Source organism: Bordetella flabilis (assembly GCF_001676725.1).
In the GTDB taxonomy this organism is placed as follows: domain Bacteria; phylum Pseudomonadota; class Gammaproteobacteria; order Burkholderiales; family Burkholderiaceae_B; genus Bordetella_C; species Bordetella_C flabilis.
Genome location: NZ_CP016172.1, coordinates 971,462 through 1,085,130, shown reverse-complemented (window position 1 = coordinate 1,085,130; position 113,669 = coordinate 971,462). Strand labels below are relative to the sequence as shown.

104 protein-coding genes and 1 pseudogene (2 of these 105 running past the window's edge) are annotated in these 113,669 nt (G+C 67.9%); 55 read left to right on the top strand and 50 right to left on the bottom strand.

The window, feature by feature from the left end:
* The 7 genes from BAU07_RS04785 to BAU07_RS04755 all read left to right on the top strand — a co-directional run.
* Window positions 1-389: the 3' portion of a VOC family protein gene (locus BAU07_RS04785; RefSeq protein ID WP_066654573.1), read on the top strand. 55 nt of this gene lie to the left of the window's left edge; the window shows 389 of its 444 coding nt (coding positions 56-444); its start codon lies off the left edge, out of view; it ends in the stop codon at window positions 387-389.
* 235 nt (window positions 390-624) lie between these two features.
* Window positions 625-1,020: a PRC-barrel domain-containing protein gene (locus BAU07_RS04780; RefSeq protein WP_066654571.1), complete on the top strand. Its 396-nt coding sequence runs from the start codon at window positions 625-627 to the stop codon at window positions 1,018-1,020.
* A gap of 1 nt (window position 1,021) precedes the next feature.
* A complete protein-coding gene (locus BAU07_RS04775; protein WP_066654570.1) occupies window positions 1,022-2,449 on the top strand; it encodes an APC family permease in 1,428 nt (475 codons plus the stop codon).
* Window positions 2,450-2,929: 480 nt separating this feature from the next.
* Window positions 2,930-7,912: an autotransporter outer membrane beta-barrel domain-containing protein gene (locus tag BAU07_RS04770; RefSeq protein WP_084025345.1), complete on the top strand. Its 4,983-nt coding sequence runs from the start codon at window positions 2,930-2,932 to the stop codon at window positions 7,910-7,912.
* Between the two features lie 58 nt (window positions 7,913-7,970).
* A complete protein-coding gene (locus BAU07_RS04765; protein ID WP_066654567.1) occupies window positions 7,971-8,723 on the top strand; it encodes a YoaK family protein in 753 nt (250 codons plus the stop codon).
* A 112-nt stretch (window positions 8,724-8,835) separates the two neighbouring features.
* Window positions 8,836-10,122 carry a DUF763 domain-containing protein gene (locus tag BAU07_RS04760; protein WP_066654566.1) on the top strand — a complete coding sequence of 429 codons (1,287 nt, stop codon included), beginning with the start codon at window positions 8,836-8,838 and terminating at the stop codon, window positions 10,120-10,122.
* 299 nt (window positions 10,123-10,421) lie between these two features.
* A complete protein-coding gene (locus tag BAU07_RS04755; protein WP_084025343.1) occupies window positions 10,422-11,090 on the top strand; it encodes a YrbL family protein in 669 nt (222 codons plus the stop codon).
* Here the strand turns inward: BAU07_RS04755 and BAU07_RS04750 are convergent.
* Together BAU07_RS04750 and BAU07_RS04745 are read right to left on the bottom strand one after the other, a co-directional pair.
* The gene (locus BAU07_RS04750; RefSeq protein WP_066654562.1) at window positions 11,043-12,290 is read right to left on the bottom strand and encodes a hypothetical protein; all 1,248 of its coding nucleotides are present in this window, start codon (window positions 12,288-12,290) and stop codon (window positions 11,043-11,045) included. The two genes, BAU07_RS04755 and BAU07_RS04750, sit on opposite strands and share 48 nt — an antisense overlap.
* A 126-nt stretch (window positions 12,291-12,416) precedes the next feature.
* On the bottom strand, window positions 12,417-12,818 hold the full coding sequence (locus BAU07_RS04745; RefSeq protein ID WP_066654560.1) for a hypothetical protein: 402 nt from the start codon (window positions 12,816-12,818) through the stop codon (window positions 12,417-12,419).
* Between the two features lie 82 nt (window positions 12,819-12,900).
* Between BAU07_RS04745 and BAU07_RS04740 the strand changes: the two are divergent.
* Window positions 12,901-13,955: pseudogene (locus tag BAU07_RS04740) on the top strand (permease).
* 113 nt (window positions 13,956-14,068) lie between these two features.
* Here the strand turns inward: BAU07_RS04740 and BAU07_RS04735 are convergent.
* From BAU07_RS04735 to BAU07_RS04705, 7 genes are all read right to left on the bottom strand, one after another.
* Window positions 14,069-14,605, bottom strand: a complete 537-nt coding sequence (locus BAU07_RS04735; RefSeq protein ID WP_066654558.1) for a DUF4142 domain-containing protein — start codon at window positions 14,603-14,605, stop codon at window positions 14,069-14,071.
* A gap of 63 nt (window positions 14,606-14,668) precedes the next feature.
* Window positions 14,669-15,721: an SDR family NAD(P)-dependent oxidoreductase gene (locus tag BAU07_RS04730; RefSeq protein WP_084025341.1), complete on the bottom strand. Its 1,053-nt coding sequence runs from the start codon at window positions 15,719-15,721 to the stop codon at window positions 14,669-14,671.
* A gap of 93 nt (window positions 15,722-15,814) precedes the next feature.
* Window positions 15,815-16,792 carry a Bug family tripartite tricarboxylate transporter substrate binding protein gene (locus BAU07_RS04725; RefSeq protein ID WP_066654556.1) on the bottom strand — a complete coding sequence of 326 codons (978 nt, stop codon included), beginning with the start codon at window positions 16,790-16,792 and terminating at the stop codon, window positions 15,815-15,817.
* A 138-nt stretch (window positions 16,793-16,930) separates the two neighbouring features.
* Entirely contained in the window at window positions 16,931-17,602 is a 672-nt protein-coding gene (locus BAU07_RS04720; RefSeq protein ID WP_066654555.1) for an aspartate/glutamate racemase family protein, read from the bottom strand.
* Between the two features lie 122 nt (window positions 17,603-17,724).
* The gene (locus tag BAU07_RS04715) at window positions 17,725-19,011 is read right to left on the bottom strand and encodes a TRAP transporter large permease (protein ID WP_066654554.1); all 1,287 of its coding nucleotides are present in this window, start codon (window positions 19,009-19,011) and stop codon (window positions 17,725-17,727) included.
* Window positions 19,005-19,505, bottom strand: coding sequence for a TRAP transporter small permease (locus tag BAU07_RS04710; RefSeq protein ID WP_084025340.1), 501 nt, complete (start codon window positions 19,503-19,505; stop codon window positions 19,005-19,007). The genes BAU07_RS04715 and BAU07_RS04710 overlap by 7 nt, the downstream gene beginning before the upstream one ends.
* A gap of 34 nt (window positions 19,506-19,539) precedes the next feature.
* On the bottom strand, window positions 19,540-20,538 hold the full coding sequence (locus tag BAU07_RS04705) for a C4-dicarboxylate TRAP transporter substrate-binding protein (RefSeq protein WP_066654553.1): 999 nt from the start codon (window positions 20,536-20,538) through the stop codon (window positions 19,540-19,542).
* A gap of 87 nt (window positions 20,539-20,625) precedes the next feature.
* Between BAU07_RS04705 and BAU07_RS04700 the strand changes: the two genes are divergently transcribed.
* Both BAU07_RS04700 and BAU07_RS04695 read left to right on the top strand, forming a co-directional pair.
* Entirely contained in the window at window positions 20,626-21,474 is an 849-nt protein-coding gene (locus BAU07_RS04700) for an IclR family transcriptional regulator (RefSeq protein WP_066654552.1), read from the top strand.
* 188 nt (window positions 21,475-21,662) lie between these two features.
* Complete coding sequence (locus BAU07_RS04695) at window positions 21,663-22,433, top strand: SDR family NAD(P)-dependent oxidoreductase (RefSeq protein WP_066654550.1); 771 nt, start codon at window positions 21,663-21,665, stop codon at window positions 22,431-22,433.
* A gap of 1,156 nt (window positions 22,434-23,589) precedes the next feature.
* On the opposite strand, the gene BAU07_RS04690 is transcribed toward BAU07_RS04695, so the two are convergent.
* Window positions 23,590-24,513: a LysR family transcriptional regulator gene (locus BAU07_RS04690; RefSeq protein WP_066654548.1), complete on the bottom strand. Its 924-nt coding sequence runs from the start codon at window positions 24,511-24,513 to the stop codon at window positions 23,590-23,592.
* Between the two features lie 319 nt (window positions 24,514-24,832).
* On the opposite strand from BAU07_RS04690, the gene BAU07_RS04685 reads away from it, so the two are divergent.
* From BAU07_RS04685 to BAU07_RS04660, 6 genes are all read left to right on the top strand, one after another.
* Window positions 24,833-25,522 (top strand): hydrolase, encoded by a 690-nt coding sequence (locus tag BAU07_RS04685; protein ID WP_066654546.1) that lies wholly within the window; start codon window positions 24,833-24,835, stop codon window positions 25,520-25,522.
* A gap of 131 nt (window positions 25,523-25,653) precedes the next feature.
* Window positions 25,654-27,246 (top strand): MFS transporter, encoded by a 1,593-nt coding sequence (locus BAU07_RS04680; RefSeq protein WP_066654544.1) that lies wholly within the window; start codon window positions 25,654-25,656, stop codon window positions 27,244-27,246.
* 87 nt (window positions 27,247-27,333) lie between these two features.
* Entirely contained in the window at window positions 27,334-28,038 is a 705-nt protein-coding gene (locus BAU07_RS04675; protein ID WP_066654542.1) for a pirin family protein, read from the top strand.
* Window positions 28,039-28,133: 95 nt separating this feature from the next.
* Window positions 28,134-28,394 carry a XapX domain-containing protein gene (locus BAU07_RS04670; RefSeq protein ID WP_066664840.1) on the top strand — a complete coding sequence of 87 codons (261 nt, stop codon included), beginning with the start codon at window positions 28,134-28,136 and terminating at the stop codon, window positions 28,392-28,394.
* 81 nt (window positions 28,395-28,475) lie between these two features.
* Entirely contained in the window at window positions 28,476-30,407 is a 1,932-nt protein-coding gene (locus tag BAU07_RS04665) for an amidohydrolase (RefSeq protein ID WP_198168917.1), read from the top strand.
* A gap of 10 nt (window positions 30,408-30,417) precedes the next feature.
* The gene (locus BAU07_RS04660; protein ID WP_066654538.1) at window positions 30,418-30,885 is read left to right on the top strand and encodes a DoxX family protein; all 468 of its coding nucleotides are present in this window, start codon (window positions 30,418-30,420) and stop codon (window positions 30,883-30,885) included.
* Window positions 30,886-30,903: 18 nt separating this feature from the next.
* Here BAU07_RS04660 and BAU07_RS04655 read toward each other — a convergent pair whose 3' ends face one another.
* From BAU07_RS04655 to BAU07_RS04645, 3 genes are all read right to left on the bottom strand, one after another.
* Entirely contained in the window at window positions 30,904-32,292 is a 1,389-nt protein-coding gene (locus tag BAU07_RS04655; protein WP_066654536.1) for a tripartite tricarboxylate transporter permease, read from the bottom strand.
* Entirely contained in the window at window positions 32,289-32,783 is a 495-nt protein-coding gene (locus tag BAU07_RS04650; protein WP_066654535.1) for a hypothetical protein, read from the bottom strand. Before BAU07_RS04650 ends, BAU07_RS04655 begins: the two co-directional genes overlap by 4 nt.
* Window positions 32,784-32,887: 104 nt before the next feature.
* Window positions 32,888-34,177: a hydroxymethylglutaryl-CoA reductase, degradative gene (locus BAU07_RS04645; RefSeq protein ID WP_066654533.1), complete on the bottom strand. Its 1,290-nt coding sequence runs from the start codon at window positions 34,175-34,177 to the stop codon at window positions 32,888-32,890.
* A gap of 127 nt (window positions 34,178-34,304) precedes the next feature.
* On the opposite strand from BAU07_RS04645, the gene BAU07_RS04640 reads away from it, so the two are divergent.
* Entirely contained in the window at window positions 34,305-35,732 is a 1,428-nt protein-coding gene (locus BAU07_RS04640) for an aminotransferase-like domain-containing protein (RefSeq protein WP_066654532.1), read from the top strand.
* 124 nt (window positions 35,733-35,856) lie between these two features.
* Here BAU07_RS04640 and BAU07_RS04635 read toward each other — a convergent pair whose 3' ends face one another.
* The 4 genes from BAU07_RS04635 to BAU07_RS04620 form a co-directional block, all read right to left on the bottom strand.
* Window positions 35,857-37,089: an aminotransferase class V-fold PLP-dependent enzyme gene (locus tag BAU07_RS04635; RefSeq protein WP_415830415.1), complete on the bottom strand. Its 1,233-nt coding sequence runs from the start codon at window positions 37,087-37,089 to the stop codon at window positions 35,857-35,859.
* Window positions 37,090-37,391: 302 nt separating this feature from the next.
* Complete coding sequence (locus BAU07_RS04630; RefSeq protein ID WP_066654530.1) at window positions 37,392-38,381, bottom strand: Bug family tripartite tricarboxylate transporter substrate binding protein; 990 nt, start codon at window positions 38,379-38,381, stop codon at window positions 37,392-37,394.
* Window positions 38,382-38,419: 38 nt separating this feature from the next.
* On the bottom strand, window positions 38,420-39,073 hold the full coding sequence (locus tag BAU07_RS04625; RefSeq protein ID WP_232338248.1) for an RraA family protein: 654 nt from the start codon (window positions 39,071-39,073) through the stop codon (window positions 38,420-38,422).
* A gap of 267 nt (window positions 39,074-39,340) precedes the next feature.
* Window positions 39,341-40,219: a LysR family transcriptional regulator gene (locus BAU07_RS04620; RefSeq protein ID WP_066654529.1), complete on the bottom strand. Its 879-nt coding sequence runs from the start codon at window positions 40,217-40,219 to the stop codon at window positions 39,341-39,343.
* A 225-nt stretch (window positions 40,220-40,444) separates the two neighbouring features.
* On the opposite strand from BAU07_RS04620, the gene BAU07_RS04615 reads away from it, so the two are divergent.
* The 3 genes from BAU07_RS04615 (at window position 40,445) to BAU07_RS04605 (ending at window position 42,810) form a co-directional block, all read left to right on the top strand.
* Window positions 40,445-40,798: a DUF1428 domain-containing protein gene (locus tag BAU07_RS04615; RefSeq protein ID WP_066654528.1), complete on the top strand. Its 354-nt coding sequence runs from the start codon at window positions 40,445-40,447 to the stop codon at window positions 40,796-40,798.
* A gap of 160 nt (window positions 40,799-40,958) precedes the next feature.
* The gene (locus BAU07_RS04610) at window positions 40,959-41,270 is read left to right on the top strand and encodes a hypothetical protein (protein ID WP_066654527.1); all 312 of its coding nucleotides are present in this window, start codon (window positions 40,959-40,961) and stop codon (window positions 41,268-41,270) included.
* Window positions 41,271-41,406: 136 nt separating this feature from the next.
* Window positions 41,407-42,810 carry a M20 family metallopeptidase gene (locus BAU07_RS04605; protein WP_066654526.1) on the top strand — a complete coding sequence of 468 codons (1,404 nt, stop codon included), beginning with the start codon at window positions 41,407-41,409 and terminating at the stop codon, window positions 42,808-42,810.
* Window positions 42,811-42,958: 148 nt separating this feature from the next.
* Here BAU07_RS04605 and BAU07_RS04600 read toward each other — a convergent pair whose 3' ends face one another.
* From BAU07_RS04600 to cynR, 6 genes are all read right to left on the bottom strand, one after another.
* Window positions 42,959-43,258 carry a UxaA family hydrolase gene (locus tag BAU07_RS04600; protein WP_066654524.1) on the bottom strand — a complete coding sequence of 100 codons (300 nt, stop codon included), beginning with the start codon at window positions 43,256-43,258 and terminating at the stop codon, window positions 42,959-42,961.
* A complete protein-coding gene (locus BAU07_RS04595) occupies window positions 43,255-44,409 on the bottom strand; it encodes a UxaA family hydrolase (protein WP_066654519.1) in 1,155 nt (384 codons plus the stop codon). Before BAU07_RS04595 ends, BAU07_RS04600 begins: the two co-directional genes overlap by 4 nt.
* Complete coding sequence (locus tag BAU07_RS04590; RefSeq protein ID WP_066654517.1) at window positions 44,406-45,461, bottom strand: Ldh family oxidoreductase; 1,056 nt, start codon at window positions 45,459-45,461, stop codon at window positions 44,406-44,408. Before BAU07_RS04590 ends, BAU07_RS04595 begins: the two co-directional genes overlap by 4 nt.
* A complete protein-coding gene (locus BAU07_RS04585; protein WP_066654515.1) occupies window positions 45,461-46,480 on the bottom strand; it encodes a succinylglutamate desuccinylase/aspartoacylase family protein in 1,020 nt (339 codons plus the stop codon). The genes BAU07_RS04590 and BAU07_RS04585 overlap by 1 nt, the downstream gene beginning before the upstream one ends.
* A gap of 21 nt (window positions 46,481-46,501) precedes the next feature.
* Window positions 46,502-47,695 carry a Bug family tripartite tricarboxylate transporter substrate binding protein gene (locus BAU07_RS04580; RefSeq protein ID WP_084025332.1) on the bottom strand — a complete coding sequence of 398 codons (1,194 nt, stop codon included), beginning with the start codon at window positions 47,693-47,695 and terminating at the stop codon, window positions 46,502-46,504.
* A gap of 351 nt (window positions 47,696-48,046) precedes the next feature.
* Window positions 48,047-48,937, bottom strand: a complete 891-nt coding sequence (gene cynR / locus BAU07_RS04575) for a transcriptional regulator CynR (protein ID WP_066654513.1) — start codon at window positions 48,935-48,937, stop codon at window positions 48,047-48,049.
* Between cynR and BAU07_RS04570 the strand changes: the two genes are divergently transcribed.
* Both BAU07_RS04570 and BAU07_RS04565 read left to right on the top strand, forming a co-directional pair.
* Complete coding sequence (locus BAU07_RS04570; RefSeq protein WP_066654511.1) at window positions 48,936-49,445, top strand: pyridoxal-phosphate dependent enzyme; 510 nt, start codon at window positions 48,936-48,938, stop codon at window positions 49,443-49,445. The genes cynR and BAU07_RS04570 overlap by 2 nt on opposite strands.
* Before the next feature lie 210 nt (window positions 49,446-49,655).
* The gene (locus tag BAU07_RS04565; protein WP_066654509.1) at window positions 49,656-50,852 is read left to right on the top strand and encodes an L-dopachrome tautomerase-related protein; all 1,197 of its coding nucleotides are present in this window, start codon (window positions 49,656-49,658) and stop codon (window positions 50,850-50,852) included.
* 4 nt (window positions 50,853-50,856) lie between these two features.
* Here the strand turns inward: BAU07_RS04565 and BAU07_RS04560 are convergent, their stop codons facing one another.
* On the bottom strand, window positions 50,857-51,618 hold the full coding sequence (locus tag BAU07_RS04560; protein WP_066654507.1) for an IclR family transcriptional regulator: 762 nt from the start codon (window positions 51,616-51,618) through the stop codon (window positions 50,857-50,859).
* A 258-nt stretch (window positions 51,619-51,876) separates the two neighbouring features.
* On the opposite strand from BAU07_RS04560, the gene BAU07_RS04555 reads away from it, so the two are divergent.
* The 6 genes from BAU07_RS04555 to BAU07_RS04530 all read left to right on the top strand — a co-directional run bounded on the left by BAU07_RS04555 (window position 51,877) and on the right by BAU07_RS04530 (window position 59,210).
* Complete coding sequence (locus BAU07_RS04555) at window positions 51,877-53,253, top strand: NAD(P)/FAD-dependent oxidoreductase (RefSeq protein ID WP_232338247.1); 1,377 nt, start codon at window positions 51,877-51,879, stop codon at window positions 53,251-53,253.
* Between the two features lie 39 nt (window positions 53,254-53,292).
* Window positions 53,293-54,312: a dipeptidase gene (locus BAU07_RS04550; protein ID WP_066654505.1), complete on the top strand. Its 1,020-nt coding sequence runs from the start codon at window positions 53,293-53,295 to the stop codon at window positions 54,310-54,312.
* A gap of 20 nt (window positions 54,313-54,332) precedes the next feature.
* On the top strand, window positions 54,333-55,313 hold the full coding sequence (locus tag BAU07_RS04545) for a Bug family tripartite tricarboxylate transporter substrate binding protein (protein ID WP_066654503.1): 981 nt from the start codon (window positions 54,333-54,335) through the stop codon (window positions 55,311-55,313).
* Window positions 55,314-55,449: 136 nt separating this feature from the next.
* Window positions 55,450-56,520 (top strand): Bug family tripartite tricarboxylate transporter substrate binding protein, encoded by a 1,071-nt coding sequence (locus BAU07_RS04540; protein ID WP_198168870.1) that lies wholly within the window; start codon window positions 55,450-55,452, stop codon window positions 56,518-56,520.
* A gap of 76 nt (window positions 56,521-56,596) precedes the next feature.
* Entirely contained in the window at window positions 56,597-58,360 is a 1,764-nt protein-coding gene (locus BAU07_RS04535) for a gamma-glutamyltransferase family protein (protein WP_066654502.1), read from the top strand.
* Between the two features lie 190 nt (window positions 58,361-58,550).
* Window positions 58,551-59,210 carry a glutathione S-transferase family protein gene (locus BAU07_RS04530; RefSeq protein WP_066654501.1) on the top strand — a complete coding sequence of 220 codons (660 nt, stop codon included), beginning with the start codon at window positions 58,551-58,553 and terminating at the stop codon, window positions 59,208-59,210.
* Here the strand turns inward: BAU07_RS04530 and BAU07_RS04525 are convergent.
* Entirely contained in the window at window positions 59,168-60,196 is a 1,029-nt protein-coding gene (locus BAU07_RS04525; protein ID WP_066654500.1) for a bifunctional helix-turn-helix transcriptional regulator/GNAT family N-acetyltransferase, read from the bottom strand. The two genes, BAU07_RS04530 and BAU07_RS04525, sit on opposite strands and share 43 nt — an antisense overlap.
* 197 nt (window positions 60,197-60,393) lie before the next feature.
* Between BAU07_RS04525 and BAU07_RS04520 the strand changes: the two genes are divergently transcribed.
* Genes BAU07_RS04520 through BAU07_RS04510 form a run of 3 tightly spaced genes read left to right on the top strand, consistent with a single transcriptional unit; the run spans window position 60,394 to window position 63,291 of the window.
* Window positions 60,394-61,359, top strand: coding sequence for a PaaI family thioesterase (locus BAU07_RS04520; protein WP_157121983.1), 966 nt, complete (start codon window positions 60,394-60,396; stop codon window positions 61,357-61,359).
* Between the two features lie 60 nt (window positions 61,360-61,419).
* The gene (xth, locus tag BAU07_RS04515; RefSeq protein ID WP_066654494.1) at window positions 61,420-62,190 is read left to right on the top strand and encodes an exodeoxyribonuclease III; all 771 of its coding nucleotides are present in this window, start codon (window positions 61,420-61,422) and stop codon (window positions 62,188-62,190) included.
* Between the two features lie 33 nt (window positions 62,191-62,223).
* On the top strand, window positions 62,224-63,291 hold the full coding sequence (locus BAU07_RS04510; RefSeq protein WP_066654493.1) for an FUSC family protein: 1,068 nt from the start codon (window positions 62,224-62,226) through the stop codon (window positions 63,289-63,291).
* A 34-nt stretch (window positions 63,292-63,325) separates the two neighbouring features.
* Here the strand turns inward: BAU07_RS04510 and BAU07_RS04505 are convergent, their stop codons facing one another.
* The 4 genes from BAU07_RS04505 to sorT form a co-directional block, all read right to left on the bottom strand.
* A complete protein-coding gene (locus BAU07_RS04505) occupies window positions 63,326-63,907 on the bottom strand; it encodes a YbhB/YbcL family Raf kinase inhibitor-like protein (protein ID WP_066654491.1) in 582 nt (193 codons plus the stop codon).
* Window positions 63,908-63,982: 75 nt separating this feature from the next.
* Window positions 63,983-64,498, bottom strand: a complete 516-nt coding sequence (locus BAU07_RS04500; protein WP_066654489.1) for a DUF1993 domain-containing protein — start codon at window positions 64,496-64,498, stop codon at window positions 63,983-63,985.
* A gap of 202 nt (window positions 64,499-64,700) precedes the next feature.
* A complete protein-coding gene (gene sorU / locus BAU07_RS04495; protein WP_066654487.1) occupies window positions 64,701-65,060 on the bottom strand; it encodes a SorU family sulfite dehydrogenase c-type cytochrome subunit in 360 nt (119 codons plus the stop codon).
* Window positions 65,057-66,331 carry a SorT family sulfite dehydrogenase catalytic subunit gene (gene sorT, locus BAU07_RS04490; RefSeq protein WP_066654486.1) on the bottom strand — a complete coding sequence of 425 codons (1,275 nt, stop codon included), beginning with the start codon at window positions 66,329-66,331 and terminating at the stop codon, window positions 65,057-65,059. The genes sorU and sorT overlap by 4 nt, the downstream gene beginning before the upstream one ends.
* Before the next feature lie 272 nt (window positions 66,332-66,603).
* Between sorT and BAU07_RS04485 the strand changes: the two genes are divergently transcribed.
* Both BAU07_RS04485 and BAU07_RS04480 read left to right on the top strand, forming a co-directional pair.
* Window positions 66,604-67,011 carry a carboxymuconolactone decarboxylase family protein gene (locus BAU07_RS04485; RefSeq protein WP_066664824.1) on the top strand — a complete coding sequence of 136 codons (408 nt, stop codon included), beginning with the start codon at window positions 66,604-66,606 and terminating at the stop codon, window positions 67,009-67,011.
* Window positions 67,012-67,017: 6 nt separating this feature from the next.
* Entirely contained in the window at window positions 67,018-67,842 is an 825-nt protein-coding gene (locus BAU07_RS04480; RefSeq protein WP_066654483.1) for a ParB N-terminal domain-containing protein, read from the top strand.
* Between the two features lie 71 nt (window positions 67,843-67,913).
* On the opposite strand, the gene BAU07_RS04475 is transcribed toward BAU07_RS04480, so the two are convergent.
* The 8 genes from BAU07_RS04475 to BAU07_RS04440 form a co-directional block, all read right to left on the bottom strand.
* Window positions 67,914-68,723 (bottom strand): amidohydrolase family protein, encoded by an 810-nt coding sequence (locus BAU07_RS04475; protein WP_066654481.1) that lies wholly within the window; start codon window positions 68,721-68,723, stop codon window positions 67,914-67,916.
* An 84-nt stretch (window positions 68,724-68,807) separates the two neighbouring features.
* Entirely contained in the window at window positions 68,808-69,803 is a 996-nt protein-coding gene (locus tag BAU07_RS04470) for a Bug family tripartite tricarboxylate transporter substrate binding protein (protein WP_198168869.1), read from the bottom strand.
* Window positions 69,804-69,923: 120 nt separating this feature from the next.
* Window positions 69,924-70,832 (bottom strand): LysR family transcriptional regulator, encoded by a 909-nt coding sequence (locus BAU07_RS04465; RefSeq protein ID WP_066654479.1) that lies wholly within the window; start codon window positions 70,830-70,832, stop codon window positions 69,924-69,926.
* Window positions 70,833-70,846: 14 nt separating this feature from the next.
* Window positions 70,847-71,629, bottom strand: a complete 783-nt coding sequence (hpaH, locus tag BAU07_RS04460) for a 2-oxo-hept-4-ene-1,7-dioate hydratase (RefSeq protein WP_066654477.1) — start codon at window positions 71,627-71,629, stop codon at window positions 70,847-70,849.
* Entirely contained in the window at window positions 71,629-72,495 is an 867-nt protein-coding gene (locus BAU07_RS04455; RefSeq protein WP_066654474.1) for a fumarylacetoacetate hydrolase family protein, read from the bottom strand. Before BAU07_RS04455 ends, hpaH begins: the two co-directional genes overlap by 1 nt.
* Complete coding sequence (locus BAU07_RS04450; protein ID WP_066654472.1) at window positions 72,492-73,364, bottom strand: amidohydrolase family protein; 873 nt, start codon at window positions 73,362-73,364, stop codon at window positions 72,492-72,494. The genes BAU07_RS04455 and BAU07_RS04450 overlap by 4 nt, the downstream gene beginning before the upstream one ends.
* Before the next feature lie 7 nt (window positions 73,365-73,371).
* On the bottom strand, window positions 73,372-73,752 hold the full coding sequence (locus tag BAU07_RS04445; protein WP_066654470.1) for a RidA family protein: 381 nt from the start codon (window positions 73,750-73,752) through the stop codon (window positions 73,372-73,374).
* A 7-nt stretch (window positions 73,753-73,759) separates the two neighbouring features.
* Entirely contained in the window at window positions 73,760-74,728 is a 969-nt protein-coding gene (locus BAU07_RS04440) for a Bug family tripartite tricarboxylate transporter substrate binding protein (RefSeq protein WP_066654469.1), read from the bottom strand.
* A 345-nt stretch (window positions 74,729-75,073) separates the two neighbouring features.
* Here BAU07_RS04440 and BAU07_RS04435 point away from each other — a divergent pair, with 345 nt between their 5' ends.
* Both BAU07_RS04435 and BAU07_RS04430 read left to right on the top strand, forming a co-directional pair.
* Window positions 75,074-75,709 (top strand): flavin reductase family protein, encoded by a 636-nt coding sequence (locus BAU07_RS04435; protein WP_066654467.1) that lies wholly within the window; start codon window positions 75,074-75,076, stop codon window positions 75,707-75,709.
* Window positions 75,706-76,566: an IclR family transcriptional regulator gene (locus BAU07_RS04430; protein ID WP_066654466.1), complete on the top strand. Its 861-nt coding sequence runs from the start codon at window positions 75,706-75,708 to the stop codon at window positions 76,564-76,566. Before BAU07_RS04435 ends, BAU07_RS04430 begins: the two co-directional genes overlap by 4 nt.
* Here BAU07_RS04430 and BAU07_RS04425 read toward each other — a convergent pair.
* From BAU07_RS04425 to BAU07_RS04405, 5 genes are all read right to left on the bottom strand, one after another.
* Window positions 76,518-76,940: a VOC family protein gene (locus tag BAU07_RS04425; protein WP_066654465.1), complete on the bottom strand. Its 423-nt coding sequence runs from the start codon at window positions 76,938-76,940 to the stop codon at window positions 76,518-76,520. The two genes, BAU07_RS04430 and BAU07_RS04425, sit on opposite strands and share 49 nt — an antisense overlap.
* A 1,191-nt stretch (window positions 76,941-78,131) precedes the next feature.
* Window positions 78,132-79,121, bottom strand: a complete 990-nt coding sequence (locus BAU07_RS04420; RefSeq protein ID WP_066664819.1) for a D-2-hydroxyacid dehydrogenase family protein — start codon at window positions 79,119-79,121, stop codon at window positions 78,132-78,134.
* Window positions 79,118-80,491, bottom strand: coding sequence for an MmgE/PrpD family protein (locus tag BAU07_RS04415; RefSeq protein WP_066654464.1), 1,374 nt, complete (start codon window positions 80,489-80,491; stop codon window positions 79,118-79,120). Before BAU07_RS04415 ends, BAU07_RS04420 begins: the two co-directional genes overlap by 4 nt.
* Before the next feature lie 58 nt (window positions 80,492-80,549).
* Window positions 80,550-81,524, bottom strand: a complete 975-nt coding sequence (locus tag BAU07_RS04410) for a Bug family tripartite tricarboxylate transporter substrate binding protein (protein ID WP_066654463.1) — start codon at window positions 81,522-81,524, stop codon at window positions 80,550-80,552.
* 66 nt (window positions 81,525-81,590) lie between these two features.
* On the bottom strand, window positions 81,591-82,289 hold the full coding sequence (locus BAU07_RS04405; RefSeq protein WP_066654462.1) for a GntR family transcriptional regulator: 699 nt from the start codon (window positions 82,287-82,289) through the stop codon (window positions 81,591-81,593).
* A 206-nt stretch (window positions 82,290-82,495) separates the two neighbouring features.
* On the opposite strand from BAU07_RS04405, the gene BAU07_RS04400 reads away from it, so the two are divergent.
* Window positions 82,496-83,995 (top strand): methyl-accepting chemotaxis protein, encoded by a 1,500-nt coding sequence (locus BAU07_RS04400; protein ID WP_084025322.1) that lies wholly within the window; start codon window positions 82,496-82,498, stop codon window positions 83,993-83,995.
* Between the two features lie 152 nt (window positions 83,996-84,147).
* Here BAU07_RS04400 and BAU07_RS04395 read toward each other — a convergent pair whose 3' ends face one another.
* Both BAU07_RS04395 and BAU07_RS04390 read right to left on the bottom strand, forming a co-directional pair.
* Window positions 84,148-84,579: a VOC family protein gene (locus BAU07_RS04395; RefSeq protein WP_415830423.1), complete on the bottom strand. Its 432-nt coding sequence runs from the start codon at window positions 84,577-84,579 to the stop codon at window positions 84,148-84,150.
* Between the two features lie 152 nt (window positions 84,580-84,731).
* Window positions 84,732-85,424: a helix-turn-helix transcriptional regulator gene (locus tag BAU07_RS04390; RefSeq protein ID WP_066654461.1), complete on the bottom strand. Its 693-nt coding sequence runs from the start codon at window positions 85,422-85,424 to the stop codon at window positions 84,732-84,734.
* Window positions 85,425-85,946: 522 nt separating this feature from the next.
* Between BAU07_RS04390 and BAU07_RS04385 the strand changes: the two genes are divergently transcribed.
* The 3 genes from BAU07_RS04385 to BAU07_RS04375 all read left to right on the top strand — a co-directional run bounded on the left by BAU07_RS04385 (window position 85,947) and on the right by BAU07_RS04375 (window position 87,680).
* The gene (locus tag BAU07_RS04385) at window positions 85,947-86,279 is read left to right on the top strand and encodes a hypothetical protein (protein ID WP_066654459.1); all 333 of its coding nucleotides are present in this window, start codon (window positions 85,947-85,949) and stop codon (window positions 86,277-86,279) included.
* Window positions 86,280-86,602: 323 nt separating this feature from the next.
* Window positions 86,603-86,998 carry a VOC family protein gene (locus tag BAU07_RS04380; protein ID WP_066654458.1) on the top strand — a complete coding sequence of 132 codons (396 nt, stop codon included), beginning with the start codon at window positions 86,603-86,605 and terminating at the stop codon, window positions 86,996-86,998.
* Between the two features lie 13 nt (window positions 86,999-87,011).
* Window positions 87,012-87,680: a TolB family protein gene (locus BAU07_RS04375; protein ID WP_066654457.1), complete on the top strand. Its 669-nt coding sequence runs from the start codon at window positions 87,012-87,014 to the stop codon at window positions 87,678-87,680.
* A 210-nt stretch (window positions 87,681-87,890) separates the two neighbouring features.
* On the opposite strand, the gene BAU07_RS04370 is transcribed toward BAU07_RS04375, so the two are convergent.
* Entirely contained in the window at window positions 87,891-88,322 is a 432-nt protein-coding gene (locus BAU07_RS04370; protein WP_066654456.1) for a VOC family protein, read from the bottom strand.
* Window positions 88,323-88,496: 174 nt separating this feature from the next.
* On the opposite strand from BAU07_RS04370, the gene BAU07_RS04365 reads away from it, so the two are divergent.
* The 5 genes from BAU07_RS04365 (at window position 88,497) to BAU07_RS04345 (ending at window position 95,399) form a co-directional block, all read left to right on the top strand.
* A complete protein-coding gene (locus tag BAU07_RS04365; RefSeq protein WP_066654455.1) occupies window positions 88,497-89,237 on the top strand; it encodes a GntR family transcriptional regulator in 741 nt (246 codons plus the stop codon).
* Window positions 89,238-89,501: 264 nt separating this feature from the next.
* Window positions 89,502-90,974: an MFS transporter gene (locus tag BAU07_RS04360; protein WP_066654454.1), complete on the top strand. Its 1,473-nt coding sequence runs from the start codon at window positions 89,502-89,504 to the stop codon at window positions 90,972-90,974.
* Window positions 90,974-91,852, top strand: coding sequence for an alpha/beta fold hydrolase (locus BAU07_RS04355; protein WP_084025320.1), 879 nt, complete (start codon window positions 90,974-90,976; stop codon window positions 91,850-91,852). Before BAU07_RS04360 ends, BAU07_RS04355 begins: the two co-directional genes overlap by 1 nt.
* A gap of 295 nt (window positions 91,853-92,147) precedes the next feature.
* Window positions 92,148-92,333 (top strand): DUF3606 domain-containing protein, encoded by a 186-nt coding sequence (locus BAU07_RS04350; RefSeq protein WP_415830425.1) that lies wholly within the window; start codon window positions 92,148-92,150, stop codon window positions 92,331-92,333.
* A gap of 264 nt (window positions 92,334-92,597) precedes the next feature.
* Window positions 92,598-95,399 (top strand): hypothetical protein, encoded by a 2,802-nt coding sequence (locus BAU07_RS04345; RefSeq protein WP_066654453.1) that lies wholly within the window; start codon window positions 92,598-92,600, stop codon window positions 95,397-95,399.
* 486 nt (window positions 95,400-95,885) lie between these two features.
* Here the strand turns inward: BAU07_RS04345 and BAU07_RS04340 are convergent, their stop codons facing one another.
* Window positions 95,886-97,208: a hypothetical protein gene (locus tag BAU07_RS04340; RefSeq protein WP_066654452.1), complete on the bottom strand. Its 1,323-nt coding sequence runs from the start codon at window positions 97,206-97,208 to the stop codon at window positions 95,886-95,888.
* Window positions 97,209-97,410: 202 nt separating this feature from the next.
* Here BAU07_RS04340 and BAU07_RS04335 point away from each other — a divergent pair, with 202 nt between their 5' ends.
* The 4 genes from BAU07_RS04335 to BAU07_RS04320 are packed head-to-tail and all read left to right on the top strand — an operon-like array spanning window position 97,411 to window position 101,941.
* Window positions 97,411-98,265, top strand: a complete 855-nt coding sequence (locus BAU07_RS04335; RefSeq protein ID WP_066664786.1) for a DUF3348 domain-containing protein — start codon at window positions 97,411-97,413, stop codon at window positions 98,263-98,265.
* The gene (locus tag BAU07_RS04330) at window positions 98,258-100,618 is read left to right on the top strand and encodes a DUF802 domain-containing protein (RefSeq protein ID WP_066664784.1); all 2,361 of its coding nucleotides are present in this window, start codon (window positions 98,258-98,260) and stop codon (window positions 100,616-100,618) included. Before BAU07_RS04335 ends, BAU07_RS04330 begins: the two co-directional genes overlap by 8 nt.
* A complete protein-coding gene (locus BAU07_RS04325; RefSeq protein WP_066654451.1) occupies window positions 100,615-101,262 on the top strand; it encodes an OmpA family protein in 648 nt (215 codons plus the stop codon). The genes BAU07_RS04330 and BAU07_RS04325 overlap by 4 nt, the downstream gene beginning before the upstream one ends.
* A complete protein-coding gene (locus BAU07_RS04320) occupies window positions 101,255-101,941 on the top strand; it encodes a DUF2894 domain-containing protein (RefSeq protein ID WP_066654450.1) in 687 nt (228 codons plus the stop codon). The genes BAU07_RS04325 and BAU07_RS04320 overlap by 8 nt, the downstream gene beginning before the upstream one ends.
* Here BAU07_RS04320 and BAU07_RS04315 read toward each other — a convergent pair.
* On the bottom strand, window positions 101,938-102,870 hold the full coding sequence (locus BAU07_RS04315; protein ID WP_066654449.1) for a LysR family transcriptional regulator: 933 nt from the start codon (window positions 102,868-102,870) through the stop codon (window positions 101,938-101,940). The genes BAU07_RS04320 and BAU07_RS04315 overlap by 4 nt on opposite strands.
* A 209-nt stretch (window positions 102,871-103,079) precedes the next feature.
* Here BAU07_RS04315 and BAU07_RS04310 point away from each other — a divergent pair, with 209 nt between their 5' ends.
* From BAU07_RS04310 to BAU07_RS04290, 5 genes are read left to right on the top strand one after another with little or no spacing between them, the layout of a single operon-like run.
* The gene (locus tag BAU07_RS04310; protein WP_066654447.1) at window positions 103,080-104,048 is read left to right on the top strand and encodes a Bug family tripartite tricarboxylate transporter substrate binding protein; all 969 of its coding nucleotides are present in this window, start codon (window positions 103,080-103,082) and stop codon (window positions 104,046-104,048) included.
* A 60-nt stretch (window positions 104,049-104,108) separates the two neighbouring features.
* Window positions 104,109-105,275 (top strand): mandelate racemase/muconate lactonizing enzyme family protein, encoded by a 1,167-nt coding sequence (locus BAU07_RS04305; RefSeq protein ID WP_066654446.1) that lies wholly within the window; start codon window positions 104,109-104,111, stop codon window positions 105,273-105,275.
* A gap of 39 nt (window positions 105,276-105,314) precedes the next feature.
* Entirely contained in the window at window positions 105,315-106,376 is a 1,062-nt protein-coding gene (locus BAU07_RS04300; RefSeq protein ID WP_084025316.1) for a D-2-hydroxyacid dehydrogenase, read from the top strand.
* 9 nt (window positions 106,377-106,385) lie between these two features.
* Window positions 106,386-107,489 (top strand): mandelate racemase/muconate lactonizing enzyme family protein, encoded by a 1,104-nt coding sequence (locus BAU07_RS04295; protein WP_066654445.1) that lies wholly within the window; start codon window positions 106,386-106,388, stop codon window positions 107,487-107,489.
* 20 nt (window positions 107,490-107,509) lie between these two features.
* Window positions 107,510-108,490, top strand: coding sequence for a Bug family tripartite tricarboxylate transporter substrate binding protein (locus tag BAU07_RS04290; RefSeq protein WP_066654444.1), 981 nt, complete (start codon window positions 107,510-107,512; stop codon window positions 108,488-108,490).
* Between the two features lie 44 nt (window positions 108,491-108,534).
* Here BAU07_RS04290 and BAU07_RS04285 read toward each other — a convergent pair whose 3' ends face one another.
* Window positions 108,535-109,437 carry a LysR family transcriptional regulator gene (locus BAU07_RS04285; RefSeq protein ID WP_066654443.1) on the bottom strand — a complete coding sequence of 301 codons (903 nt, stop codon included), beginning with the start codon at window positions 109,435-109,437 and terminating at the stop codon, window positions 108,535-108,537.
* 175 nt (window positions 109,438-109,612) lie between these two features.
* Between BAU07_RS04285 and BAU07_RS04280 the strand changes: the two genes are divergently transcribed.
* Window positions 109,613-110,929 carry an MFS transporter gene (locus BAU07_RS04280; RefSeq protein ID WP_066664780.1) on the top strand — a complete coding sequence of 439 codons (1,317 nt, stop codon included), beginning with the start codon at window positions 109,613-109,615 and terminating at the stop codon, window positions 110,927-110,929.
* Between the two features lies 1 nt (window position 110,930).
* Complete coding sequence (locus BAU07_RS04275; RefSeq protein WP_066654442.1) at window positions 110,931-111,911, top strand: amidohydrolase family protein; 981 nt, start codon at window positions 110,931-110,933, stop codon at window positions 111,909-111,911.
* 15 nt (window positions 111,912-111,926) lie between these two features.
* Here BAU07_RS04275 and BAU07_RS04270 read toward each other — a convergent pair whose 3' ends face one another.
* Window positions 111,927-112,823: a dioxygenase family protein gene (locus BAU07_RS04270; RefSeq protein ID WP_066654441.1), complete on the bottom strand. Its 897-nt coding sequence runs from the start codon at window positions 112,821-112,823 to the stop codon at window positions 111,927-111,929.
* Window positions 112,824-113,059: 236 nt separating this feature from the next.
* A protein-coding gene (locus BAU07_RS04265) for a DHA2 family efflux MFS transporter permease subunit (protein ID WP_198168868.1) crosses the window boundary here: on the bottom strand, window positions 113,060-113,669 show its 3' portion. 944 nt of this gene lie beyond the right edge of the window; 610 of the gene's 1,554 nt are visible here — the last part of the coding sequence; its start codon lies beyond the right edge, outside the window; it ends in the stop codon at window positions 113,060-113,062.

The following is a 113,669-nucleotide window of genomic DNA, read 5'->3' as shown; positions in this document are numbered from 1 at the left end:
TCAAGGACGCCAGGGCCTTCATCGCCTTCCTTGAAAAGGCATTCGACGCACGGCTGCTGTTTTGCATGGATACGCCGGAGGGCAAGGTCCGGCATGCGCAGGTCCGCATCGGCGACTCCATGGTCATGGTCAGCGAGTCCTGCGACCAATGGCCCGCCATGCCGGCCGCGCTCTATCTGTATGTGCCGGACGTCGATGCCGTCTACGCGCGAGCCGTCGCGGCCGGCGCCACGTCGATCATGGCGCCGGCCGACCAGTTCTATGGCGACCGTAACGCCGGCGTGCACGACGCCTATGGCAACGTCTGGTGGATCGGAACGCATATCGAGGATGTGCCGCCGGACGAACTGGAACGACGCGGCAAAGCCGCGTCCGCGCGGCAAAATTGAACTCGTCGACAACCATTGCTGGCCTTGGGTGGCTGGCAGCGGATGCCGGCATGAGTGGCTGGCATGGGCGGCATGCATGGATCGCGGAAAGCCATCCCGGTTCAACACCGGGCCCGGCGCTTGCTTATGCGCGACCGCAAACCGGCGGGCCGGCCCGAGCCGGCGCGCATTCCACCGAAGGGACCGGTACGCGGCTGCGTCCGGCCCCCCGGGCCCGCACCAAGCGAGGATCATCATGAAGCAAACCGCAACCTCTTTGCTTTTCGCCATCGGCATGGCCGCGGCGATGTCTTCGACCCCGTTGCTGGCGCAAGGCGTTCAGCAATCGATCACGGAAAAACGCGTCGATGTGGTGCCCCTGGCCACCGGCTATCGCGCCTCCAAGATCCTGGGGGCCGACGTCCAGAACAGCGACAGGGACAAGATCGGGACCATCGACGACATCATCGTCACCTCGGCGGATCAGGAGCCCTACGCCATCCTGTCCGTGGGTGGCTTCCTGGGCATGGGCACGCGCCTGGTCGCCGTACCGTTCAAGCGGCTGCAGGTCGTCGACAAGCATATGCGCATGGAAGGCGCGACGAAGGAATCGCTGCGCGCGCTGCCAGAGTTCCGCTACGCGGACAACTGATATGGAAGCCGTCGCCACGCCGACCGGGGCGCCGCCCGGAGACAACCGCCTGGCCCGCGTCATGGGCCCCAAACTGCTGTTGCTGTTCATCATCGGGGACATCCTGGGCACCGGGATCTATGCCTTGACGGGCCAGGTGGCGCACGAAGTCGGGGGCGCCGCGTGGGTGCCGTTCCTGGTAGCCTTCGGCGTCGCGCTGCTCACCGCGCTGTCGTATCTGGAACTGGTCACCAAGTATCCCCAGGCGGCCGGCGCGGCGCTGTATGTGCACAAGGCCTTCGGCGTGCATTTCCTGACGTTCATCGTGTGCTTCGCCGTGATGTGCTCCGGCCTGACCTCCGCGGCCACCGCATCGCGCGCCTTCGCCGCCAATATGTTCCTGGCGCTCGGCGTGAAGGCCGACGGCGGCGTCGTCATGGCGGGCGCGCTGGGGTTCCTGCTGTTGATCATGCTGTTGACCCTGCGCGGCGCGGCGCACAGCATCAAGACCAATGTGGTCCTGACACTCGTCGAGCTGAGCGGGCTGCTGCTGGTGATCGTGCTGGGTTATTATGCGATTGCCGGCGGCCAGGCGGACCTGTCGCGCGCCATTGCCTTCGACACGCCGGAAGACAAGAGCATCTTCCTGGCCATCACGTCGGCCACCACGCTCGCGTTCTTCGCCATGGTGGGCTTCGAGGATTCGGTCAACATGGCCGAGGAGACGCACTCGCCCAGCCGCATCTTTCCCAAAGTCATGCTGACGGGGCTGGGCATCACCGCGGTCATCTACGTCCTGGTGTCGATCTGCTCCGTGGCCCTGGTGCCGGTGGGCGAATTGGCCGCCAGCGCCACGCCGCTGGTGCTGGTGGTAAAGCGCGCCGCGCCCGGCCTGCCTACCGAAACCATCATGCCGATCATCTCCATGTTCGCCGTCGCCAATACCGCGCTGATGAACATGATGATGGCCAGCCGCCTGTTGTATGGCATGGCCAACCAGGGCGTGCTGCCCGGCTTCCTGGCGCGCGTGCATGCGCGCACGCGCACGCCGTGGACGGCGATCCTGTTCACCACCGCCATCGGCCTGGGCCTGACCATCCTGGTTTCGCGCTCGGAATCGCAGGCCGTGCGCGCCCTGGGCGGCACCACGGCATTGCTGCTGCTGGGCGTATTCACCTTCGTGAACATCTGCGTGCTGGTGCTGCGGCGCAAGCGCGTGGAGCACCAGCACTTCCGTACCCCGACCTGGGTTCCGTGGCTCGGCGCGGCGACCTGCCTGTTCCTGGTCACCCCGCTGACGGGACGCGATCCGGTGCAATACCGCGTGGCCGGCTGGCTCTTGCTGCTGGGTATCGTCATGTGGCTGATCACCCTGGCCACGCACCGGAAATCGGGCATGCGCCTGGACCCCGAACGCCTCGACCCCGACAAGCCCGGCTCCCCACCGTAGGCTGTCCCGCCGCGCGCAATCCCGGGCCCGCCCTGCGCAGGCCCGGGGCCTCCGAAACCCATATCGACGCCGCCTCCCACCGCCGTACCCGGCGGTGGCGGTGGGGGTCGGGCGGCTGCCCAACGACCACCCGGATGCGCGTCGTAGCCCGCATCGCGGCACGTCGCTCCCTGCTTTGCCGAACGCGGCGCCACGGGTCGATCCGGACACGAGCTACGCCATGTCCTACATGCCGCACGTAGGATTTGCCCCCAAGCTTCACTTCCCAGGCGCAATCATCGGACTAAGTCCCATTTTTGCCGCACCGCCATCTGCCTGTCCCGCCGAAACCTAGACTCTGCGCGTTCCACCGGCCTGCCCGTGCGCCACGGACAGCCGCCGTGTCAGCTGTTTCCCGATTCGCGCGCGGACCGCTTGGCACCCCGAGGATTGCCAGCCTCTGCGCGTGGATCCGATGTTGCCAGAGCGGGGACTACACGCATGATGAATCTTCAGGTGGCAGTGCGCAGGCATGTTGGAAGCAAACGGCCTAAGCGGGCCGCGGCGGTCGGCGCGGCGATGGGCGGTTTCCTCGCTGCGCCGTTTTTGTCGGGGGAGGCGGCCGCGGGCCGCTACGAGGTCGGCAGCGAAACCGAACTGGTGCAGGCGGTAATCCGGGCAAATCTCGATGGCGACAGCAGCGCCCGCATCACGCTCACGCGAGACATCACCCTGAGACACCCGACCGTGCTTGCGCCGGCACGCAAACCCATCACGGTCGACACGGGCCCGTTCTCGCTGGCCGCCGGCAGCGCCGACGCAAGCCACGCGGGCCTGGGCCCTGTCCTGGGCGGTGGGGCCTATACCGTCATCGGGACGCTCCGCGGCGGCCATGCCGCCCACACCCGCGAGGACGGCCGCGGAGGCATGGCGCTGGTCGTCCAGGGCGGCGAGCTTGCCAACCGCGCCAACATTACGGCGGGCAGCGGCGCCAGCAGCGGCGCGCTGGCAGGCCCGGTTCGCCAGGCCGGCCCGGGAGGCGTCGGCATGGCGGGCTCCAACGTGGTGTTGCACAACCATGCCCACGCGCGCATCGCCGGCGGCCAGGGCGGGCACTACGACGCCGCGGACCCGGGCAGCGCGACCCAGGCGGCGGGAAGCGGCGGCACCGGCCTGCTGATCCATGGCGGCCGCCTCCAGAACGAAGGCATCCTCGTCGGCGGCGACGGCGGCGACGCGACGAACCACATCGCGGCCAAGGCGCCGGCCATGTCGGGCCGAGGTGGCGAGGGCGCCCAACTGACGGCCGGCTCGCATTCCAACCACGGCATTATCGCGGGCGGCAATGGCGGCGTCGGCGCAAGCGCGCAGCGCACGGGCAACGGCGGCGGGGGCCATGGCGTGCAGTTCACCGGTGCCATGCTCCACAACCGGGGCGTCCTGCGTGGTGGCCATGGCGGCATCAGCCCGGGTACGGGCGCACAGAACGCCGTCGTGGCCGGCGGCGCGGGCGGCCATGGCGTCATCATGGAGTACGGCAATCTGGTCAATGGGCCCGACGGCGTCATCGAAGGCGGCGACAACCCCGGGCGCGGCATGGCGGCGCCCCAGCCCGGCGGATCCGGCGTGGTGGCAAGGAGTTCCTCCGTCATCAATAGCGGGCACATCGCCGGAGGCCGTAACGCCGGCGGCTACAGCCGCGCGCCCGCCATTGAATTCGGCGGCGGCAACAATGTGCTGGAGCTGCGCGACGGCTGGCGCATCACCGGGCCGGTGTTGGGGTCCGGACGCGACACCCTGGTGTTGAGCGGCACGCAGGACAACAGCTTCGCCGTCTCGCATATCGCGCGAGCCGGGAAGGCGGCCCAGTTCCAGGGCTTCGCCCACTTCGAGCTGCTGGGCGCCGGCACATGGCGCCTGCATGGCGTCACCACCGCGACCACACCGTGGATCCTCCACGAAGGCGCACTCGAGGTCGAGCATGACGCCAACCTGGGCGCCTCCACCGGCGCGCTTACATTCGCCGGGGGAACGCTGCGCGTCTCGGGCACGAACCTGCTGCGCCTGGATCGCCCCGTATATTGGAGCGACAAGGGTGGCGGCCTGGACATCGCCGAGCCGGGACATCGCTTCACCATCGCCCAGGACCTGCACGGCGGCGGGGCGCTCGACAAGCGCGGTCCGGGCACGCTGATCCTGGCCGGATCCAACACCTATTCAGGCGGCACCACGATATCCGACGGGACCCTGCGCATCGGCGACGGCGGCACGCGCGGCCACATCGACGGGAACGTACGCAACGACAGCCTGCTGGTGTTCGATCGCAGCGACGCCGTCGTTTTTCCCGGGCACATCTCCGGCACCGGTGCGGTGGTCCACCTGGGGCGCGGCACCACGACATTCACGGCGGACCACGCCTACACCGGCGTCACCGTCGTCAGCAAAGGCACACTGAAACTTGGCGATGGCGGCACCTCGGGCCACGTGCACGGAGACATCTACAGCGACGGCCATCTGGTCTTCGACCGTGCCGACACGATGGTATTGCCCCAGGGCGTCCATGGCCGCGCCAGCGGCTCCGTGGTCCAGGCCGGTACGGGAACCACCGTGCTGGCCGGGACGAACGATTACCAGGGGCCGACCGACATCCGGCGAGGAATCCTGGTCGTCAACGGCGACCAGGCCGACGCCACGGGTGCGGTGACCGTGCGGCGTGGCGCCGTGCTGCAAGGACACGGCAGGATCGGCGGCCACGTCACCGTGGAGGATGGCGGCACGCTGGCGCCCGGCCACCCCGTCGGCATGCTGTCCACGGGCAGCCTGACGCTGCATCCGGGTGCCACCCTGCAGATGCACATCGCCCGCGCCGCGCCGGACCAGCTGGTCAATGCGCACGACCGTCTCCGCGTCAACGGCGACCTGACGCTGGACGGCTTCCTGGATATCGCGACGCCGCCTGGCGGGAACTTCGATGTCGGTGTCTACCGGCTGATCGATTATCGCGGCCGGCTGACCGACCGCACGATCGATATCCGCCACATCCCCGCGGACAGCGACCGCGCGGCCCTGAGCGTACAGGCGACGGTGCCCGGACAGGTCAATCTGCTGAATACGGGCGGACGTCCGGTGCGGTTCTGGCAAGGCGCCGGTCCCGCGCAGGCGGAGGCCCGCCAGGGCAAGGCCGGCATGCCGGGCGGCAAAGGCGTATGGCGCGCCGGCGGCCCGCCCATATGGTCCGACGGCCGCACCGCGCGAGGCATGGGCTGGGTTCCCGGCGCGGTGGCGGTTTTCCTGGGCGAGCCGGGGACGATCCGCGTGGACGACAGCGCCGGCCCCGTGGTGTTCGGCGGCGCCCAGTTCGCGGCGGACGGCTATGCCGTCACGGGGCCGGGCATACTGACGACCGGCCCCGCACCGGCCGAACTGCGCGTAGGCGACGGCACGCCGGCCGGCGCGGCGATGCGCGCGACCGTGCACGCCGGCATCGCCGGCCAGGGCGGTATCGTCAAATCGGACCTGGGCACGCTGGTGCTGGCCGGCGACAACCGCCATGCCGGCGGCACCACGTTGCGCGCCGGCACCCTGGAAATCGCCAGGGACGCCGGTCTGGGCGAGGCAAGCGGGCCGTTGACGCTGGCCGGAGGACGGTTGCGCACCACGGCGCCGCTGGACACCTCGCGTCGCGTCGCGCTGGGCGGCGGAGGCGGCGCGGTCGACACGATGCACCATACCGTGCGTCTACGCGGGCCGTTGACGGGCGCTGGCGCTCTCGTGAAAGAAGGCAGCGGCACGCTGGAACTCGCCGGGCCCAACACGGCCCGGGGCACGGTGAACCTGGCCGCCGGCCGCGTCCGGGCCGCCGATCCCGCGGCCCTGGGAGCCGCCCTGCGCTACGCCCTGCAGCCCGGGACCACGCTGGACCTGGCCGGACACGACCAGGTCATCGCGGGCCTGGATAACGCGGGCATGGTGGCCATGGGCAGCGCATGGGCGGCGCCTGAGCCGGCTACATCGGGTACATCGGCCCCGCCAGTTGCCCCGGGTACGACGCTCACCGTCCGAGGCGACTATGTCGGCCGCAACGGCACCCTGCTGATGCGCACCGTCCTGGGCGACGAGCGCAGCGCCACGGATCGCCTGGTCATCGACGGTGGACGCGCCAGCGGCCGCACCATCGTGCAAGTCGTCAACGCCGGCGGCCTGGGCTCCCACACGCGCGGCGACGGCATTGAACTCATCCGTGCCCTCAACGGCGCCACCACCACGGCGCAGACCACGCGGGATGCCTTCGTCCTGGCGGACGACCATGTCGACGCGGGCGCATATGAATACCGCCTGTATCCGGGCGACGCCCGCGGCGCGGGGGAAAGCTGGTACCTGCGCTCGACCGTGCCGGCGCTTGCCCTGCCGTCCGGCCTCTCCTCCGGCCTGGACGCCGCCGGTCCGCTTGCGGCGGCTCTCCCGGCCGGCGCCGCCGCGCGGGCGCCAGGTCCCGGGCGCACCGCATATCGCCCTGAAGTCGCCCTGAATGCCGCCCTCCCGGCCGTGCTGGGGCGCGGCGACATGGCGGTGCTCGGCACCCTGCACCGGCGCGAAGGCGACGGCGCGGTGGCGATTGCCCCGGACCCGGAGGCGCCGCGCCGGCGGGCGTGGGGCCGCGTCATCGACCAGGACGCGGCGATCCGCCAGTCCGGCACGGTATCCCCGCGCAGCGACGGATGGTTTACGGGGATGCAGCTCGGCGTGGACGTGTACGCGGATGGCGGCCATCGCGTCGGCCTCTATGGCGCCACCCTGGGATGGCGCAGCAAGGTCAGGGGCGACGCAGGCGGTGTCGACGACGCAGCGGTCGGCCACCTGAGCGGACGCGGCAACTATGCCGGCCTGTACTGGAGCTATATGCCGGAAAGCGGCTGGTACAGCGACGTGGTGCTGCAATACGGCCGCCAACGCGGCGGCGCCAGCGCGACGGGCGGCGGCAGCGCGACGGGCGGCGGCAGCGCCGACATCCGCGCGCGCGGCGCGCTGGCGTCGGCCGAAGTGGGCAAGCCCGTCGGCCTCGGCGGCCGATGGCAGCTTGAACCGCAAGCGCAACTGATCGCCGCGCGCCAGCACCTGGACGATGTGCAGATACCGGCGGCGACCTTGCAACAGCGTCCCCGCACTACGTTGACGACGCGCCTCGGCTTGCGCCTGAAAGGCGATTACGCGGCCGGCGCGGGCCGGATCCAGCCGTATTCCCGCCTGAACCTGTGGCAGGGATTGAGCGGCCACGACACCCTGGCGGTGCGCGGTCCGGCGGGCCAGACCGATATCGAGACCGGCCGCGGCCATACCTCGGCCGATATCGCGGCCGGCGGCACCTGGACCGTCAACCGGCATATCGCCCTGTACGGCGAACTCGGCCACATGTACGCACTGGGCGGCGCGCAGCGCGTATCCACGCAGCACAGCGTTTCCCTGGGCGTGCGCATCGCGTGGTAGGCGGGCGTTAGAATGGCGGGCCAGGCGATTCCCTTTTTTCTCCAGCCCACCGGCCCTCATGCCCGTGCACTACCTCCGTGCGTTGACCAGTCCGGGACGCACCTCCGAAAGCAACCGCCGCTTGGGCCGGTCGCTGGCCTTCGTCGCCGGCGCGGCGAATGCGGGCGGCTTCCTGGCAGTGGGCCAATACACTTCGCACATGACCGGGCTGGTTTCCGCGCTGGCCGACCACGCCGTGCTGGGCGACACGGACCTGGTCGTTGCATGTGTGTGCGCGGTCATCGCCTTCGCGGCGGGCTCGGCCACCTCGGCCATCCTGATCAACTGGGGCCGGCTGCGCGGGGCGCAGAGCGAATACGCCCTGCCCTTGATGATCGAGGCCGCCCTGCTGCTGGTGTTCGGCCTGCTCGGTTCGCAACTCGCGCAGAGTCGCATGCTTTTCGTCCCGGCCACTGTCGCGCTGCTTTGTTTCATCATGGGCTTGCAGAACGCCATCATCACCAAGATATCGAGGGCGGAGATCCGCACCACGCACATGACGGGCGTCATCACCGACATTGGCATCGAGCTCGGCAAACTGCTGTACTGGAACCGGCGCGACCGGCCCCTTGACGCGCGCGTGCTGGCCAACCGCTCGCGGCTGCGGCTGCTGCTGTCGCTGCTCGCCATGTTCCTGTTCGGCGGACTGGTGGGCGCGCTCGGCTTCAAGCACGCCGGCTTCGTCGTCACCGTACCGCTCGCGGCCCTGCTTGTCGTGCTGGCCATCGTGCCCGTGCTGGACGACCTGGCGGCGCTGCACCGCCGCTCATGATGGCCAGGCCCGATGCACGCCGCCCCCGGCCTTCCGTGGCAGCCGCTGCGCGGATGGAAGGTGTCCGCCTGCCCCACGCCTGGCGCCCCCGCTTGATGCCGAAGGAGGTCCGGTGAGACGTTCGGGCAGCGCCGATCTTCCCTTGCATGGCGGCCGCGTGCCGGCATGGCTGGGCGCGCGCATGTCGCGGCTGGGCGCGGTGATCGCGCAGGCCATCGTGCATCACTATGGCCGCGACGAGTTCCTGCGACGGCTCGCCCACCCCTTCTGGTTCCAGTCCTTCGGCGCCGTCATGGGCATGGACTGGCATTCTTCGGGCATCACGACCAGCGTCATCGGCGCGTTGAAGCGCGGGCTCGGGCCGTTGTCCGGCGAACTGGGCATACACGTATGCGGTGGCCGCGGCAGCCATTCGCGCAAGACGCCGCTCGAACTGGCCATGATCGGCGAACGCGTCGGCCTGGATGGCGACGCGCTGGCGCGCGCCAGCCGCCTGGTGGCCAAGGTCGATAGTGCCGCCGTGCAGGACGGCTTCGACCTGTACCTGCACGGCTTCATCGTCACGGACGATGGTAATTGGGTCGTGGTGCAGCAAGGCATGAATGGCGACAACCGGCTCGCGCGACGCTACCACTGGCTGTCGCAGGACCTGCGCAGCTTCGTCGACACGCCGCACGCCGCGATCGACGGACCGAACCAGGGCGACATCGTCAATCTGACGGACCGCCGCGCCGAGGCCTCGCGCCATGGCCAATTGACCCTGTTGCGGGACCAGGGCCCCGACTTCATCGTGGACGAAGCCGCCGCGCTGGCGCGCGCCGCGGCGCCGGACACCGCGCCCGCGATATCGGCGCAAGGCCAGTTGGCGCTGCCTCACCTAGTCATGCCGGCACACCATGACGTGCGGCCCAAGGACGTGAGCCTGCGCCGGCTGCATGGCGCACTGGCCGCCGCGGCCGAATGCGGGCCGACGGATTTCGCCGACCTGCTGCTGGTGCCGGGCGTGGGCGCGCGCACCGTGCGGTCGCTGGCCCTGGTGGCCGAAGTGGTCCATGGCGCGCCCTGCCGTTTCGCCGACCCCGCGCGCTTCTCGCTGGCCCATGGCGGCAAGGACCGCCACCCCTATCCCGTCCCTTGCGAGGTCTACGACCGCACCATCGATGTGCTGAAGTCCGCGGTGGCCAAGGCGGGGCTCGGCAACGAAGAAAGGCTGGACGCACTGCGCCGGCTCGATCGCCAGGCGCGCCTCCTGGAACGCGACGCGACGGGCCCGGACTTCGAGTCCTTCGTGCAGGATGAACGCCAGGCCTCGGCGTCCTACGGCGGCCGCAGCGTATTCGGCATCGAAACCCGGGCGACGGTGCTGCCGCGGCCGCGCAACGGCGCGGGACAGGATTAGCGCGGCGTTCGCGTAGCGGCGCCAGCGGCGCGGCCAACCATCGCGCGACGCCCCTTCGAGACGCGCTCTACCCCTATCACGGGCGGCGTCGAATTCTCGTCAAAGAATCCGGCCATCAAGCAATTTCCCGGCGCTGAACCGCGGTAAACGGCCTTCGTGCGGCCTGGGCGCGACAGCGCACGAACGATACGAAGGCACACGGCGGCCAGCCGTTGCCCCGATGCCACGGCACACGGATACGTGGTTGTCATTTGCATTGAAAGGACATCAAAATGATGTCAAACAAATGACAACATCCTATGAGCACTTCACCCCTGAAACCTCCGACGGACCCGTCGTGCGTGCGTGACGTCACGTTGGTACTGTCCGAAAAGATCGGCGCGGGCCACGATAGGGAATGCTGGCGTCATCCGCTGAACGCAGCGCTCTGCATCAAGGTTCCGAAACCCGAGCAGGAACGCGCACAGAACGAAATCGACTTCCACTACAGCAGCCACCTTGCACACCATGCCGTGGCCGGACCGCATTTGCCGCGCGTGCACGGGTGGGTACGGACCAACCATGGCCGCGGCCTGGTGGTGGACCTGGTCCAGCAACCGGACGGCACGCCCTGTCCCACGCTGCCGGCAGCCTTGCGCAGCGGCATGATTACCGAAATGGAAGCGGTGGGCCTGGTCTACGAGGCCTTCGACTGGCTGATTGCCAACGGCGTCATGCTGGCGGACTACGGCGTCAGCAATTTCCTCGTGCGCAACTCGCCGGAGGGCAGGCCCTATCTGGTGTTCATCGACGGACTGGGCACGCGCCACTTCGACCTGAAATACTGGGCGCGATGTACGTTCGGCTTCCTGGAGCGCTGGGCCGCGCGCCAGAAGGCCCTGTACTTCCGCAACAAGACCCTGCACCTGCTGCGCGACCACTCAAGCCGTATCTGGGAGCCCCAGAAAGGCAGCTACGTGACGGCGTGACAGCGCCGGGCTGGCGCCGGTGTAGCAGAACAAGGTCAGCGGCAACCGGCCGCGGTGCACCTGGTCCAGGTACATGTCGTACATGGCGAGGATGGCGGGCTGCGTCATCTCCAGCTTGCGCTGGTGGATGACATCGGCCGGACAGGACGCGACGATCAGGCGTTGCGGACGCGGCGTCAGGGCGCTGCACAGTCCGTATGCGGCGATACGCCGGAACGGCAGCGTGTCGCTGCGCACGTTGCGCACGAAGTAGTCATAGAAATAGCGATCCAGCACCAGCGGACGGCGCCAGCCGGTGAACAGGCGCGACAGCGAAAAATACACCCATGCCACGGGCAGGATCAGCCACAGCATTTTCTCGTCGCGCACGTTGCGCGGCTCGCGCTGCGCCAGGTAGAACAACGGCCGGCGAAAGAAGCGCTTGAACCGCTGGAAGCGGAAGACCTTGCCCAGCGGACTGTGCCTGATATCTTCGATCAAGGCGCTTTTGCCGCTGCCGTCCGGCCCCACCACGGCGGTGGTCCGCCACGACGGCCAATGCACAGCGGCGCCCACTGCCCAGCGCGTGCGCTGCGCCAGGATGCGCCAGGGGCTGTCGATGGGAATGCCCCGCCGGCGCAGGAAATCCAGCGCGGCTTGCCGCGCCCGGCCCGTATCGCGGGTGCCGGCCTGCAAGTCGTCCAGCGCCTGGCGTAGCGCCGGCTCGCCGCCGGCCAGCCGCGCGAAGTACTGGATCCGCTGCCTGACCAGCGGCGCGTCCAGGTCCTTGTCCTTGTGATGCAGGTGCAGCAGGAACAGCGCCGCGAGCAGCGCGCCACGCGCCTCGATATCCAGCTTCTCGTATGCCTCGTAGTTCACCGCCGCCCGCGTCAGGTGGCCACGACGGTCGCGCGTGCGGAACTCGGCATGCGTCCACAACTCGATGGTCACGCAGCGCGCGCGCTCGTCCAACAGTTCGATCTGCCGCTTGAATGCCGAGAGCTGCCGCAGCACGAAGCTGACGCCACCTGCCTGGCATACGGAAAAAACGGTGCGCAGCACCTCATCGAAGCGTCGGCCGTCGACCATGAAATCGAAATCGCCCTCGAACGCGTCGCTCGGATCGACGGTACGCGGCCGCAGCATTACCCAGGGAATCCGGCCGGTCTCGCCCAGTGCGATCAGTGTTTCGAGTACCTGCGTACAGCTGCTGGATTCCATGGTTCCGGATATCGGCCTTGCTTGCGCGCCGGGGCGGCGCGGTGTGCAGCTTACATCAAACGCATCCACATCAAACGCATCGTGGACGCGGGCACGTCGTCGCGCGCTGTATCCCCCCGCGGGCGCTCAGGCGTCGCGCAGCAGGTCGTGCGCGTTCAGCAATTCGTAGGCAATGTCCGGATGCGCGTCCAGGCACCGCCGTACGGCGGCCGGGATGCTTTTGCGCGTGAGCCGGCACAGGCCGGGGCATTCTTCCAGACGGATGTTGAAGCCGCGCACGGTGCGCACTTCATTGGGGCTGGGTTCGATATGCAGGCGCACGCCCAGCTGCACATGGATGCGTTCCCCGACATGCTGCAATTCCGCATAGCTGGCGATGGCCTCGATACGCGTGATCAGGCGCTTTTCTTCCAGCTTGGTCAGGCGCAGGACGCGGATATCGCCGCCCGGTTCGGACAGCAGGCGATCGCGATCACAGACGCAGGCGCCCGGAGGACATTCTTCGCGGATGGGGAAAGGCAGATTCATGGCGACGACAATGATAATTAAAATGTCGCCCGGCCGGCGATCCGCCGGTCACATCCTGATGATTGATTCCGCCATGAAATCCATGCTCGACGCACGACGTTCCGCCAGCCCCGTCCTGGGAATCGCGGTCTTCCTGCTGATTGCCGTTGCCGGCCTGTTCTATGTGAAGTGGCTGCCCTACTACAACCGGGCATGGGTCGCGGCCAGCAATCACGCCATCGGGCCGTCGATACTGATGGGTACCCGGCGGCATCGTGGGCTGCGGCGATCGACTACGCGTGGGCGTATGGCAAGGCGATCTGGCAGGCCATGGTGCTGGGCTTGCTGCTGGGATCGGCCGTGCAGGCCCTGCTGCCGCGGCGATGGATCGCCGGCGCGCTCGGCGGGACGGGATTGGGCAGCGTGGTGGCCGGCGGCCTGATGGCCCTGCCCGGCATGATGTGCACCTGCTGCGCGGCCCCCGTCGTTGCCGGGCTGCGCAAATGCCAGGCGGCGCCCGGCAGCGCCGTGGCTTTCTGGCTGGGCAATTCCGTGCTGAATCCCGCCACGCTGGTCTTCATGGGCTTTGTGCTGGGTTGGCATTGGTCCGCGCTGCGCCTGGCGCTGGGCATTCCCATGGTGTTCGGGCTGGGCTACCTGCTGAACCGCATGAGCGCGAAAGGCAACCGCATGGTGGACCTGGCGCAGGTCCCCGCCCTGCCGGCCGGCGTAGCGGCCGACGACCAGGCCGGCAATGCCTTCGCACGCTGGCTCGCCATTCTCGGCCGCATGACGCTGCGCCTTGTGCCCGAGTACATCGTGCTGGTCCTGCTGCTGGGCGCCGCGCGCGCCTGGATGTTTCCGCATGTGGGTCCGGACGTGGACAACCACCTGCTGTGGATCGCAGGGCTGGCCGTCGCCGGCGCGCTATTCGTGATCCCGACGGCGGGCGAGGTGCCCATCGTCCAGGCCATGTTGTCGCTGGGCATGGCCGCGGGCCCCGCCGCCGCCTTGCTGATGACGCTGCCGCCCATCAGCCTGCCCTCCCTGGCGATGCTGGCGAAATCGTTCCGGCCCGTGGAACTGGCGGTCGTCTTCGCCGGGGTGGTGGGAATCGGCGTGGTGGCCGCTGGGCTGGCGATCGCCCTGGGATACTGACGCCGCCCCGTGGCGTCGGGATGGCCATCGGACCGGGGGGCCGGACGGCGCCCCCATCGCACGCTCGGGGCAAGGCCGTCCGCGGCGCCGCACTGGCGGCGTATATGCAGGGATTACTGCGACTTCTGCTTCTCGTTGATCGCCTGCGCCATCTGCAGGTGGTGGCGCAGCGACGGCAGCAGGCCGCGCGCGAAAGAGCGGACGTCCGGGTCATCGGCGCCCGAGGCGGCCGTCTCGAACTGCTGGATGGTCGCTTCATGCGCGGCCACGCCGATGCGGTCGATATAGGTCTTGTCGAAGGCGTTGCCCGACAGCAGACCCAGCGCCTTCAGTTCGGTGGCCTGGATCACGGACGGCCCGGTGGGCGGGTTGTAACCCTTGCGGGCGGCCAGCGCCGTCAACTTCTGGTTCGCGGCGGTATGGTCCTTGACCATGGCCGTGGCGAAAGCCCGCACATCGGCGTTCGTGCTCTTGTCCAGGGCCATCTGGCTGCCCTGTATCTCCGCAAAGCTGCCTTGCGCGGCGTTTTCGAGGAAGGTGCGGTCCTGCATGGACAGCATGTCGGATGATCCATCCCGATGCATGGCGCATCCGGCGATGCCAAGCAGGGAGGCGAACGAGACCAATAAAGCGGCACGGTACAGTTTCATGGTGGCTCCTGGGGTGAAAAGTCGTGGAGCAGCGGTTCAGCATGGGCCGTGCCCGGCGCCGCCTCATGGGCGCGGACTTTCGCCTTCCACTCCCCTGCCCTGCTGCAGGGCACGATGCAGCGCGCCGGAGGTGGCGGGCGCGGCCGGCACATCTTCCATTTGGGCCTTGTGCTCCATATCGGCCGCGATTTCTTCCGTGGTATCCGGCAGCCACCGGTGCATGACATACACGCCGCGCGCCTTCCACCCCACGGGCAGGTCCTCCTGGGGATGCACGGCGATCCACACAATGGCGTCGACCACGATCTGCGGGTCGTCCATGGCGACCAGCCTCGGCTCGCGCCCGGTGTAGTTCGCGGCATGCTGCAGCACCGGCGTGTCGGCGGCCCAGGGCAGCACGCTGGCGACATGGATATCGCGTTGCCCGCTGAGCCGGATCTCTTCGTTGAGCGCGCGGCCCAGGCTCCATACCGCCGCCTTGCTGGCGGAATACGAAGCGTGATACGCCAGCGGCACGACGCTCTCCATGGAGGCGACATTGACCAGCGTGCCGCTGCCCTGCGCGCGAAAGCGCCGCATGGCGACATAACTGCCATGGATCACGCCCATGACGTTGGTCTGTATCAAGCGGGCGTGGTCCTCAAGCGGGATATCCTCGAAGCGCCCCAGCGCCGCCACGCCGGCATTATTGATCCACACATCGATACGGCCGAAGCGCGCCACCGTCGCATCGGCCAGGGCGAGCACATCGCGCGCTTCGCCGACGTCCGTGCGCACCACCAGGGGCACGCCGCCGCGCTGCCGCACCTGCGCCGCGACCTCGTCCAGGACTTCCACGCGGCGGGCCGCGAGCACCACGTTGGCGCCCCGGGCGGCCAGTTCCAGCGCCACGCCGCGGCCGAAGCCGCTGGACGCGCCCGTCACCACGAAGGTCTTGCCGGCGATGTGTTCACGGTCGCCCGGCCCGATGCGGGGCGAGATGGCGCAACCGCCCAGGATGAACACGGCCAGCGCCGCGAGCAGCCACGCCCGCGCCGCCCCGGCCGTCCACACTGCGCGCACACCCGGCCGCGCGGCGGCGGGCCTTTTCCAGGCCGACTGGATGATCGGATGCATGTATCCCCCTTCTTCCCGCCGGTCAGTGCGGTGGCCCGGAGGGGCAATCGTCATGCCGGGACCGCGACGCCCGACGGCACGCGGGGTGGCGCGCTACTCCACGGAGATGTTGCGTTCGCGCGCGACCTGCTTCCAGGTGGCTGCGTCGCGCTTGACCAGTTCCGCGACCTGCTCGACGGTCATATCCGCCGCGACGGCGCTTTCCTGCGCGAACATGTCGCGCATCTTCGGCTCGGCCACGATGGCGCGGATCTCCGAGTTGAGCTTGCGGACCATGTCCTGCGGCATGCCGGCGGGACCCAGCACGCCCCACCAGAGCTCGACCGCGTAGCCCGGCACGACCTCATCAACGGCGGGTACGTCCGGGTAGAAGGGCGAGCGCCCGGCAGAGGTAACGGCCAGCACACGGACGCGATCGCTCTTCAGCATGGAGGAAATCGACGCGAAGCTGGCGACGATCATGTCCAGGCGTTCGCCGGACAGGTCGTTCATGGCGGGCGACATCCCCTTGTACGGGACATGGGTGAACGACACCTTGGCGGTGCCGGCCAGTATCTCGCTGGCCATCTGGTTCACCGACCCCACGCCGGCACTGCCGTAGGTCAACTTGCCCGGCTGCTTGCGCGCCTCGTCCAGCAGCGTGCGCAGGCTGTCGTACTTCGATGCCTTGCCCACGGTCACCGCCATGGGGCTGGAAGCGAGCAAGGCGATGGGGCTGAAGCTCTTGACCACGTCGTACTGCAGCTTGGGCTGCACCGCCGCATTGGTGGTGAAGGTGGACGAAGTCAGCATGAGCACCGAACCGTCGCGTGCGGCGCGCGCGACATAGTCCGCCCCGATGGCGCCCCCCGCGCCGGGGCGGTTCTCGACCACCACAGAATTGTGCAGGCGCGCCGACAGCTGCTCCGCCAGTACGCGCGCGAAGACGTCGTTGCTGCCGCCGGGCGGGAATGGCACCACCAGGGTCATCATCTTGGGAAAGACCGGTACGGCCTGGGCACGTGCCATGTCGGAACCCAGGGCCATCAGGCCGCAAGCCAGTACGCCGGCCAGCAAGGCATCGCGTTTCATCGGGATAGTCTCCGTAGGGATGCGGGCCGTGGATGCATCGCGCCGTGTGGCTTGCGCCGTCACGCTGCGCCAGGCGGCATCGCGGCCCGTCGGGGTGTGTCCCGCGATACTAGGGCCATCCCCCGCCGATATCAAGGATCAAGGCGCGCGGTGTCGCGAAGGCAGCCTGCCCTGCCCGGCCCATTCGGCGAGCGTGTCGAGCACCGCGCCAGCGCCATGCAGCGGAGCCGGCCCCTGCGCGACCCGCGTAGCCGCCGGCGCCATCCACGGATGGGCGAACGCCACCACGTCGGCGCCCTCCCGGTACGCCTGCTCCGCCGCCCGGGCAATGCCTTCCAGGCAGCGCGGCATATCACCCTGGCGGAACAGATCCCAGGCCTCGGGGAGCAGCGCCACCTTCGCCTCGGCGCCTGCGACCGCCGCGTAGCCCTCGAACAAGCGGCGGTTCGCCTCCATTGCCGAAGGCGCGGCGCATAACACCGTCACCCGCCGCCCCTGCCGCACGGCCGCGCGCGCCAGCGCCGTATCCGCGCGCAGGACGGGAACGGCCGCCGACTCCATCCCGTCGACCAGCGGCCCCAGTGTGGCGCAGGTCACCACGACCGCGTCGGCATCCGCCGCCAGGCGTCGCACGCAGTCCGCCACCTCGGCCTGCGCCGCCTCCGCGTCCCGACCACCCTGCTCGGCCCGCAGACGCAGGTCCGCGCGGATTTCGTGGCGCAGGTCGTCGCGGCGCAGGCCCCGGTCCAGCGCGGCCTGCTCGAAAATGCCGGGGTTGATATCTATCGTGTGCAGGAAGGAGAGTCGCATGTGGGTTGTCCTGGCGCAGTGGATGGAAGCCACGGCGTGCCATGGACGCCGGGCGACGCCATTGTGAGCCAGCCCCGCGGCCCAGCAAGGCCAGCAGGGATACTGGTATGGCGGATACCCGTTCAGTCCATCCCGAACAACAGGTTGGGCACCCACAGCACCAGCCCGGGGATGAAAATCAGCGCGACCGCGACCAGGCACACGGCCACGAGGAAAGGCCAGGACTCCCGGGTATAGACGCCTATGGGACAGCGCAGCACGGAGCACACCGCATACATGGCTGCCCCCACCGGCGGCGTGAAGTTGCCGATGGTGGCGGCCACGATGAACACAATGCCGAAATGCACCGGGTCCACGCCCAGCTCGCTGACCAGGGGCAGGAAGATCGGCGTCAGCATGATGATCAGCACCGCCCCGTCGATGAAGCAGCCGGCCACCAGCGTGAACAGCACGATCAGCAACAGCACCAGGTGGGCGTTGTGCGTCATATCCAGGATGGCGCCGGATATGGTGTCCGGCACCTGCTCGAAGACGATGCCGTAGCTGAAGATGCCGGATAGGGCCAGCAGGAACATCACGGCGCCGACGTCGCTGAGGCTGCCCTCCAGCGCTTCCCGAAAGGCTGCGCGGCCCAGTTGGCGATAGGCGAACCAGCCCACGAAGACCGCGTAGACCACCGCGAAAGCGCCGATTTCCGATGGCGTGAAGACGCCGGCCCGCAGCCCCAGCAGCAGGAAGATGGGGAACAGCAGCGCCCAGATGCCGGCGCGCGCCGCGCCGGCCATCTCGCGCACCGATGCGCGTTCGGTGCGTTCGGCTTGGTAACCGCGGCGCCGGGCCGTGACGGAAATGGCGAACGCCAGGACGGCCCACAGAAGAAAGGCCGGCACGAAACCCGCGGCGAACAGGCGGCCGATGGATACCTGGCCGACCGTGCCGTAGAGAATCATGCCGATGCCCGGCGGGATGATGGGCGTCAGCAAGGATCCGAAAGAGAAGACGCCGGCGGCATAGCCCTTGGAAAAGCCGCGCGACATCATTTCGGGCCCCAGCATACGGGCTTGCATGGCGGCGTCGGCGATGCACGATCCCGAGACCCCGCCCATCAGGCCGGAGAGCACAAGCGATACCTGCGCCAGACCGCCTCGCAGGCGGCCCGTCAACACGGCGGCCAGCGAAAGCAACTGGTGCGTGATGCCGGACTTGTTCATGAAGTTGCCGGCCATGATGAACAGCGGCACGGCCAGCAGCGCGAAGTTCTGCGTCTGCGACACCGTCAACTGGATGGGAATGGTGGCGGGCAGGTCGGGGTTCTGCACGAAGAACAAGGCGCCCGCGATGCCGATGGCGAAAGCCACCGGCATACCGGTCAGCAACAGCACCACGAAAGCGCCGGCCACGATCAGCATGCCGTCTTCTCCCCGTCAAGATGCATGGGTTCGCCCCGCATGCGCGCGGCGCGCACTTTCTGCCAGGTGGTGATCAGCAGCAGCACGGCACCGACCGGCATGCTCAGGGTGACCCAGGAGTAGCTGACCTCCGGAATGCCCTGGAAGCTGCGCGCGCGGCTGATCCAGGCCAGCCACGTGCCCATCACCGCCACATACAGCAGGAAGACCACGATAACCAGGTAATTGAAGGCCATGCAGGCAGCGCGCCAGCGCGCCGGCAAGGCCTTGACCAGCAGGTCGATGGACATCAGGCTGTCGTTGCGCCACGCTATATCGGCGCACAGGAAGCAGGCCCAGGCGAACAGGCAGGTCGCCACGTCGGTGGTCCAGTTCAGCGGGTAGTGCATCAGGCGCGCCACCCCGCCCAGGAAGATCAGCACGACCATCAGCACCAGGAAGGTCGCCGCCACCACGGCCTCTACCCTGCGCAAGCCAATCAGAAAGCCCGTCATTCCCGCCCCCTCGCCCGCCAGCCCGCCGGCAGGCCTACTGTTTGCCGATGTCGGCGTACACCGCACGGCGCGCGTCCATCAGGTCCAGTTTCTGGTACGCCTGCTCGCCGGCCTTGCGGAAGGCCGCGATGTCCACATCCTGCACGATGGTCATGCCGCGCTTGCGCAGTTGTTCACGCACCTCGTCTTCCAGCTTCAGCACGCGCGTCGAGGTCTGCGCGCCCACGTTGTTGCACTCCTCGACCAGCGCTTTCTGGTAGTCGGGCGGTAGGCTGTCGAAGAACCTGGCGCTGACCACCTCGAAGTTCAGCAGCATGATGTGCCGGGTCTCGTTGGCAAACTTCAGCACTTCGTAGAAGCGGCCGCCCGGAATATTGTTGTAGACCAGTTCCACGCCGTCGATCGCGCGTTGCTGCAGGGCCGGGTACATCTCGCCAAAAGCGAGCGCCACGGGGGACGCGCCCAGCGCGCGTATCGACTCCTGCCAGATCGGCGCGGGCGGTGTGCGTATGCGCAGGCCCTGCAGGTCGGCCGGTGTGCGCACCGCCTTGTTGGTGAAGAAGTTGCGATAACCCTGCACCCAGTTGAAGCACACGACCTTCAGGCCATGCTTGGCCGCCAGTTCATCCTGCCATTTGGCGATGGTGGGCGAGGTGCGCAGCTTGGCGACCTCGTCCAGGGTCTCCACGAAATACGGCCCGTTCATCACCGCCATGCCGGGCACGTAATTGCCCAGGCGGGCCGAGTCGGTGTTCTGGCCGACGCCTGCGCCTTGCCGCATCTGCTCGATGACGTCTTCCTCGACGCCCAGTTGCGCGCTGTGGAAAACCTGGATCTTCAGGCCGCCGTTGGTGCGGGCTTCCACCGCCTTGGCCCAGGCCAGGAAACCTTCATGGAAGGGTTCCTTGGGTCCCAGTACGTGATTGAACTTCAGGGTGTAGGTCTTCTGCGCCTGGGCCGGCGTGCCGCCGAGTACAGCCAACAGTCCCAGCAGGGCCGCCAACGGCCCCATGCGCTTGCATGTGATGGTCATGGTTCGTCTCCTCGTGGCCGCCTGCTGGCGATCTATGGTGATACCATTCTATGTGCTGAAACGCCCATCTGAACATTGTTCGATAGTATGAAACAACCCCCGTCCACACGCCGCAAGCCTCCACCCGCCGGCACGCCGCCGGCGGCGTCCCCGCGCGCCGCCAGCACCCATCGATCGCTGGAACGCGGCCTGGCGGCGCTGGAGGCCGTGGCAGGCGCCACAGGGCCCGTGACGCTGGCCGATACCGCCCGCCGCCTGGGCCTGCACCGCAGCACGGCGCACCACCTGATGCAGACGCTGGTGGCGCTGGGCTATCTGCGGCAGGACGAGGTGACGCGCGGCTATGCGCTGACACCCAAGCTGCACCAGATGACGGGGCGCAAATGGAGCGTGGAGCAACTGGGCGAGCTGGCCCAGCCCATACTGGAAATGCTGACCGCCGCCACGGACGAAGGCAGCAGCGTGGCGGCCTGGGTAAACGGTACCGTGACGATTGCGGCCAAGCGCGAGACGGATGGGCCGCTGCGCGTTGTGCAGAGCGTGGGCGCGGAGCGTTCCATCTACTGCACCGCCGTGGGCAAGGCCATCGCCGGGTGGTTGCCGCACGCCGAGGTGCAGGCCGCGCTGGCGCGCACGACCATGGTGGCCCACACGCCGAAGACGATCACCACGCCGGAAGCGTTCGAGACCGAATTGCGGCGCATCCGCACGGCGGGCTACGCCATCGACGACGCCGAGCAGCACGAGGGACTGCGCTGCATCGCCATGCCGGTGTTCTGCTACACGGGCGAGGTGATCGGGTCGATGTGCGTGGTCGGGCCCCGCCACCGGATGACACACCAGAAACTGCAGGCGGTCCGGGCGCCGCTGGAACGCTGCAGCCGCCAATTATCCGAGCGGCTGGGCCATGTGGCGGACGCTCCGGGGAGCCGATGAAGCACGCCGGTCTGCCGGCGGACCGGCAACGGCAAAACGCGAACGCGCTGACCGGTGCTGTCCGGCGGCCACGGCTGGAATGACGTGACGCGGGCCGATACAACGACGCACGGCGAGGCATGCGTGTACGCCGCGCAGTCCGGCGGCGAGAAGCCGTGCGCAGTCCATCCACCCAAAAGAGGTAGACCATGACGAACGAGGCAATGTTTTCGCTGAACGGGCGCCAGGCGCTGGTGATAGGCGGCGGCAGCGGCATAGGGCGCGCGATCGCGCTGGGGCTGGCGCGCGCCGGCGCCGGCGTGGACGTCGCCGGCCGCCGCGCAGACAAGCTGGAGGAAACCGGCGACCTGATCCGCGCGGCGGGCCAGCGCTCGAGCGCCTTCGAGATCGATGCGCGCGACATGGAGGCGCTGGAGCGGCTGGTGGACTCGGTGCGCGACACCAGCGGCGTGCCGGACATCCTGGTGAACGCCCAGGGCGTGATGTCCCTGAACAATGCCGAGGACTTCACTCCCGGCGATTACGACCGCATCATGGACACCAACGTCAAGAGCGTCTGGTTCGCCTGCACGCGCTTCGGCGCGGCGATGCAGGCGCGGGGTGACGGCAGCATCATCAACATTGCGTCGATGGCATCTTTCCGGGGCTTCCCACGCAACGGCCTGTACTGCATCAGCAAGCATGGCGTGCGGGCGCTGACGGAATCGCTCGCGGCCGAATGGGCGCCGCGCGGGGTCCGGGTCAATGCCATCGCGCCGGGCTTCTTCATCACGGACCTGAATCGCGGGGCGATGACGGAGGAACGCCAGGCCCGCGCCTTGGCGCGCGTGCCGATGGGACGCTTCGGCGATGTCGACGAGCTCTCCGGCGCGGCCGTATTCCTGTCGTCCCGCGCCGCGAGCTATGTGACCGGCATAACCGTGCCGGTGGATGGCGGCTTCCTGTCGATGGGGATGTGATATTTGGGTGCTAGCTTTTGGTTGGCGGTCGGTGGGGTTCTTGCGACGTCCGGCGGGGCAGTCGCCTGCCCGGGCCGTCCCGGTCGGGCGCTGCGGCGCGCGGGCGCCGCAGATCACTTCGCTCGCTTCGTCCGGCGGCCGTTCACTGGTGGGTATCTTCTTGATGAGTTGCCGGCACGCCTTCCTTCAGCATCCGCTCGCTCGCCCTCTACGGGCCGTCCCGGGCAGGCGACTGCCCCGCCGGACTCTGGCATCTTCCATCCACGGCCGCTGCGACTTTCCGGGTTCTTGCCGCTGCGTTGCGCAGCCGGGTGTGGTGGAAGAGATGAGCGCGCCCGCCGAAATGCGGCCCGCGGGGGCCGCATTCCGGCATACACGCCGTGCCATTCGGCGGTTGCCGGTCATGCGATGTCAAGTGAGAATGGAGCGGGTATGTCATGCGGCGGCGACTGATAATGGGACGGACACGGCCATGCGACGGACGCTGGTGACGCGCCGCACATAGTCATGCGACCGACATCGATAATGCGACGGACACGGTCACGTAGCCGACGCCGATAATGCGGCGGGTACGGTCATGCAACACGGGTACCGTAGTCCAGCCGCTACGTCATGCGACACAAACGCGTAAGCAAACCGCGGACCCCGCGGGCCGCGATTTGCGGGCCATGCAAAATCTTCCAGCAGCCCGCACCACCGAGCGAAGCAGCAAGCACCCTCCCACCATCCCGCCGCAATCGCTCCTACGATCCAGCACCCGTCGCAAGCCCACACCGCGTAAGCGCCCGCGCGGCCCGCTGGGGGCCGTGCGGGCACGGGCATTGCAAACTCTTCCACCCCCCACCGCGCTAGATCGAAGCGGCAAAAACACAACCGGTCGCGGCAACCGTGGATTCAAGACGCCGGAGTCCGGCGAGGGGGGCGCCTGTCGGGGACGGCACGTAGAGGGCGAACGAGCGGATGCTGAAGGAAGGCGTGCCGGCAACCCATCAAGAAGAAACCCGCCACCGATCGGCCGCCGGACGAAGCGAGCGAAGTGGTCTGCGGCGCCCGGGCGCCGCAGCGCCCGACCGTGACGGCCCCGGCAGGCGCCCCCCTCGCCGGACGGCCCAGAACACAAACTCCCCCTAATACCCCCAAAAAAAAACACCCAGATCTAACCCGCCACATCCCCCGCCCATGGTTCGGCGGTCAGGCGGTCGGCGAGGTATTCGATGAGCGCCTGCACCCGCGCGGGCCGCCTGCGTCCCGGCGGCGTCACGATGTGCAGGGCAATCGGATCGACCTGCCAGTCCTCCATGACGATCTCCAGCGCGCCGGATTGCAGGTCCTCCCAGGCCAGGAATTCCGGCTGCAGCGCCAGCCCCAGGCCCGCCCGCAGCGCCGGCGTCAGGGCTTCGGCGTTGTTCACGTTCAGGTTCACCGGCAAGGTCTGGGAAAACTCGCCCTGTTTGTCGTGCCGGAAGCGCCAGCTCGATCCATTGCGCGCATACATGTATTGCAGGGCGGTGTGCTGCGCCAGATCCCGTGGATGCCTGGGCCGCCCCGCCCGCTCGAAATACGCGGGCGCACCGACCAGCAGGATGCGAACTGAGCACAGGCGGCGGGCCAGGAGCGTCGAATCGACCAGATTCGCGATACGCAAGGCGAGATCGAAACGCTCCGACACCAGGTCCACCTGCTTGTCGTTGAAGTCGACCTCCAGGCCGACATCGGGATGCGCTCGCATGAAGTCCGGCAGCATGGGCGCCAGGTGGGAGAGGCCGAACGACATGGGCGCCGCGAGCCTGATTCTTCCGTGCAGGCTGTTCGATTTCTCGGTGATCTCGGCTTCGACGGCTTCGCCTTCTTCGAGAATGCGGGCGGCGCGTTCCAGCGCCGCGTAGCCGGCTTCGGTCAGCGACATGCTGCGTGAAGTCCGATGGAACAACGTGGCCTTCATGCGGGTTTCCAGGCGCGTAATGGCCTTGGACACCGTGGCCTGGGACAGAGAAAACCCGGCCGCCGCCTTGGCGAACGAGCCTGTTTCGGCGACCTTGGCGAAGATCGCCCAGCCTTCCAGATCCGGCAACGCTTTCATTTCATTTCTCCAACGAGACCGTGGCGATGATAGCGACTGGCTATAGGAGGGACAAGATCGCCGTTGGCCATAGCAATCTCCACGGTCTGTCCGCATTCATTCCAACCATATAAGAAATGGAAAGGATGCAATTCTTTTCAGCTGGTTCTCAAGCGAACTGCCGGTCTCTAACATCCGAACCAGATGCAGCGTGTGCGGAAGGTTCGAGCGGCCCTTCTCTTGCACGCGGTAGCCGATGCAAGCCGGCCCGGCTCGCGGAGCATACCGAATCCCACTTCAGCCGCAACCGCCGATTACTTCCTTGAAAGCGAGATCAGCCATGTCCAGCAAATACCTCGAAGTCCTGACCCCGCAGAACAGCCAGATCATCTTCATCGACCAGCAGCCCCAGATGGCGTTCGGCGTGCAGTCCATCGATCGCCAGACGCTGAAGAACAATGTGGTGGGGTTGGCCAAGGCCGCTCGCGTCTTCAATGTTCCGACCACCATCACCACGGTGGAGACCGACAGCTTCTCCGGCAACACGTTTCCCGAACTGCTGGCGGTGTTCCCCGAGAACAAAATCCTGGAACGCACCTCGATGAACTCGTGGGACGACCAGAACGTGCGCGACTCGCTGGCCGCCAACGGCCGCAAGAAGATTGTTGTCGCGGGCCTGTGGACGGAAGTCTGCAATACCACCTTCGCCCTGTGCGCCATGCTGGAAGGTGGCTATGAGATCTACATGGTGGCCGACGCCTCCGGCGGGACCTCGCTGGATGCGCACAAGTACGCCATGGACCGCATGGTGCAGGCAGGCGCCGTGCCGGTAACGTGGCAGCAAGTGCTGCTGGAATGGCAGCGCGACTGGGCTCGCACGGAAACCTACGATGCCGTCACCGCCATCGTCAAGGAGCACTCCGGCGCCTACGGCATGGGGATCGACTACGCCGTGACCCACGTCCACAAGCTGACCGAGCGCGTGCAGCATGGCGAACGCATCGGCCCCAACCCCGCGAAGGTGAAGTAAGTCCAGGACCGGAGTCCGCCACGTCGAGCGCTACGCTGATTCGACTGGAAACTCCGGCAGATTTTCCATCGAACACGGCGGGGAGCGCGGCGCATACCTTGCGCCGCGCCGGCGCGCCTCAGGAGAATCCCGTGCAGGACAAGACAACGAATTCCGCGCGGGGAAGTTTCGCGCCGTTGCGTCAATCCGTATTCGCCGTGCTTTGGGCGGCGACGGTATTGGGCAATGTGGGCAGTTTCATGCGCGATGTGGCCAGCTCCTGGCTGGTGACGGATCTATCGGCCAGTCCGACCGCCGTGGCGCTGATCCAGACCGCCGCGACATTGCCGATCTTCCTGCTCGCGATCCCGGCGGGTGTCCTTTCGGACATCCTGGATCGTCGCCGCTTTCTGATATTCGTCCAGCTTCTGCTCGCCGCCGTAAGCGGCTCCCTGCTGCTGCTGTCGCACTTCGGCGCATTGACGGTCGAATACCTGATCGCGCTGACCTTTGTCGGCGGCATCGGCGCGGCATTGATGGGGCCGACCTGGCAGTCCATCGTGCCCGAGCTGGTGCAGCGAGAGGATATCAAGAGCGCCGTCGCGCTTAACTCGCTGGGGATCAATATTGCACGCGCCATAGGCCCCGCGGCGGGCGGGCTGATCCTGGCCAGCTTCGGCGCGGCGGTCACGTATGGCATGGATGTGCTGAGCTATGTGGCCGTCATCGGTGCGCTGTTGTGGTGGAAGCGCCCCAGCGCCGTCCGCAGTCCGCTGTCCGAGAACTTCTTCGGCGCCTTCCGCGCGGGGTTGCGCTATACCCGGGCCAGCAAGGAACTGCACCGCGTGCTGCTGCGCGCGGCGGTGTTCTTCCTGTTCGCCAGCGCAGTCTGGGCGTTGCTGCCGCTGGTCGCGCGCCAGATGCTGGGAGGATCCTCGGGCTTCTACGGCGTGCTTCTGGGCGCCGTGGGCGCAGGCGCGATCGCCGGCGCGCTGATCATTCCGCGACTGGGCAAGCGGCTCGATTCGAACGGCCTGGTACTGCTGGCTTCGATGACCAGCGCCGCCGTCATGGCGGTCCTGGTATTCGCGCCGCCGAAATGGCTGGCGGTCCTGATGCTCGTATTCCTGGGCATGGGGTGGATCGCGGCGCTCACGACCTTCAACAGCGTGGCCCAGGCCATACTGCCCAACTGGGTGCGTGGGCGTGGCCTGGCGGTGTACCTGATGGTGTTCAACGGCGCGATGGCGGCCGGCAGCCTGGGCTGGGGCCTGATCGCGCGGGAAATCGGCGTGCCCTACGCGCTGGTCGCAAGCGCCGTCGGCCTGGTCGTGGTCTCGCTGCTGTTCCATCGAGCCCGCCTTCCGGTGGGCGAGGCAGACCTGCAGGCTTCGCATCATTGGCCGGAGCCCCTGGTGGCCGAACCGGTCAGCGGCGATCGCGGGCCGGTCCTGGTCCAGGTGGAGTACCGCATCCGGCAGCAGGATCGCCCCGCATTTCTCGATGCGATGAGGCGCCTGTCCGAGGAGCGGCTGCGCGATGGCGCATACGCCTGGGGCGTGGTCGAGCATACGGGCGATGCGGAACGCGTGGTCGAGTGGTTCTTCGTGGAATCCTGGGCCGAGCATCTGCGCCAACACCACCGGGTATCCCACGCCGATGCCGATATCCAGGCCGAGGCGCTGCGCCTGCACGTCGGCCCCGGCAAGCCGGAGGTGCACCATTTCCTGGCATTGACGCGATGACGCAGCGTGAGCCGCATCATCGAAGACCCGCCGCTGGCTTCATACACCCGATCCATCTCACCTGATCGCGTTGTGACGAGGTTCCCCATGATCGAGCGCCGTCCCTTTGCAACCCTGGGCCGGGCCCGCCAAGGCTGGCTCGACGCGAAACATCACTTTTCGTTCGCCGGGTACCAGGATCCCGAACGCATGCGCTGGGGCGCGCTGCGCGCATGGAATGACGAAACCATTGCGCCGGGCGCTGGCTTTCCTCCCCGCCTGCATACGGATATGGAGATCATCACCTGTGTCCGGAGCGGCGTGCTGACCCATGAGGACGACATGGGAAACCGTGGACGCACCACGGTCGGCGATGTGCAGGTCATGAGCGCCGGCAGCGGATTGACGCATGCCGAATTCAATATGGAAGAAGGCCCCGCCCGTGTCTTCGAGATCTGGATCGAGCCGGACCGCCGTGGATTTCCGCCGAGCTGGGGCAGGAAGTCGTTTCCGCGCGATGCATGCAAGGGCCGCTTCGTCACGCTGGCCAGCGGGATCGAGGGGGACGAAGACGCGCTGCCTATCCGCAGCGACACGCGGCTGCTCGCCGTTGCGCTCAAGGCCGGGGAAGCCGCCACCTATCGCTTCGCAAGCGGCAGGCGCCGGGGTTACCTCGTGGCGTCCAAGGGAAGGCTCATCGTCAACGATGTGGAGATCGACCAGGGAGACGGCGTCGCCATCCGGGACGAAGTGGATGTGCGCATCGTGGCCCTGGACGACGCCGAGGCGCTGCTGGCCGATACGCACGGTTGAACGACACCCAGGGCGCCGTCCTGCGCGCCCACCTTGGCCCCGCGTCGCCGGGCACTGAATATGAATCGACCCACCATGAAACAAGGCTGCTGACCATGAAGATCTACTTGCTTTCCCTGGGCGCCGGACTGCTGGTCGGCGTCGTCTATAGCCTTCTGCAGGTGCGGTCGCCCGCTCCGCCGCTGGTGGCGCTGATAGGCCTTCTGGGCATCCTGGTGGGCGAGCAGATCGTTCCGGTGGCCAGGCAGATGCTCGGCGGAACCGCGTTTTTCGCCGCCTGCGACAAGGAAAAGACGGTGAGCCATGTGTTCGGGCAATTGCCTGGCAGGCAGCCGGGAAACAAGGACCAAGGCTAACCCCCCATACGCCCAGGGAGAGATCACATGCCCACTCGCCGCCATCTTATCGGCGCCGCTTCCGCATTGGCGCTCAACACCATGTTGGGAGCAGGTGCCGCCGCCCGTCCTCAAGGAGAATCCGCTGTGTCCAACACTGTGCCAGATATCATTTTTCACAACGGCAGGATCACCACGCTGGACCGTTCCAATCCACTGGCCAGCGCGGTGGCCATCAAGGATGGAAAGTTCGTGGCGGTGGGCGACGACGCCGGGATCATGGCGCTGGCGGGCCCCGGCACCCGCGTCGTCGACCTGCAGCGCCGCGGGGTGCTGCCCGGCCTGTTCGACAACCACACCCACGTGGTGCGTGGCGGCCTGAACTACAACATGGAGCTGCGCTGGGACGGCGTGCGCTCGCTGGCCGACGCCATGGCCATGCTGAAGCGGCAGGTCGCCATTACGCCCGCGCCGCAATGGGTGCGCGTGGTCGGCGGCTTTACCGAGCACCAGTTCGCGGAGAAGCGCCTGCCCACGATAGAAGAAATCAACGCCATTGCGCCCGATACGCCGGTATTCCTGCTGCACCTGTACGACCGCGCTCTCCTCAACGCCGCGGCGCTGCGGGCGGTCGGCTATACGAAGACGACGCCCAACCCGCCTGGTGGAGAGATCATCCGCGACGCGCACGGCAATCCCACCGGGCTGCTGCTTGCCAGGCCCAACGCCACCATCCTTTACGCCACGCTGGCCAAGGGGCCGAAGCTGCCCTTCGACTATCAGGTCAACTCCACGCGCCATTTCATGCGCGAACTGAACCGCCTGGGCGTGACCGGCGTGATCGACGCCGGCGGCGGTTTCCAGAACTATCCGGACGACTACGCCGTCATCCAGAAGCTGGCCGATGAAGGCCGGATGACGGTGCGGCTGGCCTATAACCTCTTCACGCAGAAGCCCAAACAGGAGAAGGAAGACTTCCTCAAATGGACGTCCAGCGTGAAGTACAAGCAAGGCACCGACTACTTCCGCCACAACGGCGCCGGGGAGATGCTGGTGTTCTCGGCGGCCGATTTCGAGGACTTCCGGGTGGAGCGGCCGGACATGCCCACCGAAATGGAAGGCGAGCTGGAAGAGGTGGTGCGTGTCCTGGCGCAGAACAAGTGGCCTTGGCGATTGCATGCCACCTATGACGAAACGATCGCACGGGCCCTGGATGTGTTCGAGAAAGTGCATCGCGACACGCCATTGACCGGCCTGAACTGGTTCTTCGACCATGCGGAGACCATCTCGGACAAATCGATCGACCGCATCGCCGCCCTGGGCGGCGGCATCGCGGTACAGCACCGCATGGCCTATCAGGGCGAGTACTTCATCGAGCGCTATGGCGCGGCGGCCGCCGAGGCCACGCCGCCCATCGCCAAGATACTGGAGCGCGGGGTGAAGGTATCGGCGGGCACCGACGCCACCCGTGTCGCGTCCTATAACCCCTGGGTATCGCTGGCCTGGATGATCACCGGCAGGACGGTGGGCGGCACGCGCCTCTATCCCGCGCGCAACTGCCTGGACCGCGAGACGGCCCTGCGCATGTGGACCGAGAATGTGGCCTGGTTCTCCAACGAGGAAGGCAGGCGCGGCCGCATCGAGCCCGGCCAGCTCGCCGACTTCATCGTGCCCAGCAAGGACTACTTCAACTGCGCCGAGGACGATATCTCCTTCCTGACCTCCGACCTGACCGTGGTCGGCGGGCGCGTGGTCTACGGCGCCGGCGCGTTCGGAGCACTCGACGACAACTCCTTGCCGCCCGCCATGCCCGATTGGTCGCCCACGCGGCTGTTCGGCGGCTACGCCGCCTGGGGCGATCCGGACGGCGCCGGCCGCAATTCCCTGGGCTACCGCAAGCTGGCCGCCTGCGGATGCGCCAGCGCCTGCGGCCTGCACGGGCATGACCACGCCCGTGCCTGGGCGTCGCGCGCGCCGAGTTCGGACCTGCAGGGCTTTTTCGGCGCCCTGGGCTGCTCGTGCTGGGCTGTCTGAGGAGACCGGCTTGAGCGCGCCCTACCAATGGGAATGCCGGCTGGCCGACCTCGCCCGCCCGGTGTTCGGTTCTTCCGTACTGCGCCGGCTTGCCTGTCTGGGCCTGTGCGCCGCCTATCTCCAGGGCGGACTGGTCAAGCTCACCGACTTTCCTGGCGCGTTGCGCGAGATGGCGCATTTCGGCCTGTCCCCCGCGCCGCTATACGCCGTACTGGTGATCACGCTGGAACTGGTCGCGTCGGCGATGATCCTGGCCGGCCGCCTGCGTTGGCTGGGCGCGCTGGCGCTGGCCGCTTTCACGCTCGCGGCCACCGGCATCGCGCTGCGCTTCTGGGACATGCCGGCCGGCCAGGAACGGTTCATGGCCGCCAACGCCTTCTTCGAACATGTCGGCCTGGCGGGCGGACTGCTCCTGGTTGCGTGGATGGACCTGCAGGGTTCCGGCCGGCCCCCTGCCAAGCCATCCCCCTCGCGTTGAGCCCGTGCATGGCCATGCCTATGCGATCAGCTTGACCAGCGCCGGCACCGTCAGCACAGCCGTGTAGTAGCCCATGAACTGCACGCCCGTATTGAACGCGAAGGCCCGCGACAACAGGCCGCCCAGCAGCCCCATCGTCAGGATGACGAGCAGGCCCAGCAGCTGTCCTTCCCACACGCTGATCACCACGATCAGCCCGACGAAGGTGGCGATGATGGCCTCATGGCTGACCTTGCGCGACACGAACAGGGCCGCGCGGCGCGCATAGTTCATGGCGAAGGGATAGGAGACCAGGGAGGCGATGACCACCGCCAGCATGCCGTAGCCCAGGAATTCCCAGTGGTTCATCAGGTTGTGCAGGTTGTGCGTTTGGCCGGTCGCGCTGTCCACCGTGAAGCGCGGCGGCGCATTGAACAGCGGCGCGGCCGGCCCGGCGGCGACCGGACTCAGGGGCAGGCCGAAGGCGATCAGGGGGATCAGGGCTTCGGCGATATAGGTGGCTTCCGTGACGCCGTTGCGGGCGCTCAGCACCGTCGTGAGGCGGTGATAGGCATGGCGGACGCGCGCGCCGACCATTTCGCCCATGACTACCGTCATCGCGACCGGGCTGAACACGAAGGTCGCGCTGGAGATGGCCGCCGTGGCCAGCGTCCAGCGCGTCTGTGCGCGGTCCAGGACCTTGAAGGGGTTGGGGAAGTAGCCGGACCATCCCTTCACGTCGGGCGCCAGCGAAAGCGTATGCACCTTCTCGCGCGCCATCCGCTTGCGGCCCTGCGGCGACATGACGGCGAAGAGGTCGGCGATCAGCGGGCCGATGGCGATGCCCAGGAAATAGCTGATGCTGAGCTTGACGCCGTAGCGGGCGGTCAGGCTCTGCAGCGCGATGATCACCACCACGAAAGGAACCAGCAGCGCCACCGAAGCCCAGCGCCCGGCGGAGAAATAGGCGATCAGCACCGCGGCCGCCAGGAATATCCACGGCGCCGATCGCGTGATGGCCGGACCGAAGGGCGCCAGCAGCACGGCGAACAGCACCGCCAGCGGGACGGCGACGAAGGCGGCGATGATGGCACCGGAGATCATCTTGCGCAGGGCGATATGGGGCACGCCGAGCTTGCGCAGCATGTTGGCGTCCTGCAGCAGCGGCGTCGCCATGGTGTCGCCGGGAATGCCCAGCAGCGCCGTCGGCACGGCATGGGTCATATGCTTGGCCACCGCGCCCGCCAGGAAGAAGGTGAAGACGCCGGCGGGCGGGACGCCCAGCAGGGCCACGAGCAGCGTCAGGGGCGCAATGGTGGTGGTTTCATCGGTGCCCGAAATGAGGCCGATGGCGGCGAAGACCACCGCACCGACCAGGCCCATCGCGGCCGCGGCCAGGATCTGGTTCAACAACACGGGATCGCTCATGCCAGCGCCTCCTTGGCCTGCACCAGGCGCGTGCCGCGCGCCTCGGGCTGGCCCGCGAACAGTTCCTCCAGGCCCAGCTCGCGCAGTTCCTGCAAGGCGGCGGGCGGCAAGTCGGCCAGGGTGCCGAGCCCGCCGGGTTCGTTGGCCAGCTCGGCCAGCACTTCTTCACGCCAGGCGGGGTCGGCGAGCGAGGTGTCCTCGACGACTTCGCGCTTGGGCGGGAACAGGCGCGCACAGACCACGCCCGCGATCACGCTGCCCGCCAGGCCCGCCAGCATGGCATAGGCATGGGCGAGTTCCGTGGACGAGGCCAGGCCGCGCAGCCAGCGGCCTGCCGCGACGAAGGCCGCGACGCTGACGATGACGCCTATGACGATGGACCAGGCCAGGTGGCGCAGGTCGACGGTGTCGCTCCACACCTCCGCGAGCCGCCATGCGGGTTCGCGGTCCGGCGCGGCGCGGCGCCCGTATGGGCGGGGGTCTGTGTTCATGATGGTCTCCTCCCTCTGGTTGCGGCCGGTTATGGAAACGAACCACGCACCGGCCGTCGTTCTTCTGCTGTCGTCTCGGGTGATGGCGGGCCGGGCCGCCGATGCTACGCCTGCTCCCGCAGCGCCTTCAACAAGGCGATGGCGCGGTCCGTGCGCACGTCTTTTTCCTCGGCCATGCGCCGTGCGACGGTGTCCACTTCCTTGCCCGTCGCGCCCGCGGTCAGCGCGATATTGCGCGCATGCAGCGCCATGTGGCCGCGCTGTATGCCTTCCGTCGCCAGGGCGCGCAAGGCGCCCAGGTTCTGCGCCAGGCCGACGGCGACGGCGATTTCCGCCAGTTCCTGCGCCGAGCGCACGCCGAGGATTTTCAAGGCCACCCGCGCCAGGGGATGGGTCTTGGTGGCGCCCCCCACCAGCCCCATCGCCATGGGCATTTCGATGGACCCCACCAAGGCGCCCGATGCATCCTTCTCCCAGGCGGTCAGCGAGGTATAGCGTCCCGTGCGCGCGGCATAGGCATGGGCGCCCGCTTCGATCGCGCGCCAGTCGTTGCCGGTGGCGACGACGACCGGGTCAATGCCGTTCATGATTCCCTTGTTGTGCGTGGCGGCGCGATAAGGATCGACCGCGGCGAACGCCCAGGCATCGAGGATGCCTTCGATGATCTCCTCGCCGCTGCGTTCGCGGGTGGCGAGCACGGCGGGCGTCAGCCGGACGCGGGCGCGTGCGAGGCGCAGGTCCGCCAGATTGGACAGGATGCGCAGCCGCACCGAGCCGCCGCTGATTTCTTCCACCAGCGGGGCGACGGCCTCGGCCATGGTGTTGACGGTATTGGCCCCCATGGCGTCGCGCACGTCGACGATCAGGTGCACCACCGCCATCGCGCCGCGCGGCGTATCCGCGAATATATGGACCTCGATGTCGCGGCAGCCGCCCCCCAGTTCGACCAGCACCTTGTCCCGGCTATTGGCCAGCGCCAGGATGCGATCCTTCTCCCGCAGCAGGGCCAGCCGCGCGCCCTGGGGATCGGTCAGGCCCAGGATCTGTATCTGCGCGCGCATGACAGGCGCGGTGCTGGAAGTCTCGAAGCCGCCGCATGCGCGCGCCAGCTTCGCCATATAGGAGGCGGCGGCAACGACGGAGGGCTCTTCGACGGCCATGGGCACCAGGACGTCGCGGCCGTTCACCTGGAAATTGGCGGCCACGCCCATGGGCAATTCGAAGGTGCCGATGACGTTCTCGATCATGCCGTCGGCGCGATCCAGGGCCAGCGCGCCGGGGCGAGCCAGGGCAAGCCTTTCTTCCTCGCTCAGGCCAACGGCGCGGACGATGGCCTGCAGTCGTTCGGAAGGGGACAGGGCGCGGAAGTTGGACAGGCGCGAATCGACCACGATGCAAAGCTCCGTATTGGAATCAACGGGTCGATCCTAGGTAAACTGTACCGCCTTTGACAGGTACAGTTTGGGCCAACAGTACCATCGCACTGCACCAATTTCGAGGAGCGCCCGGCGTATCGTGGCCATGGACGACAGCAGGAAAACGGCCGGCCGGCGCGACGGGCGCACGCCGCGCGAGGCGCCCATCGCGGAGGGCCTGGCCCGCCTGATCGGGCAGCAGATCGCCAATGGGGTGTACCGCGCCGGCGACAAACTGCCATCGCTGCGCGAGGTGGCCCAGTTGCACCGCTACGCCAAGAACACGGTCGTGGTCGCCTTCGAGATACTGGTGGCCCAGGGCCTGGTCGAGCCGCGGCGCGGCTCGGGGTTCTACGTCGTGGACCGTCACGAAGCGCGCAAGCCGGTGGACGAAGAGTCGGGGCAGTTGAGCCGCGCCATGGACATCGTGTGGCTGATGCGCGAGCAGCTCAAGACGCAGCCTGACGCGGTCGCCGTCGGCGACGGTTTTCCGCCGGTGCAATGGCTGGCGGATATGCGCATGGACCGCTATCACCAGAAGGTGGTGCGCACCGGGCTGGGCAGCCTGTTCCGCTATGGCAGCCGCTACGGCTACGCGCCGCTGCGGGAAAGCCTGGTGCGCAAGCTCGGCGACATCGGCGTAAACGCCTCGACCGCCCAGCTGGTGCTGACGCATGGCGCGAACGAAGCCATGGACCTGGTGATCCGCTATTTCGTGGCGCCGGGCGCCGCCGTGCTGGTGGACGATCCCGGCTATTACCCGCTGTTCGGCAAGCTGAAACTGGCGGGCGCGCGGATGCTGGGCGTGCCGCGCCTGCCGGACGGCCCGGACCTCGCGGTGCTGGAGCGCCTGCTGGCGCGCGACAGGCCGCGCCTATTTTTCACGCAGTCGCTGGCGCACAATCCCACCGGGTCGGACATCTCGCCGGCCAAGGCCTACCGCGTGCTGCAGCTATGCCAGGCCCATGGCGCGATGGTGGTGGAAAACGATCCGCTGGCGGATTTCAAGCCGACTTCGGCGGTGCGCCTGGCCGCGCTGGACCAGCTGGCGGGCACCCTCTATATCGGCAGCTTTTCCAAGTCGTTTTCGGCGGCGCTACGTGTAGGATTCATCGCCTGCGACACCGCGCTGGCGAGCGACCTGGCCGACCTGAAGGCGCTGGTGCATGTCAGCAGTTCGGAATACTGCGAGCGCATGGTAGACGTCATGCTGCGGGACGGCCATTACGAGCGTCACTTGTTCCGCTTGCGCCGCCGGCTGGAGGCGGCGACCGCGCAGGCGCTGCAAGTGCTCGATGACCTGGGCGCCGACGTGTTCGCGCGTCCGGCCAGTTCGCTCTACCTGTGGCCGACCTTCCCCGGCATCGAGGATACGGTAGGGCTGGCGCGCGAACTGATGCCGGAGAAAATCCTGCTTGCGCCGGGACGCATATTCAGCGTGGATGCCGACAAGGTATCGGCGCGGTCGCGCTGCAATGTCGGCGCGCTCGCGGACGAACGGTTCGGTACCGCGCTACGCGCGCGACTGCGCTGACGGAATTACGGCGGCCCTGGGCCGGCGCCAAGGCGGCGTCATGGCGGCATCATGGCGGCGTAACGGTGGGGTAATGGCGTGGTCATGGCGGGGTAACGGCGGCAAGGGTTGTGTTGGTGCAGCGTTACAGTGACCCTGCCGTCCCCTTTCCGCACAGCGCCCGGATCGCCTCGGTCAACCGGTCGATCTCGTCGTCCGTGGTCAGATAGCTGACCGAGGCCCGCGCCACTTCCTTCAATCCGCGCGCCTGCATATCCAGCGGCGTATATCGCACGCCATTGCTGCTGATCGAAATACCCCCACGCGCCAGCTCCGCCTGCACCGCGCCCGCTTCCCAACCGACCACGGCGAAAGACACCAGCCCGGAGCGTTCGCGCCCCTGATCCAGCACCGCCACGCCCGGCAGGCCGGCCAGTTGTTCGCGCACCGCGCGTGCATTGCGATCGACACGCGCGCGGATGTTGTCAAGCCCGATATCGAGTGCTTCGCGCAAGGCCTGGGCCAGCCCGCAACGCAAGGCCATGGCGGTTTCCGCCGGCTCGAAGCGGGCCGCGCTATCCACCAGGGCCGGCGCGCCCTCATCGTCCAATGGGGCCGAATGGGCGTCCACCACCGCCGGCGTCAGGCGATGCAGGAAATCCTGGCGCACGTACAGCAGGCCCGTCCCGCGCGGGCCCCGCAATGCCTTGCGGCCCGCGCCGCTCAGCACATCGCATCCCAGCGCCGCGACGTCGATGGGTAGCTGGCCCACCGCCTGCGCCGCATCCACGAAATACGGGATGCCATGGCGGCGCGCCACCGCGCCCACCTGTGCCGCCGGATTGATCAGCCCGCCGTTGGCCGGCAGCCAGGTCAAGGCGATCAGCTTCACCCGGGCGTCCAGCATGTCTTCCAGCGCGCGCGCATCCACCGCCCCGCTCGGGTCGGAAGGAATCGCCTCGATGGACGCGCCGGCGCGTCCGGCCGCGATGCGCATCGCCGCGATATTGCCGCCCCACTCGTGCCGCCCGACCAGGATGCGGTCGCCCGGGCGCCACGGCCCCAGGGCCGCGAAGGCCCCGCTCCAGCCGCTCGAATTGCCTGTCGTCAGGGCGATTTCCGCGGGGCGCGCGCCCAGCAGGCGCGCCGCCAGCGTGCGCGCCGCTTCGGTCTGCTCGCGCGCCGCCACGCCGGCTTCCATGGGCCCCATCGTGGCTTCGCGCTCCAGGTGCGCCTGCACCGCCGCGAGCGTCGCGCCGGACGGCAGCGACGCGCCGGCATGGTTGAAATGAACGGTGGTGCGCACGCCCGGCGTGCGCGCGCGCAGGTCGGCGACACTGGCGTCGGTCAGGGGAGCAAAGGCGGTCATTCCATTCATGCCGGATCGGCCCATGTGGCGTTACGCGCGACGGCGCGAAGGGTCCTATCCTATCCGGTGGCGGCCGCAAAGACCAATCCACGCCTGGCGTGGAAGGTCATTCGTGCGGTCGCCGGCTACCGGCCAGCGGCTGCACACCGCGCAGTTCGTCGCAGCCACCTGCGCGTTCCAGATGCTGCCGCAGCGCTGCCGCCGGCCGGCAGTCCCGGAACGCCAGGCGCCGGCGGGCACAGCGGGTTCGCGCCCAGGCTGAACGCGTGCATCAAGCGCCCGCCCGCCTTGGCGGACCACCGTTCTCGTATTCAATCCACCTTGGCATGCGAGCGCTTGACCACCGCCTCCCAGCGCGGTACTTCGCTGTCGACGAAGGCAGCGAAAGTCGCGGCCGAACCGCTCACTTTCTCCGATCCCAGCTCGGCCAGCTTGCCCGCGACCTCGGGAGACGCCAGCGCGGCGTCGACCGCGGCGTTCAGGCGGGTCACCAGCGCATCGCTGGTCCCGGCCGGCGCGAATACCCCATACCAGTTGGTAATGACGAAGTCCTTGAAGCCGGCCTCGGTCATGGTCGGAATGTCGGTATATCCCTCGGCGCGCGTCGCGCCCGTCGTGGCCAGCGGCACCACCCTGCCTGCCTTGGCCTGCGGCGACAAGGCCGCCGTGGTCTCGAAGGCCATCTGGACCTGGCCCCCGACCACGTCCATCATGGCCGGCGCCTGGCCCTTGTAGGGGATATGCAGGATGTCCGTGCCGGTGGCCAGCTTGAACAACTCGCCGGCCAGGTGCTGCGGACTGCCGCTGCCGCCCGAAGCGAAGCTGTAGGGCGTCGAGCCGCTGCGCAGCAATTTGACCAGCTCCGGCAGCGTCCTGGCCGGAACCTTGGGGTTCACGTACAGCACCAGCGGCATGGCCGCCACTTCGGCCACCGGACGCAAGGCTTTGACCGGATCCAGCCGCAGCGCATACAGGTTGCGGTTGATCACCACGCCCGTGTTGTTGCCCAACAGTACCGTGCAACCGTCGGGATGCGCCCGCGCCACGTACTCCGTGCCGATATTGCTGCTCGCGCCGCCGCGGTTCTCGACGATGACGGGAAGGTCCAGCGACTTCTGCAACGACGGCGCGATCAGCCGCGCCAGGATGTCCGTCGTGCCGCCCGGGGGATAGGGCGAGACGATTTTCAGGTTCTGGCAGGGATAGGGCTCGGCATGCGCGGGCGAGGCCGCGCCGACGGCAACGGCGGCGATGGCGAAGGCCAGCAGGCGCCGGGCCGGGCCGGGGAATCGTACTTTCATGGGTCTCCTCCTGTATTTCTAGTAGGGAACGCCGCCGCTCAGCGGCCGCGCCGCTGCAGGACGTGATAGTGATGGGCTTCGCGGGCCTGTGTCAGGCTCATGCCGGCGCGCACGCTGTCGACGATGGCTTGCTCGGCGTCGCGGGTACCGAGCGCCACGGCCAGGACTTCGTCCTCGCGTTCGCGCGGGACCACGACGATGCCGTCGCTATCGCCGATCAGGATATCGCCGGGCCGCACGCGCACGTCGCCCAGGCTGACCGGGCCGTTCACCTCGTCCACCTGGACGCGGTCCTTGCCGGTGCGCATGAAGCGCCCGCGGCTGAACAATGGATACTGGAATTGCGCGGCGGCATCCGCGTCGCGGCAGACGCCGTTGATGACCGTGCCGCCGATGCCGCGCCGCGACGCGACTTCGGTCAGGATGCCGCCCCATACCGTGCAGTCGACGCGGCCGCCGTTGTCCAGCACCACCACGGCGCCCGCGGGCACATGGTCGATATAGTCGCCCACGGTGCCCGGATCGATATCGACAGGGGTATAGCGCACCGTATAGGCGCGTCCCAGCAGGCTGTGCGCCGCGCCGACCGGCGCGAGGCCCAGCGCACTGCCAGGCAGGTTCAGGCGATCCAGCGCATCGGAGACCTCGGCGGTGGACAGCCCGGCATAGGAAGCGGGTATGGGAAGGCTCACGGCCGGGACGCAATGCGCGTCGGACGAGGATGGGCTCATTGGTTTCGCTGCGTGGCAAATGGATGCGGCCATCCTACGCAAGGGCCGTTGCCCGGTCCAAGACAAGTACCCTATCGTTCCATAGCGATTTGCTTATAGTGGGACGGTGGCGGCGGTAGCCGCCGCGCGAGGGCGCAGGGACCGGGTGATGCGGCGATTCAAGGGTCGGGGTTCGGAGCTCCGGGCTCCGGGCTCGGGGACCCGGGGCTCGGGACCGGGGCCGCGGGCTCAGGGCAGCAGCACCGCCAGGAAATCGCGCAAGGCCGGCGATGGATCGCCAGTGCGATAGGTGGCCGTCAAGGTCGTCAACGCCGATGCGCTGCTCCCGGCCAGCGACAGGTAGACGACATCCGCGCGCCCATGCCGGGCCACCGATTCGCCCACCAGCGTCACCCCCAGGCCGGCCGCCACCAGCGCGATCGCGGTCTGTATCTCGTAGGCCTGGTGCACGACCTTCGGGGTAAAGCCGGCGTCCCGGCACAGGCCTTCCACCAGGCGGGGGAACTGAGCGTTGGGGTATTTGGGATAGAAAACGAAGGGCGCGTCGGCCAGGTCCTGGATGCGCAGCCGGCGCGCCGAGGCCAGCGCATGGTCCGCCGGCACGGCGGCCATCAGCTTTTCCTGCAGCAGGACGCGCGTGGTGCATCCGTCCACCGGCTGCGCCTGCCTGCCGATGCCGACGTGGATGCGCTGCTCCCGCAGCGCGGGAGCGTGCTCCTCGGTAAGCATCTCGTAGAGCTTGAGCTCGATACCGGGATGCGCCGCGCTGAACCGCTTCAGCGCCGGCGGCAGCACGCTGTACATGGCCGAGCGGGTAAACCCGATGCCCAGCCACCCGCGCACGCCCTGCCCGATATCGCGGGCGGCCCCGGAGGCCTGCTCGTACTGCGACAGGATCTGCCGCGCCTCGGCGAAGAAATACGTGCCGGCCTCGGTCAGGCGCATCGGCCGGCTGCTGCGGTCGATCAGGGCCGCCCCCAGCCGTTCCTCCAGCGCGCGTATCTGCTGGCTCAGCGCGGGCTGGGCCACGTGCAGGCGCCGCGCGGCGCGCGTGAAATTCAGTTCTTCGGCCAACACCACAAAAAACTGCAGATGCCGTAGATTCAAGACCGGGCCCGTCCGTAATAGCAGCCTGACGTTGTACCCGAGCGGCCGGCGGCGAAGCAACAAGCCCCGATGCGGACGCCTGCCGTGGGTCCGGCGCGGTGCCGGATCCCATCGCCCATCGGCGCCATGTCGATTTCCACGGCCTTCATTCGTCGTGGCACAGGGACGGCGCCAATCCGGCTCGCAGCCGCGTCGTCCCGCTTTCCACCCAAAAGGAGATTATTCATGGCTTACATAGACGGATTCGTACTGGCCGTACCCATCGCCAACCGCGAGACCTACATCAAGCATGCGGAAGCCGCGGCGGTGGTATTCAAGGAGCATGGGGCGCTGAAGGTGGTCGAATGCTGGGAAGACGACGTCCCGGAGGGCAAGGTGACGTCCTTCCCCATGGCGGTCAAGCGCCAGGAAGGCGAAGCGGTCGTCTTCGCGTGGATCGCCTGGCCATCGCGCCAGGTGCGCGACGAGGGCATGAAGGCCGTGATGGCCGACCCGCGCCTGAACCCCGAGGAGACCCCGATGCCGTTCGACGGAAAGCGCATGATCTTCGGCGGTTTCGAGATCGTCCTGGACGCGTGACGGGTCCATGCCCCGCAGTGTTCCGCCCGTTCTTGTGCGTATCGTCCATCGCGCAAGAACGGGCAGGACCGCGGCTGGAGGATCGGACCCTTCCGAGCGCGGAACCGCCTCTCTCGTCGGGAGACTTAGCCTGCTCCTCAACGAGCAGGAGTCGACTCAAATGACCACGATCACCGGCACTTCAGGCGTACAGATCATCGGGCGTCAGCAGGGTGTTCCAGAAAAGCCCCATTCCGCGCCGGCAAACGACGTCGCGGACGCGCTTGCCCTCATTTCGGACGTCTGCGCGAACAAGCACCCGAACGAGACGAAAGAGAAGCACAAGTGCGAGCGCTCGCTGAGCATCCAGTTGGACTCGCCCCTGCCCCTCCCCCGCGAAATCGTCGAATTGGGATTCCATGACGATCCTCAGGATGTCAGTTCGCTGCCCGCCCTCCAGTCCATGAATGACCCTGAACAGGCGAGCGAGTAACGTCCACGCCGGGCGATAGCCGATCCACAGCCATCGCCCGGCGACCTCCGGGCCACTCCCGGACACGTGACGTCCCCAATCGCGCGGGGCGCGACACTCTGGTATACACACAGCTTGGCCAGCCCAGGACTTCCAGATGACCCGCGCCCAAGCGATTGCCCATGCCGAGCAGTGTTTCGCCTCCGGAGCCTTCCGCGAACGGCTCGCCCGCCGTGTCGCCATGCCCACCGAAAGCCAGAATCCGGCCCGGGCCGGCGACCTGGCGGCCTACCTGCACGAGGAACTGCAACCCGCCTTCGAGTCCATGGGCTTCGCCTGCCGGACGCTTGCCCATCCCAAGGCCAAAGCGCCGTTTCTCTACGCCGAGCGCATCGAGGACGCGGCCCTGCCCACGGTGCTCGGCTATGGACATGGCGACGTCATCCGGGGACTGGATGCGGAGTGGCACGAAGGCCTGTCGCCCTGGGCCCTGACGGCGTCGCAAGGACGCTGGTACGGCCGCGGCATCGCCGATAACAAGGGGCAGCACACCGTCAACATGGAAGCGCTGCGCATGGTGCTGGAAACCCGCGGCAAGCTGGGCTTCAATGCCAAGTACCTGGTGGAGATGGGCGAGGAAACCGGCTCGCCGGGTTTGCGCGAAGTCTGCGAGGCCAACCGCGAGCGCTTCGCCGCCGACCTGCTGATCGCCTCGGACGGGCCGCGGCTGCGCGCCGAACGCCCGACGGTCTTCCTGGGCGCGCGCGGCGGGCTGAACTTCGACATGACCATCGAGGCCCGCGAGGGGGGCCATCATTCGGGTAACTGGGGCGGCCTGCTGTCCAACCCCGGCATCCAGCTGGCCCATGCCATCGCCTGTATCGTGTCGCCCACCGGGCAGATCCGCATCCCCGAATGGGTGCCCGCCGAACTGCCGGCGTCCGTGCGCCGCGTCCTGGCCGATTGCGAAGTCGACGGCGGCGCGGACGGGCCCACCATAGACCCTGGCTGGGGCGAGCCGGGCCTGACGCCGGCGGAGCAGGTATACGGCTGGTGCTCCTTCGAAGTCCTGGCCTTCAAGACAGGCAACCCCGAAACGCCGGTCAACGCCATTCCGCCGCGCGCCAGGGCGCACTGCCAGTTGCGCTTCGTCGTGGGCGTCGATCCGGACGGGCTGCTGCCGGCGCTGCGGCGGCACCTGGACCGGCACGGCTTCCCCATGGTCCAGTTGAGCCTGACGCGCGAGAACATGTTCAAGGCCACCCGCCTGGATCCCGACGATCCCTGGGTGCACTGGACGGTGGCGTCGCTGGAGAAGACCAGCGGCAAGAAGCCGGCCATCCTGCCGAACCTGGGCGGTTCCCTGCCCAACGACATCTTCACGGAGGTGCTGGGCCTGCGCACGATCTGGGTGCCGCACTCCTACCCGTCCTGCTCCCAGCATGCGCCCAACGAGCACCTGCCGCCGGAGCTGCTGGAGGAAGGCCTGAAGCTGATGACCGGGCTGTACTGGGACCTGGGGGCGGGACCGGTACCGGCCACGTCGCGCGCCGCCAGCTAGCCGCCGGCCGTCGCGGCCAGTCGCCCATTCGCCAGCCGGAATCCGCGCCGCGCCGCGCCGCCTGGCCGGCGGCTGACATCTGGCGGCGGACTTCTATCCGACCCGCCCGACGCACCGGCTCCGCGCCGTTGCGCCGGCCCGTCCGCACTCAGCCGCCCAGGTCGCCCCGGCCGCGCAGCGACTCGGCGTTGTGCACATGGACGTGTCCCCCTGCCGGCACGGCGCGGCTCATGCTGCCCACCACGACGCCGTACTTGACCACGGGCTCGCCGGCGGCGAGCGCGCGCAGCGCCACCTTGTGCCCGTAGGGCACCTGCTCGATCACGGCCAGCGAGCCCTGGACCACGCCGGCCACCGGCACGTCGACGCCGGCGCGCGCGTCGGCGCCCACGACGGTGCCCACATTGTCGTCACGATGGATGACCCATATCTTTTCCGCCGGGTTCATACGGACTCCCCTATGCGGCTGATGGCGGTTTCGGTTTCGCCCAGGATCTCGCAGCAGGTGGGTCGGCCATTGATGATTTCCGCCATGGCTTCCTCGACCTGCTTACCGGCCTGCTCCAGGGAATGTCCGTGCAGCAGCACGGCGCTCAGGTCGACATCGATATGGTCGGCGAACGTGCGGCAGGTGCGGTCGTTGCCGCATAGCTTCACGGTGGGCGATACCGGATTGCCGATGGAATTGCCCACTCCGGTGGCGAACAGGATCAGGTGGCAGCCGCCGGCGGCCAGCGCGGTAATGTTCTCGGTGGCCGGCGCGGGCGCGTCCATCAGGTACAGGCCCGGCCCGGGTGCCGCTTCGCCATAGCTCAGCACGCCTTCGATACGGCGGCTGCCGGTCTTGCAGATCGACCCCAGCGATTTTTCCTCGATGGTGGTCAGTCCGCCGCGGATATTGTCCGGCGCGGGATTGGTTTTGTTGAGGTCGACCCCGGCGCGGCGCGCGATCTCCTCGTACTTGCGGATCGTCGCATCGATGCGGTCGCGCACCGCCGTGCTCGCGGCCCGTGCGGCCAGGGCCGCCTCGCCGCCCAGGCATTCCACCGGCTCGGAGAAAATCGCCGTGCCGCCCGCATCGACGATGCGGTCCGTGACCAGCCCGATGGCGGGATTGGCGACCAGTCCCGACGTGGTGTCCGAGCCGCCGCATTCAAGGCCGATGACGAACTCGGCCAGGCGCGCCGGCGTGCGCCGCAGGTCCTGGGCCTGCGCGCGCCACTGCTCCAGCAGCGCCAGGCCGTGGCGAAACAGCGCCGGCGTGCCGCCCTCTTCCTGGATGCCCATGACCTCGCAGGGCGTGCCGGCGGCGCGGATACCTTCATACACGCGCGTGCCGGCCACGCGCTCCAGGCTGACCACCAGGGTGGCATACACATTGGGGTGGCTGCCCAGGCCGATCATGGTGCGTACCGACAGGGCCAGGTCGTCGCCCAGCTGGCCCCGGCCATACAGGGGCGTGATGGCGACGCAATCGGGCAGCGCGGCGGCGAGGCGGCGCGCAACGGGATTTGCGGCGTCGGTCGCGGCCACCACGGCCAGCAGGTTGCGGATGCCGCGGCGTCCGTCCGGACGCGTATAGGCCATGAGCGTATTCATAGCAATCCTCTTGCGGCCGGCGCATAGCGGTCGGCCGCGGCAAGCAGTTCTTCGATGACTTTGGCGGGCATGGGGATGCCCCAGGCGGCGCGCTGGCGGGCGACCTGGCGGCGCCGTTCGCCGGGCAGGCGGATGGGCCGGGCCGGGTCGGCCGCCGGGGCGGTGCGCGTCTGCTTGAGCAGCGTGTCGATGCGCGCCAGGTAGTCGGCGCTGTCCATCAGGGCGCGCGGATCGATGGCGATGAAGAAATGCGGCACGCACGCCGGCAAGCCGTCCTGTGCGGCCTGCGAACCCACCAGCGGCGCCATCGCCCCGCCCGCCAGGACGCTGTTCAATACTTCCAGGGCCACGATCAGGGCGTAGCCCTTGGCCCCGCCCATGGGCAGCACCGAGCCTTTCAGCGCCGCGGCCGCGTCCACCGTGGGTTTGCCTTCCGCGTCCAGCGCCCAGTCGGCGGGAATCGGCTGGCCCAGCAGGTTCGCCAGCAGGATGTTGCCGCGCGAGCTGACGCTGGTGGCGAGGTCGACCACCAGCGGCTCCGTGCTGGTCGGCGCGGCGAAGGCCAGCGGGCTGTTGGTGAAAAAGGCGTGCTTGCCGCCCCACGGCGCCACCGTCGGCTCGCCGCCGGACGAACACATCGCCATCAGCCCATGCGCCGCGGCGTGCTCGCAATACCAGGCCGCGTAGGAGAAATGATTGCTCGCGCGCACGGCGACATAGCCGACGCCGTGCTGGCGGGCGCGTTCCATCGCCTGCTTCATGCCGGCATGCCCGGCCACCGGTCCCAGCGCGTTATCGCCATCGACCACCGCCGTGCCGGCGAACTCGCGCACCACGCGCGGCACGCCGCGCGCATTGATGGCGCCTTGCGCCAGGCGGCGCAGATAGGTCGGCAGCCGCGCCATGCCATGCGTGTCGACGCCGTGCAGGTTGGCCGCCACCAGACAATCGGCGACCAGTTCGGCATGCGCAGGCGGGACATCCTGCGCATGCAGCGCGGCGACGCAGAAGGCGTGCAGGTCCGCGGCGGCATAGTGGCGATCGTCTTCCATCAGATTTCGCGCAGCCCGGCCGCGTCGGCGATGGCATAGCCCTTGGCGCCCGCTTCCGCGGGGCCGGACATGCGGCTGAAGAACAGGATGCCGTCGCACGGGGCGTTCAGCGACTCCGTCTCCTGCAGGGTGTAGGGGTCCACCACCACCCCCAGCCGTTCGCCCTTGGTCACGCGGCGACCCAGGTCTTCCACGCGGTTCGCCAGCGACACGACATAGCCGCCGCGCGTGGGGTTTGCTTCCTTGCGCTCCTTGCGGGTGAACAGGAACTGCGGCCCGTCCAGCTCCGGCTCGCCCTCCAGGATTCCCAACGCCTTCATCTGGTTGCGCAGCCCGCGCACCACGCGCGCCTGGAAGACATCCGTCATGGGCCCGCCCATGTACGTGCCGCCCACCTCGACGCCGGCGGCCGGGCGGCCGGTACTGTTCAAATACCCGACCGCGGTCGACGGGGGCAGGAAATTCACGTGCACCGCGCCCGTCCCGAAAGCGCGGCACAGGCTCAGGCTGGCGTCGCGCACCTCGCCCGTGGCGTCCTCGTTCAGGTCGGCACGCTGGTGGATGCGGCCGCCCTGCCCGCCGGAGTGCATGTCGCACAACGCGTCGACGTGGTCGAGCACCTGGTCCGTCAGCGTCCGCGCGATCATTTCCGTCACCGAGCCGCGTGCATTGCCGGGAAAGCAGCGATGCAGGTCGGTGTTCTCGCGCTGTTCGGCGCTTTCGCGGCGGAAATCCGAAAACGCCAGCGGGTTGCACACGGGCAGGATGACCAGCGCGCCGCGCATGACGGCGGGATCCGTCTCGCGGAACAACTGCAGGGCGGCAAGCAGCGGCATGGCTTCGTCGCCGTGCACGTTGCACAGTATCGCGAACACCTTGCCGGGCCGGGTGCCGTTGATGACATGCACCGGCACCGCGAGGTCGCCGCGCAGGGTGCGCGTGACCGGCAGCATGGCGAAACCACGCTCGCCGGGCTTGACGTCCAGCCCCGCGATACGCAAGGGATCGTTGCTAGGCATGATGGGTCTGTCTCCTGGTTATCAGTTGATGACAGCGCCGGACTGGCGCACCGCCGTACTCATCGCCGCGATAAGCTCGCGCATCCTGGCCGTGAAGGCGGCCGGACTGAGATCCACGGGGTCGGCGCCGACACTGGCGTAGAACTTCCGCGTCTCCGGTTCCTTCAGCACCTTGCTGACCTCTGCGTTGATGCGCTTGACCACTTCGGGCGGCATGCCTGCCGGCCCGAGGATGCCCGAATACAGCACCACGTCGAAGCCCGGCAGCGTGCCCGCGATGGGCGGCACGCCGGGCAGCGCGGCGTTCGGGCCGGTCGAGGTCACGCCCAGCGCGCGCAGCTTGCCCGACGCGATCTGCGGCAGCGCCGGCGGCAAGGCCGCGAACGTCGCCGAGCTCTGGCCGCTCAGCGTGGCCATCACGGCCTCCGAGCTGCCTTTATAGGGAACATGCACCATCTCGACGCCCGCCTTCTGCTTCAGCGTTTCGGCAGCCAGGTGCAGGATGGTGCCGTTGCCGGAGGAGGCGTAGTTCAGGTAGCCGGGGCGGGATTTGGCCAGCGCGATGAATTGCTGCAGATCCTGCGCGGGGACCTGCGGCGGGACCACGAGGACCAGTGGTGCGGCCGACACCAGCGCGATATCGGTGAAGTCCTCGTCGCTTTTGTACGGCAGCGAGCGGTACAGCGTCGCATTGATCGCGTGCGTCGTCACGTCGGCGAAGTACAGGGTATAGCCGTCCGGCGGCGACTTGGCGACCACGCCGGCGGCGATGGTGGTGCCGGCGCCGGGACGGTTTTCGACAACTACCGGCGTACCCAGGCCGGTCGACAGCTTCTGCGCCCAGAAGCGGCCCATGACATCGGACACGCCGCCGGGCGGAAACGGAATCACCATTTTGATGGGACGTAAGGGCCATTCCTGCGCCTGGGCGGGCGCCTGGGCCCGGGCCGCCATGGGGGCGGCGATCGCCACGACCATGGCCGTCACCATGGCCACGGCCATGCCGCGCGCCCGCGCCGCGGTGGACGGCGCACCGATGTGCGGACTGGAGTACGAACCGATGTGCGAACTGAAGCGTGCAACGAAGCCGGCGCTGAAGCCGGCAGCGATGCCCGGCCACCCTTGCCCCGGCATCCGGGTCGGGGTGGTGCGGGAGCAGGCGCGGATACGCGCCTGTGCGGTCGGGCCCGGGAGGGCGATCGTGCGCAATGCCATATCAATTCCCCTTGAAATGACGCCAGCGGTCCTGCGGACTCATTCTTGGCGCACTCATTCTGCGGCGCGCATGGTCCATAGAACCAATGATTTATTTCGATGCGGAATATCGATGGCAGCTATAGCGGCCGGCGGGGAGCCCCGGGTCTCGTCCGTATGCCCGGTGCCTGTCCCGCACGCAAGCGACATCGATAGAACGAGGCCTGATGCGGCCTTGCGCGCCGCGCGCGGCAACCCCGGGCGCGCAAGAAAGGCAAACGCAGGAAAGACAAACGCTGCAAAGGGGAAGCAAGAAAGCAAAAACGGGAAAGAAAAAGCAAAAGCCCGTGCGCACGCCGGGCGCGGCGAGCTTCAGTCCACGCCGCGCATGGCGTATTCGGCGGCCACCATTTCCGCCAGCCGCACCGCCGCGGCGGAACGGGTGCCATGGCTGCGCCACAGGATGGCGGCGCGGCGCTGGGGCACCGGGTCTTTCAGCCTGACGACCTGCACCTGGCGCGTGCGGCCCACGGCGCCCTGCGGCAGCACGGTGGCCAGCGCCGTGTTGCGCAGCGTGGCCAGGATGGGGGCGATGGCGTTCATCTCCAGCACGATGTGCGGCGTCGCGCGGATGCTCGCGAAGTAGTCGTCCAGCCAGGCGCGCGCGCCGAACTCCGGCGTCAGCAGGACGAGAGACAGTTCGGCCAGGCGTTTCATGGAAACGGTGCGCATGCCGGCCCAGGGGTGGCGCGCGCCGACGACCAGCACCAGGGCCTCGTCGAACAAGGCCTGCGCCTCGATCTGCGCGTCGGCCGGTTCCCAGTAGCCGATGGCGCAATCGAGGCGGCCGCTGAGCAATTCCTTCTCCATATCGCTGCGCGAGAGCTGCCGGGCGACGATGCGCACGCCGGGATAGCGGGCGGCATATTCGGCGAAGACGGCCGGCAAGCGGGTGCTGGCGAAGGAGTGGAACACGGCGACGGAGAGGTTGCCGCGTATAAGCCCTTCGAGTTCATGGACCGCCATGACGCCGGCGGAGACGTCCTGCAAGGCCTGCGCGGCATGCACGCGGAAGATCTCGCCGGCGGCGGTCGGTTCGGTGCGCGGGCCGCGGCGCTCGAAAAGCCGGGTGCCCAGTTCTTCTTCGAGCTGTTGTATCTGGTGCGACAAGGTGGGCTGGGTGACGTGCAGCCGGTCAGCGGCCCGAGAGAAGCTTTTCGCTTCGCAGATGGCCAGGAAGTAGCGCAGGTGCCGGAGTTCCATGGGTGATGAGGACGGACGTGCACCGCGAGCGGCGGCCGGCGGCATGGCGCCCGCCGCCATGGCCGGGCCCATGATAAACAGCGAGGCGTGGACCGTCTATGGCGGTCCACGAGGACAGGAGCGCTCCTCGCGCGGCGGCCGCGTCCGGGCCGGCACGGCGCGTCGGCGCTCCGCGCCGGCCGAGGCCTGTCCGGGCGCAATGGCGCATCCACGTCGGCCGGATTGTCTAACATCCCGCGCGGTCGAGCAGGACTCGATCACCTTCCCGATCTGCCAAGGTGGCATCGACGAGCGCATAACGGTCCAGGAAGCGGCGATAGCCAGCGCCATGCGCGCCGTCGCCGAAGCCGAGCACTGGATGGTGGAAGGCGCCGCGGGCGTGGCGCTTGCGGGCCAGGCGCACGACGCGCAGCGGTGGCGCGGCGGGAAAGTCGCTGTCGTCCTCTGCGGCCGCAACATCGGGCTGGACATGTTCGACCGCGCGATGCGCTGGCACGAGGCGCACTGATTTACTCCGCGATAGAGAAAAACATGTCCTTGCATGGCGGTTGTCCGCGGGATGGGCGATCGGCAAGATGCAGGCATCGAGGTCGTCGGCATGAAGGTGCACCCCAAGGCCCGCCTGGGGGACCGAGACGACGGCAGCGCGCTCGACGCCAGTTTCTTGTCATCCATTCAACCGCCGCCACTGCACAGTGGCCGACACAGGAGTCCCGCCATGTCCCGCGCCTTTCCCATTACGCTCTTCAGCGCCGCGATGGCGCTCGCGATGCAGCCCGGCGTGGCCGCGCCGCCCAGGAATCTTCCGCCCGCGACGACGAATGCCTTGCCGAGCGAGCACTACTTCGGCCAGCTTGAGCAGGTGGCCACGTTCCGCGAGGCCATGCCGACCGGCGTCACGGTGAGCGACGACGGCCGCATTTTCGTGAACTATCCGCGCTGGGGCGACGACGTGCCCTACACCGTGGCCGAGATCCGCGACGGCAAGGCCTATCCCTATCCCAACGCCGCCATCAACAAGCCCGATCCGCGCGATCCCGCCAAGGGATTCATCAGCGTGCAAAGCGTGGTCGTCGATCACCAGGGAAACCTTTGGGTGCTGGACACCGCAGCGCCCAAGTTCCAGTCGCCGCAACCGGGCGGAGCCAAGCTGGTTCGCATCGACCTGGCGACGAACAAGGTTACGCGTACGCTGGTGTTTCCTGCCGAGGTGATGGGCCCGCAGACCTACGTCAACGACATGCGCTTCGACTTCCGGCAGGGCAAGGCCGGCGTGGCATACGTTACCGATTCGTCGCCGTCCGGCACGGGCGGCATCATCGTCATGGACCTGGACAGCGGCACGGCCATACGCCGCCTCACCGGCGACCATTCGACATCGGCCGATCCGCAATTCCTGCCGGTGGTGGAAGGCGCATCGCTGCGCACGCGCAATCCCGATGGCAGCACGGCGCCGCTGAAGATCGCCTCCGACGGCATCGCGATTTCTCCGGATGGCGAGACGCTCTACTACTCGCCGCTGTCCAGCCGCCATCTGTATTCGGTGCCGACGCGCATGCTGCGCGATACCGCCGTCAGCGAAGCGCAACTGTCCGCGGCGGTGAAGGACCTGGGCGAAAAAGGCGCATCCGACGGGCTGGAAAGCGACGCCAACGGCGTGGTCTATGCCGGCGATTACGAACGCAACGCCATCCGCTATTTGAAGCCGGGCGGCGAATGGGAAAGCCTGGTGCACGACCCGCGCATCCTGTGGCCCGACACGCTGTCGGTCGGCAAGGACGGCTACCTGTACTTCACCGCCAACCAGTTGCACCGGCAGGCGCAGTTCCACGGCGGCAAGGACCTGCGGCAAAAGCCCTACAGCCTGTTCCGCATCAGGATAGGCGCGGGGCCGGCGCCGACGGCGGCGCGCTGACGCGTCAGGTATGCGTGCTGATGGCGCGCGCCGCGTGGATGACCAGGGGCCCCAGTTCGGCCCGCGCGCGCGCCAGCGACCAACGCGGCTTGGGAACTGAAATGTTCAGCGCGGCCACCGGCTCGCCGGCGCCGTCCAGGATCGCCGCGGCGACGTTGATGTCGCCCGGGTAGAACTCCTCGTCGGCATAGGCATAGTGCTCGCGGCGCGCCGCCTCGATCAGGGCCCGCAGCTCGCCGATTCCAGTGGTGGTGCGTGGCGTATGCCGCGGGCGCGCGATGGCGCGCAGCTTGGCGTCCAGCGCGGCCGGCTCCAGATGCGCCCACAGCGCGCGGCCCGATGCCGAAGAAAAGCAGGGTATGCGGGTGCCGGCCGGCATGTACACCGGGATGTGCCGCGCCGGCGCGACCCGCATCACGAAGACCATGTGGTCCTCGGTATCCGGCACCGAAAGGTTCACGATCTCGCCGCACTGCTGGTTCAACTGGTGCAGCACCGCGTGCGCATGCTGGAACAGCGGCCGCCGGTAGAGATAGCCATAGCCCAGTCCCACGGCCTTCACCGTTACGCTGTAGCGCTTGCTGCGCGCATCCTTCTGCAGATAGCCGGTCTGTTCCAGTGTGTAGGCGACGCGTTGCGCCGATCCCATTGTGATGCCATTGGCCTGGGCGATTTCCTGCAGGCTCATGGATTCGTACGGGCGAAAGCCCGCCAGCACGGCAAGGCCCTTCTCCAGGGATTGGATCAATAAGGGGGAAGCGGTCATCGGCGCTCCAGTTCTACGGCGGCCTAGGGCAAACCCGCAGGCCACGGACCGGCGGGGCGCGGTATAAATATCGGTATACGGTTTTGATTATCGCACAGCGATAACGAATTTGAGGTCGTGCCCCGATGTCGCGGCTTGCCGGTGCCGTGGTGCCGATGCCGTGGTGCCGATGTCGCGGCCACGACGCCGCATCGCAGCGGCCATGGCATCGACCCGCTTCGCAGGTTCGCCCCCCTCCCATCTCGCACAAGGACCAGATTGGCTTTTCCTCATATCCCCGCTCGCACGGCCACCGCCGCCGGGACGCCCCATTCGGACCTCGCCGATGCCGCCGAGCCCGCCCTGGCCGCGACCGGCCGGCCCGGCGCGGGCAGGCCGCCGCTGCCGGATGCCGTCGATGTCGCCATCGTCGGCGGCGGCATCGTGGGCGTCAGCGCGGCCTATGCCCTGGCCAAGGCCGGCATCCGCGTCGCGGTATTCGAGAAGGCCACGCTGGCGTGCGAGCAGTCCTCGCGCAACTGGGGCTGGGTCCGGACGCTGACGCGCGACCTGCCGGAAGTTCCCCTGGCGATCCGCGCCAATCGCTTGTGGGGCGAAATCCAGGCCATGACCGACGTGGGCTTCCGCCGCACGGGCATGCTGTACCTGCAGGAGAACGACGCCGACGCGGCAAGCCACCAGGCATGGATCGATGCCGCCCGCGACCATGGGCTGGACGCGCGGTTGATCGACCGCCGAGCGGCCCTGCAATACCTTCCCGAATCGCGGCGCTCATGGCGGGGCGCGCTCTTCAGCGCCAGCGATGGCGTGGCGGAACCGCATCTGGCCACGCAAGGCATCGCCGCGCTGGCCCGCGCGCACGGCGCCATCATCGTGGAGCATTGCGCCGTGCGCGGGGTCGAACGGGCGGCGGGCAAGGTTGCGGCCGTCCTCACGGAACACGGCCGGGTCGGCGCCCAGGCGGTGCTGGTGGCGGCCGGGGCGTGGTCGCGGCTGTTCTGCGGCAACCTGGGCGCGGATTTCCCGCAGTTGAAGGTACGCGGCTCGGTGCTGCGCACGCAGCCCTTCGAGGCCGGCCTGGCGGCCACGATCAACGGCAAGGACTTCACTTGCCGCAAACGGGCCGATGGCGGCTACACGGTGTCGCAATTCGGCGCCTCCATGGCCGACCTGGTGCCGGACAGCTTCCGGCTGATGCACCATTTCCTCCGGCCCTGGCTGGCCAACAACACCTTGGTGCGCCTGCGTCTCGGCAAGCGCTTCTTACAGGAAATGGCGATACCGCGTCGCTTCGCGCCGGACCGCGTCTCGCCCTTCGAGCGCCATCGGGTGCTGGACCCGCGCCCATCGCGCGGCGGCGTCACGCAGGCCTGGCGCCGGCTGGTGGACGCCTTCCCGGTCTTCGAGTCGGCGCGCGTCGCGCAAGCCTGGGCCGGCTATATCGACGTTACGCCCGATGCGCTTCCCGTCCTGTCGGCCGTGCCGGGCCTGCCCGGGCTATATCTGGCGTCCGGCTTTTCCGGGCACGGCTTCGGCATCGGACCCGCGGCCGGGGAAGCCATGGCCGATCTGATCCAGGGCCATGCACCGGCCACCGACCTGCGCCCGTTCCGCTTCGAACGCTACACCGAATAGCCGCGCGACCACTTCATGCAAAACGAGGGGAAGTCATCGATGGATCCAACCACAGCCTTGCACCGCGTATCGGTCATCATCGACGGGCTGGTCTTTTTCAGCGACGGCAGTGCCCGCGATATGCGCGCGGGCGGCGTCACGGCCATCAATCTCACGGTCAGCGATATGGGCGCGGACTTCGAGCAGGCGCTGAAGGACGCCATGGCATGGCGCCAGCGCTGCCAGGCCCCGGACTCGCCCTGGCTGCTGGTCGAACGCGTGGACGACATCGCACGGGCCAAGCAGACCGGCAGGCTGGGTCTGATCATGGGCTGGCAGAACGGCCGTCCCCTGGGCGACCAGCTTGATCGCGTCTCCCTCTTCCATGCACTGGGGATACGCGTCATCCAGCTCACCTACAACGAAGCGAACCTGCTGGGCGACGGCTGCCTGGAAAAGCGCAACGCGGGACTCAGCAATCTCGGCGTGGAGATGGTCAAGGAGATGAACCGCGTCGGCATCGCCATCGACCTGAGCCATTGCGCGGAGCAGACCTGCCTGGACGCCGCGCGGCACGCCGGCAAACCGGTTTTCCTGACGCACGCCAACGCCAATGCGGTCATCCCGCGCCCGCGCAACAAATCGGATGCCGTCATCAAGGCGGTGGCGCAGACCGGCGGCGTCATCGGCTGCAGCATCCATGCCTACCTCAACTGGCGCGGCGACCCGCGCCAGCAGCCCACGCTGGACGACTTTGTCGCCAACGTGCGCCATATCGGCAAGCTGGTCGGCTATGAACATGTCGGCATCGGCACCGACTTCCCGTCCGTCGATACGTATGAAGCGGTACGGCACGTCATGGTGATGTCGCGCACCAAGTACGCGGCGTCCGGCGGCGACTTCTCCAACGCCTTCGGCGACGTCATGGAAGCGCGCTATCCGGTCGAAACCCCCGATCCCAGCCATTTCCCGGCCTTCACGCAGGCACTGCACAAGGCCGGGCTGGGCGACAGCCAGATCGCCAGTGTCCTGGGGGGCAACTTCCAGCGCGCCTTCGCCCAGGCCTGGACCGCCGCCTGAACGCAACCGGGAGACTCGCCATGACTACGCTTGTCCGATTCGTCCGGCGCTGCGCGGCCGGCCTGGCCCTGGCGTCCGTGTTCGCCGCGACGCCGGCCCGCGCGGCCGATCCCTATCCCGCCCATCCCATCCATATCGTCGTGCCGTACCAGGCGGGCGGATCCACCGATATCGTGGTCCGCAGGTTCGCCGAACTGGCGGCTCCGCGATTGGGACAATCCATCGTCATCGAGAACCGCGGCGGCGCGGGCGCGACGCTGGGCGCGCGGGCGATCAAGACGGCACGCCCGGACGGCTACATGCTGGCCATCCTGCCCAGCCCGGTCTTCCGCATGCCGCATATCCAGGACATGGGTTACGACCCGGTCCACGACTTCACCTACATCATGATGCTCAGCGGCTACACGCTGGGCGTGGCGGTGCCCGCGGCGTCGCCCTTCAAGAGCTGGGCCGACCTGGTCGGCTACGCCAAGGCGCACCCCAACGAGGTCACCTATGGCACGGCCAGCGTGGGCAGCGCGTCGAACGTGATGATGGAAGACATCGCCACGCGCAACGGGCTGGCATGGCGCCACATTCCGTACAAAGGCGAGTCGGATGTGCTGACGGCCGTCATGGGTGGACAGGTCACCGCCTATGCCGGGTCCACCACGGTGCAACCCCTGGTCCAGGCCGGCAAGATGCGCATGCTGGTCACCTGGGGCGCGCATCGCAGCGCGCAGTATCCCGACACACCCACCTTGCACGAGATCGACGGCACACCGCCCGCCAACGCGCCCTTCGGCATCGCCGGTCCCAAAGGATTGCCGCCCGACGTGCTGGCCAGGCTGCAGGTGGTATTCAAGCAGGTCGCCGAGTCGCCGCAGTTCCAGGCCGTGCTGACGCAGTACGGGCAGGAACTGGTGTACATGGACGGCACGGAGTACGCGGCCTATGCCGCCAGGCAGTTCGCGGAGGAAGCCGCCATCGTGCACAAGCTCGGATTGGCCACGCAGAAATGAGTCTGACGATCGCCGGTTCGCTGGCGATCGCCCGCGCCATCCGCCCGCACGTGCCGTGCGTCTTGCGTGTCTCGCCCATCTCGCGGAGGCGCCGCATGCCGGCGCACGGCCGACGACAAGCCAGGGAGTATTCGCCATGAAGCTTTACCTGTCGCGCATACATGCAATGTGGCCGGTGCGCCGCCGCAGAGCCGCAGAACCCGCGCGCCACCCGGAGGCGGCGCGGCCGCCCCGCTGCCTTCGCGCCCTGCTGGGCGGCATCCTGGCCTGCTGGGCGGCGGGCCTGCTGACGTCGGCGTACGCGGCCGACTGGCCCGACAAACCCCTGCGCATGGTGGTGGGCTATCCACCGGGCGGTGGCACCGACACGGTGGCGCGCGTCCTGGCGCAGCAATTGACCAAGGTGCTGGGGCAATCGGTCATCGTCGAGAACCGCGCCGGCGCCAGCGGAACCATCGCGACACAGCAGGTGGTGCGCGCGGAGCCCGATGGCTACACGGTGCTGTTCGCCACGGCCTCGCCGCTGACGGGCGCACCGCTCACCATGAAGGGCCTGACCTACGACCCCATGAAAGACCTGGTACCGGTCACGCTGATCGGCGGCGGCCCTTTCATCCTGGTCGCGAATCCCGCCTTTCCGGCCGATACCCTGCCGGCGCTGGTCGCCTACGCCCGCGCCCACCCGCGCCAGGTGAACTACGCCTCGCCCGGCAACAGCACCGCCAACTACTTCTTCTCCGAGCTGCTGAACATGCAGGCCGGTATCGAGACGACGCACATCCCCTACAAGGGCAGCGCCGCGCTCATCAATGACCTGATCGCCGGCCAGGTGCAATACACGCTGGACACCCCGGGCACCACGCTGCCCCTGATCCATGCGGGCAAGCTGAAGGCGCTTGCCATCTTCAGCGAGAAACGGCTGGACCGGGCTCCGGACATCCCCACCACGGTCGAAGCCGGCTTTCCCGACCTGGTGGGCGGCTCCTGGTACGGCCTGCTCGTGCCCAGGCACACGCCGCCGGGCATTGTCGACGCCCTCTATCGCGCCACGCGCAAGGCGTTGGCCCAGGAAGACGTACGCCGCGCCATGGCGGAACGCGATGTCGTCGTCCAGGGCACGACGCCGGCCCAGTTCAAGCAGTTCATCGAATCCGAATACGCTCGCTGGAAGGCGGTGACGACGCAACTCGGCGTCGTCCCGCAATAAGGCGCAACGCACCTTGGCGCGGCCCACGGCGCCGCGTCCCGCTCTTTCACGCGTCACGACATACCGGGAGACCCGCATGGCGAACTCCAAGCAAGCACCCGACCTGACCGCGGGCAGCGCGCCCCTGACGATGCGGCCCACGCTGGCCGGCATGGACCACATGATTTCCGCCGGCCACTACCTGGCCACGCAGGCCGGCATGCAGGTGCTGCAGGCCGGCGGCAACGCGATCGACGCCGGCGTGGCGGCGGGCATCGCGCTGGGCGTGGTGCAAAGCGACATCGTGAACTTCGGCGGCGTCGCGCCCTGCCTGGTCTATCACGCCGAAAGCCGCAAGGTCTGGAGCATCTCCGGCCTGGGCTACTGGCCGCGCGCCGCACGGCTGGAGACCTTCCTGCAGCGCCATGCCGGCACCATTCCCGCCGGCATCCTGCGCACCGTCATCCCGGCCGCGCCGGACGCGTGGATTACGGCGCTGGAGCGCTTCGGCACCATGGGTTTCGGCGACGTCGCGGCCGGCGCGATCCGCCTGGCGCGCGACGGTTTCGTCATGTACCCGCTGATGGCCGAAGTGATCGCCGACAACGCGGACAACTACCGGCGCTGGGCGTCCAGCGCGGCGGTCTACCTGCCCGGCGGCCGACCGCCGCCCGCGGGCGCGATCTTCCGCCAGGCCGACCTCGCCGCCAGCCTGCAGTACATGGTGGACGAAGAAGGCGCCCACGCGTCCGCGGGCCGCCTGGCGGGCCTTGCGGCAGCGCGGCGCGCGTTCTACCAGGGCGACATCGCGGCCCGCATCGTCGACTACCACAAGGCCGAGGGCGGCCTGATGACGCACGAGGACCTGCGCGACTTCGCGGTGGAAGTGGACGCGGCGCTGGCGACCGATTTCCGCGGCACGCAGGTGCACAGCTGCGGCTTCTGGTGCCAGGGTCCGTCGCTGCTGCAGATGCTGAACATCCTGGAAACCTGCGATCTGAAATCGCTGGGCCACAACTCGGCCGCCTACGTCCATCTTCTGACGGAGGCCATCAAGCTGGCCTTCGCCGATCGCGAAGTCCATTACGCCGATCCCCGGCACACCGCGGTGCCGCAACAGGCCCTGCTGTCCAAGGGCTATGCGCGGGAACGACTGGCGCTGATCGATCCGCGCCGCGCAGGGCCGGACATGCCGCCCGCCGGACGCCTGCCCACGGCGCGCGACATCCACGTGCGCGAGGCCGGCGACGGCGATACGGCGCGCACCGATCCCAGGCTGGACACCTCGTATGTCGCCGTCGTCGACCGGCACGGCAACGCCTTCTCGGCCACGCCCAGCGACGGCTCCTACAACACGCCGGTCATTCCCGGCACCGGCATCTGCCCGTCCGCACGGGGCAGCCAATCCTGGGCCGAAGCCGGCCACCCCTGCGCCATCGGCCCCGGCCGCCGGCCGCGCCTCACGCCCAACCCCTCGTTGGCCATCCGGCCGGGCGAGTATGTCATGCCTTTCGGCACGCCCGGCGGCGACGTGCAGTGCCAGGCCATGCTGCAGACATTCCTGAACATCGAGGTGTTCGGCATGGAACTGCAGCAGGCCATCGAAGCCCCGCGCTTCGCCAGCTTCAGCTTCCCGTCGTCGTTCGAACCCCATACGACGCAGCCCGGCAGGCTGATGATCGAAGACCTGATCGCCCACGAGGTCGGCGACGCGCTGGCCGGCATGGGGCATGCCGTCAAATGGTGGCGCGACCGCAACTGGCGCGCGGGCGCGATGTGCGCGGTGCGGCACGACCTGGCCACCGGCATACGATGGGGCGGCGCCGACCCGCGCCGGCCCGCCTATGCGGCGGGCTGGTAGACCGAGGCGGCCGATCGACGATGGCGTGACGTTGGCGTGAGTCTGGAGCCCGCGCCGCGGACGCACCGCGATTCCGGCAGGGGACCTCCATCCGCTGTGCCGGGGTGTTTGCGGGGATGTCGATTCCATCGCCCGCCGATCGTCGTTGGAGTACGCGCCGAATCAGCGGCCGCTCAACGGGAGGACCGCCATGGCCCTGCAACTCTACTTTCACCCTTTCTCTTCCTACTGCCAGAAGGCCCTTGTCGCCCTGTACGAGAACGATGTCCCGTTCGAGCGCCAGATCCTGGACGGACCCGACAGCCCGGCCATGCAGCGGCTGGCGGCGCTGTGGCCCATGAAACGCTTCCCGGTGCTGGTCGACGGCGACCGCACCATCATGGAGGCCACCTGCATCATCGAATACCTGGGCCTGTACTACCCCGGCCCCCTGTCCCTGATCCCGGCCGACCCCAAGGAAGCGCTGGAGACCCGGCTGATGGACCGGTTCTTCGACAACTATGTCTCGACGCCCCAACAACGCATCGTCTTCGACGCCTTGCGGCCCGAGGACGCACGCGACCCGTACGGCGTCGCGCAAGCGCGCGAGATGCTGGACACCTCGTACGCCTGGCTCGACAGGACCATGGCCGGGCGCACCTGGGCAACGGGTGAACAATTCAGCCTTGCCGACTGCGCGGCCGCGCCCTTCCTCTTCTATGCGGACTGGACCCACCCCATCGACGCCCGCTACGCCAACGTGCTGGCCTACCGCCGCCGCCTGCTGCAACGCCCCAGCTTCGCGCGGGCCGTGGACGAAGCCCGCCCTTATCGCGGGTTCTTCCCGCTGGGCGCGCCGGATCGAGACTGAGTGCCGGCAGGGTCTTGCGCCCGACGACGCGCGAAGCGCTGCTCGACGACGGCCTTGCCCCACTGCGTGCCCGGCGCCTCCTGCGCCAGGACGAAACCGGCCGCTTCGTAGAGATGCCGCGCCGCCTCCAGCCCCTTGAAGGTCCACAGATGGGTTTCCTCGTAATGGGTATCGGCGAACGCCATGGCGCACGCCAACAGCTTGCGCCCCACGCCCATTCCCTGCAGGGATTCATCCACGATGAACCAGCGCAGGTGGCCCAGGCGCGGCTTGCCGTGGCCATCGATGGCCACGGACCCCAACACGCGCCCGCCCTCGACATACAACCACATGGACTTGCCGGAAGCGGGGAGCGATTCCGCGAACGCACCCAATTCCGTTGCGACCTTGCGCTCGAAGTACGCACCGAATCCTGCGGCACGCGCGTAATAGCGGCCATGCAGCGCCGCAATGTCGCCGATGCACCCCGGAATGCAGCCTTCATGTATGTGGCCCGCCAGCGCGGCGGCGGTAGCGTCGACCCAATTCGGATTGTCGCGCGACAGCGCGTTGGCGTACAGCGCCAGCGATCTCAGGAGCGCCTGCTGGTCCGCCGGCGCGATCTGCCGCAGCGCCCTGGATACCTGCCCGGTGGCGAACCGGTCGATCTTCGTGCGCAGCGCGGCCCCCTGCCGGGTCAGGAACAGGCCGAGCCCGCGCGCGTCCTCGGGGGTGGGCTCGCGCCGCAGCAGCCCCAGCGCTTCGAGCTTGGCCACCTGCCGGCTGGCATTGGACTTGTCCAGGCGCAACAGCTCGGCCAGGTCGCGTCCCTGAATGCCGGGTTTCATGCCCACTTCGATAATGGCGTGCACGGCTGAAGGCGCCAGGCCGCTGTCGGCCAGGGCGGGACGCATGAAGCCCAGTTCACGCACCAACCGTCGCGACAGCTCGCGCAAGGCCAATATGGTTTCGTCGCGTGACTGGGAAAGATCTTCGGCTATGTCCATGGCGGTACTCGCTGTCGGAATGAAGGTTGCGCTTCGCAACCAATATACATCGGCACCCGCCGCCGCGCCACGACGGCATCATCGCGCCGGCGGCCCATGGCTACCGCCTGCTGCCAGCGCGGAGGCAGACTGCGGGATATCATCGCGATACGCTGGCGCCGTTCCAGCCGGCTCCCCGTATTCCGTCCCCCTTCTCCATGAATCCCATTCCCGCCGCCCAGGCCGTCCCCGCCCTCCACCCCGTCCTGCAACGCGTGCTACGCGCCATCGAGCGCGGGCGTGCCCACGGATTTCATTTCCCCGGCAACTTCCTCGGCATATCGTTCGACCGGGTTACCGTCGAGCACAGCGTGGTCAGCCTGCGGGCGCAGGACCTGGCCACCAGCCGCGACGGCACCATCGACCCCACCGCCCTTGGCGTATTCGCCGACCTCGCGCTGGCCGCCTCCGTGCGCGCAGCCTTGCCCAGCGATACGCGGCTGGCCACCGTGAATATGCAGCTGCAACTGACCTGCGCGCCCTGCCTGGGGCCGTTGCAGGCCGACAGCAGCTTCCATGGCTACGTCCAGGGCGCAGCGGGCCGACAGGCCATCAGCCGCGTCACGGTGCGCAGCGGCGCTCATGAGCTGGCGCTGGGCACGGCGACCTTCATGGTCCTGGACCTGCCTCCCGGCACGCCCATTCCCTTCCTGGCTCCCATGGAAGCCGAGGCCGACGATCTTCCCTTGCTCGACCCCGGGGCCGACTTGCGCGCGGACGAGCGCGCCATCTTCGAACGCGCCGCCACGGCGCTGCGCGACAGCCCCGCCGACGGGGATTTCTGCCGGCATTTCTGGGGTTACAGGGCACGCGCGCACGATAGCGGCGCGACCGGCACGCTGGCCAACGGCCCGCACATCGGCAACCGCGTCGGCCATGTGCAGGGCGGGGTGCTGCTGGGCTACGCCGAGGCAACGGCGCGCGCAGCGCTGCCGCAGGGCTGGGTGCTTACCAGCATCACCGCCACCTATGTCAGTCCCGGCGAGGGCGCGGAACTGATGGCCGAAGCGCGGCTGGTGCACCGCGGCCGCGCCACGGCGGTCGTCGGCGTACAGCTCGGCACGGCAACCGGCCGGCGCGTGCTGGAGGTGCTGACCACCTACTCGCTGGGCGCATCGGCATAGCGGTGCGGGCGCCTCCATCCCGCTATCATTGGCAGCGTCACCCCTCTCCGGACCCTGCCGATGAAAATCGCGACCTTCAACGTCAACGGCATCAATAGCCGCCTGCCCAACCTGCTGCGCTGGCTGGAACAAACCCGCCCGGACGTCGCCTGCCTGCAAGAGCTCAAGGCCCCGCAGGAAAAATTCCCCGAGGCCGCCATCCGCGACGCCGGTTATGGCGTCATCTGGCATGGCCAGAAAAGCTGGAACGGCGTGGCCATCCTGACGCGCGGCTGCGACCCGACCGAATCGCGCCGCGTCCTGCCCGGCGACGAGGAAGACGTGCAAAGCCGCTATATCGAAGCCACGGTGCACGGCATCGTGGTCGGCTGCCTCTACCTGCCCAACGGCAATCCGGCGCCCGGCCCGAAATTCGACTACAAGCTGCGCTGGTTCGAGCGCCTGACGCAGCACGCCGCCGAACTCCTGGCCGCCGGCGAGCCCACGGTGCTGGCCGGCGACTACAACGTCATGCCGACGGAGATGGATGTGTACAAGCCCGAACGGTGGGTCAACGACGCCCTGTTCCGGCCGGAAACCCGCGCCGCGTTCCACGCGCTGGCCGGCCAGGGCTGGACGGACGCGCTGCGCACCGTGCATCCGGACGAACGCATCTACACCTTCTGGGATTACTTCCGCAACGCCTATGGCCGCGATGCGGGCCTGCGCATCGATCACCTGCTGCTCAGCCCCACCCTGGCCCCGCGCCTGAAGGACGCCGGCGTCGACCGCGACGTGCGCGGCTGGGAAAAGGCCAGCGACCACGCGCCCACCTGGATCGTCCTGGACTAGGGCCCTGCCGACCCGACTCCACGCCGGAATGCCATGGCCCTTGCCCCGCTCGCACGACTCCAGCAACTCGATCCCGATGGCCGCGGCCGCATCAAGGGGCTGCGCCTGGTGGCGGCCTATGGCATCGCCGCGGCGCTGGCGGCCGCGATAGGGGTACCCGGGCAGGCTTTCCCCGCCGCCACGCTGGCGGTGCTGGCCGGCAACTTCGCATTGTGGGCCAGCGTTTCGGAAACCCGCGCGGCGCCCCTGCCCGCATGCCGGGATCTCGCGGTCCTGTGCGCCGGCGCGGGCTTGGGCGCGGTGCTGTACATCCTGCTCGCGCCGATGCTCGCGCCCTACGCGCGCGCCGGCGCCGAACTCACCCTGGTGCTGGGGGCCTTCCTGGTCGGCTACCTGAAACGATATGGCGCGCTGGGCGCCGGGCTTGGATCGCAGATCTACATCGGCGAACTGCTGGGCTATGGCGTCAACCTGGGGCCGGCGGAGCTCCACGCCGTCGGCATCGCCGTCCTGATGGCGATGGCTGCGGCAATCCTGCCCCGGCTGCTGACGGGCCGCATCGAGCGGCAGGGCGCCATCGCGGCGCTCAGTGCCCTGACGCCGGCCAGCATCCCGCAGCCCTGGCCGCTGCGGTCGGAAACCATCATGGGGATACAGGCGGCCACCGCCGCGCTCATCGTCGTCGCGCTCAACGACGCCTTCGACCTGACCGAGTCCGCCTGGGCCGTCACCGCCTGCACCTATGTGGTCGCCGGCTCCGCGACGGGCACGGCGGAGCGCGTCCGCCGCCGCATCATCGGCACGCTGATCGGCGTGCCGCTCGGGTTGGCCTGCCTGCCCCTGGCCGTGCACGCACCCGCGTTGCTCTGGAGCGCCGCGGCGCTCGCCATGATCGTCTACGGCATGGCCTTGCCGGCCCGCTATGACATCGCCTGCGGCGCATTCGCGTTCACGCTGGTCGTCACCCTGGCGGCCAGCGGTGAGCATTCCATTGCCTTGCTGGCGGCCCGCGCCTGGGAGACCCTGCTGGGCGGCGCGCTGGGACTGGCCGCCGCAATGTGGATCTTCCCCCTGCGGGGCGCTGCGAAGGCCCAGGCCTGACCCCGCGCCGGCGCGCTTCTCGCCTGGTCTGTCGCTAGCGCGCGTAGCGCAGCATGATGCTGGACGAGCCCAGCACATGCCCACGCATGGCTTCGATCAAGGCATCGCGCGTCAGGCCCGGCTTGAGCGCACCGGGCTCCAGGTCCAGGGCGTAGGCCTGGAAGATGTAATGGTGCGGCTTGTCGCCCACGGGCGGGCACGGACCGTAATAGCCGCCTCCGCCGGTGCGGTTGGTGCCCGGCGTGGATCCCGCCGGACCCTGCGCACCGATACCGCGCGGCAGCGAACGCGTCGCCGCCGGTATGCCGTAAAGCACCCAATGCACGATGCCCAGGCCCTGCCCGCCATCCGGGTCGTAGATCGTTACGGCGAAGCTTTTGGTCGCGGCCGGGACATTGCTGAATCCGAGCTCCGGCGACACATTGTCGCCGCCGCACATGCGGCCGGCCGCGTCCTTGGCGCTGGCCGCATGGGCACGCGGCAGTGTGCTGTTGTCATGCAGGCCTTTGGCCGACAGCGTGAAGGAGGGCTGCGCCGCCTGTGCCGACAAGGAGGCCGCCAGGCAGACCGTGCCTGCCAGCGCCCAGCTCATGCGTAGACGATTACGTCGGTTCATTGTGTTCCTCCGCCGGTCCGGGACCGTGGCGCGCGATGGCTGATTGGCGTGATCCGCTGATTGGCCTGACCCGCTTTACGCAGGCTTGCTGAACCCCAGGAAGTCCAGCTTGCCGACCGTGACACCCGCATTGCGCAGGATGTCATAAGCCGTGGTCACGTGGAAATAAAAATTCGGCAAGGCGAAGGACAGCAGGTAGGCGTCGCCCTGGAATTCCGGCTTGTAGTCGCCCCAGGCCAGCGCCACCGTCTTCGATTCGGAACCTTCCATCTGGGCCTCGGTCACGCTTTCCAGATAGGCGATCGTATCGGCGACGCGCTTGTGCAGTTCCGGAAAAGTCGTCTCGACGTCCTCGAAACGCGGCGCGGTCACGCCGCTCAGCCTTTGCACGGCCAGTTTGGAAGCATCGCTGGCGCGCTGGATCTGTCCGGACAAGGGGTACATGTCGGGGGCCAGCCTGGCGTTCACCAGGACAGAGGGATCGAGGCCGTTTTCCGCGGCATGCGCCTGCGCCTTGCCCAGGAGGGCGTTCAGCACGGTCAAGCCGCGCACGAAGACGGGAATGGAAGCCTGATACATCGAAAGGGGCATGACGTGATCCTGTAAGTGGGGGACATCCCCAACGGCGCGGTGCGACCGACGGCGCGGGCGACGTTGGATGACATCGGGCGCCGATCTTATCCCGCGGAGTCTGTCGAAGCACTGACAACCCTGCCGGGAGCAAGGTGTAAGGCCATGGGCGGGGCCGCTCCGGGGTGGAGACCCTTGACGGGGTCTCCGCCCCGATATGGGGCTAAGGCTTGGCCGCCGCCTGCGCGACATACGCCGCCAGCGCCGCGATGTCGTCCTCCCCCAGCGCCGCATAGGAAGGCATCACCCCCATGCCTTTGCGCAGCACATTGGCGACCCGCTCGGCATCCGGCTTCAGCTCGTCCAGCGATGGCCCCACGGCCCCCGCGGCGTCCGCGTCGGCCAGGGTATGGCAAATCGCACAGGCCGGCGTGGCGCCCCCCGTGAACAGCATGCGGCCACGGTCCAGGGCTGCGGCATCGGCGTCGCCCGCCTGGGCCGCGCCCGTCCATGCCGCCCCGCACAGCAGGAGCGCCGCGGTCCATCCGCGCGCCGTGGACGACCGGAAGATCCTGCCCGTCATGCGCGCCCCTCCGCCACCGTGATGTTCAACATATGGTCGCGCCAACTGCTGTTCAGGTAGCCCGCATCGTTCTCGCGCCGGTTCTCCACCTGGATATTGCCCTTGACGTCCATGGCGCGGCTGGCGAAGGTGTACTGCCCGGGCTGCAGGTCCACCGGCAGGGCGAATTGCCGCCAGGCGTACTTGCCCAGGTCGGGCCCGATGAAAGGAGCCTGGGTCCAGGTACGGCCGCCGTCGATGGAGACTTCCACGGATTTCACGGCCTCCATGCCGCCGAACGCCACGCCGCGTATCACATACGGACCGGTCCGCAGCGTGCCTTCGCTGTCGAAGCCGTTGATCCATGACTTGACGTCCATCTGCCACACCGCCGGCATCTGCGGCGTTTCCTTGGTACCGACCGGCGCCAGGCGGTAGCGCACGGACTGGATCGCCGCCTGCGTCTGTTCGGGCGTAAACGCCAGGCGCTTGATGTACTTGATGTTGTTGACACCCGAATAGCCGGGAACGATCAGGCGCAGGGGCCCGCCATGCGCCAGGGAGATGGGTTCGCCATTCATTTCCCACGCCAGCAGGGCATCTTGCATCGCCTCCAGCGGCACCGAACGCTCGACCATCACGGTATTGGGGTCGATGCCGGCGGGCAGCGTTTCCCCGCCGCGTCCGGTCATGTATTGCGCGCCGCCCGTGATGCCGCCGCGCGCCTCGACCAATTGCCGCACCGGCAGGCCGGTCCAGATGACGCAGCCGGCCGCGCCCACGTTCCACGGCGTGCCGCTGGGCTTGTGCGGAAAGAACTTGCGTCCGTTGCCGCTGCATTGCAGCACCATCGCCACCGTGGCGATACCCATGGTCTTCAGTTCCGCCACGGTGATTTCACCGGGAGACTTCACCCCCTCGACACTGACCGCCCAGGCATCCCGGTCCTTCAGGATGGACGCATCCGGCGGCGCCACGTTATTGCGGATGTACAGCTGGTTGGCGGGCGTCACGACGCCGTCGCCGAAGGCGGTGCGCCGGGTCTCGATGGTATTGCTGCTGTGGACGATCACCGCGTCGGCATTCTTCCACGCCACGTAGGCAGGCAAGGGCTTGGCCGCAGGCTGCGCCGGCGCCGCCGGGGCCGCGGCCCCGCCCACCGGGCCGGCAGCGGCGCCATCCGCGGCCCGCGCGGCCGGCATGGCGCCCGCCAGGCCCAATGTCGCGATGGCCCCGGCCCCGCCCACCAGCAAGCGCCGCCGGCCATCGTTGTGCAATGAATGATCGTTCATGTCTGTCTCCCGCCGCGCCTGAAGCGAAGGACGGACGCCCCCCGCAGCGCGATGTCGTTGTGGGCCGCTTTCACCACGAAGCGTTGCCCATGCCCTCATGGCACGGGATGTATTGTGGCCGCTCGGGCGACCGCTGTATATACACCGCCCCGCGCACCGGCCGGGCCGCGCCGCGCAAGCCCTGTTATCGTCCCGGTCACGGGCGCCGCTTCCGCACCCGCCGCGCCGGCGGCAGGCATGCCGGCGCCCCGTCGATCAGGGAGCAGAACATCATGGCGACAGTACGATTGCTTACGGACGAGGAAGTCCGCCAACGGCCACAGGCCTGGGCCGTCTTCGAGGATATCCGCGCCACGCGCAAGTCGGATTTCATCAACAACTTCTGGCGCGCCTTGGCACATGACCCCGCACAGCTCGAGCGCGTCTGGACGCAGTTGAAGCAGGTCATGGTGGCCGAGGGCGAACTGCCGCCGCTGGTACGGGAAATGATCTACATCGCCGTATCGACCGCGAACGGCTGCACCTATTGCGTGCACTCGCATACCGCCGCCGCGAAGGCCAAGGGCATGACGGACGGCCAGCATGCGGAACTCCTGGCGGTTATCGGCATGGCGGCGCAGACCAATGCGATGGTCACGGCGCTGCAGGTGCCGGTGGACGAGGCCTTCGACGTCAAGTAGGAAACGATGGATATCAGGATAGACGAGGGCCTGCGCGCCTACATAGACCCGCTCACGGACGACGAATATGCCGCGCTCGAACGCAGCCTGCTGGATGAAGGCTGCCGCGACGCGCTGATACTCTGGGGCGACCTGCTGGTGGACGGCCACAACCGCTACGCCATCTGCCGCAAGCACGGCATCGATTTCCAGACGCGCCAGAACGAGCGCTTCCGCTCGATCGAGGATGTGCACTTATGGATGATCGAAAACCACCTGGGCCGGCGCAGCGTATCCGACTTCCAGCGCGGCGTCCTGGCCTTGCGCAAGAAGGAAATCCTGCAGGCGCGCAGCGTCCCGCCATGGGAGGACGACGGCAGCAGTCCGCCGCCGCCGGCGCCCGCCGTCCCGGCCGCGGCGCCGCCGCTGAGCCGCCAGGCGCTGGCCCGCGCCGCGCGCATCAGCAGCAACACGCTGGGGCAGATCGAGAAAATCCAGCAGGCCGCCGCGCCCGAGCTGGTGAAGGCCGTCAAGGAAGGGGCCATCTCGATCAACGCGGCCGCCGCGGTCGCCACCCTTCCGCCGGAAAAGCAGGTCGCCGCGGTCGCCGGCGGCAAGAAGGAACTGCAACAGGCGGCCAAACTGGTGCGCCAGGCCAAGGCGCCGCCGCCGCGCGAAGCGGCGCCCGAGGTCGATATGGACGCCATCGAGGACATGCCCGGCGAGATCAAGCGCCTGCGCACCCTGGTCGCGGCATTGACGGACGAGCGCGATCAACTGAAGAAAAAAGTGATGCAGTTGACGGTGGCGCTGGCGGAGGCCCGCAATGCCGCCGCCGACGCAGGCACCTAGGCCGGCCTCGCCCGGCCTGCTCAGCCGGCCCGCGAGGCCCGCTCGTCACAGCCCTGGGCCGGGGCGCGCGGTCAGGAGAAATAAAGCCGCAACGCGTTCTCGCCGTACACCTGCCGGCGCGCGGCCTCGTCCGGTATGGCCCGTGCGAGCCAGTCGATGGCGCGCCGGTAATCGGTGTCCTTCTCCCCGCCGACGAACGGGCAGTCGCTGGCCCACAGCATCTTGTCGTAGCCCACGCGGCGGCACAGCTCCTGCGCGCAGTCCAGGGCGTTGGCCCCCAGGCGGTAGGCGCCGGACAGCTTGACCCAGGTCCGGCCCTTCTCCACCGCGGCGACCATGGCGCGAAAGCCGTCGCTGTCCACGCCCGTGACCGGATCCGGCCGGCCGATATGGTCGATAACGATCTTGACACCGGAGCGCTCCAGATAAGGCAGCACCAGCGGCAGGCGCGGCCCGTCGATATGCACGTGGACATGCCAGTCCAGATCGACGAGCCGGCGCAGGAACTTGCGATAGTCCCAGCTATCGAGGTCGGGCAGGTGCGGCATGCTGATGAACGGCAGGCGCACCCCGACGATGCCGTCGCGATCCATCTGGTCGAGCGCCACGCGTTCGATCGAAGGCTCGACAATGACGGTGCCGCGCAGCCGGCCGTTGCCGCGTACCGAATCGATGACGTAGTCGTTGTAGTCGCCCCATGGACTGGCCGCGGCGATGACGGCGTACTGCACGCCGTGCCGGTCCATGACGTCGGTCAGCTGTTCGACCGTAAAGCTGTACGTCGGACTGTGGCGCGGGGTGGGAATCAGCGGCATGTCGGTCTTGAAGACATGCACGTGGGTATCGACCAGAAGTCCTTCCCTGGCTTGTAATGTGGTCACGCGAGGCTCCTTGCTTCCATTCCAGCCGCCTGGGCGGCTCCAATGCCGTGCCGCCACGGGCGGCATACCGGTCGGCAACGCCGGTTACTGACGCTGGATGCCGGCCTCCCGGATCACAGCGGCCCACTTGTCGATATCGCTGCGCAGGATGGCGCCGATCTCTTCCGGCGTACTGCCCTTGGCCTCGGTTCCCAGGTCCTGGAATCGTTGCCTGACCTCGGGCAGGCGCAGCACTTCGTTCAGTTGCCGGTTCAGCGTCTGCACGGCCTCGGCCGGGACGCCGGCGGGCGCGAAGAGCGCGTTCCAGCCGGTCACGTCGTACGGCACGCCGCTTTCGCGCACGGTCGGCACCTGGGGCAGCCAAGAGGAGCGTCCCGTGCCCGTCGCCGCGATGGGGGTAATCTGGCCCGCGTCGACGATGCCCTTGACGGCGGCATACGATTCGAAGGCGACATCGATATCGCCGCGGATCAGGGCGGCCACCACGTCGGAGGTGGTCTTGAAGGGAATGATGGAGGCGTTCAGCCGGGCCGTGGACTTGAACAGCTCGGCCGAAAGGTTCTGTGTGCTGCCCGGATTGATGGTGCCCAGCACCACCGGCCGCTGCCTGGACAGGGCCAGCACGTCGGCCACCGAATGCAGCGTTCCCTTGGCATGCGTCAACAGGATCAGGTCGAAATAGGCCACGGTGGACACGGGCGTGTAATCCTTCACCGGGTCGTACGGCAGCTTGAACAGCGACTTGCTGATCGCCGTGCCGTTGGAAAAGGCGATAAAGGTGTAGCCGTCGCGCGCCGCGTTCAAGGTGGCCGTGCCCGCCACGATGCCGCCCGCCCCCGGACGGTTCTCGACGATGATCTTTTCGCCGTAGCGCTCGCCCATCTTCTGCGCCACCAGGCGCATGGAAATATCCGCCAGGCCGCCGGGGCCGAAGGGGACGACGATGCGTATCGGTTGCGTGGGATAGTCCGCGCCGTGGGCGACGGGCGCCGCGGCCAGGGCGGCGGCCAGCCACGGCAAGGCACGACGGCCCGCGCGCCGGCATGCGCGCCACAGCGGACCCGCGATCGATCGCATCATGGTGAGTCTCCCTTTTTTTGTCCGCCGGCCGGCAACGGCGGGCGCGCGCGGCATGGCATCTCGTGATGACGCAGTCTAGGCAGGCGTCAGCGCGCGGACAAATGAATTGTTTGGGAGGATTTATTCGTGGCGTTCATCGGCCAGGCCCGCCGCCAGGGCCTGCACCAGCAGATCGCGCAAGGTCAGCGCGACGGGCGTCAACACCGCCCCGCGACGCGTCAGCACCGCCAGCCGCCGCGCGATGCCGGGCTGCTGCAAGGGTAGCGCCGCCAGTCCGCCCGCCGCGTCCAGCGACAAGGCCGGCACCACCGTCAAACCCAGTCCCTGCTGCACGAAATCCAGCGCCACCGCCGTATGCTGGGTTTCATAGGCCCAGCGCAGCCGCAGCCGACGCTCGCCCAGGGCGTCGTCGATCGCGGTGCTGTTGCCCGCAGGAAGGCTGATGCGGATCAACACCTCGTCCGCCAGCTGGTCCCAGCACACGCTGCGCAGCGCGGCCAGGGGATGGTCGGTCCGGCACACCAGCACGAAGGGCTCTTCGGCGAAGGGCTCCACCGCCAGATTGAACGGATTCGATGTCGCCACCGATATGCCGAAGGCCGTGGTTTCGGCCTGCACCAGTTCCGCGATCTCGATGATGGAATTGTCGAAGACCCGCACCGCAATGTGCGGATGCAGGTCGCGGAACCGCGCCAGCGCCGGTGCGATGCGGTGCGCCGCCAGCGTCGGCAGGCAGCCGAAGGCGAGCCACTGCGGCGCCGTGCGGCTGTGCTGGCGCAGCGCGTCGTAGGAAAGCTCGAACTCGCGCATGGCGCCGCGCACGCGCGGCAGCAGCGCACGCCCCGCGTCGGTCAGCGTCACATCGCGCGTGGTCCGGGCCAGCAGCGTCACGCCCAGGCTGGCTTCAAGCTTGCGGATGCGATGGCTGACCGCGGTCTGGGACAGGTGCAGGTGCGTGGCGGCCTGCTGGAAGCCGCCCTGCTCCACGATCGCAAGGAAGGCCTGCATGCCGAGGAAGTCGATTTGCATGCGCCATATTAATCTCAGGCGAAGCGCAGCCCGATGCTGCCCAGCGGGCCGTAGTCCGCATGAATGACATCGCCCTTGCCGACCGCCACCGTGCGCGTGAAGGACCCCGCCAGCACGATGTGGCCCGCCTCCAGCCCGGTCCCGAAGCGCGCCAGTTTATTGGCCAGCCAGGCGATGCCCATGGCCGGGTGGCCGAGCACGGCGGCCGACACGCCGGATTCCTCGATCACGCCATTCTTGTAAAGCAGCGCCGCCACCCAGCGCAGGTCGATGTCCAGCGGCCTGACCGGTCGTCCACCCAGGATCACGCCGGCGCAGGCGGCATTGTCCGCAATGTTATCGACGATACGGCGCGGGTATTTGCTGCGCCCGTCGATCAGCTCCATGGCCGGCATCACATAATCGGTGGCGTCCAGCACGTCGACCAGGGTCACCCCCGGTCCGCGCAGCGGCCTGCCCAGCACGAAGGCCAGTTCCACCTCCACGCGCGGCACGATATAGCGGCCGGCATCGAGAGTGTCGCCATCGTTGTGGAACATATCGTCCAGCAGATGGCCGTAGTCCGGCTCGTCGATGCCCACGGTGCTTTGCATCGCCTTGGACGTCAGGCCGATCTTGTGGCCGCGCAGCCGCGCCCCCGCGGCGATGCGCAGCGCGATCGCCTCCTGCTGGATGGCATAGGCATCCTCGATGTCCATCCCGGGATAGGTCTGGTCCAGTTGCGTGATGGGTGTCGCGCTGCGCTCGGCCTGTAGCAGCGATTGCGCGGCCCGGCTGCGTTGCTCTGCGGTCAGCATCATGGCGCTCCCGCGTCGTCAACCACCGGGTTGGACAATACGCCCACGCCGGACACCTCGACCTCCACCCGGTCCCCGGGGAGCAGGAACCGTGGCGGATCGAAGCGCACGCCGGCGCCCACCGGCGTGCCCGTGGAAATCACATCGCCCGGCTTCAGCGTCGTCCAGATGGAGATATAGCTGATCAGGCGGCGGAACGTGAACATCAGGTTGGCCGTCGTATCATGCTGGCGCACCTCGCCGTTGACGCGCGTGGTGACGGTCAGCTCGTCGAAACCGTCGAAGGCATCCGCTGTGACCAGCCAGGGCCCCATCGCGCCGCTGGCGTCGAAGTTCTTGCCTTGCGTGACGTTGAACTTGCCGTGCCGCACCCAGTCGCGCACCGTGCCCTCGTTCGCGCAGGTCAGCCCGGCGATATGCGATTCCGCGTCCGCCTCGGCAATGCGCCGCCCGCCCCGCCCGATGACGATGGCGATTTCCCCTTCGTAGTCCAGTTGTCCGGATTCGCGCGGCCGCACCAGGCCCTGTCCGTGGCCGACGAAGGATCCGGGAAAGCGCGGAAACACGCTGGGGTACGCCGGCGCCGCGCTGCCGTCCTTGTACTCCTCGTTGCGCAGTCCGTAGTTCACGCCCACGCAGATGATCTTTTCCGGATCGACGATGGGCGGCAGCAGGGTGACGTCGGCCAGCGCGAAGTCGGGCGTCGCGCGCGCCAGGGCCCGCATGCGCGGCAGCGCATCCGCCGCCAGCGCGGCGCGCAGCGTGGCGATTTCCGGCGCCAGCCTTTGCGTCATGTCGACGACGCCGTCGTCCACCACGGCACCGAAACGGTCCGCCCCCCGGGCGCGAAAAGAAATCAGCTTCATGCGTCGAATCCAAAGAGGTTCGCGGGATTGTCCACCAGGATCTTGCGCAGGGTCGCGTCGTCGCCGGCATAGCGGTACAGCTGGTCCACCAGCCGGCCTTCGTCCGGCGGCTGCTTGACCGAAACGGGATGCGGCCAGTCGCTGCCCCATACCACGCGGTCGGGCGCGGCTTCGATGCAGGCCCGCGCCACCGGCACCACGTCGTCCCACGGGTAGCCCTGGCGGGACAGCTTTTCGGTCAAGGAGAGCATGACCCAGAAGTTGCCGCGCCCGAGCAGCTCCACCAGCTTGCGCAGGCCGGGGTCCGCCGCGCCCCGCGCGGGATCGGCGCGGCCCATGTGGTCGATCAGCACGGGGATATCCAGCGCGTCGAACTGCGCGGCCTGGGCCATGATGCCGTCCGGTTCCGGCTGGAACTTGGCATACCACCCCAGCTCGCGGATGCGGGCCACCGCGCGATCGAAGGCGGCCTGGTCCATGACGATGCCCAGTCCCTGCCGCGTGAAGCGCGCCCCGCGCACGCCGGCATCGTGCAGCCTGGCCAGGTAGGCATCGTCGCGCTCCAGCAGCACGGCGGCATTGGCGCATCCGCGGTATCCGGGACCGGCCGCGGCCAGTCCATCCAGCACGACCTGGTGGTCGGCTCCATAGGTAGTGGCCTGCACGATGACGCCGCGCTCGATGCCCAGCGTGCGGTGCAGCCGCAACGCGACGTCTATCGTGGCGCTGGGCATTTCGTAGGCGGCGCCCGGCCGTACCGGGTACCGCTCCGCCGGCCCGAAGACATGAAACTGGCTGTCGCAACTGCGCGCGGGAGGCCGGCGCGACGGTGCGGTGGGATGGGGGTGGAATGGCAGGTAGTCGGGCATGGCGGGCTCAGGCAATCACGGCGATGAAGTCGCACTCGACCAGCTTTCCGCCGTCGAGCGAGGCCTGCATGGTGTGCCGCGCCGGCCGCGTGGCGGCATCGGGAAAGAATTCCAGCCACACTTCGTTCAGCGCCGCGCGCTGCGAGCGGTCATTCATCCATACGGTCATCTTGATGATGTCGTCCATGCTTCCCCCGCCTGCCGTGACAATGCGTTGGACGTGTTCGAACATCAGCCGGCATTGCGCCTGCAGCGTCGCGCCGTACGCGCCGGTGGCCGGATCGGTCCCCTGCACGCTGCCGGAATAAAGCATGCTGCCGACCCGGCATGCGGCCGGTATCGGGTTCTTGTGGCTGAAGCCTTCCGCGTAGATGCTGGTGCGTCGCATGCGATCCTCAATTGGCGGTGATGTTGGCGTTCTTGATAATGGGCGTCCAGCGCGCATCCTCCCTGGCCAGGTATTGCGCGAAGGCTTCCGGTGTGCTGCCGCGCGCCTCGGCGCCCATCCCGTCGAAGCGGGCGATCACGTCTTTTTCCTTGAGGATTTTTTCCAGGGCGGCACTCAGGCGCTGCACGATCTCCGGCGGCGTGCCCTTCGGCGCGAGCAGCCCGGTGAATGTGGAAGCCTCCATGCCCTGCACGCCGGCTTGCGCGAAGGTCGGCACGTCGGGCAGCGAAGGCACGCGCGTGGCGGTGGTCACGGCCAGGGCCCGAACCTTGCCTTCCTTGATGAAGGGCAGCGACACGGACACCTGGTCGAAGTTGAAATCGACCTGGCCCCCGAGGAGGTCCGTGGTGGCGGGCGCGTTGCCCTTGTAGTGCGCCGTGGTCCAGTGCACGCCGGTCAGCGATTGCAGCAGCTCGCTGACCAGGTGGTTGGTGGTGCCGGCGCCGGGCGACGCCATGGTGAGCTTGCCCGGATCCTTGCGCGCCATCGCCAGCAATTCCTGTACGTTGTGCACCGGCAGCGATGGGCGCACCTGCAGCACCAGCGGCGTGAACGACACCGAGCTGATGGGAACGAAGTCCTTGTCCCACTTGTACGCGGCGCGGCGGAAGATCAGCGGACTGAACAGCAGCGGGCCATTGGCGGCCAGGAACAGCGTGTAGCCGTCCGGCGCGGAGCGCGCCACGTCCTCGGCGCCGATCATGCCGCCAGCGCCGGATTTGTTGTCGACGATGAAGGGCTGGCCGAAGGCGGCCTGCAGCCCGGGAGCGATGATGCGCGCGGCAACGTCCACATTTCCGCCGGGCGGATAAGGCACCACGATGCGCACCGGCTTGGCCGGCCAGCTTGCTGCCGCGGCCGGCGCGGAACATACGGCGGCAAGGGCCAACAGCGACCCGATCAGCAGGGGCTTCATTTGTCTGTCTCCGTATCCGGGACCCGTGCGAACATCGCAGGTCTTCGTTGTGCCGGCAATGTAGCGACGGCCTTGGCCTTCAACAATCAATCCCCCCTGAAAAAGTCCGTATGTCGGACTTTTATCGGAAACCCCTAAAGACGATGGCGGGGCAGCCTACGTATGATTCGGCCATGCAGCCGCTATTGCGGGGCGATACGCCTTGCGTCGCGGCCTTGCGGAATAGTCCATTAATCAGACAGGCACCCCGGGCCGGGCGGCACGGATTCCAAGACCCGCGCCGCCCGTCCGCTTCTGTCGTCCAGGCACGGATCGCCCGGCATCCCACAACCCAAGCAGGCCATCATGCAGATACGCGCCACGGAGCTGAGCCCCGAACAAACCTACAAACTGTTGACCGGCGTGGTGGTGCCGCGTCCCATCGCCTGGATCAGCACGCTGGGCGAGCGCGGCGTCGTCAACCTGGCGCCCTTCAGTTGCTTCACCTTCGTATCCAGCAAGCCGCCCATGGTCGGCATCAGCATCGGACGCAAGGCCGGCGCGCGCAAGGACACGGCGCACAATATCCATGCATCGGGCGAGTTCGTGGTGAACATCGGCGACGACACCATGATCGACGCCATCCACATGAGCGCCGTCGAACATCCGCCCGAGGTCAGCGAGGTGGACCTGCTTGGCCTTGCCCTCCATCCCAGCGATTCCATCGCGCCCCCCTGCCTGCGCGACGTGCCGGTCAGCCTGGAATGCCGTCTGCACTCGATCATTCCGTTCGGCCTGACGGGGGCGGAATTCGTGGTGGGCGAAGTACTGGTGTTCCACATCCGCGACGGCCTGCTGCGCGACGGCAAGATCGATACCGCCGGCCTGCGGCCCGTGTGTCGCCTCGGCGGTCCGAACTACGCCGGCCTGGGTCCCATCATCACGAAGCGCGCCATCGGCCAGACCCCCAAGGCCGTCATGGGCGACGCGCCTCGGCCATGACGCGGTCCGCCCGCGATCGAGCCGCCGGCGACGCCGACAGCGGCGGCAGCCAGACCGTCAAGCGCGCGCTGGCGCTGCTGCGGCTGGTCGCCTGCGGGCAGGAGCGCGGGGTCCGCCTGACCGACCTGGTCGGCATGTCAGGGTTGAACCAGCCCACGGTGCACCGCCTGCTGCGGACGCTGGTGCAGGAAGGCGCGGTGGAGCAGGATGCCGACACCCGCCTGTACCGGATCGGCCCGGAGGCGGCCTTGCTGGGCCTGGCGCGCACGCGGCGCTTCCCCTTGCTGACGCTGGCCGAACCCTATCTGAACGACCTGGCCGAGCAGGTGGGCGACACGGTGTTCCTGAGCGTGCGTCACGGTGCCGATTCGATCTGCATCGGCCGCCGGACCGGCCACTACGCGATCCAGGTGCTGTCGATCGAGGTGGGTGTGCGGCGGCCGCTGGGAATCGGGGTGTCGGGGGTGGCGCTGCTCGCATGCATGCCGCCGAAGGAGAGCGAGGCGCTGATCCGCTCGAATACGCGCCGTCTGGAAGTGATGAAGGAAAGCCCGCGCGAGATCGGCCGCCGTGTCGATACGGCGCGCGCGCTGGGCTACGCCCACGCGCCGCATGGCCTGATGCCGGGGACGAGCGCGGTGGCGGTGCCGGTGCGCGATGCACACGGCCAGGGCCTGGCGGCCGTGACGATCACGGCGATGGCGGATCGCCTGAACGAACGCCGGCTGCCGCAGGCGGTGGCGCTGATGCACGAGCGCGCGCAGTGGATCGCGCGCCGGCATGCAGAGGTAGAGGGAACGGCGCGCGCTCAGTCAGGCAGCGCGAGCCCGGGATTCCAGGCGATTTCCCACAGGTGACCGTCCGGGTCCTGGAAGTAACCGGCATAGCCGCCCCAGAAGGTGGGGGCGGCGGGCTTGACCAAGGTGGCGCCGGCCTGCAGGGCCTGTTCCATGGTGTCGTCGACCCCTTCCTTGTCCCGCACGTTGTGGGCCAGGGCGAAGCCGCCGGCGCCGGCGGGCGGGATCGACAGCCCTGTATCGGCGGCCAGATGTTTGCGGGCCCACAGGGCCAACTTCAGGCCCGGCTGCATGTCGAAGAAGGCGACGGCGCCGTGCTCGAACTCCTTCCCGACGATTCCTTGCGTGGGGAGGCCCAGGCCATCGCGGTAGAAGACCACGGCTTTTTCCAGGTCGTCGACGCCCAATGTGATGAATGAGATTCGCGGTTGCATGCTGTTCTCCTGGTCGATCTTGGGAGCGTAGCCGATGTGGGGAGTCGAGGGCGCGGGTGCTGGGTGGATCGACTAGGGTTCGTGTTTTTTCGGGTGGTTTTTCGGTGGTTGATGATCGGTGCTCTTGAGACGTCCGGCGCGGGGCGCGCCTGCCGGTGCCGTCCCGGTCGGTCGCTCCGGCGCCCGGGCGCCGGAGACCACTTCGCTCGCCTCGTCCGCCGGCCGTTCGCTGCTGGTTTTCTGTTTGATGGGTTGCCGGCACGGCTACCTTCGGCATCCGCTCGTTCGCCCTCTACGGGCCGTCCCCGGCAGGCGCACCCCACGCCGGACTCCAGCGTTTTTTAACCCCCGTCGCTGCGACCGGTCGTGTTCTTGCAGCTTCGATCGACCGCGGTGGGGCGGTGGAAGAGTTTATGCTGCCCGCGAACGCCCGGCCCCCTGCGGTCCGGGCGTTCGCCTACGCGGCGTCTGTATGCGGCGGGTGCTGGATCGTTGGTGGGGTTGCGTCGGGATCGGATCGACGAGTTGCTGCTTCGATGGGAACCCGGTTTTGGGGGATCTGCCGTTGCCCGCAAATCGCGGCCCGCGGGGTCCGCGATTTGCCTACGCGGTTGTGTCGCGTGACGTATCGGCTGGGCTATCGGTACCGTCGCATGGCCGTACCCGCCATCGCATGATCCGCGTCCAGCGCGTGACCGTATCCGCCGTCGCCTGATTAGCGTCCGTCGCAGAACCGTACCCGCCGTCGCCTGATTAGCGTCCGTCGCAGAACCGTACCCGCCGTCGCGCGATCCGCGTCCGCCGCATGACCAACACCCGCTGCATGGCACAGCATGTATGCCGAAATGCGGCCCCCGCGGGCCGCATTTCGGCGGGCGCGTTCAACTCTTCCACCCCCAAAGGCTGCGCAGCGCAGCGGCAAGAACCCAGACGGTGCCAGCGCCCGTGGATGGAAGATGCCGGAGTCCGGCGGGGTAGTCGCCTGCCGGGGACGGCCCGCAGAGGCCGAGCGAGTGGATGCCGTAGGGAGGCGTGCCGGCAACCCATCCGGCAAGCACACCACCACCGAGCGGCCGCCGGACGAGGCCAGCGATGCGGTCTGCGGCGCCCGGGCGCCGCAGCGGCCGACCGGGACGGCACCGGCAGGCGACTACCCCGCCGGACGGAACACGAAACCACCCCCCAGAAAAATCACCCCGCCATCGTCAACAAATTAGGCACTTCCTCTCCAGCGAGCCAAGCCTCCAGATTCCCCCGTACGCCCCGGGCGAATTCCTGGAAGACCTGCTCGCTGACGAAGCCGTAGTGCGGGGTCAATAGCACGTTCGGCAGCGACAGCAGCGGATCGTCGGGCGGCAAGGGCTCCGTGTCGAACACATCGAACGCCCCGAAGCCAGGCCTCCCCTCCCGCAAGGCCTGCACCAGTGCCGCGGTATCCACAAGGTCGGCCCGCGAGGTATTGACCAGGATGCTGTCCGGCCGCATCAGGGCCAGGCGCTCGCGATTCAGCAGGCCGCGTGTCGGGCCGGATGGCACCAGATGCAGGCTTACCACCTGCGACGTGGAAAGCAGCGTTTCCAGGCTTACCGACGTGGCGCCATGTTCGCTCGCGCGTTCCGGCGTCATGTGCGGACTCCAGGTCACCACCTCCATGCCCAGTGCACGACCCACGGCGGCCACGCGTTGGCCGATCTGGCCCAGGCCCACCAGCCCCAGCCGCTGGCCATGCAGCACCGGCGGCAGGAAGGCGACGCGGCTGGGGTCGCGCCACGTGGGACGCGACGGCGTCAGCATCAGCTCCGGCAGCCTGCGCGCGGCCGCCAGGATCAGCGACCATGTCATCTCGCAGGTGCTGGCCTTCGACGGCCCCCACTGGGTGTGGCTCACCTGGATCCCGAGATCCAGTGCTGCCTGCAGGTCCAGCGTCTTGTTGCGCGTGCCCGTGAAGACGATGTGGCGCAACGCCGGCAACTGCGCCAGCAGGGTGCGCGGCATGGGCGTTCGGTCGCGGATCAGCACCACGCATTGCGCCGGCCGCAGCGCCGCCAGCAGCGCGTCGCCGCGCAGCGTCGTGTTGTGCACGACGACCTCCGCGCGCTCGCGCACGGCCGCCCAGTCTACGCGCTCCCGCAATGCGTTTTCGCTATCGTCCAGGACGACGATCAACGGCTTTGCGCTCATGATGCCCGCGCCAGGGCGGTCAGCGCGCGCACGTCCGCCGCCTTGCCCAGGTTCCAGCATGCGTCGATCAGCTTGCGGGTCTGCTCGGCGCCCAGGATGGCGTCGGACATGCCGCTGAACTTCGCTTCCAGGTCGGCGTCGGCCATGGGTCGCTGCAGCGAACCGATGGCGTGTTCGACGTGCACGTGTACGGTGCGGCCATCGGTGAGGGTCGCCACCGCGTCCACGCTGGCCTCGTCGATGCCGTCGTCCACCGTGGCGACGACCTTGCGGCGCACATCCACCACGTCGGGGCGATTCACGATGTCGTCCGCGTACTCGTCTTCCGACGCGCGGCCGAAGATCAGTCCCGCCGCGCAGCCATGGTAGACACTGAACTTCCCTTGCAGGCCGTCCGCGGGCTCCTTCTTGCCGGTCAGCTCCAGCACCAGCGAATGCACGCGCAGGTCGATACGCGCCAGGTTCTGCGGCGTCACGCCCTTGTCGCGCAGTTGCACGCACGCGTCGATGCTGGGATGGATGACGATCCCGCAGGCAAAGGGCTTGTAGGTATTGAAGGAAATTTCGAAGCGCTTGCCCAGTTCGTCGGTGATCTCGTTCCAGTCGAACTTGGTCGACAGCACCTGCGCGAAACCGCGCGGCGCCTCGATGGCGCGCTTGCTGGCGGTAAAGCCTTCGCGCGCCAGCAGGGCCGACATCAGGCCGGCCTTGGCGGCGCCGCCGGGATGGAAAGGCTTGGTCATCGTGCCGAACTGTTCACGCAGGCCCACCGGCTGCGATGCCGCGATACCCAGCGCCATGGTGGTCTGCTCCACGTCGAGGCCTAGCAGGCGGGCGCAGGCGGCGGCCGCGCCGAATCCGCCCGTGGTTCCCGTGATGTGCCAGCCGCGATCGTAGTGATGCGGGTAGACCATGTTGCCGATGCGGCAGGACACGTCGATGCCGATGACGATCGCGTCGATGACCTGGCGCCCGCTGGCGCCGGTCAGTTCCGCCAGCGCCAGGACCGCCGAGCACACCGGGCCGGCCGGATGGATGATGGTTTTCAGGTGCGTGTCGTCGAAGTCGAACGTATGCGAGGTGATGCCGTTGATCAGCGCCGCGCTGGCGATATCCACGCGTTCGCTGCGGCCCAGTATGGTCGCCTGCTCCGAGGGCTTCAGCACTTGCACGGCGTGCAGCGCGGCGACGCCGGCCTCGTGGTGCGCGGCGCCGACGGCGCAGCCCAGCCAGTTCATGAAGGTGCGATGCGCCTCGTGGTCGACATCCTCGCCCCAGCCGCGCGACGGATGGTTGACGATGTACTCGGCCAGCGTGCGGGTCACCGGGGGCGCATTGTGATCGGCATCGATCTTGGTGTTCAAAGCCATGCGAGGTCTCTAGGTTGTGAGCGTTGAAAATGGTCAGGCCGGCCCTGCCGGCAGGAAATCAGGCATCCAGGCGGATGTTCTGTTCCTTGGCGAGTTTCGACCAGCGTTCGAAATCCTTGCTGACGTAAGCGGCGAACTCGGCCGGCGACATCGGCATGGGCACGATGGCTTCGGTGTCCAGCTGCTTGGCGAGGGCCGGGTCGGCCAGCACCTTGTTCAGCGATGTATTCAAGGTTTGCACGATACCGGAATCCATGCCGGCAGGACCCGACACGCCGTACCACTGCAGCACGTCGTCGAAACCGGGCACGCCCAGTTCCTTGAAGGTCGGCACGTCGGGGAAGCCCGGATTGCGGCGGTCGCCCGACAAGGCGATGGCCCGCACGGTGCCCGAACGCAGGTGCGGCACCGCGGCCGCCAGGCCGGGGAACATGGCCTGCGTCTGCTGGCCCAGCAAATCGGTGAACGCCGGCGCGATGCCTTTGTAGGCGATATGCACCATGTGCGTGCCGGCCTGCTGCTGCAGCAGCTCCATCAACAGGTGGGTCAGCGAACCGGCGCCCGCGGACCCGTAGTTCATGTTGCTGTGCTGCTTGGCGTAGGCGATGAATTCCTTCAGGTTGTGGATGGGCAACTTGGCGTTGACCACCAGCACATTGGGCGTGCCGCCGATCATGCCCACCGCGGTGAAGTCCTTCACCGGGTCGTAGGGCACCTTGCGGGTCGCCGGCGCGGTGCCGAGGGTGGCGACGTAGCCCTGCATCAGCGTATAGCCGTCGGGCTTGGAGCGCATGGTCTTCTGGCAGGCGATCACACCGCCGCCGCCGCTCTGGTTTTCCACCACGAAGGTGGCGTCCAGATCCTTGCCCCAGGCGCTGGTGGTCGCGCGGCCGACATAGTCGCTGCCGCCGCCGGGCGCCACCGGAACGATATAGGTAATGGGACGGTCCGGATACTTCGACGCGCCGAAGGATGCGTACGGCAGGCCCAATGCGGTAACGCCGGCGCCAAGCAGGAATGAACGACGATTCACGATTTGTCTCCTCTTCTGAGTTTGAAACGGGACACGGGGCGGCCCGGTCTCCTGGGTGTCATCCGCCTACATGCCGGACAGCCGGTCGTGCGCGTTGATGACGTGGTGCGCGAGCAGTTCCGCGCAGTATTCGGCATGGGCGATCGTGGTCGAGTCGCGCAGCGCCTTGACGATCCGCTTGTGCTCCGCGTTGGATTGCTCGCGATGGACTTGCGTCGACAGGTTCTTCAACCGCGCCAGATGCAGCTTCTGTATGACTTCGCGATATGTCTTCGCAATCTCGCGGTTGCCCGCGTAATCGATGAACAAGCCGTGGAACCGCAGGTTCTCGCGGTAGTAGGCCTGCGGGTTCTGGTCGCGTATGGCGGCATCCATGGCCTCGGTGCAAGGCTCCAGCGCCTGCACCAGCGCCTGCCGCTTCTCATCGGGCAATTGCGAAGCCATGCGGCCGGCATGGCTGTCCAACAGGGAGCGGAACTGGTACAGGTCCCGGACCTCGTCGTCGGACAGCTGGCGCACGTAAACGCCGGAATGCTTGCGCGACACGACCAGGCCGGAACTCTCCAGTTCACGCAGGGCTTCGCGCACCGGCACCCGGGATACTTTCAGCCGTTCGACCAGCTCGGACTCCCTCAGGGCCTGCCCGGGTGCGAACTCGCCGGACAGGATCTGGCCCAGCAGCCTGTCGCGTACCAGCTTGCCCAGCGAGGTGTTCTTGAGTTCCTCGAAGGTGTCATCGCCCATGGGCGGGGAGAGCCAGTCCATCCGTCGTCACAGTGTAGTTTGTAGAATCGTATACGATTATACGACTGCCCAGCCTGAATCCGCGCTGAACGCGCCACGTCGGGACCGGTCTCCGAGGCAAGCTATGAAGTTTGCGGAAATTATCAGCAATGGGCATTCACAAAATGAAGTAAATTGGCGGCCGACGAGGTTGCGCCAGGTCGGCGCCCTTCCCCAAGGACACGCCCATGAACGACACCGCCGATTTGCTGGACGATTCTTACCGCCGCACCGACCGAGCCATGCTGCCCATCCTTTGGCTGCTGTTCGTCGTCGCGCTCAGCCTGGCGCCGCAGTACGGGCGCTGGACCTCGGCATTGGCCGTCGGCCTTGTCGCCGCGGGCCTGCCGACCCTGCTGATTCTTTTCCATCCCGGGCGTCTGTTGACCCGCCTGGCGGTGGCGGCGGCGCTGATGGCGTTCGCGGCACTGAACATACAGCTCACCTCAGGCATGACGGAAATGCACTTCGGCATCTTCGTGCTGCTGTCCATCCTGCTGGCGTATCGGGACTGGCGCACCATCCTGTGCGCCGCGCTGGTCATCGCCGTGCATCACCTGTCGTTCAGCTATCTGCAGCAATGGGGCTACGGGATCTATTGCTTCACGGCGCCGGGCCTGCGGATGGTGCTGCTGCATGCCGCCTTTGTGGTCGTCCAGGCCGCGGCACTGGGCTGGCTCGCCTGGCGCATGGAGAAAGACGCCGTGACGGCGGCCGAACTGGCCAACCTCAGCGAACACCTAGGACGCGAGCCCGGCCTGTTCGATCTGCGCTTTGGCGGCTTGGGCATGAACAGCATGCTGGGCAGCTCGTTCAAGACCACCATGGATGCCGTGCATCGGACCATGAGCCGCGCGCGCAGCGCGGCCACGGCCATCTCGGGCGCGTCGCGCGACATCCGCCAGGGCAACGCGGAACTCGAAGAACGCACGCGCATTCAGGCCGAATCCCTTGCCCGCACGGTGGAATCGATGCGCACGCTGGCGGATAACGTGCACGACAACGCCGCCAGCGCCGACAAGGCGGCGCAACTCGCCGGGGCCGCCCGTGCGGTCGCCGGCGCCGGCAGCCAGGCGGTCACCGACGTGGCCAGCGTCATGGGCGAGATCCGCCAGGAAGCCCAGAAGATCTCGGAAATCACGGGCCTGATCGACAGCATCGCATTCCAGACCAATATCCTGGCGCTCAATGCCGCGGTGGAAGCGGCGCGCGCCGGGGAAAGCGGACGCGGCTTTGCGGTCGTCGCCTCCGAAGTGCGCGCGCTGGCCCAGCGCAGCGCGACTGCGGCGCGAGACATACGCGGCCTGATCAGCACCTCGCTGGAAAAAACCGACAACGGCACGCGCAAGGCAGACGATGCCGCCGGTGTCATGACGGAAATCGTCGCCAGCGTGGACCGCGTGGTGGGGCTGATCCAGGAGATCGGCCACGCAAGCCAGGCCCAAGGCACCCGTATCGACGAGGTCAACGAGGCCGTGGCGCAGATCGACGATCTGACACGGCAGAACGGCGCACTCGTCACCGCCGCGGCCAGTGCCTCCGCCGCCCTGGAAAGCCAGTCGGCCCAGTTGCTGGACGCCGTGCGCGTGTTTCTGCTCAGCGAAAGCCCGGTGGTGCAGTTGCAGGCCACCCCCGCCCGGCCAGGCGCCACGCCTATGCTGGTTGCCGAGGGATATAGCGCGGCCTGATATGCCAATGGCGCGCGGACGGCGACCAGCATGGCCGCTGCCGACTGCCGCGCGCGAGTGCAGCGCGCCGCGGGCATGACCGGCGCGACGTTGGGCATGGCCCGCCCGGTACGGCCCGCGCCCTGTTCGCGCATGTACTTGCCTGCCCTGCGCTAGGCTGCGATCACCGCGTCCTCGTCCTGCCGCGAGGTGGCCGCGCCTGGCGTCGCGAGCCGGAACACCCGCAGGCGATGGCCGTCGGGGTCCAGCGCGACGAAGGTACGGCCGAAGTCCATGTCCGTGGGTTCTTGCACGATGGCCAGCCCGCGTGCCTCCCAGTCCGCATGCAGGGCGTCCAGGGTGTGATCGTCCGCCACGGGAATGCCGAGCTCGCTGCCGCCCCCGCGCGAAATGACGGGCGGTTCGGCATCGCGCCGTGACCACAGGCCCAGCTTGATGCCGGACGCCAGTTCGAACAAGGCAAACGTGGGAGAGGACTCCACCGGCTTGCAATCGAAGAGCGCGCCGTAGAATGCGGCGCTGGCCGGCGGATTTTCGACGAACAGCAGAATGTAATTGGGATGATGCACGGCTGGATGGTGCATGGCGCTTTCCTGGTTGATCGGCCGCAGCGGCCGGACAGAACGCCCGGCGGTCCGGGCGCCTGTGCAGGCTAACGGCCGCCACTGTCAGGTTTTGTCAGCAGCCTGAAGCCCCCATAAGTCCCCAGCCTGCGCAGCACCGCGAGCGCGATTGGCTATTCCGGCTTCGTGCCGCACTCCTGCTGCGCCCGCCAGGTCTTGAGCAGGGCCTGCCGCCGCTCGGGATAGCGTTCGCCGGACGCCTCCAGGGCGACGATGCGGTCAGTGCGGAAGTGCCGGAAACCGCCCCGCAACTCGCACCATGCGGCGACGATGCGCACCCGGTCGAAGAATCCCAGGGCGAACGGCCAGATCGTGCGTGCCGTCCGCGCCTCGCGCTCGTCACGGTATTCGATGCGCAGCTTGCGCTCCCTGCGGATGGCGTCGCGGATCAGGGCGACATCGGCCGTATCGGCCACCTGCTCGCCCTGCACCACGAACAATGCGCCGTCCTCGCACTCGCGCCGCAATTCCGGCGGCAGGACGGCGGCGATCTTGGCCAGCGCATTGCGGGCGGCGCGGCCCAGTTGCGCATCGGCGCGGTCCGCCACCCATCCCGTGCCCAGCACCAGCGCCTGGATTTCATCCTCGGAGAACATCAACGGCGGCAGCATGAAGCCGGGCCGCAGCACATAACCGACGCCCGCCTCGCCCTCGATATGCGCACCCTGCTGCTGCAGCAGCGCAATGTCGCGGTACAGCGTCCGCAGGCTCACGCCCAGTTCGGCGGCCAGTTGCCCGCCGCTCACCGGGTAGCGGTGGCTGCGCAGTGTCTGCAGCAGATCCAGCAAGCGTTGGGCGCGTGACATCGGGGTCGATGTGGAAGCAAGGACGAGGAGTCCGGCATTTTGAACGATTTCCGGCGTTAGCCAAGCTCTGTCGCCACGTCGCACCCGCAAAACGGACAACCCCGGATACGTTGCCATGAAGAAGTCCCCCCGGTGTCGCGGCTCCCGACCGTGCCGTCCACCAAACAGGGCAAACCGGCTGGCTTGACGCCAGCCCCGACGCAGGGTGCGCGCGGTTTGCCTCCTGCCCCCGGACATAGTCGTCGCCGCACGGATGAAAAACGTTGCAGGAATCGCCGTGCGGCACGCGCAGCCTTGCGCGGCAGTATGTGGCCCAAGAGATGAGACGCGCTTCCGGCTGCCCGGCACACGAGGATGGCGGCCATTGCGGGGGAGTTGCGCGCGCAGTCTAATGCCTGCCGGCCCATGCATCCCGGAGGCCCGCGCCACCGCGGCGGCTCCACGGTCCGAAGGCCCGCCAACGGCGCATAATGCCCTGACGGACCATCCGCGGCCCTGCCGCGCCCATCCGGAGGTCCCTCCATGTCCGCCCATGCACGCAGTCTTCTTGCCGCCGCGCTGTTGTTCTCGCTTTCCACACCGGGCCAGGCCGAATCGACGGCCCCCGCCGCGCCCGCTGCCACGCCAGCGCGGTCGCCGGGACACATCTACATCTCCAATACGACCAACCAGGAATTGGTTTTCTACGTGGAGTCGGAGGGCACCCAGCGCGCCGAGCACCGGCTCGCTCCAGGTGCGGCGGGCCTGTTTCCGGGCGAACTGGGCGACACGTGGTTCAACGTGGAAGCCTATACGGCCAGCGACGCGGCACCGGGCGGCGATAGCACGCGCAGCGCAAGCGCCGCGCCGAACTGACGGACGCGCGGGCGCGATGGTCCGATTCCCGGGCCACGCCCCCGGGCGGGTCGGCATAACGCAGACCCTCGGTATATCCGGCCCGCCGGTATAGCCCGCCCGCCGCTTCTGGCGGCCCCACTGCATCATCGAATCGGCGCAGTCGCCAACGCGCTGCATCCCTCTGCTGCCACAAAATGCGTCACCGGCATCCGCGCGGACGCCACCCCGAAGATCCCTTTCCCGACCGCGGCGTCACAGTGATATCGTTGCGTGCAGCGACTACGCACTCGACCGCGCCGTTCGGCGCCCGGGCAGCCGGGCGTCGGCCCGAAGGAGGAATCATGGTGGCCAGCGTTACCCCCTTCCTGATGTTCCAGGGCGATGCAGAAGCAGCGATGGACTTCTATGCAGGCCTGATACCGGACAGCAGGATCGTGGAGATCAACCGGTATGAGGCCGGCGAAGCCGGCCCGGCCGGAACGGTCAAGACGGCCACGATGCGCGTGGGCGGGCAGACCGTCCGGTGCATCGACAGCCCGATCCGCCATAACTTCGACTTCACGCCGTCCTTCTCGTTCTTCGTCGACTGCCAGTCAGAGGAGGAGTTCGCGCGCCTGGTGGCGGGGCTCTCCGAGGGCGGCGGCATGCTGATGGCGCCCGACAACTACGGCTTCAGCCGCCGCTTCGCATGGCTGAACGACCGTTTCGGCGTCTCCTGGCAGTTGAACCTGCCGTAGCAGGGCCCCTGTCATGGCCCTGCCGCCGCGCCTCTATCCGCAAGCGCTCGCCAGCGGCGCCGTCCTGTGCGCCCTGCTGGCCGGCGCCGCCGTTGCCCAATCGCATACGCAAGTCGAAAAAGCGTGCGTCGCCGAATTCGTGGGCGTGCGGCCGGCACTGCCCGCATGCGATTTCGCGCTGGACGGCGACGGCATGCTTTCGTATCGCCAGAAGGCGCTGGCCCGTCCCCTGGCGGTCTCCTACGTGCAGGGTCCGGGCGGCGCGGCGCCGGTGGGCGCGCGGCAAGTCATCCTGTTCCCGCCCGCGCCCGGCGGGCAGTATCGCGTGCTGCAAGCCTGCGACGGCACCACGGCCAGTGCGCTGTGCTGGTCGGTATTCGTCTTCGACGCCAGGGCAGGCCGCGTGCGCCAGGCCTACGGCGGCAAGTATGGCCCCGACCGCTGGCAAAGCTGGAGTCCGGACGGGCAGCGCGTGGTACTGGCCAGCCAGGGGGGCGGCGCCTCCTGGCTGCACGTGATCGATCCGGCCAGCGGCAAGACGCGCAGCTTCCCCGGCGACAAGGCGCGGGAGAACTGGCGCATCCAGCCCGAAACCTTGAAATGGACCGGCACGCGCAGCTTCACCGTGATGGTGCAAACCTGCGCCACGTGCGACGCACGGCGACGGAACATCCGGTTCTAGCACCCGGCATCGTGGCGTTGCATCCCGGTTGGCACGCTGCGCGGCGAGCGCGACAGGCCCCGGGGGGATGTACCGCGTGGCAGTCACGCGTCGTGGTGCCGCGTGGTAGTGCCGCGCGGCCCTACCGCGTGATGGTGCCCCGCCGTGGTGTCCCGTCGTGGTGCCGTGCGGAAGCAGCGCACCGCGCCGCGGTGTCGCTCACCGTAATCCTTAGCTGAGCACTTCGCCGTGTACGCCGGCCGCCAGCGTCTGGCTTTCCCAGCGCTTGCGCGGCACGACCTCGGCCACGGGGCCGCCCGGCGACCGGAACTTCACCGGCAAGTGGCCCGGCGCCGTAAGGATTTCGCCGCCGTTGTCCCGTATGGCCTGGATGAAGGCATCCAGGTCGTCGACCTCCATGCCGATGTGGTGGATGCAGGGCGACGGGCCGGCGAAATCGGCTTCGTCGGCGTCCGCGCTTTCATAGTGGATCAGCGTCAGGTCCATGTAGCCATCGGTCATATGGCAGGAAATATGGTCGCCGCGCACGCCTTTGCGGCGCACCGTATTGACATGCCTGTAGGCGAAGACCTGCTCGTAGAACGCGCGTTCGCGGTCCAGGTCCTCCACGCGAAAGGCGATGTGCTTGATCGGGTTGGGCATTTGGAATCTCCGTGGCGGGCATGCCGACGACCGGCAAGCCCGCGGACGAGTGTAGGCTCGCGACTTGCCGTCGTCAATCGAATCATTCGAATGATTCGAAGTGAAATGACGAAGGCAGGACGCGGACGGGATCCGGTATGCTCTTGCACCAACCCGACTGTCCCTCCCGCCCCGATGCAAGCGAACGCCTCCTCCTTCGACCAGCCCCTTTATGAAGTCGTCCGCGGCAACATCCTTGACAAGCTGCGCACGGGCGTCTGGGCCGCCGGCGACCGCCTGCCCCCCGAACCGGAACTGGCGCGGCTGTTCGGCGTCGGCATAGGCACCATACGGCGGGCGGTGGAGTCGCTGGTCGCCGAGCGGCTGCTTATCCGCCGTGCCGGACGCGGCACCATCGTGGCCCGGTTCACCGACGAACACGCGTTCGACCTGTACTTCAACTACGTGGATGCTGCCGGCGCGCCCGTGAAGGTCGCCGCCGAACTGCTGTCTTTCGCCAAGGAACGCGCCAACGCACGGTTCGCCGCCCTGTTCGGCATGGAGCGCGGCGGTACGGTCGCCCGTGTGGAGAACCTGCGCACGATCGACGGCGCACCGGTCATGCTGGACCGGCTGTGGATACCGCTGAATGTCTTCGCCAACCTGGGCGCACAGGACTTCGCCGCGCGGCGGGGATCGATCTACGGCTTCTACCAGGAACGCTACGCCGTCTCTGTCGTTCGCGTGTCCGAGGACGTCACGGCCGCGGAGGCCGACGAGGGCGTGGCCAAGGCGCTCGGCCTGAAGCGCGGCGCCGCGGTCCTGCAAGTGGAACGGACCGCCTTCACCTTCCAGGACCGACCGGTGGAATTCCGGCGGCGCTATGTGGATACGCGCCGCTGCGCCTATCGCAACGTGCGCGGCCTGCAGGACTGAACCCGTCTCCAGGCACCGCGCCGTGCCTGCCACACCCGCTCCCGCTGATACCCGGCGCGGCGCGCCGCCTCCGCAAGGCCGCTTGCCCTTGCCGGCATGACTTTTCCTCATACGGCTTGTGCATTTATTTGGCTTGCGAAAGCGCGTGCGCTTCCGGGAACATGCCTGACGGCGCATGCGGCTTCTGGCACAAGCCCGAGACCGCACGAGCTTTCGGGGAGTATTCCCGGACGAACATACAAGAACAACCAGGAGACAGAGCACATGGACATACGCGCATCGGCGAATGGCGCGGGGCCGGCTGCCGCCGGTACAGCGAACGCGCAGGGCCTGGACGCCGTGACGATGGACCCCGACGACGCCTATGCGCAGGAAGTCGCCGCGCGCCTCGACCGGCTACCCTATTCCCGTACCGCCAGGCACTTCGTACTGCTTATTTCGATCGGCGCCATCTTCGAGCTGTACGACCTTTTCATGACGGCCTACATCGCCCCGGGGCTGGTGAAAAGCGGGCTCTTTGCCAGCAGTTCCCTGCACTTCTTCGGGCTGAGCGGCGTCGGTTTCTTCGTGTTCTGCACCTTCGCCGGCATGTTCGTCGGAACCATCGGTTTCGGCTTCGTGGCCGACCGTGTCGGCCGACGCTCGATCTTTACCGTATCCCTGGTGTGGTACTCCCTGGCCACGCTGATCATGGCGTTCCAGCACAGCGCGGGGGGCATCGATCTCTTCCGCTTCATCGCGTCGATCGGGCTGGGATTGGAACAGGTGACGATCGACACCTTCATTCCTGAACTCGTGCCGCCGACGGCGCGCGGCCGGGCCTTCGCCTTCTACCAGTTCATCGAGTTCCTGATCGTGCCCGTGGTCGCCCTGCTGGGCTGGCTGCTGGTTCCGCGCCAGCCGTTCGGCCTGGACGGCTGGCGCTGGGTCGCCATCATCGCCTCGGCCGGGGCGCTGGCTGCCTGGTGGCTGCGCCGGCGGCTGCCCGAAAGCCCGCGCTGGCTGGCCCTGCACGGATTCCGCGACCGCGCGGAAAAGATCATGCGCGATATCGAGGCCAGCGTGGAGCGCGAAACGGGACGACCGCTGCCTCCGCCGGCCGCGTCCACATCGGTGCGGGCCCAGACGACGGGGCGGTTTTCCGAGCTGCTGCGCCCGCCTTACCGCAAACGCCTGATCGTGATGTCCCTGTTCAACCTGCTCGCGGTAGTCGGCTTCTACGGCTTCAGCGCATGGGTTCCGACCCTGCTGATCGCCAAGGGCGTGGCTATCACCACGAGCCTGCAGTATGCATTCATCATCGCCATCATCAATCCCTTCGGTCCCTTGCTCGGTTTGCTGGTGGCCGACCGCATGGAACCCAAATGGCAAATCGTCTGCGCGGGGATAGGCATTGGTATATTCATGCTGTTCTTCGCGCTGCAGGTCCACCCCGTCGCCGTGATTGCGTTCGGCATCCTGGTGACGCTATCGAACAACTGGCTTTCTTTCATTTTCCATAGCTACCAGGCGGAGCAATTCCCTACGCGGCTGCGGGCGCGGGCAGTCGGTTTCGTATACGCATGGGGCCGCGCCAGCGCGGCCATCGTCGGCCTGTTGATCGGGTTTTTCCTGCATTTAGGCGGCACGCCCGGCGTGGCGTTCTTCATGGGAATCGCGATGGTGCTGATGATCCTGGTCATCGCGATATTCGGGCCGCGCACATTGCGCCGCCCACTGGAGGAGATTTCACGCTGATGGACACTACCGACCAGCATGACGCCGCGGCGCTGCCGCCGGTGGCGCCGCAGATGACGACGGGGGCGGACGGCGTTCGCATCGCCACCTATGAATGGGGCAAACGGGATGGCCCGGAGATACTTCTGATCCACGGCGTGGCGCAATGCCACCTGTGCTTCGCACCGCAGATCGCCAGCGAGCTGGCGCGCGAATTCCGCCTGGTGGCGTACGACGTGCGCGGCCACGGCGCCTCCGACAAGCCGCTGCAGGCGCAGGCGTACCGGCACGATACGGCCTGGGCCGACGACCTGGCCGCGGTGTTGAAGGCCAGGTCGCTGCAACGGCCCGTCGTGGTGGGCTGGTCCATGGGTGGGCGGATATTGCGCCAGTACCTGATGCGTTACGGCGACGCGGCGCTCGCGGGCATCAATTTCGTGGGGTCGCGGGTCATCGAGGATCCACGCGCCGCGGGGCCGGCCACGCCGCAGGCGCCACCTCAGGCGCAGGCGGAGCCGGCATTGGCGCAGCAGATCCAGCAGACCATCGACTTCCTGAATGCGTGCTATCACCGGCGGCCAGCCGCGGCGCTGTACGAGCGGGCGCTCTGCTACAACATGCTGGTGCCCCCAGAGGTACGCCGGGCGGCGTCGGGGTGGCGGACCGATCCGGAGGCGACGATCGCGGCATTGCGCAAGGTCCGGGTCCCGACCTTGATTACGCAGGGAACGCATGACACCGTGGTGCTGCCCGAAGGGGCGCGCATGATCGCGCAGGCGATCCCGCATGCCCGGATTTCATGGTTCGACGACTGCGGCCATTCGCCATTCCAGGAAGACGTGGGGCGGTTCAATCGTGAACTGGCGGCCTTCGCGAGGGAAGCCCACGGTCTCGCGTAAAGCCGGCGGCCACCGCCGGAGCGCGAGGCCCAAGCCAGGGAGCCGAACCCTGCGCCCGCCTTGCCCAGTACCGGTAAGTCCTTGGCGCCGCACTGTTTTTTTGGCTTGCCAGCGGCCTATCCCATGGGTTGTCCACAGATGCTGTGGATAAGGCGGTCGCGGCGCGGACCTTCCCCCCGGCATCCATGGCGCAGCGGAGGGGCCGGGGCCCGGCAGGGTCGCAGCGCAGGCAAGGCCAGCGTTCCCAAGGCCGGCATGCCGTTTGCTCCGAGGCCACCGTTTTTTATGGAGAACGATGATGGCTGATGACCTGAACGATCGAGGACCGCGCGACCGCTCCCGTATCAACGTCAACGAGGATTGGGAACTGCGCTACTGGACCAAGGAGCTGCATTGCACCCCTGACGAGCTGCGCCTGGCCATACGGCAGGCGGAGTCCACCGCGGTCGAAACAGTGCGCGCGCAACTGCAAAAGAAATGACCTCGGCGTGTCCGTGCGGACGCGGCCGGACATCCGGTCACTCCCGCACGGACGCCGCCACATGCCCTCCGCCCGGCCACCCAGACCCCCTGTCCGGCGCAGGCGTGCCCCTCTCCCCGCCGCCCGGCGGTCCCCAGGACTTCCCCCATCGCGGTTCCGACAATAGGCGTATCCGAAAGTACAGCCTTGCCGTTCCGGTCGCCCTTGTTTTACTGTGCGTCAGCCATCTGAGCTTCGGCAGTCATAACGTGCGGGGACACTGCGATGATTCGGGACGCTCTTCTGAAGCGCTTCACCCAGACGCTTCCTTATGCCAGCGAGATCTTCGGCGTCTATCAGCCCCTGCTGGGCTGGAAAGCAAAAAGCGCGCTGGACCGATTGCATAAGGGACTCTATGGCGAACACGCGTCGGTGCTCGACAGGCTCCGGCCCAAATTCAAGTCCCGCTACATCCTGCAAGTCAACCAGGACCACTTCCTCGAGGACATCAAGCCTTTCCTCACCGCGGACCGCGAGCCGACCCCGCGCCACGACACCATACTGATGCGGGAACTGGCACGGCGCCTGCCGCCCCCTGAGGACTACGATCCCGCCATCTGGGATGATCTCCTGGACCCCGCCAAGCTGGACGACATCCTGCAGAACCCCGTGCGGGATTGGTATGTCGCCTGGTATGCGCAAAACTGGCAAGCCGTACGCGAAGCCTACCGCGGCGATTCCCGGCCAGCCATCGACTGGGTCGACGCGCAGGCCACGCGCGAATCGGCCACCGCCGGCATCCTCGCGTCCCTGCGCGCCGAAGGCCTCCATCCGATCCTGCACGAACTCTTCTACGGCAAACCGGCGCAAGCACTGACCGAGCTGTTGGCGCCGCTCGCCTACGAGGATCCGTTCGACGTCATCGATCCCAAGAAAGACCTGGACCGTGTCGGCCTCTCCCCCATCGGCATCGTCCATCTGTTTCGCCAGTACTTCTTCGAGTTCGACACCTTCCTGGGGTCGCCCGTCGGCCATATCTGGATCAGCCCCGGCTCCACCGTCGAGCTCGTCGAGGTCAGCACGCGACGCGTCTACACCGAGCGGGTCACGGAGGAGTTCGCGGAGTCCATCGTCAAGACCGAAAGCGCCACCACCACGCAGGACGAACTGTCGGAGGCCGTCAAGACCGACAACCGCTCCGAGACCAAATTCGGCGCCAACGTCAAAGGCGAACAGAAGTGGGTGTGGGGCACCACCAACCAGAGCGCCAGCTTCGATATGTCGGCCACCCAGCAGACCGCGCGCGAACAGGCGCACAAGCGGATGCGGCAGCAATCGGACAAGCTGGCCACCGAAATCCGCAAGAACTACAAGAGCACGCTGCGCGTCATCACCGAAACCACCGACACCTCCAGCAAGCGCTATGTCCTGACGAACAACAGCAAGCAGCTGGTCAACTACGAACTGCGCCGCAAAATGCGCCAGGTCGGCGTCCAGGTGCAGGATATCGGCACCTATCTTTGCTGGCAGACCTACGTCGACGAACCCGGCGCCCAACTCGGCATCGCGGAACTCGTCCACATCGCGAAAACGCCGGACGCCGAACCCCAGCACCCCGAAGCGCTGGCGCGACCCCAGCCTCTCCCCGTCGACGTATCCATCGAGATCCCCTTCGTCCAGACCTCCGACGACCGCGGCGACATGGACGAAGCCTATCGCAACGGCCGCGAGGTGGATTCCGACCTGAACGAGGGCGACCGGGAAACCATCCAGGCGGATTTCCGCCAGGTCGTATCGCCGCCGCAACCCGGCTATTACCTGGACCCGAACATCCTGTTCGACAAGGGCGGCGCCGATGTCGAACTGTCCGTGCGTGACCTGACGCAAGCCGATCCCGACAGCGCCACGCCCATTACCGAAGTCTCCTTCGTCGTTCATCTCGACTATGTCAATTTCAAGGGCAATTCGCCCATCCGCATTGGCGCCAAGCTCAATTGGTTGCCACGCCGCGCGCTGATCGAGCAGGTGGAGACCGACAACGCCCAGCGCGCGAAGGAGTTCACCGAACAGAAAGCGGAACTGAATCGCAAGGAATACCTCTCCGCCGCGCGCGACCGCATCAAGCTCGCCAGCAAGATATCGCCGCGCCGCTACGAGGACCTGCGCGAGGAAGAACGCATCGTGGTCTATCGCGCCCTGATCCAGCGCATGCTTACCAAGGGCATTCCCATCAAGGACAACGCCACGCGCCATGCCGTGTCCGAATTGCTCGACTCCATTTTCGACGTCGACAAAATGCTCTACTTCGTCGCGCCCGAATGGTGGAAGCCGCGCGCGCATTACGGCCAGTACCTCGCCGCCCAGCCTGGTCCCGCAGCCGCCCTGCCCATCACCCAGACCGGCTTCCATCCCCTGGGCAAGGTCAAGCCCCCCTCCACCGCCCTGAGCCGCGACAGCCTGGTCAGTTGGGGCGGCGCGCACTCGCGCCGCGAGGACAACTACTACATCACCGAAGACTCCCTCCCGGCCCGCCTCGGCGCATCGCTAGGCTGGCTCCTGCAGCTCGACGGCGACGACCTGCGCAATGCCTTCCTCAACGCCCCCTGGGTAAAAGCCGTCATCCCCATCCGCCCCGGCAAGAACAAAGCCGCCCTCAACTGGCTCAAGCAGGTCGAAGGCATGAACGGCATCGGCCCCACCGACATGTACGCTGGCAGCGAGCCCGACCTTCAGGGCAAGACGTTGCTGCAAGCCCTGGAAATCCTTGCCCAGAAAGTCAGCGACAAACAAACCGATTCCGGCAAGGTCGGCCAATACCCGCCCCAGGAAACCGACGACGACAACAAAGTCAGCGCCACCCCGGTCGACAAAGTCTTCGAACACGGCTTCTACCCCCTGCAAGGCGGCTTCCGCGCCACACCCACCGCCACCGACCCGCAACACCCGGACGGCTCCTTCGAGGTCTTCGACCAGTGGCTCGAAATCGTCCCCACCGACCAGATCGTCGCCGTCGAAGTCCAATACGACCCCCGCACCGGCCGCCAACTGGATCCCACGCCCCCACCCCCATCCCCACCTGACGAGTAGGCCCTGACCACTCCCGGACGATGCCCTTCCCGCGCCGCGCCCGGCAGCACAGGGCAGTCCCCGCCCCGGCGGACGCACCGCCCGCCGCACCTTCGCGGACAATCGCAAATCCTCCGACACCAACCGCCCCGCATCGAAGCGGCAAGAACCTACCCCTCCCCAGCGGCCGTCATGGGCGGACACCGCAGTCTGGCGGGGTGGTCGCCTGCTGGGGACGGGCCGTAAAGGCCGAGCGAGCTGGCGCGAAGGGAGGCCTGCCGCACGGGTCCACACAAAAACCCCACCCCGCAGCGGCGGCCGGACGAGCGTGCGACCCGGTGTCCGGCGCCCCGGGGCGCCGGACCGGCCGCCCGGCACGGCCCCGGCAGGCGACCACCCCACCAGACGTCAAAAGAACACGCAAAGACCCCACCACCAAAACCAAACACCCGCCGGCCAACAATCCACTCCCACATCCTCCGCCCCGCGAATCCCCCGCTACAACCCCTAAAACCCGCTATGAAACAACGCATGCGACTGCAACCGCGAAACAAACCAGCTATGCCCCTCGAGCCCAGCCTCGTAATCCCCCCCGAAGGCAAACCCCCGCGGATTCCGTAAATTCTCCGAAGACAGATAAACCTCTGCATTCCCCGACGGCAACACCACCAACGACCGTGAGTTATCCGTCGAGTAAATCTCGAACCCGTCCATCAACCCCGCATACGTCTGCTTCCCCCCCGGCATCGCCTTCCCGTTGAACCCCGAGAACGGCACCCCCGCCCGGTGATACCCCCCTCCATACCGCTTCAACCGTTCCTTCAGCTCGGCATAAATCCCCCCCACCGTATCCGGCTCCGCGCTGTACAACCGTATCCGCCTGTCCGCGTCGTCCCCCTGCCAGGTCTTCAGCCTGGCCCAGAACGTCTCATACCCCTGCTTCTTGCTGACCGGCGCCTTATCCTTCCCGCCCTTCTCGTCCAGCATCACGTCGAAGGCATAGACTTCCTTCAGCAGCGTATCCATGAAGCGGCTGCCCCGGCCCGCGTGCGACAGCAGCGCCTGCAGCACCGCGCCACTGCGGCTGTATCCCGACACGGCCACACGCTGCAGCTTCACCGGGCTGCCCGCCACGACCCTTCCTGTAATCCCTTCATGGCACCGCCTGGCGATCTGCTCCAGCGCATCCTGCAACTCCGCCGGGTCGCCCAGGCTCGCGAACGATGCACTGCTGGATACCGGCACCACCACCATCATGGCCCAGGGACATTTCCTGTCCGCGAATCCATCGGCGCCCGGCGTCGATCCTCCCGGCCGTACCGCGCAAAAATGCTGCGTCACCGTCTGCTTTTCCTTGCACAGATAACGCGCGCCCAGCTCCAGGAAATTCGGTATCTGCAAGGGGTCGATCCCGCCCTGCCAATACGCCGGATACTCGTGGATATTGCCGAACGGATGAAACAGCACGTGCGCCTTGACGGGTACTTCCCCCGTTGCCGGCGCCGCCATTTGCGCGACCAGGGCAGGCGATATCCAGACCCAGAAAAGCCGTGTCCTGCCTTTATCCGACGGGTTGTCGATCCGCTCCAGGATGAAAAGCCGGCCGGGCGCGGCGTCGTCCAGGTTCTCGCGCATCCGGTAATCGATCAGCGCCACGGGCGTGGCGGCCGGCGCGGCGCCCGCCGCGGTGAACACGCGCGCGCCGAATACCGGAAAGCGCCGCTTGTTCTGATGGTAGAGCTTGAGGAGCTCCGCCTTCTGGCTGTCCACGAATACGGCCTTGTAGGACTTCAAAAGCGCGTACTCGTTGGTGATATCCCTGATCTGCATGGCCGATCACCTCAGGAATCATGACACCCGGCGTGCCAGGCGGGCACCCCGCCCGCCCCGGTCCGCCCCGGGCGGACGTACCGCCGCGGACCTCGCTATCGCCGGGACAGTGTAACGGCGCCCTTCCCGGATACACGGCCCGCCAGGCCGCTACGCGCGCCAACGCCGTGTAAACTGCTGGATTTTTCCCTCTGGTGGTATGGTGCACGAAGCGCCACGACGCACAAGTTTCAGCGGGCCCACGCTCATACGCTCGCTTGCGCGCCTGACCGACCTCAACGCCGCGGAATCCAGGCAATCGCTGCCGGACCGGCTAAGCCAATGGCTGGGCTGGACGCACGCCATCGCCTTGTCGACCGTCCTGGACAGCGACCCGCCGGCCTTGCCCGGCGGTGCGCCCACCCCGGCCGAAGACGAGGAGCGGGAGTGCGCCCGCGTGCGGACCACATTGGCCAAGGCCATCGCCAACGACGGTGCATTCTCGGCGGCCCGCCGGCGCCAGCAGGCGCCTCGGCCCCTCCCGACAGCGCGGGGCACGGCACAGGCAATGGCGCAACGCGCGGCACCGGAGTCGCCCGGCCCCGCCCCGCTGACGCCTGCCGCTGCCGACAGTGCCGCGCGGACCGGCGCGCAAACCGTGGATTATGCGGTTTACCGGCAGCGGTATCTTGCCCTGCAGCGCACCATGGAGACCGCCATCGGCAAGCTGCGCGGCCGCCTGCGCGCCACGCTGGCCGCCAGCCATGCCGGCATGAGCCGGCTGGTGCGGGTCGACGCGGTCATGGAGCAGGCCCTGGGGGAACGTGAGCGCGCGCTGCTGGGCACCATCCCCGGCCTGCTGGAAGCTCATTTCCACCGCCTGCGCCTGGCGGAGGCAGCGGCAATGGCGGAGGCCGAGGCCGCGGGCACGCCGGCGACGCTGGCCCCCGGCGCATGGCTGGACACCTTCCGACAGGATATGCGCAACGTATTACTCGCCGAACTGGATGTTCGCTTACAACCGGTCGAAGGGCTGCTTGCCGCCCTGCGCACCCGCCAACCAGGACGCCATGGCTAGATATTTGATCAATTTCGCTGTTTTCGTGGCAGGGCTGGCCGTCGTCGGCTGGGTCGGGGCCGCCTATGCCGGCTCCAACACACTGGCCCTGGCGGTCACGTTGCTGGTGGGCGCCTTCTACCTGGCCGGCGCCCTCGAACTGCAACGCTATCAACGCGCCACGGGCACGCTGCAAAGGGCGCTCGCGGCGCTCACCGAAGCACCGCCCAGCCTGGACAGCTGGCTGGATCGCCTGCATCCCAGCCTGCGCAACGCGGCCCGCCTGCGCATCCAGGGCGACCGCGTGGCCTTGCCGGGCCCGACACTGGCGCCCTACCTGGTCGGCCTGCTTGTCCTGCTCGGCATGCTGGGCACCTTCCTGGGCATGGTCGCCACGCTGCGCGGCACCGGCCTGGCGCTCGAAAGCGCCACGGACCTGCAGGCCATCCGCGCCTCGCTCGCGGCACCGGTCAAGGGCCTGGGCTTCGCCTTCGGCACTTCGGTGGCGGGCGTGGCCACCTCGGCCATGCTGGGCCTGCTTTCCGCGCTGTGCCGGCGCGACCGCATCCAGGCGGCGCAGAAGCTGGACGGCGCCATCGCCACCACCTTGCGCGTCCATTCGCACGCCAGCCAGCGCGACGAAGCCTTCAGGCTGCTGCAGCGGCAAGCCGAGGTAATGCCTGCCCTGGTCGAGCGGCTGGACGCGATGATGACGGCGATGACGCAGCACAGCCAGGCCTTGAACGAGCGCCTGGCGGCCGGCCAGGATGCCTTCCATGGCAAGGCCGAGATCGCGTACAGCCGCCTGGCGTCCTCCGTGGACCAGGCCATCAAGCAAAGCGTCGCGGAAAGCGCGCGCGCCGCCGGCGCCGCGATCCAGCCGGCGGTGGAGGCGACCATGGCGGGCCTGGCCCGCGAGACCGCCGCATGGCACGACACCGTGACGCAGGCTGTCCAGCAACAACTGGAGGGCCTGTCCACGCGCTTCGAGTCCACCACCGCGACCGTGGCCGACATCTGGGACAAGGCGCTGGCCGGCCACCAGCGCACCACCGAAGCGATGACGCGGGACCTGGGCACGACGATGGACCGGTACACCGCGACGTTCGAACAGCGCTCGGCCGGCCTGCTGCAAGGCGTGGCGCAACAGTCCGCGGCGCTGCTCGACACGATGTCGCAGCGCTCGGCCGCCCTGCTCGATGGCGTGTCGGGCCATTCCGCCACGCTGCTGGACAACGTATCCGACCGGGCCGACAAGCTGCTGGACAAGGTATCCGAGCGGTCCGATAGCCTGCTGGGCACGCTGGCCGAGCGCTCCGCCGATTTGCTGGGCAACGTGTCGCAGCGTTCCGGCGACCTGCTGCAGTCCATGTCCGAACACTCCGCGACCCTGCTGGATGGCGTCTCGGGACGCCTGGATGCCGCGGTGGACCAGGTCTCGGCGACCTGGAACCAGGCCCTGGCGCAGCACGCGCGCGTCAGCGAACAACTGACGCGCGACAACCGCGAATCCCTGGCCGCGGTCTCGGCCGGCTTCGAACAGCATGCCGCCTCCTTGTTGGCGACGATGGACCGGTCGCATGCCGGCCTGCAGGCCGAACTGGCGTCGCGCGATGCGCAGCGCCTGGCGGCCTGGACCGAAACGCTTGCCGCCATGGGCGCTACGCTGGGCCGGGAATGGGAACAGGCCGGCGCGCGCAGCGCCAGCCGCCAGCAGGAAATCTGCGACATGCTGGCCGGCACCGTGCGCGATATCTCCGCCCAGACGCAGGCGCACACCAGCCACACCATCGCCGAGGTCACGCGACTGGTGCAGGCGGCATCGGAGGCGCCCAAGGCCGCCGCGGAGGTGGTCGCCGAGCTGCGCCAGAAACTCACGGACAGCATGGCGCGCGACAACGCGATGCTCGAAGAGCGCGGCCGCCTGCTGGAAACGGTCGGTACGCTGCTCGATGCCGTCAACCATGCATCGACCGAACAACGGCAGGCCGTCGACGCGCTGGTCGCCTCTTCCGCGGACCTGCTGGAACGGGTCGGCACCGGCTTTACCGACAAGGTCCATGCCGAAACCGGCAAGCTGTCCGAAGTGGCCGCGCAGGTCACGGGCAGCGCCGTCGAGGTCGCGAGCCTGGGCGAAGCCTTCGGCGCCGCGGTGCACATGTTCGCGGAATCGAACGACACCCTGCTGGCGCAACTCAAGCGCATCGAAGCGGCGCTGGACAAGTCCATGACGCGCAGTGACGAGCAACTGGCGTACTACGTCGCCCAGGCCCGCGAAGTCGTCGACCTGAGCATGATGTCGCAGAAGCAGATTCTCGAAGACCTGCAGGCGCTCGCCAGCCAGCGCGCCGCCACGGGCACGGAAGCGGCATGAGCGAGCATATCGACGGCGGCGCCGACCCCGCCGTACCGACGTGGGCGGCGTTCGGCGACCTGATGTCCGCCCTGCTTGGGGCCTTCGTGCTGATTCTGGTGGGGGTGATCGGCGTACAGCTGGAACTGACCGCCAAGCTGGAAAACGAAGTGCAGCGGCGGCAGGCCGAGACCGAACGCCGCAAGACCCTGGAGCAGGCCCTGGCCGGTCCGCTGGCCGCCGGGCGCGTGACGCTGGTGAACGGCCGCATCGGCATCAGCGGCAGCGTGCTGTTCGCCCTGAACTCCGCCCAGTTGCAGCCGGAAGGGCGCGAACTCCTGAAGAGCCTGGTCCAGCCGCTGTCGGCTTACCTGCAGGCCAATGACCAGATCCTGATGGTCAGCGGCTTTACGGACGACCAGCAGGTGCGCGGCGGCAACCGGCTTTTCGCGGACAACTGGGAACTCTCCGCCCAGCGGGCCCTGACGGTCACCCGAGCCCTGATCGATGACGGCGTCCCGCCTTCGTCCGTGTTCGCCGCGGCGTTCGGCTCGGAGCAGCCGGTCACATCCAATGCCGATGCCGAAGGGCGGGCGAAGAACCGCCGCGTGGAAATCGCCCCGGTCCCCAGGCTGTCGGGCGCGCCCGTGCCCTCCCATGAGTAGCGAGCCGTCCAGCGAAGCCCTGGAGACGCTCGCCGCATGGCGGGCGCGCGGCGCCGACCGCCGCGACCCGGTACGCTTCCATTTCATCGAGGCCCTGGCCCGCCGGGCTGCGGCCCAGCGCGGCGAGGCGCGGCGCGTACTCGATAACAAGCTGGCGCAGTTGCTGCGCGCCTATGAGCACGATGCCGCAGGCGGCGCATGCGGAGCCGGCGATGCACAAGGCCTCGGCCAGGCCGAAAACGTCGCCGGCGGCGACCCGCAACCCGGCACGCTTGCCGGCCTGCTGGCCGACCTCGCCCGTCATCACGCGATGGCGCGGGGCGCTGGCGGCGCCGAGGACGCCACACCCGACGCGGCCCTGCCGCCCCGCCCGTCCTATCCGGAAGTGCCGCTGCTCGATGAGGTCCGCGCGGTCTGGGCCCGCGTCAGCGCCAACGGCCAATTGCGGCAATCGCTGGAGCAGGTTCCGCAGAATGCCGGTCCGCTCAATTCCAGCCACCTGGTGCACCGCGCCCTGTCGGTGATGCACGAGCTGTCGCCGGCCTATCTGCACCAGTTCCTGGCCTACGCCGACGCCTTGTCCTGGATGGAACGATTGAACGCCGGCGCCACCGCGCCAGCCCGGGAAGCGCAGCGCCCCGCCCCCGCCAAAAAAAGCGCACGCGGCAAGGCCCGCTAGCGCCTGGGTCCCGGCGCGGTGTCCGCGTGCAGGCGCGCCGTCATCAGGAAGGCCTGGGCCGCGTCGCTCAACTTGTCGCGGCGATAGGCGGCGCTGATGCGCACGCGCAGCAGGTCCGCGTCCGCGATGATGGGCTTGCACACCACGCCGCCTGTCGCCAGCGCGCTGATCGATCCGGGCAGTATGGACACACCCAGTCCGCCCGCGACCAGCCCCAGCACCGTGGAGATCTGCACCGCCTCCTGGACGATGCGCGGCTCGAAACCCGCCTGCCGGCACAACTGTGCGATGCGCGATGACAGCGTGGGCACGCCCTGCGCGGAAAACAGCACGAAGGCGTCGTCGGCCAATTCCTCCAGGCGAATCTGCGACGCGCCTCCCAGGCGGTGCCCCGCCGGCAGCACGGCCCTCAGCGCGTCGACGACGATATCCTCGGTCGCCACGTCGGCCTCGAGTTCAGCCGGCGTAACCAGGAAACCGATATCCACCGTGTCCGAGTTGATCATCGCGGCCACCTGCATGGAGCTTCCTTCGTGCAGTGTCAGCTCCACACCGGCGAACCGTTCGCGGAACGACAGGATGACCTTGGGCAGCAGCACGGTCATCGCGGGCCCGATAAAGCCCACATGCACGGTGCCCAGTTCGCCACGCCCCGCCTGTTGCGTGCGCTCCAGCGCGCGATTGGCCTGGTTCAGCAGCCTTGTGGCTTCCATCTTGAAGACTTCGCCAGCCGGCGTCAGCCGCACGCCGCGCGGGGACCGTTCGAACAGCCGGGCTTGCACCAGCGACTCCAGCCGCATGATGGCCTGGCTCAAGGGCGGCTGCGCCATGTGCATCTGCTCGGCGGCCTTGCGGAAACTCAGGGTTTCCGCCACCGCAAGGAATTGCTGGACCATGCGTAGGTCCAGGTTGGATGCGCGCGTCGACATGGAGGGTTTCCGCTGTATTGGGCAGCCGGCATGGTGCCCCGGCCGGCTGGCTGCCTCGCCCACGCGCCGCGCGGTGAAACGCCGCGCGTATCGCCCAGGACCAATTTGGTATTAGACCACCGCCGGCGACATCCCTACCATCCGCTCTATTCGACCGCGACGCGACGCGCCTGTCCCAGGGCGCGCGACGTCCGGCCCAGGAGACGACCATGCGCCGATTGCTTTCAACCCTGGCATGCCTGTCGGCATGCGCCGCCGCCCAGGCCGCCGGACAGGACTATCCCGCACGCGCCATCACGATGGTGATCGCCTCGCCGGCCGGATCGACGCCGGATACGGGGGCGCGGGCCCTGGCGCAATCCATGGCGCAGGCGCTCGGGCAACCGGTGGTGATCGAGAACCGTCCAGGCGCGAACGGCCAGATCGCCGCGCAGGAAGTGTTGAAGAATCCGCCCGACGGCTACACCGTCCTGGTTGCCGCCGGCAGCACGATGGCGATCAATCCGCACGTCTATCCGCGCCAGGCCGTGGACGTGCTGAAGGACCTGAAGTCGGTGGGCAAGATGTACTCGACAGACTTCTACCTGATCGTGCGCAGCGATAGCGGCATCGACTCCATGTCCGCGCTGATTGCGCGGGCCAGGGAGAAGCCGGGCGGCTTCGTCGCCGCCAACAGCGGCCCGGGCAGCGCCGCGCAACTGGCCACGGAAGTGCTGAAGCAACAGGCCGGCGTCGACATCTACCAGGTGCCCTTCAACGGCAGCCCGGCAGCCGCGCTGGCCGTGGCCTCGGGCAACGCGGACATGCTGATCGAAACCCAGACGGTAACCGAGCCTTTCGTCAGCTCGGGGCGGGTGAAGCGGCTGGCCACGACGGGCCGCGCACGATCCGCCGCCTTCCCCGACCTTCCCACCATGGCCGAGGCCGGGGTGTCCGGCATGGAAATCTCTTCCTGGGCCGGCATCTTCGCCCGGACGCAGGTACCGGCGGATCGGGTCGACCGCCTCAACGCGGCGATGAACCGCGCGCTGGAGGCGCCGGAAGTGCAGGCGCTGCTGCGCGGGGCGGGATTGCAGCCCGGCGGCGGCAGCAGCAACGATTTCCAGCAGGAATGGCAGGCGCAGTCCCGCCTGTGGGCCGACGTGGTCTCGCGCTCGCCGGGCCTGACCAATCGCTAGGAACTGCACCCGGACATGGCGACACGGCACCCGGGCGTACCGACAGAGGACACCGCTTCAATGAACTCCGGCATTCCGCACGGCGCCATCTGTTCGGCCGAACAGATCGTCTCGCGCATCCAGGTCTACGTCTTCCAGGACGACGCGCCGCCCGCGGTGGCCTCCTCCTTCGGCGTATCGACGCAACGCACCTCCGTGCTGGTCAAGGTCGAAGACCAGCACGGCCATCATGGCTGGGGCGAGATATGGAGCGGGCATCCGGCCTTCGGCGCCTACCATCGCGCTTCCATCCTGGAACATCTGCTGGCGCCGCGCGCGCTCGGCCAGCCGCTGGCTTCCATCCCCGCGCTTACCGCGGACCTGGAAGCAGGGATGATCCCCATGCTGCGGCTGGCGGGCGAAGCCGGCCCCCTGGCGCATACCCTGGCGGGCCTGGACTGCGCGCTGTGGGACATGGCCGCGCGCGCGCGTGGCGTGCCGCTGTACCGCCTCCTGGGCGGCCAGGCGCGGCGCCTGCCTGTCTATGCCAGCGGCGTGTCGCCGTCGATATCGCGCGCCGGCCTGGACGCCTTGCGCGAACGCGGCTTTCGCGCGTTCAAGTTCAAGGCCGCCCTGAAGGATGAACGCGCCTTGGACGATCTGGAACGCAACGTGGCCGGGTTGGCCCGCGGCGAGAGCGCGATGATCGACGCCAACTGCGGCTGGGATATGGACGGGGCCCTGCGGGCGCTGACCCGCATCCGGGCGCTGCCGCTGCAATGGGTGGAGGAACCCATCGGCCCCGAGCGCCCGGCCAGCGAATGGCTGGCACTGCGCCAGGGCGGACACCGGCTGGCCGGCGGCGAAAACCTGCTGACCCTGGAAGCCTTCCGGACGGCATTCGCGTGGCTGGACGTGGTCCAGCCCGACCTGGGCAAATGGGGCGGTATCAGCAAGGTGCTGCCGCTCGCCCGCGAAGTGCTGGCCAGCGGGCGACGCTATTGCCCCCATGCCTTCGGCTCCCATGTCGGCGCCGCGCTGGCCGCCCATGTCCTGTCGGCAGCCGGCGGCGACGGCGTGCTGGAACTCGACGCCAATCCCAATCCCTTGCGCACGCTTGCCGCGCCGGCTTTCCCGGCCCCGGTGAACGGCCATATCACGCTGGACGACGAGCCCGGCATCGGCATCGACCCGGACCCCGAAGCGCTGCGCCCTTACCTGAAACGCCACGCGGTCATCGAACGATGAGAACACGGCCGTGCGGGCGCCTACCCTCGAAGGAATCCCATGAATGAAGAACAGGGCATCGGGCTCTTGATCTCCAAGACCGTGCATGACGAAATCGGCGACCGCCTGGGCGCCCTGGCTCGCGCCTCCGGCCACACCGTGCGTTTCGTCATCGCGCCCGAACAGCCAGGCCATACGCCGCCTGCCGATGCGCATGCCTCGATACGGCTGGCGTTCTATTCCCGCGACATCATGCAAGGCAGCAGCAAGGGCGCGCCCAGCCCCGCCAGCCGGGCCTTCTTCGATATCCTGGACGCCGCGCCGCGCGCCGAATGGCTGCACGTGTGTTCCGCCGGTATCGATAACCATCTGTACCAGCCGACCCTGCGGCGCGCCGTGCGCCTGACCACGTCGTCGGGCTCGAACGCGGTTCCCATCGCCCAGACCATCGTCGGCGCGATACTCGCGCAGACCCGGGGCTTCACCTATTGGCTGAGGGCGCAGGCCGAGCGGCGCTGGCAGCCACTCGGGCCGGCCCAGATGACGCGGGACCTGCATGAACAGACGGCGGTCATCGTGGGCCTGGGGCCCATCGGCCGCGAAACCGGCAGGCTGCTCAAGGCGGTCGGCCTGACCACGATAGGCGTGCGGCGCGGCACGGGCGCGGTGCCGCATTTCGACCGGGTCTGCCGGCTCGATGCGCTGGACGGGCTGCTGCCGTCATGCGACTGGCTGGTGCTGGCCTGTCCCCTGACGCCGGAGACCCGCGGCCTGCTCGACGCCCGGCGCATCGGCCTGCTGCCGGCGCGCGCCGGCATCGCCAATGTCGGGCGCGGCGAACTGACGGATGAATCCGCGCTTGCCGCCGCGCTGCACGAAGGCCGCCTGCGCTCGGCCTACCTCGATGTCTTCGCGACCGAGCCCCTGCCCGGCAGTTCGCCCCTGTGGACCGCGCCCAACACCTGGATATCGCCGCACAACGCGTCGGTGTCGCCCGGCAACGCCGCCCGCACCACGGATATCTTCCTGCGCAACTTCATGCATTGGCTCAACGCCGAGCCCTTCGAAAACGATGCCACGCCGTCCGCCTTCACCGGCGCCGCAGACAGCCGCCCGGCTTGAGGAAGTCCCATGAAAATCGTTTCCATCGATACCCTGCCCATCGCCCTGCCCTACGACAGCGGCGCGGCGCCCTTGCCGCTGGGCGGCAAGCCGCGCACCAACATGGAAAGCCTGCTGGTCAAGGTCACCACGGACAGCGGCCTGGTGGGTTGGGGCGATGCCTTCGGCGTGCGCGTGTGGCCGATCACCCGGCTGATGATCGATCGCCTGGTGGCGCCCCTGTGCATCGGCGAGAACGCGCTGCGCCGCGACGAGGTGATGGACAAGTTGAACCGCACCCTCTACCACTTCGGCCGCGCCGGCGTGCTGCAGTACGCGCTCTCCGCCATCGACATCGCCTTGTGGGACATCGCGGGCAAGGCCGCCAACCTCCCGGTCCACGCCCTGATCGGTCCGCTGCGCACGCCCGACCTTCCCGTGTACGCCAGCCTGCTGCCCTATCGCGACCCCGCGCTGGCTGCGCGCTTCGCGGCGCGCGCCGTGGATCAGGGCTACCGCTATGTGAAGCTGCACGAGCGCGATGTCGCGTCCGTGCGTGAATCCCGTGCCGCCATCGGTGCGGACGTGGGCTTGATGGTGGACCTGAACTGTCCCTTCGACGTGCCGGCCGCCGAGCAGTTCGCGGCCGATGTCGCCGCCTACGACCCGATGTGGCTGGAGGAACCGCTGTTCCCGGTCGACGACTTCGATGCGATGGCCGAGCTCGCGCGCCGCATCGACATCCCGCTGGCGATGGGCGAGAACGTCGGCAATCCCATGGAATTCCGCCGCGTCCTAGACACCGCGGGCATATCGTTCGCGCAGCCCAGCGTCGTCAAGACGGGCGGCATCACCGCCCTGCTGGAGGTGGCCCGCGACGCCGCCCAAAGACAGGTCCGGCTGATGCCGCACAGCGCCTATTTCGGACCCGGCCTGCTGGCCACCATGCATGTGCTGGGCACCATCCGGACGGCGCCGATACTGGAACGCTTCTATTGCGAAATGCCGGTCGAACTTGCTGGCGACGCTACCCTGCCGCGCAACGGCATGGTCCAGGTGCCGCAGACGCCCGGCCTGGGGTTCGACCCCGATCCCGACGTGCTGCGCAGGTATGCGGCAACGGCGCAGGCCTGACCACCCATGAGGAGACACTGATGACACGACATACCCTTGCGTGGGGGGCGGCACTGGCGCTGTCCTGCGCGCTTATGCCCGCCGCGCGTGCGGCGGACAGCTTTCCCGCGCAGCCGATACGCATCGTCGTGCCCTACGCCCCGGGCGGCGCCTCCGACGTACTGGCGCGCCTGCTCGCCAGCACGCCGGGACCGGCGCTGGGAGACCGCATCATCATCGAGAACCGCGCCGGCGGAGCCTCGGTGGCCGGCACCAATGCAGTGGCCACCGCGCAACCCAACGGCTATACGCTGGGCGTGGTGGACAGCGCCTTTCCCATCAACGCCACGCTGCTGGGCGACAAGCTGCCGTACGACACGCGCAAGGATTTCCGCGCCGTCATCCTGGTGGCGACCTCGCCCATCGTGCTGTCCGTCAACAAGGATGTTCCCGCGCATAGCGTCGCCGAGCTCGTCGCCTTGGCCAAGGCGCAGCCCAATCGGCTGAACTTCAGCTCGGCGGGCAACGGCACGGCGTTGCACCTGGCGGGCGAACGGTTCAACATGGCGACGGGCGCGGGCCTGGTCCATGTACCGTACCGGGGCGGCGCGCCATCGGTCATGGCGGTGGTCGGCGGCGAGACCCAGGTCAACTTTTCGGCGCCTTCCACGGTGCTGCCCCACATTCAGTCGGGCCGGCTGCGCGCGCTGGCCGTCACGGGCACGCACCGCCTGCCTTCCATGCCGGACGTGCCGACCTTCGCGGAAGCCGGCGTCCCGGAAGAGACGGGGGTGATCTCGTTCGGCGTCATCGCGCCCAAGGGGGTGCCCGACGCCGTCATAGACAAGCTGGCCGCCGGCTTCGAGGAACGGCTGAAAACGCAGGCCCTGGCGCAGCGCATCGCGGAACTGGGCTTCGAAGCAGGCGGAGGCGGGGCGGCCGACTACGCGAGCTTCCTGGACAAGGAGATCGCCGCCTCGCGCGAGATCATCCAGAAGGCGCATATCACCACCGCCGAGTAGGCGGTCCGCCGGCCCGTGGCTAATGGCCGGGCCGGCGCGCGCGGCTAGGCCTGCGCCGGCCGGCCGATACGCTTGTACCAGAGGTCCACGAAGGACTCCGCGGCCGGCGACAGCGAATGTTCGGCGCGCCGGATCAGGCTGATGTCGCGCGTGACGGCCGGCCCCTCCAGCTTGCAGGCGACCAGGTCCGGATGCGGGAAAGCGGACAGCAGGATCCCCGGGAAAATAGCGATGCCCAGGCCGGCCTGGGCCATGGAAAGGCCGGTGGTCATGTATGAGACCTCGTACTGCACCGGCTTGCGCACGCCCAGGGTGAACAGCACATCGTCGATCAGGCTGCGGATACCGCTGTTGGCCTTGATGGCGATCCAGGGATAGGCCAGCGCATCCTCCCATGTCGGGCGGCGCTTGCGCGCCAGCCTGGCGTCCTTCCTGCAGATGGCGCACAGGCGGTCGCGCGCCAGGCACTGCAGGGTCAGGCCCTCGGGCGCCTCGTCGATCGTGCCGATACTGAACTCCACATCGCCGGTCAACGTGGGCGCGGTCAGCCGGTCCGGCGCCGCGTCGTCGATGGACACTTCGATATTCGGATAGAGCGTCCGGTATTCCGCCATCAGGCGCGGCACGATGGCGCCGGCGATCGACGGCGTCGCCGCGAAGCGCAGATGGCCGCGCTGGCGGCCCACCAGTTCCTTCACGCTGGACTTCAGCGATTCCAGGTCGCGCAGCATGCGCTCGACCGTGGGCAGGATCTCGCGTGCGGCCACGGTGGGCCGCAGCGATCGCGAGGTACGGTCGAACAGGCGCACGCCCAGCGCTTCCTCCATCTGCCGGATCAATACGCTGACCGCGGGCTGCGTGATGAACATCTCGTCAGCGGCGCGGGTCAGCACGCCGAACCGGCAGGCGTGGACGAAGGCCTGCAACTGCTTGAGGGTGGGATTCATAAAGTCACTTTATGGAGCCATTGAATTTATTCGATTGTCTTCATGACTATAGCGTCCTACATTTCGCCGTCACGAGGTGGGACGGGCTGGCGCTTCGGCGTACCTGGCCGCCCATTGCCGGAAGGCACGCGCCGCGGCGCGCGGCAAAAAAATGGCCTTGGCGCAGGGGACATGCATGCAGAAGAACGATACGGCCGGGAATTGGCGAGGCGTCGTGGCCTCGACGCTGGGCAATGTGCTGGAGTGGTATGACTTCGTGGTGTTCGGATTCCTGTCCATCATCATCGCGAAGCAGTTCTTTCCCAGCGAAAGCGAATATGCCGCCTTGATGCTGACGACGGCCACCTTCGGGGCCGGCTTCGTCGTGCGCCCGCTGGGCGGCATCCTGCTGGGCCGGTATGCCGACCGCAAGGGCCGCAAGGCCGGCCTGACGCTGGTCATCGCACTGATGACAGTGTCAGCGGCGCTGATCGCGCTTACCCCCACATACCACCAGATCGGCCTGATCGCGCCGGCCATCGTGTTGTGCGCCCGCCTGCTGCAGGGGATATCGGCGGGCGGGGAGTTCGGCACCGCAACGGCAATGCTGGTGGAGTACGCGCCCAAGGGACGGCGCACGTTCTACGGCAGTTGGCAGATGTTCGCGCAGGCCATGGGCGCGCTGCTGGCCGTCGCCATGGGAAGCGCGCTGACGCATGTATTCACCCCACAGGCCCTGGATGACTGGGCATGGCGCATACCCTTCCTGTTCGGGCTGCTGATCGGGCCGGTGGGATTCTATATCCGCCGCCGGCTGCCCGAGACGGAAGCCTTCCAGCGGCTGGACAAGCGGGTCCGGGTGCCGCTCGGCCAGGTCTTCACGCAGTACCCGCGCGAGTTGTTCATCGCCACCGCGTTGAGCGCCGCGCTCAACGTGATGCAGTACGTCATCATCACGTATCTGCCTATCTACGCCGTGCAGAACCTGCATATGCCGGTGACGCTGCCATTCAATGTGCTGGTGGCCAGCGTGCTGTTGCGCGTGCTGACGATTCCCCTGTTCGGCCACCTGGGCGACAGGCTCGGCGGCAAGCGGCTCATCCGCGGCGCGCTGCTGCTGTTCCTGCTGTCGCTCTATCCGGCCTATTACTGGATCGTGAGCGCGCCTTCCATGCTGTCCATCATGACGGTGGAACTGGTCTTCGCGCTGTTGATCGGCGCATCCACCAGCCCGATCCCGACCGCGGTCGCCGCGCTGTTCCCCACCGAAGTGCGTTCCACCGGCCTGGCGATTTCATACAACATCGCCGCCGCCGTATTCGGCGGATTCTCTCCCTTCGTACTGACCTGGCTGCTGCACGTCAGCGCGGACCCGCTCATGCCGGCCCATTACTGCGCCATCTTCTTCGCGATAGGCCTGGTGGGCGCGCTTATGCTGCGCGACGCCGAGCCGGGCGCGCTGTCCGCCCCGCCATCCGCATCATCGCCCCAACCGACCCGGCAGGAGACCTGAAATGCCCGTCATCGATGTCCACACCCACGCCTTCACCCACGGATGGCTGGAACTCATCAAGCGGAAAGGAGGCGTGTACAACATCCAGACGCGTCCCGACGGGCAGCAGGAGATATTCCGCGGCAACACGCCCGTGGTGATTCCGCAGAAAGGCCACTTCGACTACGACCTGCGCATCAGGCACATGGACGAAGCGGGCATCGACATATCGGTCGTCTCGCTCACCTGCCCCAATGTGTACTGGGGCGACGAGGCCACCAGCTGCGAGGCCGCGCGTGAATCCAACGATACGATGGCGCAGGCGCAGGCCGCCTATCCCGGACGCATCCGCTGGTTCACCTCCTTGCCGTGGCAATATCCCCAGGCGGCGTTGCACGAGCTGCAGCGCAGCTGCGACAAGGGCGCCAGCGGCGTGATGGTGCTGGCCAACATCGACGGCCGCAGCCTGACGGATCCCATGTTCGCCCCGATCTGGGCGGAGATCGACCGCCGCGCGCTGCCGGTGCTGGTGCACCCGACGGACCCGCCGGGCGCGCAACTGATGGACATGACCAAATTCGACCTGAGCTGGTCGGTCGGATTCATGTTCGATACGACGCTGGCGATCACACGGATGATCTTCGAAGGCTTCTTCGACCAGTATCCCAACCTGAAGCTGATCGCCTCGCACGCGGGCGGAACCCTGCCTTACCTGGCCGGACGCTTCCAGAAGGGCAACGAGGTGGAAATTCCGCAGCGCCGCCAGATGAAGCGCAACCCCATCGACTACCTGCGACATATCTATTACGACTGCATCTGCTACAGCCCGGCGACGCTGGAGTTCCTGATCTCCGTGGTCGGCGCCGACCGGGTGATGTTCGGAACGGACTGGCCGCACCAGGTCCATGACACCCGCGGCGCGTTCGCCAACACCGCGGCCTTGCCCAAGGCGCAATGCGAGGCGGTACGCGCGGGCAACGCGATGCGCGTTTTCGGGCTCTAGTCGCGCCGGGTATGGTCAGGCGGCGGCCGCCGCCGTCGATTCGGCCATCAGCGTGAAATCCTGCCGCACGCGCCAGAACTCGCCGTCCAGTCCATGCCGGCGCGCCACTTCGGGGTCGTGCGTCCGCTCGAAGTTGGCCAGCAGGCTTTCCTTCACCCCGAATACCGCGTCGGAGGCCAGGTAGGGGTCTGTCTGGTCGAAGATATGGGTCACCACCCCTGCGTATCCGGCTGCCTGCACGATGAAATGAATGTGCGCGGGACGAAAGGGATGGCGGGCCAGGCCTTCCAGGAGCCGGCCGACGGTGCCGTCCGCGGGAATCGGGTAGGACATGGGCTTGATCGTGCGGAATTCGTACCGGCCGTCCGCGCCCGTACGGAACAACCCGCGCAGGTTGCCCTCCGGCCGTACGCCCTGCTGCTGCACGTCATACAGGCCTTCATGGTTGGCCATCCAGACATCCAGCGTGGCGCCGCCGACAGGGCGGCCTGCCGTGTCGCGCACCGTGCCCGAAACGACCAGGGGTTCCCCGCCTTGGCCCACGCTTATATTGGCGCCCATGGGGCGTTCCGGCGCCCCGACGACATGGAAAGGCCCCAGCACCGTACTGGCGGTCGCGCCGGCGGGGTGGCGGTGATTGATCGCGTCGACCAGCATCGACACGCCCAGCACGTCGGACAGCAGGATGTACTCCTGGCGCGACGCATCGCACATCTGACCCGTCCGGGTCAGGAAGGCGATGGCGCGCATCCACTCCTCCTGCGTCGGCTCGATCTCCTTGACCGCCTCGTGCAGCTTGCGCACGACGACGTCCATCACCTGCTTCATGCGCGCGTCCGGCGCATGGCGATGACGCCCGGTGACGATATCGATGGAAGCGTCCTCGGAAAAATACCGATGTTCGATGGCCATGGCGAAGTTCTCCCTTCCGGGCGCGTCCCCACGCCCTGTGTTGTACGGCGGCGCCGGCGGCCCGCCCGGCCGCTTTGCCTTTCATGGCAGGACAACACCCGCCGTCACCATTTATTCCCCGCCCCGGCGCGCCCTCGCCCCGGCTGCCGTGGCGATGGATCGCTTCGATACACACCGCCGCGCGCGCAGATGGCCCGTGCAAGGCAAGCACTGGCCGCCCCGGTCCGCCGCCAGCGTCAGTGCGCCGCGGACGCGTCCGCACCGCCGCCGCCCTTGGCGGGGCGGGTGATCCAGATCAGCGGAATGATCAGCAGGAAGATCCCCGCGGACACGTAGAAGATGTCGTCCAGCCCCATGATCGCCGCCTGGGCCGTCAGCGCGGAATCGAACATGGCGCGCGCCGCGGCGGCGTCCACGTGCAGCAGCGCGCGTATCGCGTCGATCTGGTGCGTGAACAGCGGATTATCCACATTCGCGACCTCGGTAAGCCGCTCGTGATGCAGCACGGTACGGTTGTTCCAGACCGTGCCGGCGATGGAGGTGCCGATCGCGCCGCAAAAGACCCGCACGAAGTTCGACAAGCCCGCCGCGGCGGGAAGCCGCTGCGGTGGCTGCCCGGACAGGATAATGACGGTCAAAGGCACAAAGAACAGGGCCATCGGGATGCCCTGCAGCAGCGTCGGCAGTACCAGGTGCCACGTGTCGATCTCTGTCACGTAGTCCGTGCGCATATAGAACACGGCCGCGAAACAGACGAAGGCAACGGTGGCCACGATGCGCGCGTCCGTGCGCGGCAGCAGGCGCCCCACGACGGGTGACAGGACCAGGGCGAATATTCCCAGCGGC

Coding starts and splice junctions, on each gene's coding strand:
- BAU07_RS04780 (WP_066654571.1), top strand. CDS start 625: ATGAAGCAAACCGCAACCTCTTTGCTTTTCGCCATCGGCATGGCCGCG.
- BAU07_RS04775 (WP_066654570.1), top strand. CDS start 1,022: ATGGAAGCCGTCGCCACGCCGACCGGGGCGCCGCCCGGAGACAACCGC.
- BAU07_RS04770 (WP_084025345.1), top strand. CDS start 2,930: ATGATGAATCTTCAGGTGGCAGTGCGCAGGCATGTTGGAAGCAAACGG.
- BAU07_RS04765 (WP_066654567.1), top strand. CDS start 7,971: ATGCCCGTGCACTACCTCCGTGCGTTGACCAGTCCGGGACGCACCTCC.
- BAU07_RS04755 (WP_084025343.1), top strand. CDS start 10,422: ATGAGCACTTCACCCCTGAAACCTCCGACGGACCCGTCGTGCGTGCGT.
- BAU07_RS04750 (WP_066654562.1), bottom strand. CDS start 12,290: ATGGAATCCAGCAGCTGTACGCAGGTACTCGAAACACTGATCGCACTG.
- BAU07_RS04745 (WP_066654560.1), bottom strand. CDS start 12,818: ATGAATCTGCCTTTCCCCATCCGCGAAGAATGTCCTCCGGGCGCCTGC.
- BAU07_RS04735 (WP_066654558.1), bottom strand. CDS start 14,605: ATGAAACTGTACCGTGCCGCTTTATTGGTCTCGTTCGCCTCCCTGCTT.
- BAU07_RS04730 (WP_084025341.1), bottom strand. CDS start 15,721: ATGCATCCGATCATCCAGTCGGCCTGGAAAAGGCCCGCCGCCGCGCGG.
- BAU07_RS04725 (WP_066654556.1), bottom strand. CDS start 16,792: ATGAAACGCGATGCCTTGCTGGCCGGCGTACTGGCTTGCGGCCTGATG.
- BAU07_RS04720 (WP_066654555.1), bottom strand. CDS start 17,602: ATGCGACTCTCCTTCCTGCACACGATAGATATCAACCCCGGCATTTTC.
- BAU07_RS04715 (WP_066654554.1), bottom strand. CDS start 19,011: ATGCTGATCGTGGCCGGCGCTTTCGTGGTGCTGTTGCTGACCGGTATG.
- BAU07_RS04710 (WP_084025340.1), bottom strand. CDS start 19,505: ATGACGGGCTTTCTGATTGGCTTGCGCAGGGTAGAGGCCGTGGTGGCG.
- BAU07_RS04705 (WP_066654553.1), bottom strand. CDS start 20,538: ATGACCATCACATGCAAGCGCATGGGGCCGTTGGCGGCCCTGCTGGGA.
- BAU07_RS04700 (WP_066654552.1), top strand. CDS start 20,626: ATGAAACAACCCCCGTCCACACGCCGCAAGCCTCCACCCGCCGGCACG.
- BAU07_RS04695 (WP_066654550.1), top strand. CDS start 21,663: ATGACGAACGAGGCAATGTTTTCGCTGAACGGGCGCCAGGCGCTGGTG.
- BAU07_RS04690 (WP_066654548.1), bottom strand. CDS start 24,513: ATGAAAGCGTTGCCGGATCTGGAAGGCTGGGCGATCTTCGCCAAGGTC.
- BAU07_RS04685 (WP_066654546.1), top strand. CDS start 24,833: ATGTCCAGCAAATACCTCGAAGTCCTGACCCCGCAGAACAGCCAGATC.
- BAU07_RS04675 (WP_066654542.1), top strand. CDS start 27,334: ATGATCGAGCGCCGTCCCTTTGCAACCCTGGGCCGGGCCCGCCAAGGC.
- BAU07_RS04670 (WP_066664840.1), top strand. CDS start 28,134: ATGAAGATCTACTTGCTTTCCCTGGGCGCCGGACTGCTGGTCGGCGTC.
- BAU07_RS04665 (WP_198168917.1), top strand. CDS start 28,476: ATGTTGGGAGCAGGTGCCGCCGCCCGTCCTCAAGGAGAATCCGCTGTG.
- BAU07_RS04655 (WP_066654536.1), bottom strand. CDS start 32,292: ATGAGCGATCCCGTGTTGTTGAACCAGATCCTGGCCGCGGCCGCGATG.
- BAU07_RS04650 (WP_066654535.1), bottom strand. CDS start 32,783: ATGAACACAGACCCCCGCCCATACGGGCGCCGCGCCGCGCCGGACCGC.
- BAU07_RS04640 (WP_066654532.1), top strand. CDS start 34,305: ATGGACGACAGCAGGAAAACGGCCGGCCGGCGCGACGGGCGCACGCCG.
- BAU07_RS04635 (WP_415830415.1), bottom strand. CDS start 37,089: ATGAATGGAATGACCGCCTTTGCTCCCCTGACCGACGCCAGTGTCGCC.
- BAU07_RS04630 (WP_066654530.1), bottom strand. CDS start 38,381: ATGAAAGTACGATTCCCCGGCCCGGCCCGGCGCCTGCTGGCCTTCGCC.
- BAU07_RS04615 (WP_066654528.1), top strand. CDS start 40,445: ATGGCTTACATAGACGGATTCGTACTGGCCGTACCCATCGCCAACCGC.
- BAU07_RS04610 (WP_066654527.1), top strand. CDS start 40,959: ATGACCACGATCACCGGCACTTCAGGCGTACAGATCATCGGGCGTCAG.
- BAU07_RS04605 (WP_066654526.1), top strand. CDS start 41,407: ATGACCCGCGCCCAAGCGATTGCCCATGCCGAGCAGTGTTTCGCCTCC.
- BAU07_RS04600 (WP_066654524.1), bottom strand. CDS start 43,258: ATGAACCCGGCGGAAAAGATATGGGTCATCCATCGTGACGACAATGTG.
- BAU07_RS04595 (WP_066654519.1), bottom strand. CDS start 44,409: ATGAATACGCTCATGGCCTATACGCGTCCGGACGGACGCCGCGGCATC.
- BAU07_RS04590 (WP_066654517.1), bottom strand. CDS start 45,461: ATGGAAGACGATCGCCACTATGCCGCCGCGGACCTGCACGCCTTCTGC.
- BAU07_RS04585 (WP_066654515.1), bottom strand. CDS start 46,480: ATGCCTAGCAACGATCCCTTGCGTATCGCGGGGCTGGACGTCAAGCCC.
- BAU07_RS04580 (WP_084025332.1), bottom strand. CDS start 47,695: ATGGCATTGCGCACGATCGCCCTCCCGGGCCCGACCGCACAGGCGCGT.
- BAU07_RS04570 (WP_066654511.1), top strand. CDS start 48,936: ATGGGTGATGAGGACGGACGTGCACCGCGAGCGGCGGCCGGCGGCATG.
- cynR (WP_066654513.1), bottom strand. CDS start 48,937: ATGGAACTCCGGCACCTGCGCTACTTCCTGGCCATCTGCGAAGCGAAA.
- BAU07_RS04565 (WP_066654509.1), top strand. CDS start 49,656: ATGTCCCGCGCCTTTCCCATTACGCTCTTCAGCGCCGCGATGGCGCTC.
- BAU07_RS04560 (WP_066654507.1), bottom strand. CDS start 51,618: ATGACCGCTTCCCCCTTATTGATCCAATCCCTGGAGAAGGGCCTTGCC.
- BAU07_RS04550 (WP_066654505.1), top strand. CDS start 53,293: ATGGATCCAACCACAGCCTTGCACCGCGTATCGGTCATCATCGACGGG.
- BAU07_RS04545 (WP_066654503.1), top strand. CDS start 54,333: ATGACTACGCTTGTCCGATTCGTCCGGCGCTGCGCGGCCGGCCTGGCC.
- BAU07_RS04540 (WP_198168870.1), top strand. CDS start 55,450: ATGAAGCTTTACCTGTCGCGCATACATGCAATGTGGCCGGTGCGCCGC.
- BAU07_RS04535 (WP_066654502.1), top strand. CDS start 56,597: ATGGCGAACTCCAAGCAAGCACCCGACCTGACCGCGGGCAGCGCGCCC.
- BAU07_RS04530 (WP_066654501.1), top strand. CDS start 58,551: ATGGCCCTGCAACTCTACTTTCACCCTTTCTCTTCCTACTGCCAGAAG.
- BAU07_RS04525 (WP_066654500.1), bottom strand. CDS start 60,196: ATGGACATAGCCGAAGATCTTTCCCAGTCACGCGACGAAACCATATTG.
- BAU07_RS04520 (WP_157121983.1), top strand. CDS start 60,394: ATGAATCCCATTCCCGCCGCCCAGGCCGTCCCCGCCCTCCACCCCGTC.
- xth (WP_066654494.1), top strand. CDS start 61,420: ATGAAAATCGCGACCTTCAACGTCAACGGCATCAATAGCCGCCTGCCC.
- BAU07_RS04510 (WP_066654493.1), top strand. CDS start 62,224: ATGGCCCTTGCCCCGCTCGCACGACTCCAGCAACTCGATCCCGATGGC.
- BAU07_RS04505 (WP_066654491.1), bottom strand. CDS start 63,907: ATGAACCGACGTAATCGTCTACGCATGAGCTGGGCGCTGGCAGGCACG.
- BAU07_RS04500 (WP_066654489.1), bottom strand. CDS start 64,498: ATGCCCCTTTCGATGTATCAGGCTTCCATTCCCGTCTTCGTGCGCGGC.
- sorU (WP_066654487.1), bottom strand. CDS start 65,060: ATGACGGGCAGGATCTTCCGGTCGTCCACGGCGCGCGGATGGACCGCG.
- sorT (WP_066654486.1), bottom strand. CDS start 66,331: ATGAACGATCATTCATTGCACAACGATGGCCGGCGGCGCTTGCTGGTG.
- BAU07_RS04485 (WP_066664824.1), top strand. CDS start 66,604: ATGGCGACAGTACGATTGCTTACGGACGAGGAAGTCCGCCAACGGCCA.
- BAU07_RS04480 (WP_066654483.1), top strand. CDS start 67,018: ATGGATATCAGGATAGACGAGGGCCTGCGCGCCTACATAGACCCGCTC.
- BAU07_RS04470 (WP_198168869.1), bottom strand. CDS start 69,803: ATGATGCGATCGATCGCGGGTCCGCTGTGGCGCGCATGCCGGCGCGCG.
- BAU07_RS04465 (WP_066654479.1), bottom strand. CDS start 70,832: ATGCAAATCGACTTCCTCGGCATGCAGGCCTTCCTTGCGATCGTGGAG.
- hpaH (WP_066654477.1), bottom strand. CDS start 71,629: ATGCTGACCGCAGAGCAACGCAGCCGGGCCGCGCAATCGCTGCTACAG.
- BAU07_RS04455 (WP_066654474.1), bottom strand. CDS start 72,495: ATGAAGCTGATTTCTTTTCGCGCCCGGGGGGCGGACCGTTTCGGTGCC.
- BAU07_RS04450 (WP_066654472.1), bottom strand. CDS start 73,364: ATGCCCGACTACCTGCCATTCCACCCCCATCCCACCGCACCGTCGCGC.
- BAU07_RS04445 (WP_066654470.1), bottom strand. CDS start 73,752: ATGCGACGCACCAGCATCTACGCGGAAGGCTTCAGCCACAAGAACCCG.
- BAU07_RS04440 (WP_066654469.1), bottom strand. CDS start 74,728: ATGAAGCCCCTGCTGATCGGGTCGCTGTTGGCCCTTGCCGCCGTATGT.
- BAU07_RS04435 (WP_066654467.1), top strand. CDS start 75,074: ATGCAGATACGCGCCACGGAGCTGAGCCCCGAACAAACCTACAAACTG.
- BAU07_RS04430 (WP_066654466.1), top strand. CDS start 75,706: ATGACGCGGTCCGCCCGCGATCGAGCCGCCGGCGACGCCGACAGCGGC.
- BAU07_RS04425 (WP_066654465.1), bottom strand. CDS start 76,940: ATGCAACCGCGAATCTCATTCATCACATTGGGCGTCGACGACCTGGAA.
- BAU07_RS04420 (WP_066664819.1), bottom strand. CDS start 79,121: ATGAGCGCAAAGCCGTTGATCGTCGTCCTGGACGATAGCGAAAACGCA.
- BAU07_RS04415 (WP_066654464.1), bottom strand. CDS start 80,491: ATGGCTTTGAACACCAAGATCGATGCCGATCACAATGCGCCCCCGGTG.
- BAU07_RS04405 (WP_066654462.1), bottom strand. CDS start 82,289: ATGGACTGGCTCTCCCCGCCCATGGGCGATGACACCTTCGAGGAACTC.
- BAU07_RS04400 (WP_084025322.1), top strand. CDS start 82,496: ATGAACGACACCGCCGATTTGCTGGACGATTCTTACCGCCGCACCGAC.
- BAU07_RS04395 (WP_415830423.1), bottom strand. CDS start 84,579: ATGCACCATCCAGCCGTGCATCATCCCAATTACATTCTGCTGTTCGTC.
- BAU07_RS04390 (WP_066654461.1), bottom strand. CDS start 85,424: ATGTCACGCGCCCAACGCTTGCTGGATCTGCTGCAGACACTGCGCAGC.
- BAU07_RS04385 (WP_066654459.1), top strand. CDS start 85,947: ATGTCCGCCCATGCACGCAGTCTTCTTGCCGCCGCGCTGTTGTTCTCG.
- BAU07_RS04380 (WP_066654458.1), top strand. CDS start 86,603: ATGGTGGCCAGCGTTACCCCCTTCCTGATGTTCCAGGGCGATGCAGAA.
- BAU07_RS04375 (WP_066654457.1), top strand. CDS start 87,012: ATGGCCCTGCCGCCGCGCCTCTATCCGCAAGCGCTCGCCAGCGGCGCC.
- BAU07_RS04370 (WP_066654456.1), bottom strand. CDS start 88,322: ATGCCCAACCCGATCAAGCACATCGCCTTTCGCGTGGAGGACCTGGAC.
- BAU07_RS04365 (WP_066654455.1), top strand. CDS start 88,497: ATGCAAGCGAACGCCTCCTCCTTCGACCAGCCCCTTTATGAAGTCGTC.
- BAU07_RS04360 (WP_066654454.1), top strand. CDS start 89,502: ATGGACATACGCGCATCGGCGAATGGCGCGGGGCCGGCTGCCGCCGGT.
- BAU07_RS04355 (WP_084025320.1), top strand. CDS start 90,974: ATGGACACTACCGACCAGCATGACGCCGCGGCGCTGCCGCCGGTGGCG.
- BAU07_RS04350 (WP_415830425.1), top strand. CDS start 92,148: ATGATGGCTGATGACCTGAACGATCGAGGACCGCGCGACCGCTCCCGT.
- BAU07_RS04345 (WP_066654453.1), top strand. CDS start 92,598: ATGATTCGGGACGCTCTTCTGAAGCGCTTCACCCAGACGCTTCCTTAT.
- BAU07_RS04340 (WP_066654452.1), bottom strand. CDS start 97,208: ATGCAGATCAGGGATATCACCAACGAGTACGCGCTTTTGAAGTCCTAC.
- BAU07_RS04330 (WP_066664784.1), top strand. CDS start 98,258: ATGGCTAGATATTTGATCAATTTCGCTGTTTTCGTGGCAGGGCTGGCC.
- BAU07_RS04325 (WP_066654451.1), top strand. CDS start 100,615: ATGAGCGAGCATATCGACGGCGGCGCCGACCCCGCCGTACCGACGTGG.
- BAU07_RS04320 (WP_066654450.1), top strand. CDS start 101,255: ATGAGTAGCGAGCCGTCCAGCGAAGCCCTGGAGACGCTCGCCGCATGG.
- BAU07_RS04315 (WP_066654449.1), bottom strand. CDS start 102,870: ATGTCGACGCGCGCATCCAACCTGGACCTACGCATGGTCCAGCAATTC.
- BAU07_RS04310 (WP_066654447.1), top strand. CDS start 103,080: ATGCGCCGATTGCTTTCAACCCTGGCATGCCTGTCGGCATGCGCCGCC.
- BAU07_RS04305 (WP_066654446.1), top strand. CDS start 104,109: ATGAACTCCGGCATTCCGCACGGCGCCATCTGTTCGGCCGAACAGATC.
- BAU07_RS04300 (WP_084025316.1), top strand. CDS start 105,315: ATGAATGAAGAACAGGGCATCGGGCTCTTGATCTCCAAGACCGTGCAT.
- BAU07_RS04295 (WP_066654445.1), top strand. CDS start 106,386: ATGAAAATCGTTTCCATCGATACCCTGCCCATCGCCCTGCCCTACGAC.
- BAU07_RS04290 (WP_066654444.1), top strand. CDS start 107,510: ATGACACGACATACCCTTGCGTGGGGGGCGGCACTGGCGCTGTCCTGC.
- BAU07_RS04285 (WP_066654443.1), bottom strand. CDS start 109,437: ATGAATCCCACCCTCAAGCAGTTGCAGGCCTTCGTCCACGCCTGCCGG.
- BAU07_RS04280 (WP_066664780.1), top strand. CDS start 109,613: ATGCAGAAGAACGATACGGCCGGGAATTGGCGAGGCGTCGTGGCCTCG.
- BAU07_RS04275 (WP_066654442.1), top strand. CDS start 110,931: ATGCCCGTCATCGATGTCCACACCCACGCCTTCACCCACGGATGGCTG.
- BAU07_RS04270 (WP_066654441.1), bottom strand. CDS start 112,823: ATGGCCATCGAACATCGGTATTTTTCCGAGGACGCTTCCATCGATATC.